The sequence below is a fragment of the Lysinibacillus zambalensis genome (assembly GCF_040183165.1).
Lineage (GTDB): Bacteria > Bacillota > Bacilli > Bacillales_A > Planococcaceae > Lysinibacillus > Lysinibacillus zambalensis.
Genome location: NZ_JBEGDG010000014.1, coordinates 1 through 115,343, shown reverse-complemented (window position 1 = coordinate 115,343; position 115,343 = coordinate 1). Strand labels below are relative to the sequence as shown.

Sequence of the window (115,343 nt, the reverse complement as noted above, 5' to 3'; positions counted from 1 at the left end):
TACGAATATCCTTCGCAGCAAGTGCTAAAGCAAGGTCATCCTGTAAGTTTACAATTTTACTTACTTTCACACCTACGTCTGGTAATATTTCGTACTTTGTTACAGCCGGACCTAAATGAACCTGTGTAACTTTTGCCTTTACCCCAAAGCTTTGCAACGTTTGCTCTAGCTTTTTCGCATTTGCCTGTATGACCGAATATTCGCCACTTTGGTCATGTTGTGGCGGTAATTGTAATAAATTATAAGACGGAAGTTGGTAGTCTGCATTCTCCACAGCATCTGCACCTTCAATATGAACATCATCAATAATCTCACCATGTTCAATGTCTTCATTTTCGGCCATTGCAAATGACTCTCGTTCATGAGACACATTTTGAGTAAAAGCAGAGATGATTGGTTCATGAGAAATCTCTTCTTCTTGTACTTCAGGCTCCTGATCAACGGCCGCAATTTCATCCTTGCTTTCTACTTTTGAACGGCGATTAGAAGGTTTTTTCGGCATATTCTTTTTCTTATCACGATGTTTCTTCTGCCACTTGCCAAAAAGGTCGGGCATTTTTTTCGCTAAATATGGAACAAGTGCCTTTCCTGTTACTAAAATTAATCCGATAAAGAAAATAACCCATGCAACGACTTTCGCACCTGCCGCCTCAAATAAAACATGTAGAGCACTAAATAACAGTGCACCCACCATTCCGCCACCAAGCGTATTACTTCGATTGATGATACCCTCAGAATTAATTAAAATTCGCCAAGATTCTCGCAATACAGAGTCTGATAATAATCCACCAGATTTTGATAATTGTTCAAATAAAATGCCATGACTAAAAATTGTTAAACTCATAACAATTAGGAGCATACCTAATATGACACGATCATAAATGCTTATTTTTTTACGCCCAATCATCAGTAACACCGCAACGAAAATAAGCATAAAAGGCACAGCAAAATGTAAATTCCCAAAAAGGAACATCGCAATTGTTTGTAAAACTCGGCCAATCATGCCATATTCAAAAATCATAATAACCGCAAATGCAATTAAGATAAGACCTAAAATTTCATACATAAGCGGATGCATTTCTTTTTTCTCTGTCGTCGCTTTTCCTTTCGTGACTTTTCTTTTTTTACTAGTCGCCATCTATTTCACCTTCTTTTGCAATCCATTCTTTAATATGTAGCAAATAATAACATGTAGAACTTGATTATTTCAAAAAAAAGAATCTTCACCATAACGTGGGGGTGATTTCCGTTCCGGCTGGGCGCTTTGTTGCTGCCGCTTCGCTTTCGCACAGTTAAAACATTTGTTGCTGCCGCTTCGCTTTCGCACAGTTAAAACATTTGTTGCTGTCGCTTCGCTTTCGCACAGTTAAACCATTTGTTGCTGCCGCTTCGCTTTCACACAGTTAAAACATTTGTTGCTGTCGCTTCGCTTTCGCGCAGTTAAAACATTTGCCGCCGACGCTTCGCTTTCGCGCAGTTAAAACATTTGTTGCTGACGCTTCGCTTTCGCACAGTTAAAACATTTGTTGCTGCCGCTTCGCTTTCGCGCAGAGAAGAGATTCCTGAGGGCGCCCGATGAACCGCTAATCCCCAAGGAGTTGCCCTATCGTAACGAAGATCAACTTATTATAAATGGCATATATTATAACAAACATCATCTCAAACTTTCTGGATTGAGGAAAAAAAGGATTTTCCACCGTTTACATTCGGTTAGAAAATCCTTTTTCAATCAACGATGATCTTTCATTTTTAATATTCCATAATGATTGGGATAATCATTGGGCGGCGCTTCGTTTTTTGGAATAAATACGTATTCAGTGTATCTCGAATTTCTTGTTTAATGTTTGTCCATTCAAAAGTATCTTTACCAACGTATTTTTCAATAACATTTTTAGCAATATCAGAAGCTTCCACCATTAATTCTTCTGATTCGCGTACATATACGAAACCACGCGATAAAATTTCTGGACCCGATGCAATTTTCTTTTGAGCACGGTTTAATGTAACGACAACAATGAAAATACCATCCTGCGATAATAACTTACGATCGCGAAGTACTATGTTCCCTACATCACCTACACCGATACCGTCTATTAAAACATTACCAGCTTGTACACGGCCACTCATTCGCATTTTACCATTTTTATATTCTACAATATCCCCTTTATCGGCGATAAAAATTTGCGATTTTTGCATACCTAGCTGTTGAGCAAGCTTAGAGTGAGCAATAAGCATGCGATACTCACCTTGCACAGGGATAAAATATTTTGGTTGCATTAAGTTTAGCATTAACTTTAAATCTTCTTGGCTACCGTGACCCGATACATGTACATTTTTGCTAGATGTGAGAATTTCAGCACCTGCTTTTGCGATCGAGTTCATTGTATTAGCCATCTGTACTTCCATACTAGGAGACGGTGTAAATGTAATTAATACTGTATCGTTCTTTTTAATTTTAATGTCTCGGTGATGTTTGCGAACAATTTTCTCTAATGCATCAAGTGGCTCCCCTTTATTACCTGTAGCGATAATAATAATCTCATCATCTTGATACTTTTGCATTTCTGAGATAGGGATGATTGTATCTTCTTCTACTGTTAAGTAACCTAGATTTGCACCTAAATCCACAGCTTTTTCTAAAGGTTTCCCTACAATAACTACTTTACGGAACGACTTTTGAGCTTGTGTTAATACTTGCTGTATACGAATAAAATTCGATGCATAAACAGCAACTAAAATACGACCTGGTGCTGAATGGAATGTTTTTGATAATTGCTCTTCAATCACAATCTCAGATGTCGTATAACCTGGTCGCTCAGCTTCACTCGACTCAGATAGCAGCATAAATACGCCTTCTTCTCCTAGCTGAGCCATTTTTGCTAAATCAGGCTTAAACTTACCTGTCGCGGATTGATCGAATTTAAACTCACCTGTATGAACAATTGCTCCTTCAGATGTATGGAACACTACCCCTAACGAATCGGGAATACTATGTGTTGTATGGAAGAATGTCACATACGTTGAGTTAAAATTCATACGACTACGGTTCGTAACCTCAAAGAATTTCACCTGATGTGGTGCAGGCAATTCCTTTAAATGTTCCTTTGCAAGTGCAATTGTTAATTTTGATCCGTACACTGGCGCTTTCACTTTTTGTAATACATAAGCAATTGAGCCAATTGCGTCTTCATGACCATGTGTTAAGAAAATCCCTTTCACACGCTCTTTATTTTCTTCTAAATACGTAATATCTGGAATTACGATATCAATGCCCAACATTTCGTCTTCTGGGAACATCAATCCGCTATCCACTACAAATAGCTCTTCGTCGATTTCTACTACGTACATTGCTTTTCCAATTTCGCCAACGCCACCAAGTGGGATGATGCGAATTAATTCATTTTTCTTTTTTGTCAATTTATTTCCTCCTAAAAAATATCCCGAACAGCAACCACTTAAGATTTATTATAAGGTTTGCAAAGCTTTTGCACAAATTAAAAATGCAGCTTTCATGATAGAAACAGAAATTTATTGCTAATTTTATTTCTAATAGATGGAAAGTAGGCGGAGGATGTAGCATTGTAAAGGGTTTAATTTTATAAAAAAAAAAGCGAAGCGAGCTTTTGGAGATTGGGATATAGTGCAGTTAAAGCCATTTTCAGTAATGTTTTTTCTTCTTCCATTTAAATAAAATCGATGATTAAAAGATAAAAACAATTTACTATAAAAATAGATCTAAATACCTTGATAGATTCTAGATTCCTACCTGAGAGAATATCAGTCATCCCTGAGCAGTTATCCTCATTGGGACGCTACTCTATATTTTTTCGGGAAAGTGTCTCACCTGTCTACGAAATATCCAAAGAAAAAAGACCGTAAACAAACTAAAAAAATTCGAGTTTGTCTACGGTCTGAGGATTTACTATTTAGCTTTAATTACAAATTAACTAAAGGTACTTACTTCTCTAAAGCTTCTCGCTTTTTCTTGATACGTATCCCAAATTCGGTCAAAGTTTGCTTTTTCTTCTTCTGTCATTTCCATCATTGGTAAACGAACATTAAGTGTATCAAAGCCTAATTTGGTCATCGCGTATTTTACAGGCGATGGGTTTGGCTGTGCGAACAGCGCACGTACAAGTGGTAATAATGCTCGGTGAATTTTGGCTGCTAGCTCGTGATTTCCTTCTTCAAACGCTTTAATCATTAATTGCATATCATTCCCTACAACATGGGCAGCAACTGAAATAATTCCTGCTCCACCGATTGCTAGTAGTGGGAGTGTTAAACCATCATCACCACTATACACTAAGAAATTATCATCTGAATCAACATTCTCAATAATATCGCCCATTTGATCTAAATTGCCACTCGCTTCTTTTATCCAGGCAATATTAGAAATTTTACTTAAAGCAACAGAAGTTTCATAGGCAACATTGACGCCTGTACGTCCTGGCACGTTATAAAGCATGACAGGTAAACTTGTTTCTTTTGCAATTGTTTCAAAATGCGCGAAAATACCGCGTTGATTTGGCTTATTATAATATGGTGCTACAAGCATGATACCATCTGCGCCATTTTCTTCAGCCTTGTGCGTCATTGCTATAGAGTAAGCCGTTTCGTTATCTCCTGTACCCGCAATAACCGGTACACGACCTGCCACTTTCTCTACTGTAAAACGTACAACTTCAATTTTTTCTTCTGTGGACATAGTTGGGTTTTCAGAGGTTGTGCCACATGCGACAATACAATCTGTACCATTATCAATCAAATGATTAATAATACGTTCTAGTTCTGGATAATTAATCGTGCCATCTTCTTTGAACGGCGTAATCATCGCCGTTCCAATTCGACCTAAATTCATCCTTACACCCCTCTTATAGTAAGTTATCCTCTAGCATTGCTTCAGCAATTTGAATAGAGTTTAATGCCGCGCCTTTCAAAAGATTGTCAGAAACGATCCATAAGTGGAATCCTTTTTTATTGTCTAAATCTTGACGGATACGCCCTACAAAAGTAGCGTCTTCCCCTTCTGCATAAATAGGCATTGGGTAAGTTTGTGTTGCGATATCATCTTGTAATACGACACCAGGCGCATTGCGTAATACTTCAAAAATTCCCTGTATTGTTGCTTCTTTTTCTACTTCAAGATAAACAGATTCAGAGTGTCCCGAAACGACTGGCACGCGAACGCAAGTTGCGGCTACTTTTAACTCTGGTGCATGCATAATTTTCTTCGTTTCATTAATCATTTTCATTTCTTCGTATGTAAAGCCATTGTCTGTAAATTTATCAATTTGTGGAATGACATTACGAGCGATTGGATAATGACGTTTGTCGCTATCAGAAGGTAAAATATTTGCTTCTACATCCTTACCTGCATCCCAATTTGCACTTTGTGCCTTTAATTCCTGAATAGCAGAAACACCTGCACCTGAAACTGCTTGATATGTTGATACAATAATTTTTGTTAAGCCAAATGCTTGACGGATAGGTTCAAGTGCAGCCATCATTTGAATCGTAGAGCAGTTTGGATTTGCAATAATCCCTTTATGCTTAGCAAGATCACCTCGATTTACTTCTGGAACAACTAATGGTACGTCTGGATCCATGCGGAAATGACTCGTGTTATCGATCACTACTGCACCGCGTTTTGCCGCTTCTGGCGCTAGCACTGCTGATACCGAACCACCAGCTGAGAATAAAGCGACATTGACGCCATCAAAAGCTTCAGGTGTCGCTTCTTCAATTGTATATGTCTTCCCATTAAATTCGATTGGTTTTCCTGCTGAACGTGCTGAAGCTAAAAACTTTATATCTCCGATTGGAAAATTCCGTTTAATCAGTTGTTCCATCATTTTTGTGCCTACTGCTCCTGTTGCTCCAACTACCGCAACTGTTAACTGCTTTGTCATCTGTCATCTCTCCTTGAATCCAAGTTACATAATGTGTGCTATTGTATCACAAAAATACTGAAAATTGTGTGTAATTTGAGAATTATTTTAAATATTGTACCAACAGTGGCTGTAATTGCTTTTTCTCAGTAATCGCTTCATAAACAGTTTCGACCATTTGATCAAAATCAGCAATCAAGGAATTTGGTTTTGAATGTGGTGAGTCCTGCCCAAATGGAATAAAATAAATATTTTTAGCATTTAACAGCCTCATAATATTTATACCATTTAAGCCAAGTGCATCATTCGTTGATATACCTAGAACAACAGGCGAACCGTTACGCAATGTTGCCTTCGCAGCCATCAATACAGGACTGTCTGTTGCTGCATTTGCAAATTTACTAATACTATTTCCAGTCATCGGAGCTATAACCATCGCATCCAATGGATTGGATGGCCCAAATGGTTCTGCCTCTTTAATAGAAGAAACAACCTTTTCTCCCGTTAATTCCTCTATTTTGGCAATCCACTCCTCGCCAGTGCCAAAACGCGTAGCCGCATGTAAAACGGAGTGTGTAATGATTGGAACAACTGTTGCTCCTGCATCTATAAAGTTTTGGATTTTAGGTACTACGTCCGCATACGTACAGTGGGAGGCCGTAATACCTAAACCAATTCGTTTCCCCGTTAGCAATTTTCTTCCTCCTCTATTGCCTTGCACAATATTGTCGCAGCATCATGCGCAAAGTATTTCCCAGGTAATGATGGCAATAGCACATACGTTTGTAATTGTTCAACGTCTATATCTAAACAACCAGGCTCCGAAGCCAAATCATATAGTACAGCTGGGACATGATCTTGGAATGATTCAGTAATCCACTTAGCAGGAATCGTATTGACAAAAATCCCATCATTAATTGACCATTGGCGGTCATCTAAATCCGTAGCTTTATAACCATATGCCTTTGCTTCACTCACTTGTACAACTGAACGCGCTACTATATGGACATTAGCGCCCATCTTGACGAGTAAAGATGCGAGCATTTTGGCAGTGCGCCCAAATCCTGCGATAGTAAAGTTTTGTCCGTAAATACATTTTTGCTCGAGTCCATAAAACGTGGCGATAAATCCCTCTGCTGTTAATCTTGCATTTTGCCAAATAAATGATTCTTGTTGTAAATAGCAATTTGTTTCATTTTTCTCAAGCAATTGCTTCCAATGCATCGTTAAACGCCCTGTATAAAACTTAACTTGAGATATCCCATAAAGCTGTTCCACTTCAATTTTTAGTGGAAGAATAGGAAGAATAATTCTATTTGGTTGGAATTCTAATACAAGCTTATTTAACTCTTCATTCCAAACTGATGTTCTTTTATAAAATACAGTTCTCGATGGGCTTCTTAGCATGGTAGCTAATTCCTTTAACCTTAGATCCTCACCGATAACAAGCCATTTTTCATTTTCCAAAAGCTCACCTCACTGTAAAAATTCTGACTGTACTGTCGTTGTTTTGTTAAATAAAATTCGATCTTCGCCTATTAGTATAATTTCGTGCCAAGGTATCATTTCACTTACTTTCACTTTCTTTTTCTGAAATGGCAATTTATCTTTCACAATTTCAAAACCATGAATTTTTCCTGTTTGCACATCTAATAAACATTCCGTATGTGCCAATATGCCAAAGTGTACGCCACCCTCAACTTGAATTAACTCTTTATCCACCATCTCTGATAGTAGCATGCCTCATCTCCCTCCTTGAACCGTTACCCCAATATATGCCGAGTTTTTGCAATTCGTGACCCTTACCCAAAGTCTGAAATGTGTATTTACTAGCACATTTGTAAATAGTGTATATATACAAATATGTGAAGTGAGGAAGTTGTGCAAATCCATTTGAGCAACACAAGTGTTTTACCATTTTAAGGGAGTGTACTAACTAAAAAATTAATGGCAGGTGACACACTACCATCTATTAGTGCACTTGCTTTTCGCGATATGACAAAGTGGTGGGCTTATGTTGTTTTAAGCGAGGTGGATTTATCGAATCGGTAACTGGAAAAGGAAGCTTTGTTACAGAAAGAAATCAAGATTTTCTACGCGAGGAATTATTGCGTCATTTTTAAAAGTATATGCAGCAAGCGGTTAACGGTCTTAACTGCTGGCTAACAAAAGAGGAAGTACAGGAGTTATTTTCATTATGAATACTATGAAACTCATGCTTTACATTAAGGCATGAATGGTTTTCTCTTAATTCAGTACCGAGGTTATCATTGTTTTTACTGGACCTAGGAGTCGACTGCGAAATTTTGCTATTCGGCAAGGATGTTGTCGAACATGAAATATCGATTAAAAACGACATCGGTGTAGTTTTTGACGATTTTCATATACTTGAAACGCTCAATGCGACGTAACTCGACAAGACTATGGAAAAAGGTTTTAAAATACGGGATAGTGATTGGCACTATTTAAAGGAAGTAATGAGGAAGTAAGCAAAATACCAGAGGTACTAGTTCATAAAAATAAAGTATCCAATGAAAAGGCTTCGATTCATTTTTGTTCAGTTTTATATCCATCATCTAGACGAGCAAAAAGGGGGCGTCATTTTCATGATTAGCAAGAGAAGTTTTTTAAAGAATAAAAAAATAGGTTGCCGTAGAGGGGCGACCTATTTTTTATCAATTACTACATGGACTAACGTATCGTTCGCTATATCAATTATAAATGCCTTACCGAAGCCTACTACATAGCGGCCTTCCAATGGTGTGAGCTCAAATAGTGAGAAATCAAGTGTACGTAACAGCTCCATCATTTTAGCATTAAACAATTTATTAAATGCTGCAAATACATCCTCATGTCCTTCATTGCCTAATTCCTTTGGTTTACATTGCCAACGTGCTCGTTCTGCTGCAAATGGATTTGGTGTCACTGCCTCATCTGCCACGCAAAGTACATCTACAAGTTGAGCCTGCTCCATGAGTTGGAAATGCTCTGCGATACGACTAATATAGACGTAAAATTTACCATTCAAACGCACAAATGGGGTAGTGCTACTAAAAGGTTTCCCTTCTCGATCCACAAGACTTAACACACAACTTTTCTTTCCTTCAATAAATGTTTCATAGCCTTGCTTTACTTGCTCAATATCCATTTCTTTTTGCATCTTACTTCCTCCTATGCCTTGACAGTACTTTTTAATTGAATCCGCGGAGCACTATCCCATGATACATATTGAATTTCTGCATCCATTCGGTATATTTGCTGAATCATCTGTTCGGTCATTACCTCTTCAGGCGTGCCAACTTGGGCGCGTTGACCATCCTTTACAACTACGATTTTATCACTATAGCTAGATGCTTGATTTAAATCATGAAGCACCATCACAATCGTCATCCCCATTTCATGATTAAGCTCTCTCACTAATTCTAGAACTTCATGCTGATGTGCGATATCTAGGTATGTCGTTGGTTCATCCAACAATAAAATTTGTGGCCGCTGCGCCAAAGCCATTGCTATCCAAGCTCGCTGTGATTCACCACCCGATAAAGCTGCAATAGGCTTTTCTCTGTAATGTGTGAGATGTGTTTTCTCAAGAGCCCAATCAATAATAGCCTCATCCTCTGCATTTAAACGCTCAAACCATTTTTTATGTGGATATCGTCCGTATGCCACTAGGTTTTTAACAGATATATCAGTTGGAGCCTGATTTTTTTGACTCAACATGCACATTTTTCTTGCTATGTCTTTGGAAGAGAGTCGACGAATATTTTCTCCATCAAAGATAATGGTTCCTTCATTATAAGGCTGCATACGTGCAATAGCTTTTAAAATAGTAGATTTTCCGGAGCCATTGGGTCCAATAATGGATAGGACCTCACCTTTTCCAACTTCAAAAGAAAAATTATGGACAACTTCCTTTTGTTCATAGCGGACATATAGCTGTTCAATTTTTAACATTAAAACGCCTTCTTTCTCATTAAATATAAGAAGTAAGGTCCACCAATGACAGACATAAGGATGCCGGCTGGAATATCGAGTGGCGCAAACAAAGTTCGTCCACCAGTATCAGCAATAAGTAACACAATAGCCCCCATCGCCATACTCATTGGTAGTAAATATTTATAGTCTGAGCCTACAAGCATTCGAGCCATATGCGGTACGATTAAACCAATAAAGCCAATCATTCCTACTGCTGCTACCGAGATTGCCGCTAAAAATACAGCCAAAATAGATAACATAATACGAATACGAGTTACATTTTCCCCTAAATTTACTGCTACTTGATCTCCTAAACGTATAATATTTGCCTTGCGTATCGCAAAAATAGATATGACCCAACCTATTATTGCGTACAAATAAATCATTTGCAGTGAAGCATTTCCCTTGGCCGCTAAACTACCATTCATCCATTGCACTGCTGATGGTAATCGATCACTATAAAGAATCGATAAAAATCCAATAACACCACCGCACAGTGCATTTACTGCAACTCCTGACAAAATAATAGTGATTGGTGTAATGCCTGTTCGTCGCCAGGCCAGTGCATAAATTATAGTTGCGGCAATTAAGCCCCCAATAAAAGCTGCAGCTGGGATAAAGTGAGTGAATTCTGGATTTGCTAATAAAATGATTAAAACAAATGCCGCTGCTCCACTTGTAACACCCGTCAGTCCTGGATCAGCTAGTGGATTTCCCATTACAGCCTGCAATAATGCACCTGAGATTGCAATATTAGCTCCAACTATTAGTGCTAATAAAACACGTGGTAAACGTATATCCCAAATTATTGTAGTATATACGCCAGCATTATCACGTCCATTGACAATTGTTGTTAGAATATCTGGGATTGATATTTTTACACTCCCTAGCCCTATCGCAACAATAGCTGCTACCATTGTTAACACAAAGGTCATGATAATAATTATTCGACTTCTTGTTGTACTAATCATAGGAATACCTCATTATTATTTGTAAAAATAATCTGCGATTGTTGTAAGTGCTGTCTCAACATTAGAAATGGAAGTTACACCAAATGTACTATAATCAAGCATATGGATTTTGTCATTTTTATAAGCTGAGAGTTGTTTCCATGCACTGTTTTTTTCAATCTCTTCTTTGAACTTATCTTCATTTGCTCCATGGTCACCTGATGCTAATACGAAAATGATATCTGGATCAGCAACGACAATGTCTTCTAGATTCATTGCAGAATAAGTTGATTCTGCTTTTAATACTGATTTTGCAATATTATCAGCACCTAAACGCTCAACTAGACTACCTAGATATGATTTTTCATTCATAACCATAAAGGAGTCAGATGTTCCAATCACAAGCATGACAGATGGAAGTTCCTTTCCTTGTGCTTTTGTTTCAAGTTCCTTTTCCTTTGCGACAATGTTTTGAAGTAATTTATTCATTTCTTCTTCTTTTCCAAAATATGTACCAAGTACCTTGAAGCTCAATTTTAAGTCATCATATGAATCTGTCGGTAGATAGGCTGTTGGTAAATTCATTCCCTGAAGTGCTTGATCTAGTGAACTTTGTAGAGAAGAAGCTCCAATTATTAAGTCAGTTTGTAAACTCGATATAACTTCTAGATCTGGTGCCATAGGTGAGCCAATTCGTGTAATAGCATCGAAATCTGCTGGTATCGGATTTGTCGATGTTGGAACACCTACTGGTTCTATATCAAGGAGATGTAGCATCTCTGTTAAAGGAACCGAAGTAGTAACGATTTTTTCGGGAACTTTTGCTGGAAAGCTAGCTAATGCTTTTTGAAATTCCTCCTCATTTACACCATCCTCAAATTTCCCCTCTTGTACTTTAGTTGATTCTGATATTTCTCGTTGCTGTAATGTCTCGTCTTTTTGTATCTCCTTATTTTCCTCTTTTTCTTGTTGTGAGCATCCAACTAATGTAAGTGATAATGCTAGAAGCCCTACACCTAACCATTTTTTCATACTAATACTTACCTCCAACTAATTGATAATGATTTTCAATATCAACTATACTATCAAACTTTATTGAGAATATCAACTTCTAATTGATAATGAGCATTTTCAACTAAAAAAAGAAGAACCTCGAAAGCTATCGAGATCCTCCTATTATCGAAAAACGATGTCAGTGATAATGAAAAAAGGAACACAAAACTATAGTAATAGTTTTGTGCTCCTTTTAAGCTTCTGGACCAATAATTGAAATGGCTGGCTCAGCTTTTAAAATTTTTGCTATTAAGCGATCGACCGATTCCATTGATACGGCATCGATGGACGCTAATACTTCATCAACCGAACGATGTTTACGATGCACTAACTCACTTGTACCGTTGCGATTCATACGAGCACCTGTCCCCTCTAGACCGAGAACAAAACTACCCTTCAGCTGTTCCTTCGCATTCATAAGTTCTTCCTCTGTCACACCACCTGCTACGATATCAAGTAATGTCGCATCAATTGTATGTTGAAGCTGTGGTAATTGCTGACGACTTGTACTACCATAAATCGTAAATGCGCCAACATCAGCATAACAAGATTGATAAGAAAATATCGAATATGCCAAACCACGTTCTTCGCGTACTTCTTGGAACAAGCGAGAGCTCATATTACCACCAATAATATTATTAAGTGCAATAAAGCTATACATATCCGGATCCTTTACACCAATTGCTGGATACGAAATGGCTAAATGTGCTTGCTCCGTATCGCGAGTTTTTGAAATCTCTCCTGGATAAAAATGAGGATTCGTTAACACAGGCTCAACTACAAGTGGAGATGGCTGATAGTAGCCAAATAACTCTTCAATTGTTTGTATGAGCTTTGCAGAAATATTTCCTGCTATTGAAATAACAACTGATTCTGGACCATAATGTTTAGCCATATAGTGACGGATCATATCTGCTGTAAATGTTTTTAAAGTAGCGGCAGTACCTAGTATTGGACGACCGAGTGAATCGTTTGGATACATGACTTCCCATAGCTTTTCATGAACATCATCATCAGGTGCGTCTTCACTCATTAGTATTTCCTCTAATACAACTTGTCTTTCCTTCTCTAACTCTTCCTCTGCAAACGTAGAATTAAAGAACATATCCGCTAATATTGTAACGGCAAGCTCAGCATGATGGTCTAAAACCTTTGCATAATAACAAGTGTTTTCCTTAGATGTAAAGGCATTTAACTCGCCACCAATTCGGTCAAATTCTTCGGCAATTTGGCGAGCTGTTCGAGTTTTTGTCCCTTTAAAAAGCATATGCTCGATAAAATGTGTAATACCATTTTCCTCAGGTAGCTCATAACGAGATCCTGCATTAACAAAAATGCCTAGCGCAACGGATCTTACATGATCGATTGGCTCAGACACAATACGCACACCATTCTGACATGTATGTACTTGTACCAAAAAATCTCCCCCAATTCATCTCTGGTTCAACATTAAAGGCAATGTGAAGCATACCAAAATTTATATGGATATCTCGAATAGAACCAGTTTCCTTATAGTTGATTTAAAAAAGGCTGCGCATAATACGCAGCCTTTTCTACAATTTATTATTTATCTTGCTCAGCGCGTTCTTTTTCCTCTTGGATAACTACTTTACGAGATAAATTCACACGACCTTGCTTGTCAATTTCAATAACTTTTACAAGTAATTGATCGCCTAGTTTTAATACATCTTCAACTTGTTTTGTACGTTCCTCTTGAATTTCAGAGATGTGAAGTAAGCCGTCTTTACCAGGGAATATTTCACAGAACGCACCGAATTTTTCAATACGTTTCACTGTTGATAAGTAATACTCGCCAACTTTTGCTTCACGTACGATGTCTTCGATAATTTGTTTTGCACGAGCGTTCATTTCTTCATCTGCAGAAGAGATGTAAATTGTACCATCTTGCTCTGTATCAATTTTTACGCCAGTTTCTTCAATAATTTTGTTAATTTGTTTACCACCAGGTCCGATAACATCGCGAATTTTATCAGGATTAATTTTCACGATTACAATTTTCGGAGCAAACGTAGATAATTTTTCACGTGGTTCTGCAAGAGTAGCAAGCATTGATTCTAAAATGTGCATACGGCCTATTTTAGCTTGTGTTAATGCTTCTTCTAAAATATTGCGTGATAAACCATCAATTTTAATGTCCATTTGAAGTGCTGTTACACCTTTAGCTGTACCTGCAACTTTAAAGTCCATATCCCCAAGGTGGTCTTCCATACCTTGAATATCAGTTAAAATAGAGTAGTGTTCTCCTTTTTTAATAAGACCCATTGCAATACCAGCTACAGGTGCCTTTAATGGAACACCAGCATCCATCATTGCTAACGTTGAAGCACAGATAGAAGCTTGAGATGTAGAACCGTTTGATTCAAGTACTTCCGATACACAACGGATTGTATATGGGAATACAGTTTCATCTGGAATAACCGCATCAAGAGCACGTTCGCCTAATGCACCATGACCGATTTCACGACGACCTGGTCCACGAATTGGGCCCGTTTCCCCTACAGAGAATTGTGGGAAGTTATAGTGATGCATAAAGCGTTTTGATTCTTCTACACCTAAACCGTCGATAATTTGCACATCTCCAAGTGCACCTAATGTACAAATAGAAAGGGCTTGTGTTTGTCCACGCGTAAATAATGCTGAACCGTGCGTACGTTGTAATAAGCCTGTTTCAGAAGAAAGTGGACGGATTTCGTCTAACTTACGACCATCTGGACGTACTTTATCTTCTGTAATTTGACGACGTACTTCGTCTTTAACCATTTTATCTAAAATTGTATAAACTTGCTTCATTGTTTCATCATCAGCTTCTTGCTCTTCATAAGAAGCAATAACACGATCTTTTACCGCTTTAATAGCTTCATCACGTGCATGTTTTTCAGCAGTTTGAATCGCGTCATGCATGTCAGTCTCACAAGCTGCTTTTATATCAGCTTGAATCGCTTCATCAATTTCAAATAACGTTACTGGTAATTTTTCTTTTCCTACTTCTGCAACGATTTGCTCTTGGAAAGCAATAATTTTTTTGATCTCTTCATGTCCGAACATAATGGCTTCTAGCATTGTTTCTTCTGGTACTTCTAGTGCACCTGCTTCTACCATGTTGATAGCATCCTTGTTACCTGCTACAGATAATTGGATTGTTGATTGATTAGATTGTTCCACTGTTGGGTTCACGATAAATTTACCGTCCATATAGCCAACTTGTACACCCGCAATCGGTCCGTCAAATGGAATATCTGAAATAGCTAACGCTAATGAAGAACCAAGCATTGCAGCCATTTCAGACGTGCAATCCGTATCGTTAGACATGACCATTGAAATTACTTGTACTTCATTACGGAAACCGTCTGGGAACATCGGACGAATCGGACGGTCGATTAAACGGCTTGCTAAAATTGCTTTTTCAGATGGACGTCCTTCACGTTTAATAAAGCCACCAGGAATTTTACCTGCTGCGTATAAACGTTCTTCGTAGTTTACTGTTAATGGGAAGAAATCAAGTGGTTTCGGTGATTTTGACATTGTTGCTGTTGAAAGTACAGATGTATCACCATAGCGTACTAAAACGGCTCCATTTGCTTGTTTAGCTAACTGTCCAACTTCGATTACTAGCGGACGGCCAGCCCATTCATAGGAATAGACTTTCTTTTCGTTCATTCAATGAACCCCTCTCTATTATAAAAACACTTACTTCGTCTGTATGTACTAATAGTAAGTGTACCAAAAATGCTTGTTCTATGCTAAATATTTCATCAAATAATCATACATTTAAATTCAGTTATTGCCAATTTATTTAGGATTTATTTCTGTATTTGATTGAAACAAAGTTTTTTGCTTGAAATTCGTGTCATATATATGCTTTTTTTCGCAATAGTAAAGTTAACTGCCTTCTTAATGTTTATAAACATAAAGAAAAAGCGGGATTAATCCCGCTTTTCGACAATTAGCGACGTAAGCCTAAACGAGTGATTAGTTCACGGTAACGTTGTACGTCAGTTTCACGAAGATATTTTAATAGGTGACGACGACGACCTACCATTTTAAGAAGACCACGCTCAGAGTGGAAATCTTTTTTGTGTGTACGTAAGTGAGTATTTAGAGAGTTAATTTCCTCTGTTAATACTGCAACTTGTACTTCTGGAGAACCAGTGTCACTTTCGTGAGTACGGTACTCAGCAATAAGTTCGTTTTTACGTTGTTTTGAAATAGCCATTTGTATGGACCTCCTAAATAATTGTTAATCCCCATTAGCACAGTAAACGTTGGAGTCATCGATATACCGAGCTAAGGTTAAGCATATTATGCACTTATGAATGTTACCATAAATCAAAAGGTCAAGCAAGTGTTAACGTAAGCCTATTCAAATGCTAAAGCAGATTTAGGCTCATCTCTATAACATGGGGTTGATATCCGTTCCGTCTGTGCGTTTTCCTGGGTGCTCCCAGTCGGAACGAAAATCAACTTACTATACAGAGTATACGTTTCCAAATGCCATTCCTAACTTTCGGAAATGACCCCAAAATAGTCAATTGCTTCTTGTTTATCCTTTTCGATTTGGGCTTTCAAAGCTTCAATCCCATCGAATTTTCGTTCACTTCTTATACGTTTATACCAAGCGACATGCACTTCTTCACCGTAAATATTTTTTTCGAAGTTTAATATATGGACTTCGATGGATAATTGCTTGTCATTTGGATCTTTAAATGTTGGTTTATAGCCTACATTACAGACACCATCATACCAGTTATTTTGCACAAGTAATCGAACCGCATATACTCCGCTTGCTGGGATATAAGTTCCCTCTAACGCTTGGACATTAGCAGTTGGGAAACCGATTGTGCGTCCTCGCTTATCACCATGTACAACGATACCCGTAATTTCAAAGGGTCTTCCTAGAAGCAATCTTGCTGCTTCCATATCCCCCTCTTGTAAAAGCTTTCGGATACGTGTAGAGCTAATTTTTTCGATATCGTCGGTTTTCTTTTCAACAACCGTTACGCCGTATTCTCCATTACTCAATGCACGCATATCTTCCATTTTACCTTTACCGAATGCACCAAAAGAATAGTCAAAGCCAGCTGTAACATGTTGAATGTTCAACCCACGAATAAATGTATCAATAAATGCATCAGGTGAAAGCTTTGCAAAATCTGAAGTGAAATGTACAACAAATGCTGTATCCACGCCCTGTTCTTCAAATAGCTGCAATTTTTGCTGTAATAACGTTATATAAAATACTTTTTCGTTACGACCGCCTAGCACTAAAGAAGGATGTGGATCGAATGTCATAACAGCCGTTGGAATTTGACGCTTGTCTCCTTCTTCCTTCGCTGTCTGAATAACTGCCTGATGCCCTCTATGTACACCATCAAAAAAGCCAAGTGCCAATGAATACGGTTGCATGCTTTCTCGTTGCTGTAGCTGGTGTGGGTATTTTAAATGAATGACCTCCATACAAAAAATCCTCCTACTCTATCGTCGGAAACATCTTATGTGGCTTCATAAACCCTTCCTTTGTAGGATGGGCTTGATAGACCGCAACTGCTTTCCCACTGATTCCAAAAACAATTTTATCATGTATCTTTAATAATGCATCTGCGGGAAGCACTTGTCCATTGAAAATTTCTTTTTCATTAGCAGAAGTTATTTCAATAAATGGATAGTCTGTCAATGCATACTCAACTGGTAAAATGCAAGTATCGATTTGTTCAGCTTCCATCAGCTCAGCTACCTGTGCCAATGTAAAGCAATTTTCTTGTGTAAACGTACCTGAGGCTGTGCGTACAAGCTCTTTCATATGCGCAGGATAGCCAAGCGCCGCTCCGATTTGCACAGCTAGTGTTCGAATATACGTCCCTTTACTACACGCTATCCGTACAGGGAATGTAATTTCTTGTCCTTCATATATTTCAACATCATCTAGTAGCTCTAATGCATAAATAGTAACTTGACGTGTCGGTCTTTCGACGATTTCACCTTTTCGAGCATATTCATAGAGACGTTTACCATTTACTTTAACAGCTGAAAACATCGGAGGCGTTTGTTGAATGACACCTGTAAGCGATGCTAAAACTTCTTGCAATTGGGTACGTGTGAACTTTTTATTCGTATGATCTTGTTCAACCGTTTCTCCTTCTGCATCTTCAGTTGTCGTTGTACGGCCAATTGAAATAACCGCTTCATAGGTTTTTCCAGCATCTGTTAAATACTCTGCGATGCGTGTTGCTTGACCAATACAAATTGGGAGAACCCCCTCAACACCAGGGTCAAGTGTGCCTGTATGTCCTACTTTTTTTGTGCGTAAAATTTTTCGTAATTTAAAGACGCAATCATGACTTGTCATGCCGCGTTCCTTCCAAAGCGGTAAAATACCGTTCATAAATTCCCTCCTAATATCCAATAAAAATAACAGGTGTGTTGTTTAATCATCTTTATCCATTCTAATAAATAGAAGGCTCTGATTTCCGCTACGGGCTACTCGCTTTGTCGCTGACGCACAGATAAAACATTTGCTTTCCCGCGGGAGTCGAGTAGCCCTACGCTACAATCAGTTAAAAATGGGCATATATTAATAAAACAACAACAAAAAAATCTTTTTATCGCTCCGTTAATAAATCTATTTTCCCCTAATCAACATGCCTGTAAAAAATAGAGTCACAAATGTTTTATTGCATTTCCGATAAATTTAAAAAGCCTGCCTGCATGAACATGCATATGGCAGACTTTTTTAGTTATCTTATTCTTCGTGTAAACCACGTAGCAATGTATCAATACGGTTCCCATATTCAATCGATGAATCGAATTCAAAAATTAGTTCTGGTGTACGACGTAAGCGGATTCGTGAACCGATTTCTGAGCGAATAAAACCAGAAGCCTTTAATAAAGCTTTTAGTGTATCCTCTTTTTCACGTTCATTGCCTAGAGTTGTAATATAAATTGTCGCTTGCTGTAAATCACCTGTTACTTCAACACCAGTAACAGTAACAAAACCAACACGCGGATCTTTTATTTTACGTCCAATAATATCACCAAGCTCTTTTTTCATTTGCTCGGCAACGCGGTTTGAGCGTAGAGACATAGTTTGTCACCTCAATTTCGATGTACAGAAAGTTGTGTCCTCACTTACACATAGTTTTTCATGCAAAGTGGTAAATCATACAACACAACTTCTAATGTAACTTATAAATAGTCCCGCCACACATTTAGCTGTTCCCAAGATGGATTTGACTGTAAGTAGTGAAGCGCGTGATTAATTTCACGCTCGGCTGCTTCTTTTGAAGAAGAAACAGCAACAAGCGCTATTTTCGTGCGTTGCCATACATTTTGATGATCAATTTCCGCAATCGATACATTAAATTTTTGTTTCGTACGCGTAATCATACGCTGTAAGACAGCACGTTTTTCCTTCAACGAATGGGCAGTTTGAATAATGAATTCAACCTCTGCGTAAACGATCATTAAGCTCGTTTAACTTCTTCCATAATATAAGCTTCGATAATGTCGCCTTCTTTAATATCGTTGAAGTTTGTAATTGTAATACCACATTCGTAACCTCGGGCAACTTCTTTCACTTCATCTTTGAAACGTTTAAGTGTATCTAATTCACCTTCAAAAATTACTACATTATCGCGAATTACACGTACGCCTGAATCACGAGTTACTTTACCTTCTGTTACGTATGAACCAGCAATTGTACCAACTTTTGATACTTTAATTGTTTGTCGAACTTCTGCTTGACCAATAATTTTTTCTTCAAATTCTGGATCAAGCATACCTTTCATTGCTTGTTCAATTTCTTCGATTACTTTATAGATAATGCGGTGTAGACGAATATCTACGCCCTCTTCTTCTGCTGCACGTTTTGCATTAACATCTGGACGAACGTTGAAGCCGATAACAATTGCATTTGAAGCCGCAGCAAGAGAAATATCAGATTCTGTAATCGCTCCAGCGCCAGTGTGAATAATTTTCACGTTTACGCCTTCAACATCAATTTTCATTAATGATGCAGCCATAGCTTCTACAGTACCTTGAACGTCAGCCTTAACAATTAAGTTAAGCTCCTTCATTTCGCCTTGACTCATTTGTTCGAATAAGTTATCAAGCGTTACGCGTTGTTTTTCTGAACGTTGTGCTTGAATCGCTGACATTGCACGAGTTTCACCAACTTGACGTGCTGTTTTTTCGTCTTCAAAGACTACAAAACGGTCGCCAGCTTGTGGTACATCATTTAAACCTGTGATTTCTACTGGCGTTGATGGCCCAGCTTCTTTTCCACGACGGCCTTTGTCATTCACCATAGCACGTACACGACCATAAGTATGGCCAACAACAATTGGGTCTCCCACTTTTAATGTTCCATCTTGTACTAAAAGTGTTGCAACAGAGCCTCGACCTTTATCTAACTGTGCTTCAATTACTGTACCAAGTGCTAAGCGTTTAGGGTTCGCTTTTAGTTCCCCAACTTCAGCGACAAGTAAAATCATTTCAAGTAATGTGTCAATGCCTTCGCCTTTTAATGCTGAAATTGGTACGAAAATAGTTTCGCCGCCCCAAGCTTCAGGAACTAGGCCATGCTCTGTTAACTCTTGCATCACACGGTCTGGATTAGCTGAAGGTTTATCCATTTTGTTGACTGCAACAATAATTGGTACTTCTGCTGCTTTTGCGTGGTTAATTGCTTCTACTGTTTGTGGCATAACGCCATCATCTGCAGCTACCACTAAAATCGTTAAGTCAGTAATTTTCGCACCGCGCGCACGCATAGTTGTAAACGCAGCGTGTCCTGGTGTATCAAGGAAAGTAATTTTTTTGTCGCCTTCAGTTACTTGATAAGCACCGATATGTTGCGTGATACCTCCAGCTTCGCCAGCGGTAACTTTAGTATTGCGAATAGAGTCTAACAATGTAGTTTTACCATGGTCAACGTGACCCATAATTGTTACTACAGGAGGACGTTCTGATAACTCCGCCTCGTTAACTTCTTCAGTTTGTTCGAAGTGTGTTTCTAAATCCGTAATATCTACACGAATTTCTTCTTCAACTTCTACACCATAGTCTGCACAAATTAATTCAATTGCATCCTTATCTAATTCTTGGTTAATTGTTGCCATCACACCAAGCATAAATAATTTTTTGATAACTTCTGATGGTTCACGGTGTAATTTTTTTGCTAATTCAGCTACGGAAAGTGATTCAACAAAAGTAATTTTTTCTGGTAATTCCTTCTGCTTCACTGGCTGACTCGGTTGATGTGTTTTTGGATGGCGACGTTTTCCGCCATGGATTCCTGGTTTTGGACGTTGGTTGTAACCACCGCCACCTCTGCGATTATTATTATTATTATTGTTATTATTATTATTTTGTGTCATATTTCTATTTTGATTACCTTTTATATTCTTAGATTTTTCGTTAGACGAATTTGAGTTTTGACGCGTTTGTTGCTGATTATTTGCTTTAGGCTTAGAAGTAGCAGATTGTTGCTTTTGCCCTTCTTGCTTTTTTACCGGTTGCTGCTGTTTTTGCGAAACATTTTGAGTAGGTTGCTTCACATCTTTATTATTTTTAAATGATTGGTTTAACTTTGTCACTATGTCATTTTCTAACATTGACATATGATTTGTTACGCTCACATTTAATTTATTTAGTGCTTCAATAACCTCTTTACTCGATTTATTCACTTGTTTCGCATATTCATGAACTCTGATTTTGGTCATCTGCTCACCCCCGATTATTTTTCGTTGAGTAGACTAGACAATTTACTTGCAAAACCTTTATCGGTAATAGCTAAAGCCACTCGGGCCTCCTTACCTGTAGCATGTCCTAGATCATAACGATCACCAATTACATGATACTCAACGTTGTAGTACGTGCATTTATCTTGAATTTTTTTGCTAGAGTTTTTAGAAGCATCGTTTGCAAGCAGTACTAGCTTAGCATTACCATTGCGGACTTCCTTTACTACTAACTCTTCTCCTGAAATCACTTTACGGGCTCTTGCCGCTATTCCAAGCAAATTATGCACTGCTTGATTGATCATAATATAGACTCCCTACGAATCAACAAAATAAGTTCTTCGTAGATTTCTTCAGGGATTTTTACATCAAGTTGATGCCCTAAAACATTTTTCTTACGAGCGATTTCAATCGCTTTCTCTGATTTAGAGACATAGGCACCACGTCCAGGTTTTTTCCCGGAAACATCTACACTTACCTCGCCCTCTTTCGAACGAACGACACGAATCATTTCTTTCTTTGGTAACATTTCACCAGTAGCTACACATTTTCGAAGAGGTACTTTTTTATTAATAGCCATAAGAATCACCTTTCCTCTCTGAAGCTTGTCGTAAGAGGTGGACTAGCCGTGCACTACATTGGTTATATACTTGCATTTTAATTAAATACCGTACTATTTTCAATTGTAGGCTCTGCCATTATTCAGTCGGCGCAGCCCAACGCCTACTGAATAATGGTAGTTAACTAGTCACACGGGCTTTCTTACTTATTCTTCGTCGTCTTGATATAAGTCAACTGTTACATCAGCAAAATCACTTTCTTCATCCTCAGCAGGTATGAAAGTGCTTGTAGCAGATGGATAAATACCTAACTCACGAGCATCTGTTTCACTCTTAATATCAATTTTCCAGCCAGTTAACTTCGCAGCTAAACGAGCATTTTGACCACGTTTACCAATTGCTAATGATAATTGATAGTCTGGAACAACAACTGTTGTAGATTTTTCTTCTTCATCTACTTGAACATCTAAAACCTTTGATGGGCTAAGAGCATTTGCTACAAATACAACTGGATCTTCTGACCATTCAACGATATCGATTTTTTCACCGTTCAATTCATTTACAATTGTTTGCACACGAGCGCCTTTTGCCCCTACACATGAACCTACTGGATCTACTTCTTCGTTATGTGCATAAACAGAGATCTTAGAACGGTCACCTGCTTCACGAGCAATTGATTTAATTTCTACGATACCTTCGTAGATTTCAGGTACTTCCATTTCAAATAAGCGGCGTAATAAACCAGGATGTGTACGTGAAACAATTACTTGTGGTCCGCGTGTTGTACGTTCAACCTTTGTAATATAGACCTTGATGCGGTCGTGTGGATGATATGTTTCACCTTGAATTTGTTCGTTTTGTGGTAATGCAGCCTCTACTTTTCCTAGACCTACGTAAATATTTCGAGCATCTAGACGTTCAACTACACCCGTTACGATATCATCTTCACGGTCCACATATTGCTCGTAAATTAAGCCACGTTCTGCTTCGCGCACTCGTTGTGTAACAACTTGTTTCGCTGTCTGTGCAGCAATTCGACCGAAGTTTCGAGGTGTCACTTCCTGCTCTACGATATCTTCTAATTGATATGCAGGGTTGATTGCCTTAGCATCTTCTTCAGAGATTTGTAAACGATCATCTTCTACTTCTTCAACAACATCTTTACGTGAAAAGACACGAATAGAGCCCTTATCTAAATTTAAGTCCACACGAACATTTTGTGCTTGATTGAAGTTGCGTTTGTAAGCTGTAACTAATGCCGCTTCTATTGCTTCAATTAACACATCTCTTGAAATTCCTTTTTGTTCTTCTAGCGCATTTAGCGCATCTAACAAATCACTACTCATTTTTTTTCACTCCTAAATATGCATTATGCTTAAAAATCGATGGCAAGTCGTGCCAATGCGATTTTTTCTTGTTCAATTGTTACTGTAATTTTACGCGTTTTAATGCGTACTTCCATCACTAATGTATGTTCATCGTATGACGTTAAGTAGCCTTGGAATTCCTTCATGTCCTTAATGGGCTCATAAGTTTTAACATAAATAAATTTGCCAATCGCTTTTTCAAAATCAGTGTCTTTTTTCAATGGACGTTCTGCTCCAGGTGAAGAAACTTCTAAATAATAGTTTTGTGTAATTGGATCATTTTCATCCAATAGCAAACTTAGTCGTTCACTAACTTGAGCACATTGTTCAATGTCAATTCCACCCTCAGGTGTATCCACATAAACACGTAAAAACCAGTTACGTCCTTCTTTTACGAACTCGACATCTACAAGCTCAAGATTCAACTCTTCAACAATCGGTTTAGCGAGCTCTTCAATTAAAGATGGTACTTTGCTCATTGTTTCCTCCTGTATCTATCAAATTCTGGCGTAATAAAACAGAAATTCCACCAGTAGCTTTGGTGAAATTTAACGGTCTTACCTGCTGTTAGTCAAAAATTTGTTTTGCTACGGTATAACAACAGAAAAGAGCGGGAAGGTCCCACTCTTTTGCTGGAAAAATATCAACAAATTATTACCATAAGGATAGCATAGTTTACAGCACAATGCAAATTTCCTTTTTATAGACATCTAATCCATTATGCCTTGACATAATTGTTGCTATCGCTTCGCTTTCGCACAGATAAACAATGTGTCCAGAAATCAAAATTGCGCTTAAATTAAGCCCTCACTACAACGTGGGGTTGATTTCGGTTCTAGCTAGGCGCTTTTCTATAGTTGCCCAGCCTTGCCTTCAATCAACTTATATACTTGGTAGACATTTTAACAAATGTCATCCCCAACTTTTATTAGACTTAATTTGAACAAAAGGCAGAGAAGTTATTCGTGATATTGATGAAGATGCCTTCAAGCTAACTTTCGTAATTTTAGAAAAGTGATAACTGATTGGCATCAGGCATTCCTTCTAAACAACCCAATTGATCCATATATTCTATTAATGTTTTGGATACTCGACCTCGTTGCTGTAAATCTTCTTTCGATAAAAACTCTCCGTCCTCACGTGCTGCCACAATTTGTTTAGCCACGTTTGTACCAAGTCCAGGAATCGCATCGAATGGTGGAATTAAAGAGTTCCCATCAATGATAAATTCACTAGCCTGCGAACGATACAAGTCCACTTTCTGGAAGTTCATACCACGTTCACACATTTCAAGTGCTAATTCCATTACCGTTAATAGGTTTTTCTCTTTTGTTGAAGCATCTAAGCCCTTCAGATTGATTTCATCAATTTTTGTACGAATCATTTGCGGACCTTGTACCATGGCAATTAAATCAAAATCATCTGCACGAACTGTGAAATACGCTGCGTAATAAAGGATTGGGAAATGTACCTTAAACCATGCAATACGCACTGCCATTAACACATACGCGGCAGCATGGGCTTTCGGGAACATGTATTTTATCTTTTTACACGATTCGATATACCAGCCAGGTACTTTATTCGCTAGCATTTCCGCTTCAAATTCGTCTGATAATCCTTTCCCTTTACGCACGGATTCCATAATTTTAAACGCCAGTGACGGTTCTAGATCTTGATAAATTAAATACACCATAATATCGTCACGACAGCCAATTACTTCTTTCAGCACACATGTACCATTTTGAATTAACTCTTGCGCGTTACCAAGCCATACGTCTGTTCCGTGTGATAGTCCTGAAATTTGCACGAGCTCCGAGAATGTTGATGGCTTTGTATCTTCAAGCATTTGGCGTACAAAACGGGTACCGAACTCAGGAATGCCGAGTGTTCCTGTCTTACAGCCAATTTGTTTTTCTGTTACGCCTAAAGTTTCTGGCGAACTAAAGATTTTCATAACGACTGGATCATCTGTTGGAATGGTTTTTGGATCTATCCCCGATAAATCCTGCAACATCCGAATCACAGTCGGATCATCGTGCCCCAGTATATCAAGCTTTAAAATATTATCGTGAATGGAATGGAAATCAAAGTGCGTTGTACGCCATTCTGCATCCTGTGCATCCGCAGGGAATTGTACTGGTGAGAAATCAAAAATATCCATATAATCTGGTACTACGATAATTCCTCCAGGGTGCTGTCCTGTTGTACGTTTTACGCCTGTACAGCCTTGTACTAAACGATCTACCTCGGCACCGCGGAAATGTAGATTGTTATCATTGGCATAGCCCTTTACGTAGCCATACGCTGTTTTCTCTGCGACTGTACCGATTGTTCCTGCACGATATACATAATCTTCACCGAATAATACCTTCGTATAATTATGGGCTTGTGGTTGATATTCACCAGAGAAATATGACGATAGGTAAACTTTTGATATTATCTCCAGCTTTTCCCCCGCCCCACACCGTACGTGACCCTTTCGGCGTCATACGGCGTTCCATCGTTAACTTTGTTGAAATTTATAAACTAAGCTTTGGATTTCCTACTTCCGTTCTTAGTTCGTTTATTTTATTTATAGCCTTCTTTTCGAATCGAGCTAACATCTTTACATAATCTTTAAAAGCGAGCGGGTCTTTTGTATGAACAAGCATGTGATAACTCCTGTTGATTATAATCAGGTTATCATAGTCGTCTGTCCCACCGTGAGCTGTCGGCTTAATATGATGACAAACGGCTTGATGTGGAGTAAGTCTTTCTCCTGTTATTCCGCAACTCCCTTTTTGAGCCACGTACTTACTCAGGCGATTATTTTCATACAAAACACTTTTAGCTTTATATATTCCTTTACGAAACATCTCAATTTCACGTACAGACACATGTTTTAAATCTTTATGAATTAAGGACCTGTCTTTCTCATTGTAAATCGTAAATTCAGGCTTTCTCTGTCCTCGTATATCATGTCGAATTGCTTCAATAGGATATACCAGCAATCCATTACTTTTAAATCTTTGATAATTGTAATCCCCATAAAATTTATCAATGACATTGTTTGTTTCCCTCGTTTTCACGAATATGTTTCTCAACAACAATGATTTGATATTCGGATGCACTTTATGTCTTATTACATTGAAATCTTGTGATATCCTGGTCGCAATTTTGTAATAGTTATGCAGTCCAAGAATATTTGCATTAAAGTTCATCACTTTTTCTGGAGTAGGACTTTTTCTAAGTTTAACTAACTGATACCTTATAACCCCTTGCACTTTTTCTTTTGCTTTAGGGTCCATTTTAGAATTTACGATATACCCTGTTTTAGCGCTGCCTTTTTGAACAGCCCTAAATCGTATCCCTAAAAAATCTGTACCGTTTTTACGTAGATTCGTGATTTTACTCTTTTCTTCACTTACTTCAAGCCTTAGACGCTCTTTTAGCCATTTTTCAACAGCTACTTTAATCTTTCGAGCGTTTTCAAAAGAGTTTGTAAAGATTTTAAAATCATCTGCATATCTGACAAGGTACATAGGCTTTAGCCTTGTTTTCTTTAGAGCATCCGTTTTATTTCGTTTCAGTTTATAAGGTACTTTTGTCGGCTTTGTTTCCCACTGGTTCGATACCCACCAATCTAATTCATTCAATACTATATTAGCAAGAAGCGGGGATAGGATACCGCCTTGTGGAGTTCCCTTTGTCGGAATACTTTCACCTGTAATTTCAGCTTTTAGCATCTTTTTAATAATTGTTAAAACTTTTTGGTCCCTTATACCAATTGCCCATAATTGCCTCATAAGCTTTTTATGATTAACGTTATCGAAAAATCCTTTAATATCTATATCGACCACAAAGTGTTGATGACTATGATTAACCAAATGGTAACACCTTGCTAATGCATCATGTGTGCTTCTTTTCGGTCTAAATCCGTAGCTTTGAGGATGAAACCTAGCTTCTACAATCGGCTCCAGCACTTGTAGGAACATTTGCTGAATCAATCTATCTTCAATCGTAGGAATTCCAAGTGGTCTCATTTTTCCGTTTGGCTTTGGAATAAACAACCTTTTAACCGAATGTGGTTTGTAGTTTTCAAGTCTTTTTCTTATTATCTTTATTAGCTTGTCGGCATTCATTTTGTTTAAATGTTTAATTGTGTGTCCGTTTGTACCTTTCGTTTTACTACCTGTATTACTTTTTAGGTTACGAAAAGCGAGTAAAATATTTTCTTCAGAAATAATCAGCTCATAAATATCTGTAAAGTATCGACCCTTTTCGCTTTCTATAAAGAGATTATCAAACGTCTCTTGTAAGCCAAAATACTCGTTATTTCTTAACTTTTGAATCATTAAGTCAGCCAACTAATCACTTCCTTTACGAAGTTTTCGTTCTCTTTAGTCATACACGAATCTGACTTATTGTAGGTTTTGTCTCAACGTTAACGACTTGTGCCCTTCCCTCTGAAATGTTTTTCCCTCCGACTTATTGGTTATTCAGTCATCAACAGCATTTCTTCGTCAGTACTACGGCACTACTGCCACTCCTTTAAAGTATGTTATAGCCATTTTGCCTTTCCATACACCGTCGTCATTGAAGTGCAATCTTCTCTTACGTTAGGAGCTTCACACGTTCCACTATTTCTATCTGTACATAATTCCCTTAGGCTCCCTCTAAATTCCGCTAGGCTGGATTGTGCCTGTAACACAATATGGATTTTCATAACCTAACACTTACTCATCCACACCTAGAAGTCCTAACTGGACCCCGTAGCATTTCTACTACGTGACATTCACGAAAAGTCAGTCAAGGGTTCGTCTCGGTTATTCTACCGCTTCTAACCATAGGAATTTTATAGACACCAGGCCTATCATTCACAAGAGATTTCTATCTCTCTTTCCACAGCCGAACTGTTTGGGTGAACTTCAGCCCACTTTAACGAGCTTCAAACGTTTTTGGTGTTTGCAATACCATCTACGCTTGTCGTAGCTTCAGCGAGTGTGTTTCAAGGCGTTACTCTCTCATTCCACACTTCGAAATAGCAGTTCTACCAACTAAGGCGGTTAACCTTTTCAGTTAACAACGTGTCGCACTCAAATCTATATCAGGTACCTTGTCTCCTTTAAAGCCAAGGAACGTTTCGAATGGGATATCTTGTCCATCCTTTTTATACGGTGATCCACATTCCGGACAATCTTTATTTGGTAAGTCATAGCCCGAGCTTACTGAACCATCATTAAAAAACTCTGAATGCTTACAATCTGGGCAAATATAATGAGGAGGAAGTGGATTTACTTCAGTAATTTCCATAAAGGTTGCCACTAATGAAGATCCAACTGAACCACGGGAACCTACTAAATAGCCATCAGCTAATGATTTTTTCACAAGCTTCGCAGAAATTAAGTAAATTACTCCGAAACCATGGCCTAAAATCGACTTTAATTCTTTTTCAATTCGGGCCTTCACGATTTCTGGTAGCTCTTCTCCGTATATACTATGAGCCATTTCATAAGTTAAATTTGTGACCTCATCATCTGAGCCTTCAATTTTTGGTGTGTATAAATCATCTTTAATGGGCTTAACATCACCAATCATATTTGCGACTTTTTGAGAGTTGGTAACAACTACTTCTTTCGCTAGATCCGGCCCTAAAAAATCAAATTCTTTAAGCATTTCATCCGTCGTTCTGAAATGAACCTCAGGCAGCTTCGATCTATTTAATATGTTGGCACCACCTTGAGAGCCAATTAATATTTGTCTAAACATTCCATCTGTCGGATCTAAGTAATGAACATTACCAGTTGCTACAACAGGTTTATCGATTTTCTTCCCTAGCTTCACGAGCTTGCGAATAATATCTTCAAGTGTCCATTCATCACGTACGACATTGCGCTCAATTAACGGTGCATACACAGCCTTTGGTTGAACTTCAATATAATCATAGAATCTCGCAATTTGCTCTGCTTCCTCTGGGGATTTATTCATCATCGTCTCAAATAATTCACCATTATTACAACCTGATCCGATTAATAATCCTTCTCTATATTGTTCTAGAACCGCTCGTGTTACTCGAGGTACTCGATAGAAAGTTTTTGTATGGGAGTGAGTGACTAATTTAAATAAATTTTTTAGTCCAGCATTGTCTACTGCTAATATCGTGCAATGCATTGGTCGTCCTTTTTTATAAGCATCCCCGCCCCCAATATGCTTATTAAAGTCGTCGTGATATTTAATACCTAATTCATCCGCATCTTTTAACAGCTGTAAAAGTAAGAAGCCAGTTGCTTCTGTATCATAAATAGCTCGGTGATGCTGAGTTAAATCAATGTTGAATTTTTTACAAAGTGTATTTAAACGATGGTTTTTCATCGTTGGATAAAGTAATCGGGCTAACTCCAACGTATCAATAACTGGATGAATTGTTCCCTCTAGTCCATATTTTTTATAGCCTGTGTATAAGAAGCCAATATCAAATGATGCATTATGGGCTACTACTATGCCATCTCCGATAAATGCATGGAACTCCTTAATGACTTGTTCCACTTCTGGCGCGTTACGTACCATATCATCTGTAATACCTGTCAGTTCAATGGTCGTCGCTGAAAGTGGGTGATGGGGATTGGCAAAGCTTTCGTATTTGTCGATTACCTGCCCATCTTTAATTTTCACCGCAGCAAGCTCAATGATCGTATCGTAAGCAGTAGATAGACCTGTCGTCTCTACGTCAAACACGACATAAGTATCATCATCTAATAATCGATGCTCAGCTGCATAAGCAATCGGTACACCATCATCTACTAAATTCGCTTCCAAACCATAAATAACTTTTATACCATGTTTCTTCCCTGCTGCATAAGCCTCTGGGAAAGATTGTACAACAGCATGGTCGGTAATAGCCACGGCTGGATGACCCCACTTCGCAGCCTGCGAAACAAGTCTATCAACTGGTGTTACAGCGTCCATTGTGCTCATTGGTGTATGCAAATGCAATTCAACCCGTTTTTCTCCCTCTGGCGCCTTATCCTGTCGTGTTTCTTTTTTGATTTCATTAATATCGTTTGCCATAACGATTAAATCACGAATGAATGTGTCAGTTTGTACGGAGCCTCGAACTTTTACCCACATACCCTTTTTCAAATGTTGCATAAGTTCCGCATCATCATTATCACGTGAGAACATTTTTACAACGATGGAATCCGTATAGTCGGTAATTTTAATTTGCAATAAAGAACGACCGCTTTTCAGCTCTTTAACTTCTGCATCAAATACAAAGCCTTCAATGATCACACGACGTTCTTCCTCAACAATGCGTTTAATTTCCATTGTTTCATTATCTTTAATTAACATACCAAGCTGGAATGGTCGATCACCAAGATTCGCAATAGCAGGATTTTCTTTCTTTTCCTTCTCACGTTTTTGGTAATCTTCTATCGCTTGCTGAGCTAAAGCGGCTTCTTCTAAACGCCTCTGTTCCATGAAAGCTTCCTGTGCCGCAATCATTTCTTCTGTTTGATCTTGGAGCACGAAATCTAACACAATATGCGGAAAGCCGAACTGACTATAGCTTGCAGAAAGCTTTTCTGCATACTTTGTTTTCAGCATCATAAATTCCATTTCCTGCATGCAGGTTAATGTAATTTTTTGCCCATTCCACATAGGCACTTGCGATACTAGGCAACTTTTCAAAGTGGGCGCCATCTCATCGATTTGCTCTACTACTGTTAACCAATATTGTTGGACTAGCTCCTCCGTCACATTTTTCTCTTCCGTATCAAAAGTTGTGTGGATTTCAGCGATAGCTGAAAATTTCTCAGCCAAACGAGTACGAAAAAGTTGGTATAGTGAAAAAGGAAGTATATCTCGTAATTTAATGGAAAAATTCCATAGCCTGTTCTTTTTGTGTACTGTTAGTCGTGATAATTCACCTTCCTCAAAAAAGGACATATACACATCATCTGTTAGTTCTAGTTGTTGCAAGAGCATTTGAAACCTTGATCTTGCTTCTTGTTGCTGTTCCAATCTATTGACACCTACTTTCAAAAAGAGGCAGTCTTACATGCCCCATGTTTTATTTCCTCACCAACGTCTACGATTTGAAAGAACAAATGCGCAAAAGCGTTCGTTTACATCCGCCATGCGCTGGAGAGCCCGAAGCAAAAGTAAGCGATCTACCTACTTTTGCCCGAGGGATCGAAGCGACCTCGAGGATGTAGCGCTTAAGCTTAGACGGAAAAAAATTCGCACCCTTTCCACGGGCGACCGTCAAGCCTCACAAATCCTAAACATCTATGAATTCATGCTTGGCTCGCTGTCCCCGAGAAGTGGCGCGAATTTTTTATCTATTTAATACCTTTGGGACAGAGGTCCTTCTTAAAAATCAATGTTGCCTCGGCATAATTGCGTCCGGAATCGGCTTTGTGCTTAGGCCTGCGTGAGAGCCGACACGATGTCGGTCATTTCGGTAATGCCACAGGACGTGGCGTTTTTACCGATGCAGGTCAGTTAGCCGTTATCGCACGGATGCGATGATTTCAGGCTAACATCCCCTAAGAACTCATTTCCGATTCCGTGACATCCGCCGGAGGCTTTGGGCCAACCACGATGTTGGTCACTCAGTCGTTGCCACAGGACGTGGCGCTCTTAGACTAAGTTTCTCTATTTCAGCGAGCGTTTTGATATCCACTGAAAAGTAGCTTAAACCCGCATTCATCTCACCAACATAGAGGTGGGTGACTTCGCTGAAAGGAGTTAATGTTTGCGGAAAAATTCATTCAAGCGATCAATGACCTCTTCTTTTTTCCATTCGAACGTTTCACCTGTTTGACGGAATTTAACCTCAACAATACCTTCAGTTGCTTTTTTACCTACAGTTACACGGACAGGTAAGCCAATTAAATCAGCATCTGCGAATTTAACCCCTGCACGCTCTGCACGATCATCTAATAGCACATCATAACGGTATGATTTCAATAAACCGTATAGCTCATCAGCTAAGGCAACTTGTGATTCATCTTTTGTATTAACAGGTACAACATGAATATCATAAGGAGCTAATTGTGTTGGCCAAACAAAACCATTTTCATCTTGGAAATGCTCTGCAACAGCAGCTAAAATACGTGATACTCCAATACCATAGCATCCCATAATAAATGGCTGTGCCTTACCTTGCTCGTCTAAGAATGTACCATTCATTTTTTCAGAGTAAGTTGTTCCTAATTTGAAAATATGACCAACCTCGATACCTTCTGCAAATTTGATAATACCTTGTCCATCTGGAGATGGATCACCCTCTTGAATAAAACGAATATCTAAGTATTCATTCACTGCAAAATCACGCTCTGGATTTACATTTACTAAATGGAACCCATCCTCATTTGCACCGGCTACACCGTTACGAATCGATTTAATAGCATTGTCAGCTACTACTTTTACGTCTACTGGTAATTTAACAGGACCGATTGAACCAACTCCACAGCCTAATAATTCGCGGATTGCCTCTTCACTAGCAAGTTCAACAGAACCAGCATCAAGTGCATTTTTCAGTTTAATATCATTAATTTCGTGATCTCCACGAGCAAGAACAACAACTAATTCACCATCTACGTCAAATACTAATGACTTGATGACATTTGAAGAGTCAATATTTAAGAAAGCTGATACTTCTTCGATCGTTTTTTGATCTGGTGTTGCCACTTTTTCAAGGTCTTTTAATGCTGCATCTGATGGTTGAGAGTCTACAAGAACTTCTGCCATTTCAATGTTCGCAGCATAGTCAGATGTATCAGAGTATGCAATTGTATCTTCCCCAATTTCAGAAAGCACCATAAATTCATGTGTACCTTTCCCACCAATTGAGCCTGCATCTGCAATAACTGCACGATAGTTTAAACCAAGACGAGAGAAAATATTTGAATAGGCACGATACATATCATCATATGTTTCATCTAAACTTTCACGCGATGCATGGAAAGAATACGCATCTTTCATAATAAACTCTCTGCCTCGTAGTAAACCAAAGCGAGGACGCTTTTCATCACGGAATTTAGTTTGAATTTGATAAAGTGTTAACGGTAATTTTTTATATGATTTAATTTCATCACGTACTAAAGTTGTAATCACTTCTTCATGTGTTGGCCCTAATGCGAAATCACGATTATGACGATCCTTTAAACGCATTAATTCTGGACCATATTTTTCCCAGCGGCCTGACTCCTGCCATAGTTCAGCAGATTGTAATGAAGGCATTAAAAGTTCAATTGAATTGATTGCTTCCATCTCTTCACGAACAATATTTTCTATTTTTGTTAACACACGTTTTGCAAGCGGTAAATACGAGTATACCCCACTTGTATTTTGACGAATAAACCCTGCACGCAGTAATTGCTTATGTGATTTTACCTCTGCATCAGCAGGTACTTCACGTAGCGTTGGGATAAATGTTTTACTTTGCTTCATTCAGTGTTCCACCTTTTTTAATAAATAAGTTTTATACTCTAATTAGCATAAACAAATTTAGCTTTGAACGCAATGTTTCAAAAAAATTGCGCTCAAAGCTATGTTTTTCCAATCAATTTTTCCTCTAAATAATGTTTTACTTGAAAAGCTTAACTTCATTTAGTTAAAAGAAAAATCTTTGTATATCGTTCCATGTAACAACAACCATTAAGATCATCAATAGTACGATACCTACAAAATGCACAAGACCCTCTTTTTGACGATCGATTGGTTTACCTCTTACTGCTTCGAAGCCGAAGAACAATAGACGACCACCGTCAAGTGCTGGAAGCGGTAATAAATTCATAATACCAAGGTTAATACTTAACATTGCAGCCCAATTCATTAAATTGATGAATCCATATTGAGCTACTTGCTCTGTCGCTTTATAAATGCCTACTGGACCTGATAACGCATCTATAGTGAATTTACCGGTAATTAACATACCAAGCAATTCAAATATTCGAGCAGTCATAGTATACGTTTCTTGAGCGCCATAAACAACAGCTTTTAACGGATTAAATTCACGTGGGCTCTCATACTTAACCCCTATTTGACCATATTTTTCGCCATTTTGTTCTACTTCTTTAACCTTCATATTTAGGTTAACTCGCTGACCATCTCGTTCAACCGTAACATTAATATTTTCGCCTGGATGATCTTGTACAATGGCAGCTAAATCTTGCCATTTTTCAACTGCTTGTCCGCCAATGTCAACTACTTTATCACCTGCAAGCATGCCTGCCTGTGCAGCTGGATCATTTTCCACAACTTCTGTTATGATTGGCTCATACGTAGGCACACCATTAATTAATCCAATTAGCAAATAAATAAAAAAAGCTAATATAAAGTTAAATAACGGACCAGCAAAGATTGTCATAGCACGTTGACCGACTGTTTTAGCGTTAAATTGACGATCATATGGTGCGATTAACGTTTCTTTACCGTTTTCTACAAGCATACAATCTCTTGCAACATTATAACGAACTAATTTTTCTTCTTCATCATAGCCTTCTACAAATAATTCATTTTCTAAATCGGCACGCTCAACTTCTAAAAATAATAAATCTGGTAGTTGCTTATTATTTTGATTAAAGATTATTTTCTTTACAACATTCTCTTCATCTACAATAAGCCCTACTCGGTAACCCGGCTGTAGTTCGGTACCATCCATGTCCTCACCAGCCATACGAACGTAACCACCAATTGGCAATAAACGTATTGTATAGATTGTTTCACCATGTGTTTTCCCATAAATTTTTGGTCCCATACCGATTGCAAATTCTCGAACCATAATGCCTGCTCGTTTCGCAAACAAGAAGTGACCAAATTCATGAAAGAATACAAGTAGGCCAAATATTAAAATAAATGCAATAGCTGTTTGCATAATACCCCACCTTTAAAAGCGAATAGTTAACGATATCTTCTCTCTTTATTTTACCATGTTTAACACTGTTTTTCTTGTTTCACTGTCTACATGCAAAATCGTTTGCAAATCTGGTACTACTATATTGTTATGTGCTTGCATTACACGCTCAATCGTTTCATCAATTTCAAGGAATGTTATTTTCCCTTGTAAAAATGCTGCAACTGCCGCTTCATTCGCTGCGTTCATCGCTGTTAAAATTGTACCACCTGTGCGCCCAGCCTCATATGCTAGACGTAATGCTGGATAACGTTCAAAATCCATTTCTTTAAAATGAAGTTGACCAATTTGTGCTAAATTAAGTCGTTGTCCGTTATGCAGTGGCATACGATCTGGATAGCTTAATGCATATTGGATAGGTACACGCATGTCCGGCGTACCTAGCTGTGCAATGACACTAGTATCATGATACTCAACTAGGGAGTGAATAATACTTTCTCTATGCAAAAGTACATCTATTTTATCATAGGGCATATCAAATAAGACATGTGCTTCAATAACTTCTAGTCCTTTATTCATCATTGTAGCTGAATCAATCGTAATTTTTGCACCCATTGACCAATTCGGGTGGTTTAATGCATCTGCAACCGTAACATGCTTCAATTCCTCGCGTGTTTTGTCACGGAAGCTACCTCCAGAAGCTGTAATAATTAATCGTTCAATATTTTTCGGATTCTCACCATTCATTGATTGGAAAATCGCAGAATGCTCACTATCTACTGGTAAAATTGTTGCATTATATTTCTTGGCCTCTGCCATTACTAAATGTCCAGCGGTTACAAGCGTTTCTTTATTGGCAATGGCAATTGTTTTGCCCATGCGAATTGCAGCTAATGTCGATTCTAGTCCAACGCTTCCAAGAACCGCGTTTACAAGCACCGCTGAATCAGGATGTGTAGCAACCTCTACAAGCCCTTTTGCACCAAACGTAAACTGTACTTGTGGATATTCTTTAGCGAGCATAACTGCATCTTCTTCTAATTGAACAGATACAAGCTCTGGCTTTAAAGTTTCAATCATTTCACGCGTTTTTTCGATATTTTTTCCTGAAGAAAACGCTACTAAATGAAAGGCATCGCGTTGTTCTTTTAAAATATCATAGGTTTGCCAACCGATTGAACCAGTTGCACCAAGTAAACTAATTTTTTTCACGACAAATTGTCCCCTTTTTCTATCTCAGCAAATGATATAGCACGATTATTACCTCTCTGTTTAGAGTAAAATGCTATTATTATGGCTCATCGTCAGATCGTAGAGTTGATATCGGTTTCGACTGGGCGCTTTTTAAAGGCGTCCGATGAGCACCTATTGTTTTTAGTTACCAAAAAACATGTAAAAAATGTAGTAAAGGCACGACGAATAGCAGACTATCAAAGCGGTCTAAAATACCGCCATGCCCAGGTAAAATATTTCCTGAATCCTTTACGTCAAAATTTCGCTTTATAGCAGATTCCACTAAATCGCCCATTTGCCCAATAATTGACGCAATGATTGTGATGAAAATAAGTAAGACATAACCACCATTTGCAAATGGATAAATTGCTTGCATCGCGACAGCAAAGATTACAGCAATGACAATGCCACCTACAAAACCTTCCACAGTTTTCTTCGGGGAAATTTCTGGCCAAAGCTTATTTTTACCTAATTTTCTTCCAACAAAATATGCACCTGAGTCAGTTGTCCAAACTACTAGTAAACAATATACGACAAACTCTAGACCATAGCTTCGTGTTTCAATTAAGTAATGGAAACCTAATCCGACATAAAACGCACCTAATAAAATAAATGCAACTTCATCGAATGTAATTTTATTTTTCACAAGGACTACGTAAATGAGCAATAGCATCATTAGACCATACACAACCATTAAATCAGAGGAATAGCCAATTGCTTCTACTACTTTACTTGACCAGTCCTTTGGTATAACAAGGAGTATTAATGTTAGTAGCCCTAAAAAACCAGGCACTGAAAAAATTGAAATACCTTTCATTTTTAATATTTCATAAAAGCCAACAACAGCCATTGCAAGCACAAGAATTGTAAATGGCACTTCTCCATAAATAACAAATGGAATAAATAGCGCTGCTGCAATTATTGCTGTGATAATTCGTTGTTTCAAGTTGTTCCTTCTCCCTTCAACCCACCGTAACGGCGATTACGTTTCTGGTAGTTTTCCACCGCTTCCAGTAAGTTTTCCTCGCTAAAATCTGGCCACAATGTATTTGTAAACCAAAATTCTGTATAGGCGAGCTGCCATAACATAAAGTTGCTTAAGCGTACTTCACCGCTTGTTCGAATTAATAAATCTGGCTCCGGCAGATGAGCCGTCATTAAATGAGATGTCAAACATTCTTCTGTTATTTCTTGCATCGTTAATTGACCATCCTGCACCTTTTGAAGCATTGTTCTCATGGCGCTAACCATTTCGGAACGACTTCCATAATTCAGAGCAAAATTTAATATTAATCCTGTATTATGTTTCGTTTCCTCCATCGCCTCATACAACGCTTTTTGCGTATGTGCAGGTAATAAAGATGGATCCCCAATCATTTCAACACGTACATTACGCTCCATCATTTCAGGTAAAAAGGAACCTAAAAATTCTACAGGTAAACGCATTAGAAAATCGACCTCCGGTTTTGGTCGCTTCCAATTTTCTGTAGAGAACGCATATACCGTTAAAACTTTAATTCCTAAATCGGATGCAAATCTAGTTACCTTTCGGACTGTCTTCATACCTTCGTGGTGCCCAGCAACACGTGGCATAGCACGTTTCTTAGCCCAACGTCCATTTCCGTCCATAATAATCGCTACATGGGCAGGAATCGGCTCGTTTTTAGCAAGGGCAACACGTTCCTCCAATGATTGTGAATCCATATTTATTTGTTTACCTAATAGCTTTTTAAACATGCTAACTCCCCCACTACAACTAATCGGACGTATACTAACCTATCATAACAAACAAAAGCGCTTTTTGTCTTTTTTTCCCCTCTAAATTGACTATGTATGAACTATCTTATTTTAGAACTACACACATTTTAGGATGATCTCCGAAACGTGGGGTTGATTTCCGTTCCGACCGGGCGCTTTTCCGCTGACGCTTCGCTTTCGCGCAGAGCAGAGCTTCCTAGGGGCGTCCAGTCTTAACTCGAATCAACTTATCCTCATGACATACGTTTTAACAAAATGTCATCCCCAACTTTAGGTTGATGATTCCTTTATAAAGATAGGCTAGAAAACTTTTATCACGCCCACTCAAGTATGATTATTAAGATTATTAAGAGCTATTTCCCTTATTTCGTTCATTCCTCAATAATGTTTTTCTCTTCACGTAAAAAACAGTTCTTCTTAATCTTAAAAGAAAGAAAAAATAGATGAAAGGTATTTCTCTAAAACAATTAAAAGTTAATGTATAAGACTTTACTGAACCTTTTACATAATCATTTAAAAGTAAAGAGAAAAGACGTCCTGATATGTATAGGACGCCTTCATCTCATCAAAAAGTTCCATCATAGATGTGCAAAGCAAAATTATGCTTACACGTCTAAAATTTCTTTTTCTTTTTCTTTCGTTACTTGATCTACTTTAACAATGAATTCATCTGTTAATTTTTGAATATCTTCACCGTAGCCACGTAGACCATCTTCTGTGATTTCGCCAGCTTTTTCAAGTTTTTTCAGATCATCATTAGCATCGCGACGAACATTACGTACAGCAATTTTTGCATCTTCTGCTTCTTTTTTCACTTGCTTCACAAGATCTTTACGACGCTCTTCTGTTAAAGCCGGTATCATTAAACGAATAACAGATCCATCATTTGTTGGTGTAATACCAATATCTGATTTCATGATTGCTTTTTCGATTTCACCTAAGATTGTTTTATCGTAAGGTGTAATAACTAATAAGCGCGCTTCTGGTACCGATACACCTCCAAGCTGATTAATCGGTGTTGGTGCACCATAATAATCAACCGTAATGCGATCTAATAGTGAAGCATTTGCACGCCCTGCACGGATTGAAGCTAGTTCACGTGAAAAAGCGGCAATTGTTTTATTCATTTTTTCTTTAGCTTGTTCTAATACTTGTTTAGCCATTATGCGTTCCTCCTAACAACTGTTCCAATTTTCTCGCCTTGTACGGCACGTTTAATATTACCTGGTTCTGTAATTGAGAAGACAATTAACGGAATATCGTTATCCATACATAGAGTAGAAGCTGTTGAATCCATTACTTGTAAGCCCTGTTGAATAACGTCTAAGTATGTGAGTGTATCATATTTAACGGCAGTTGCATCTACTTTCGGATCTGCAGAATAAACACCATCTACATTATTTTTCGCCATTAAAATCGCATCTGCGTCGATTTCAGCAGCTCGTAATGCAGCTGTAGTATCCGTAGAGAAGAATGGGTTACCTGTACCTGCTGCAAAAATTACTACACGTTTTTTCTCTAGATGACGAACTGCTTTACGGCGAATATATGGCTCTGCTACTTGTGTCATTACAATTGAAGATTGTACACGTGTTTCAATTCCTAATTTCTCCAGTGCATCTTGTAACGCTAAAGAGTTCATAACCGTTGCTAACATACCCATATAGTCAGCTGCTGCACGATCCATTCCCATTTCGCTACCGATTTTTCCACGCCATATATTACCGCCACCTACAACAACAGCAACTTCTACATCAAGATCTACTACTTCTTTTACTTCTTCTGCAACAGCCTTGATTATTTTTGGTGATAAACCGAAGCCCGCTTCTCCAGCTAACGCTTCACCACTTAATTTAATAACTACTCGTTTATATTGTGGCACACTCATTGTAAACCTCCGTCAGACTTTATTTAAAACATCTCTATTCCCTTTTCTATTATAGTATAAATAACAATAATTTCTAGTTATGAATAAGGCAAAATAGAAAATTATATGGCTTATTACCATAAAGTTGGTTGATTTCCGTTCCAACTTATATACATAGCATACGATTTAACAAATGTTATCCGCAACTTTTGGCGATGAGCCAATTATATCTTTTTTTTCGCTAATTTCGGAAAAATAGGGAACACGCTATGTTGTGTTCCCCATTTTTTGTCTAGAAAATCTAGATATTATTTGATTAGGATCAAATGCAAGCTAAATTAGTTACCTTTAACTTGGCTCATTACTTCTTCAGCGAAGTTGTCTTCACGTTTTTCGATACCTTCACCAACAGCATAACGTACGAAGCCGTTTACTGAACCGCCAGTTGAAGCAACGAAATCACGTACTTTTTGATCTGAGTTTTTAACGAATGTTTGGTCAAGTAAACAAACATCTTCGAAGTATTTGCCAAGACGACCTTCAACCATTTTTGCTACGATGTTTTCTGGTTTACCTTCGTTAAGAGCTTGTTCAGTTAATACTTTACGCTCACGTTCAACTTCTTCTGCAGAAACTTCATCGCGAGAAACATAAGTTGGGTTGATTGCTGCGATGTGCATAGCAACATCTTTTGCAGCAGCAGCATCTGTAGAGCCTTCTAAAGTTACTAATACACCAATACGGCCGCCCATGTGTAGGTAAGAACCGAATGCATCTGCATCAGTTTTTGTTTTTACTTCGAAACGACGAAGAGTGATCTTTTCACCAATTGTTGCAATTGCAGATGAAATTTGGTCAACAACTTTTACACCTTCAGCATTTGTAAGCTCTAATGCAGCTTCAACTGTTGCAGGTTTAGCAGCAAGTAATTGTTCAGCTAATGAAGCAACTAATACTTGGAATTTATCGTTTTTAGAAACGAAGTCAGTTTCTGCATTTACTTCTAGGATGATTGCTTCGTTACCATTTTCTAAAATGTAAGTTGTACCTTCTGCAGCGATACGGTCAGCTTTTTTAGCAGCTGAAGAAAGACCTTTTTCACGTAGGAAATCGATCGCAGCATCTAAATCGCCATCAGTTTGTACTAACGCTTTTTTACAATCCATCATTCCAGCGCCAGTTTTTTCGCGTAATTCTTTTACTAATTGTGCAGTAATGTTTGCCATTTAGTGTTTCCTCCTCAAATTGGTTATACAAATTTTAGTGATAGGTTCTAAAAAAGGTGATAAGGGTTTTGAGCCACTTATCACCTTTTTCTAAACGTGAATTACTCAGCAGCAGCTTCTACAGCTGGAGCTTCTTCTTCACCTTGTTTTGACTCGATTAAAGCGTCAGCCATTTTAGCAGTTAAAAGTTTAACAGCGCGAATAGCATCATCATTAGCAGGGATTACGTAGTCGATTTCATCTGGATCACAGTTTGTATCAACAATACCTACTAGAGGGATGTTTAATTTAATAGCTTCTGCAACAGCAATACGTTCTTTGCGTGGGTCAACAACGAACATTACGTCTGGAAGAGCTTGCATATCACGGATACCGCCTAAGAATTTGATTAGACGTTCGTGTTCTTTTTTAAGTTGGATTACTTCTTTTTTAGGTAGAACTTCAAAAGTTCCATCTTCTTCCATTTTTTCGATTGCTTTCATACGTGCAACACGTTTTTGAATAGTACCGAAGTTTGTAAGAGTACCACCTAACCAACGTTGGTTGATGTAGTAGTTGCCTGAACGTTCAGCTTCATCTTTGATCGCTTCTTGTGCTTGTTTTTTCGTACCAACGAAAAGAACTTTACCACCGTCTTGACCAACTTGACGCATGAAGTCATAAGCTTCCTCTAATTTTTTAACAGTTTTTTGTAAGTCGATGATGTAGATCCCGTTACGCTCAACGAAGATATATTTCTTCATTTTTGGGTTCCAACGACGAGTTTGGTGACCGAAATGTACACCAGCTTCAAGTAATTGTTTCATAGAAATTACTGACATGTGTATTTCCTCCTAGTATGTTTGGTTTTTATCCTCCGCATTTATCACTTGCAACAAGCTACCCTAAGCTTAGAGCACCACTTACTACATCAAAATGCGTGTGTATTAATAACACCATTTGCAACTATATCATAGCTTTATCCTATTAGCAACTGTTTTAGTTATGAAATTTCAATAAAAGCTCGATTTCTGTTTTTCCTTTTTGAAGCTGTTTTGCAATTTCTTCGGATGTTTTACCTTGTTTCGCTAATTCAATAGCTTGTTGTTCCAATGTTAATGGCTTAGATTCTTCCTTTTCGGTTGCCTCACTTGGTTGTTGGGCCGAATGTACCACCTTAGCTTCAGCTTTAGCTCCACTTTGCTGCTGACGTGAATAAGCATTCGCTACGATATTTTTGGGCACATAAATGCGCGGTTCCTGATCTAAACTAACAGAACCGTCTACTGTGCTTTCTTCCTTTATAAGAGAAGATGGCTGTTCCTGTTGTCTCACAATCTGTTCTTCCTGTTTCACTGCATTCATTGGAGTTCCAGACTTTGAAGCTCTTTGCAGCTCTTGAATGAGGCGATCATTTTCATCTTTCATCTCAGCTAAATAAACACTGATAGTGTCATCCATTTCACGCATTAAGCGCTCCTGTTTTTTTTCTAAGTCCTTAAATTTTGCTAGCTTCGTATTTAATATGATAAGGAAATAAAATGAAAGTAGCTGTAAAATAAATAGAACCGCAATTAGTATGATTGTCATAGTAAACTCCTATCCACTAAAATCCACGAAATTTCCTTTAAACGGGTGCTGCGCTTGCGTTTCTCGCTTCTCGTTATCCTTATTTTTCTTTTTTCGAGTACCTTTTATATACTCTCCACCTGCTTCTTCATCTTCACTAATCCCATCCATACCCTCTGAAGTATTCACAACCTTTTGCTTGCGTTCTACTTCTTTTTTCAACGCTTCATTTGCGTGTGCTTGCTGAGCCAAAGTTTGTTGTTGTGCCTGATCAGCCATTTTTCCTGCTTCAAATGTTTTTGGAATAGCTATTTGTAGTTCGACACCTTTTAAACTCATAAGACCCCTCCTTCAACGATATGTATATAAGGATTATTATGCATTAATCATTTCATTAGTTAATAATTTTCGTAGCTTTAATAGCGCCTTAGAGTGGATTTGTGAAATGCGGGATGTAGATAATTCAAGCATTTCTCCAATTTCTGTTAATGTTAATTCCTCCGTATAAAATAAACTAAGCACTAGCTGCTCCTTATCATTGAGCTTTTGGATATTTTCCGCTAAATCCCCAAGCAGTTCTGACTTAACGACAGCTTGCTCAGGTGTCTTCGTCGTATCATCACGAATAACAAATGACTTTCCATCAGCCTCCTCTTGATCTTGCTGCTCATTAATGGAAAGAACATTTGAAAAGAAATGCTCCTGTACAGTTTGGTAAACTTCCTCAACAGGTAAAGCCATATGTTCCGCAAGTTCCTCAGGTGTTACATGACGCATATATTTTTGTTCTAACTGCTCAATCTGTACATCTAACTTTTTCGCCTTTTCACGTGCTGACCGTGGCAACCAATCTTCTTTACGTAAACCATCAATAATGGCACCTCTTACTCTAAAAGAAGCATATGTATCAAATTTCAAGTCTCTATTAATATCAAATTTATTCAACGCATCAAACAGACCTACCATACCTAAGCTCATTAAATCGTCTCGCGATACACTCTTTGGTAAGCTCGCTCCAATGCGTTGTACATGATAAGATACTAGCGAAATATATTTTTTTATAAGCAAATCACCTGCATCTGGATCACGTTCATTTATCCAGCGGTTCCACAGCTTTTGTTCATCGTTCAGAATTGGTTGTGTCATGTAATCCACCTCTCTAAGAAAAACGCATTTATTTATGCGCCTGTTTGCCACTGTCTTATATCAATACAAAAAACATTTTTAGCTATCGTTTCACTTTCGCTTCGTAAACAATCGTTGAAAGAAAATCCATTATGCCTCGGCATAAGCAACAAAGCGTAACTAGTTATTAGACATTAACATAAAAATCCATCTAATTCTTTCCTATATTATAACAAGAATCGACTATAATTTCATTTGTTTCTCGTATCCTATCACAGATTCTTTACATTTATGTGTCAGTATATGTTAGTTCGGATATATTCAAATAAAACACCCTAAGCTATAAAATAAGAATTTGCAAAAGAATTAAGATAACTAAAAAGAGCCGCTACTTGCGACTCCTTTTTTAAGCATTATTTAATTGTTGATCCGCCTCACGATTCATCATCGTTCGTACAGCCTGAGCAATCTCTTCCGAGTTCTCATCTTCAAACTCTACGGTTGAATTAGCCGTCGGTGTTTTTTGATTTTCTCCCTCTATATTCTCAGATTCGTTTTCTTCATGCTCACCTTCAACGAGTTCTTCATCGCCCTCAGGTGTGAATAAAACGTAAGCAATTAAAAATCTGACAATATACATGACGAAAAACATAATTATTCCCGCTACAAATGACCCTACGATAATACGTAGTGGTGTATAAGGTTTTAGAAATGTACTAAAAAAATAGATAGAAAAGGCAATTAACGCACCCCATAGGTTATAAAAAATAGAACCGAACATTATATTTCGCTCACTCCTTGGTTAACCGTTCGAATATGTAATGTCGACGTCGCAGGATTAAATTCAATTGTTCTACCACTGTTGCCGCCTGTGTCTTCGGCAACTAAACGAATTCCATGACGCTTCAGCTCATGCTTTACAGCTTCTACATTACGTGGGCCGATGCGCATTGAGTCCTTATCTGAAGTGAATTGAAACATTTGCGCACCGCCCGCAATTTTTGCCTTTAGCTTGAATTTTTGAACGCCTTCTAACTTTAATAAGTCAATCATTGCCGCAATGCCTGTGTCAGCAAATTTAGCCACATTTATTGACTCTTGTCTACCTAAACTCGAATCCGGCAACATCACATGTATTAAACCAGCAATTTTTTTTGATTCATCATATAAAATAACTCCTACACAAGACCCAAGACCTGATGTTCTTATCGTATTCGGTAACTTTACTACATCCATTTGTGCAATTCCAACTTTTACAACTTGGCCATCACTACTATTTAGCATCATCTACAAAACTCCTAATGCTTTAAAAATAGCATCAAATGAGTCTGGATCTGGTAATAAGAAGAAATGACCTCTTACTGTTTCCTGATCTTCTACACCGTCTTCAAAAATGGATGTGTTTATGACGATAACATTATCGCTAACGTGTGATAATTCAATTAAACCAATACTAATAATAGCACCAAACATGTCAACACTTAGTCCTGGCACAGTTGGATAAATTTTTAAATTCGTAAAGTCAGATAATGCCGATAAATAAGAGCCGGATAAAATATTACCCATTTCCTGCATAGCTGATAACCCTAACTCTGAAACAGGTCGTTTTTTAAAGTCGAATGATTCATCAAATATGAGACGACGGATAAAACGATTTGCTTGTTCAATTGGCAGGATAAAGAACATACTACCTTCAGCATCACCTTCAATGCGTAAATAGATTCCTACTACGACATTTTCAGATCCTCCTGCAAGCTCCATCATGTCATTAAAGGATACCATTTCAACCTTTGGTACTCGCATATCAATTTTTTTACCAAGCAAATTGGAAAGTGCTGTCGCAGCATGCGCAGCACCTATATTACCAATTTCCTTTAATACGTCTAAATGTAGTGATGTAATCTTTTGATTATATGTCATTATCGATCCCTACTTTAGTGGATTTAATACTTTCTCTAAATGCAATAAAATTAATAATCGTTTATCTATTTTGGCTACTCCTGAAATAAACTCTTCTTCCAGTGAACCTACTACTTCGGGCTGTGGTTCAATTGAGTCAGCTGGGATGTCTAACACATCATTTGCAGAGTCAACGACGAAACCTACTTCCATATCTTCTAATGAAATAATGATGATGCGTGTTGTTTCTTCATGCTCAGAGATCGGTAATTCAAATCGTTCACGTAAATCAACAATTGGCGTTACGACACCGCGTAGGTTAATAACACCTTTTACGTATTTTTCCGTTTTCGGTACACGTGTAATATGCATTAGTTTTTCAATCCCTTGTACATGTGACACTGGAATCGCATATTCTTTATCTGCTAGTTGAAAAACAATTACTTTAATACTTTCTTGTTCCACTGCGTTTGTCATTGTCTACACCTCTCTTATTCATTCACCTTATTTAATAAGTGCGTTACAATCCACGATTAAGGCAACTTTCCCGTTACCTAAAATTGTTGCACCTGAAATTGCAAAGATATTCGTTAAGTAATTCCCTAATGATTTCAGCACAATTTCTTGTTGGCCAATGAATGAATCCACAACTAAACCAGCAAGTTTCTCACCTTTTCGAACAATGACCACTGAATGGAATTCGTCACCCTGTGGTTCTTTGCGAGGTACCTCAAAGATTTCTTCTAAAAATACTAGTGGTACTACTTTGCCACGGAAATCGATTACTTTTTGATTATGTGCATTCATAATTTCTGATGAACGGATAATTGAAGTTTCAATAATTGATGAAAGTGGAATTGCATAAATTTCTTTTTCGATTTCTACTAACATGACAGAAATAATTGATAATGTCAGTGGTAATTGAATCGAGAATACTGAGCCTACATCTTGTGTAGATTCAATCGAAATATTTCCACCCAATGATTCGATTGTTGTTTTAACAACATCTAATCCAACACCTCGACCTGATACGTCAGAAATAACATCTGCTGTTGAGAACCCTGAAGCCAAAATAAGCTCATTAATTTGCTTATCTGACATCGAATATGATTGTTCTTGTGTAACGATACCTTTAGAAATGGCTTTCGCCAGTACTTTTTCACGGTTAATTCCTGCTCCATCATCTTCAATTTCAATGAAGACATAGTTACCACTATGATAAGCACGCAATACAACTGTTCCTTCTTCTGGTTTACCTTTTGCAAGGCGAGTCGTAGGATTTTCGATACCGTGGTCAACAGAGTTACGAATTAAATGAACAAGAGGATCCCCAATTTCATCGATTACTGTACGATCTAGCTCTGTTTCAGCACCAATAATTTCGAGGTTAATTTTCTTGTTTAGATCACGTGATAACTGACGAATCATTTTCGGGAAGCGATTGAATACTGTTTCAACCGGAACCATACGCATCGTTAAAATAATCGTTTGTAAATCACCCATGACACGGCTCATGCGCTCTACTGTTTCATTTAACTCTCCATGATTAACCTCAGTTGCAATAGACTGTAGTCGTCCTCGATCGATAACTAGCTCTTCAAATAGATTCATTAATATATCAAGTCGATCGATATTCACACGAATTGTTTTATTACCAACAGGCGCATGGCTTTTATCAGCCTTAGCGGGAGCTGCTGCTGTTGCAGGTTTAGGTGATGCACTATTTTTTTCTGGAACCGTAGCAGGTTTAGCTTCTACTTCTACCGTTGCTGTTGCTGCTACTTCTTGAATCGCTTGTTCTTTTTCACTATGTTGTTTTGGATCAATAGCAGCGACAATCACTTCATCAACTTCTGAAACTTTCATAATCTTTTTCTGCATGTCTTCAGCGGATTCTTTTGTTACAAAAGCTACGTAAAATTGTTGATCGAACTGTTCGTCTTCAAGCTTTTCTACAGATGGACTTGATTTAATAACTTCCCCATCTTTTTCTAAAATCTCAAACACCATAAATACTCGTGCTGCTTTTAAAAGACAGTCCTCACGTAATTTCACTGATATTTCAAATGCATTGAAACCCTGCTCAGCAGATTGTGAAATAACTGTTTGCTCAAAGCCGTCATACTCTAATGTACTTGCTACAACTGTAGTTGGTGTCTCAGTAGTTCCTACCACTTCAGGAATCGCTTCTTCACCTAATTCAATACGCTTTAATTGAGCAACTGTTGAAGATACATCACGTTTTCCATCTCCGCCATTCGCAATATCCATCACCATTTCTTCTAGATGGTCTACAGACTCAAAAACAACATCTAAAATTTCAGGAGATACATGGATTTTTTCGTTTCGGATCGCATCCAATACATTTTCCATTTTATGAGTTAAATCCGCTAAATCTTCAAAGCCCATTGTCGCAGACATACCCTTTAATGTATGCGCAGAGCGGAATATTTCTCCGACAATCGCCAAATCATCTGGATTTTTTTCTAGTTCTAATAAATGTTCACTACATGCTTGTAAATGGTCTTTACTTTCTTCAATAAACATCTCTAAATATTGATTGACTTCCATAAGAGGACACCCCTTTAAGGCAAATATTTCATTATTGTTTGTGCAATATCATCTACATCTGCTACTTCATTGACAAGCTGCGTTTCCACTGCCGCTTTCGGCATACCATACACAATGCAAGTTTCTGCTGACTCAGCGATTGCCATCACATTTCCAGTACTTTTTAGTGCTTTTAGTCCGTCAGACCCATCATGGCCCATACCCGTCATAATAACAGCTACTTTATCAAAATCTTTAAATTGGCTAACATCTTCAAACATCACATCTACTGAAGGTCGATGTCCAGATCTAGGTGGTTCATTATTATCAAGGACTATGCCAAAGGAGGTACCTATTTTTCTAAGTTTTAAATGATACCCACCAGGGGCAATATACGCTACTCCATTTTGCAGAATATCACCTTGCTCAGCTTCTTTTACGGTAATCTCACTCAATTGATCCAGACGATTAGCAAGAGATTTTGTAAATCCTGCCGGCATATGCTGGACAATTAAAATGGGAGCTTGAATTGATTTTGGGATTTTTGTAATTACTTCTTGTAAAGCCCTAGGCCCGCCTGTGGAGGTACCTATCAGTACAATTTTCCGACCTACTTTACTCCATTCTACATGTGGCTTTGATAGTTCTGCCCTTGTCGGAAAAACATTGTCAGAAGGAGTCACCCTGTCTTCACTAAGTGAATTTCTTCTAATGATACTTGCTTGTAATGGCTGTTCTTGTTGTCTTTTATTACTAGAAGGTTTCTTTAATTTCGAAATAGGTACCAACGATGCTTGTTCAACCTTGTGGACAAGTTCAGTTTGGATTTTATTTAAATCAAGAGAAATTGTTCCGCTCGGCTTTGCGACAAAATCTACTGCCCCAAATTCAATTGCCGATAAGGCATTTTCTGCTCCTCGTTGAGTTGTACTAGAGAGCATAACAACAGGTACTGGACATACAGTCATAATTTCTTTTAAAGCATCAAGCCCATTCATTTCAGGCATCTCAATATCCATCGTCACAACTGTTGGTTGCAATGTCTGAATCTTTTTTACCGCATCTTTCCCATTTCGTGCTGTTCCAACTACCTCAACCTTCGAGTTGCCAACAAAAAAGTCACTAATTAGCTTTCTCATAAAAGCAGAATCATCAACAACTAATAGCTTGCTTTTATGTAAAAAGTCCAATTAATCACGTCCTTTCGAAAAAATATTTCTTAATTTTGTTAAAAATTTACCTGCTGACTGATCATGTGCATGAATTTCTTCCACACGGTGTTCCATAAAACGCGCTACTATAAGTTGCAATGTCTTTGTAATAAGTGCGTCTGGATAGGCAAGCGAAAAAGGCACCTGCTCACGCACAGCCTTACGCACAGCAGAATCTTCAGGTAATGAGCCTAGTATCGTAACCTCTTTGTCCAAAAACCGTTTCATCGTAAGCTTAAGTCGCTCATTGGTTTCCAGTCCTTCTTCTTTACTATAAGCTCGGTTACAGAGTACATAAAATTGCTTGTCCGCATCTCGCATATGAATATATTTCATCATTGAATAAGCGTCTGTTATAGATGTTGGCTCTGCCGTAGATAAAACAATAATTTCATCTATAGAAGTTAATAAATCTAATGACCAATTAGTAGCTCCTGCTCCCATATCGAACAAAATGTAATCAAAGGTTTGTTGAAGTTGCTCAAATGCGTGAACGAGTCGTTCAAACATTGCCTCTGACCATTCTAAGACGCCCGACATACCAGACCCACCTGAAATATACCTTAAATTGTAAGGACCTTCAAATATTACATCATCCAGTAACTCATTTCCTTCCAAGTAATCTTTTAAACTATAAGAAACATTTTTTCCAATTAAAATATTGATATTGCCCATACCAATATCCATATCAACGATGACAACTTTTTTCCCTTTATTGGCCAATGTAATGGCAAAATTCGTCGTGAAGTTACTTTTACCAACCCCACCTTTGCCACTTACAACCGCAATTGCTCTACCTAATTCACCCTGCTGTTTCAACATTTTCAAGCGTAATGTTTCAGCTTGGTCTCTCATTTTTCTTCACCTTGAAAAAATAAATTTAGTACTGCTTCTAGATCAGCTTCTTCAATATCTTCTGGTACTTCTTGACCATTCGTATAGTAAGCAAGTCCCTTATTATATTTAATCATTAAATTAATCATTGTGCCAATAGAATTTGTTTCATCAATCTTTGTAAAAATGAATTTTTCAATTTGTAATTGCTTAAATTGCTCGATAATGTTTGCCATGTCCTTTTCTTTTGTTGTCATTGCAAGTACTAAGAAGGACTCTGCTTGATCATCAAATTTTATGAGACGCTGCAAATCATCTACATATTTTACTTCTTTATAATTGCGGCCTGCTGTATCTATAAACACTATATCTAAATGGGCCAATCGGTGGATTGCTTGTTCAAAATCTGTTGCATTATAGGCAATTTCGACAGGAGCCTGTAACAGTCCAGCATACGTTTTTAATTGCTCAATTGCGGCAATACGGTAAGTATCTGTCGTGATAAATCCTACTTTTTTCTTTTTCTCTAAAACTGCTCTAGCAGCCATTTTAGCAATTGTCGTAGTCTTTCCGACTCCTGTTGGTCCTAACACATTAATGTATTTTTTTTCATAGGATATACCTCCAACTGGTAGATCCTCTAATTCTTTGCGCAATAAACTTTTCGTAATCATCTTACATTGCGAAAAATTGATGTCTGACGCTTCTTTGACATGCGCAAAAAGCTCATCACCAATCGTTGTGATGAGCTCCTCACTTAGCTCTTGCTGTCTTAAGTATTCAATGAAGGATAAGAGTTCATCTGGATATTGATCTTGGATTGTCTTCTTATGCATCGAATGCATTAAAGATTTTAAATCTGCAATTTCCTTCCTCAAATCTTCAGAAATGCTAGCTTCCCCATGTAAGGGCGCATCATTCTGCGGTTGGACTTGGTGTATTTTAGCTTGAACAGCGTTCGTAATCTCTTGTAACCTTGCATTTTCATGTTTAGTTGTTGATGTAGGTAAAGCTACAGGTGCTGGAGCCATATTACTTGGCTCCATTGAATCAATACCTGCAACAACCTCAAAGCTCTTCTTTTTAATGATTCCAAAAAACTTTTTTGTAACGACTACTTTTGAGTTCAAAATGACAGCGTCCTCACCTAATTCAGCACGCACAAGCTTCATCGCTTCTGGTATGGAGGATGCATAATATTTTTTCATTTTCATTCAACATTCACCACCCCAACACTTTGAATTTCAACCGTAGCATCAAGTTCGTTGTAAGATAGAACTGGAATTTGCGGGAAATAGCGCTCCGTAAGTTGACGTAAATACATACGAACTGCTGGAGAGCATAAAATAATAGCAGATTGTTCCATAAAGGAAACGCGTTCCACCTCTGCAGCAATGGTCTCTAAAATCGTTTGAGAATCTTGTGGATCCATCGCTAAATAATTTCCATGATCCGTTTGTTGAATACTATCAGCAATTAATTTCTCTACTTTACCGGAGACAGTAATAACTTTTAATGATGAGCTGTCCCCTACGTATTGAGAAGTGATTTGACGTGCCAACGCTTGACGTACATACTCAGTTAATATATCAGTATCACTCGTTAACTTTGCATAGTCTGCTAGAGTCTCAAAAATAATTGGTAAGTTTCGCACTGAAACATTTTCTCGTAGAAGTTTACCAAGTACTTTTTGAATTTCTCCAGTCGATAATGGAGCAGGTGTTAACTCTTCAACTAAAATTGGATGCGTTTCACGTAAATGATCGATTAACTGCTTCGTCTCTTGACGACCGAGTAATTCATAAGCATTTGCACGAATCATTTCCGTTAAGTGAGTCGACACAACGCTTGGTGGGTCAACAACTGTGTAGCCAAACATTTCGGCATCCTCTTTCACTTGCTCCGTAATCCATTTTGCAGGTAGGCCAAATGACGGTTCAACCGTGTCAATTCCTTCGATAGAATCATCATCTCCTGGACTCATTGCTAAATAATGATCAAGCAGAAGTTCACCACGTGCCATTTCATTACCCTTTATTTTAATTCGATATTCATTTGGTTGTAATTGAATATTATCGCGAATTCGGACAACTGGAATGACAATCCCTAATTCTAATGCTAACTGTCGACGTATCATAATAACTCGATCTAATAAATCGCCGCCTTGTGCAGCATCTACTAACGGTATTAAACCATAGCCAAACTCAAACTCGATTGGGTCCACATTTAATAAATTCACAACGTTTTCAGGGCTCTTCATGCCGTCTGTTGCCACTTCTTCTTCAATTTCAAGTAATTCCTCTTCATCCTCTGGTTTCTTATGATCCATCATATAAGCACCAGCAATTAGTGAACCACCAATTGGAATTGTTATCCAGATAGGTATAGGTGTGAAAAATCCAAGTAAAAGTATTGTTCCACCCGCTACATAAAGCAGTTTTGCTTGAGCAAATAACTGTCCCGTAATATCTTCACCAAGACTACCTTTAGAAGATGCACGTGTTACGACAATCCCTGTCGCTGTAGAAATCAGTAGCGCAGGAATTTGTGAGACAATACCATCTCCCACTGTTAACTTAGAAAAATGATTTGCTGCCTCTGCAAATGGAAGCTTCATCTGCACAACACCGATGATGATACCAAATAATAAGTTGATAATAACCATGACCATTGAGGCAATGGCATCCCCTTTTACGAATTTTGTGGCACCATCCATCGCTCCGTAGAAGTCCGCTTCACCCGCTACTTTCTCGCGTCGTTCACGTGCTTCCCGCTCAGAAATAACTCCTGCATTTAAGTCCGCATCAATACTCATTTGTTTACCTGGCATCGCATCAAGTGTGAAACGTGCTGCTACTTCTGCTACACGCTCCGCTCCTTTTGTAATAACGATAAACTGAATTAACACAAGAATTAAGAATACAACTAAACCAACTAGTACATTCCCGCCGACTACAAAGTCCCCAAACGTTTCTACAACAGAACCAGCATCACCTTTTGCTAAAATGGCACGTGTTGTAGAAACACTCAGTCCGAGTCGGAACAAAGTTAACAATAAAATAACTGAAGGAAAAATAGAAAAGTCTAGCGCTTCCTTCATACTCATTGCTGTTAACAATACTATTAATCCTAATGTAATATTAATGACGATTAAGAAACTTAACATCCACGGAGGAAGAGGGATGATGAGCATCGCAACGATTAAAATAACCGCACCTAATACTCCTATATCGCGAACTTTCATTTGTGTCCCTCCTACTAAAAGCTTTAAATTTTCCGCTTAATTCGATAAACATAAGCAAGCACTTCTGCTATTGCTTTGAAAAACTCTTCTGGTACTTGATCGCCAATTTCTACTTGATCGTACATCGCTCGTGCTAATGGTCTATTTTCAACCATAACCACATCATGTTCTTTCGCAATCAGTTTAATTTTTTGAGCGATAAAGTCCGTACCCTTTGCAACGATGCGTGGGGCATCCATACTTTCATCATCATATTTGATGGCAATCGCATAGTGAGTTGGGTTTGTTATGACAACATCGGCGTTTGGAACCTCTGACATCATTCGACGCATCGCCATTTCGCGTTGGCGTTGTTTGATTTTCGATTTTATCAGCGGATCGCCCTCACTATTTTTATATTCATCTTTAATGTCTTGCTTAGACATTTTAAGATTTTTTTCGTAATCATGTTTTTGATACATCCAGTCTAAAAGGGATACACATAGTAAGACGAGAGAAGCAGCAATCCCCATGATACCAACAAGCTTACCCACTGTAATAAGAGTCATCCATGGGCTTTTAAAGGATAACGCCAAAACTTCCGGCAAATTTGTCCAAACGATAATTGTCGTAACGCCACCTATAAAGCCAATCTTTAACACTGACTTAAGAAGCTCTATAATGGCTTTAACAGAAAATATTTTTTTCAACCCTTTGATCGGGTCCATTTTTTTTAAATCAAACTTCATCGGCTCTAATGTAAATAGGAAACCGAACTGTAGGAAGTTACCTACTAATGCTCCAACAAACGCAATTCCCATTATTGGGACAATAATAAAAGCCATTTGCACTAATGTTTCTGTAAATAAGCTCATCACACTATCAATTGTTAATGTTTCTACGCGTATGTTATGAATAAAAGTTTGCCTGAAAAAAGCTAAAAGATCGTCTCGCAATGAACCTGCAAAGAAGAATAAAAAGATAAATACCATGAGCATGACAATTGCACTGGAAATATCCTGACTTTTGACAACCTGACCTTTTTTTCGAGCATCTTGTCGTTTTTTAGGCGTCGCCTTTTCCGTTTTTTCTCCCGCAAAATACTGTAAATCTAAATCCAGAAGTAGCAACATTTTACCCACCACCTAAAATAGCCATTACATCACGCATAGCATAAATCATAATGGTAATAAGCTTTTGAATAACTTGAATCATTACAGCCATCATTGTAAATAACACTAGAAAACTAACGCCTATTTTAATAGGAAAACCGACAACAAAAATATTTAATTGTGGTACAGTTTTCGCTGTGATCCCTAGCGCCAAGTCGACTAAAAATAAAGTTGCTACAACAGGAGCCGCCATTTGAAAGGCAATCGCAAAAACAGCCGTAAATGTTGTGATGATAAACTCTATATAACCGTCATTTGCGAAATTAGGAAATCCTTGATCCATCGGTAAAAATTGATAACTATAATAAATTCCATCGAGAATCATATGATGTCCATTGATAGCTAGTAAGAAAAGTAATGCTAGTGTATTAAAAAATTGTCCAATCAATGGACTTTGTGCACCTGTTTGCGGGTCAATAATATTGGCAATGGCAAAACCCATTTGAAAATCTATAAAGCTTCCGGCAATTTGAATTGCCGACATGATGATATAGCCTACTAAACCGAGTAACAGTCCAATGAGCGCTTCTTTCATCACTAAAAGTATGTAATCACCATTAAATACAAATGGTTCGACGTCAATTGTGTAATACATCATCCAAGCTAAAACTAATGCGAGAGTTATTTTAACTTGTGGCGGAATCGTTCTGTACGAGAAAAAAGGCACCGTGACAAAAAATGCCGATACGCGCACAAGTACTAATAAAAAAACCGTAAAATGCGGGATTAATTCATTCATCTACTCACCCTATATAACGCGTTAAATTCTCAAAAATGTCTCTCGCATAGCTAGTCACTTGTGATAACATCCAAGGACCAAAAAATACGATGGCTGCTAATACAGCGACGATTTTTGGAACGAATGCTAAAGTTTGCTCTTGAATCGATGTTGTTGCCTGAAAAATACTTACCGCTAAACCAGTGATTAAAGCAACTAATAGTAGCGGACCGCTTGTTAGAAGGATAATCATAATGGCACGCTCTGCAATTGAAATAACCAATTCACCTGTCATACTGTATCATCCCCTAAAAACTTTGTAGTAATGATTTCATCACAAGATACCAACCATCCACGAGTACAAATAATAAAATCTTAAACGGTAATGAAATCATAACCGGTGGTAACATCATCATCCCCATCGACATTAGCGTACTTGCGACAATCATGTCGATTACTAGGAATGGAATAAAAATCATAAAGCCAATTTGAAAAGCTGTTTTAATCTCACTCAATGCAAAAGCAGGTACTAGCATTGTAAGAGGAATTTCTTCTACAGATGCTGGCTTTTCTGCCTTATTATACTTTAAAAATAAATCAAGATCCTTTTGCCTTGTATGCTTACTCATAAACTCTTTAAAAGGCTCACTGGCACGATCATATGCTTCTTCGAGGCCAATTTCCTCAGAAAACAATGGCTGTAATGCCTCTTTGTTGACCTCTTGAAATGTTGGGGCCATGATAAAGAAAGTTAAAAATAAAGCAAGACCTACAATGACCTGGTTTGGTGGCATTTGCTGTGTCGCCAATGCAGTACGCGTAAACGATAACACAATAACAATTCGTGTAAACGATGTCATCAAAATTAAAATACTCGGTGCCAGTGAAAGAACTGTTAACAGTAATAGAAGCTTCACAGAGCTGGAGACATTTGTCGGATCGCTGTTGGAAAAAATACTGATTACATCATTCATTTCTCATCATTCTCCTTTTGCTTCCATTTCTCCAGTTCTTCATTGCGCTCCTGTTTAATTTCAGTAATCTTTTTTTCAAACAGCTCACCAAAAGAGGTTTGTTTTTGCTGTACGGATGAACTATCATTATTTTTTTTCTTAAACTTAGATAATACTTCTGCAATATACGGTGATGTTGCTGCAAGTTCTTGTCGTTCATTATATAGTGCTAAAAGTGTTGCAACTTCATCGGGATCAGTAATTTCACGTAATAGCTGGACATCCTCACCGACCCCAACTAAATAGAGTGTTTTACCTACTTGTAATAGTTGTACTGACTTTTGGGCACCTAGTGATAAACCGCCTAAATTTTGTACTAATTGATTACGTTGAAAGTTTAAATTTCTTTTATTTAAAAACTTCATTAATCCATAAAATAAAGCTACAACAAAAATAAGCGCCAATACCATTTTTATGTATTCCCACGCAGATAAGCCTCCAGCCGCTGGTATATCTGAATCTTTCTTAGCAGCTGGAGTACTATCTTCTTTACAATCTCCTTTAATGCAGTCGCTCACAAAATTCGTGTCAGATTCTGCATATACAGAAGTAGGTGTAGGGTACAAAAACAGGAAGGATACAAGAAATGCGAAAATCATCGTTAGACGAAATGATTTTAACATTTGCATTCAATCATCCTAGAGCTTTTTGAATCGCTTCAATTACACGATCAGCTTGGAAAGGTTTCACAATAAAATCTTTCGCACCTGCTTGAATTGCATCGATTACCATTGCTTGTTGTCCCATTGCTGAACACATAATAACAGTTGCATTTGGATGTGAGCCCTTAATTGCTTTAAGAGCTGCAATACCGTCCATCTCTGGCATTGTAATATCCATTGTTACTAAATCTGGCTTTAATTCGTTGTACTTTTCAACAGCCTGTAAACCATCAGCTGCCTCCCCAACAACTTCAAATCCATTTTTCGATAAAATATCCTTGATCATCATGCGCATGAATGCAGCATCGTCTACAATCAAAATTCTTTTAGACATGGTTAACTCCTCCAATTGAAACTATCTTAAATTATTCAAACGCTCTGCTTGACTTAAAACATCTGTAATACGGACACCGAAGTTTTCATCAATAACAACGACTTCACCTTTAGCTATTAAACGGCTATTAACTAAAATATCAACAGGTTCACCAGCTAATTTATCTAGTTCAATAATCGAACCACTAGATAGTTCTAATATCTCTTTTACAGAACGCTTTGTACGTCCTAACTCTACAGTAACTTGCAATGGAATATCAAGTAGCATATTTAAATTTCTAGCTTCAGATTGCGAGATAACATTCGGATCAAAACTAGCAAACTGTGCTTGTTGAACATTGACCGGTTGAACAGGTCTTGTTGCTTGCGGAATCGGCTGTTGCTCTTGATACATTGGTTGCTGCACCGGCGCTGGCTGCTGTTGATATACTGGCTGCGCAGGCGGTGGTGTTACAGGTGCTTGTGGTTGGACAGGCGACGGTGCTACTGGCGCTAGTGTTGCAGCCACAGGTTCTTCGATTGATTCTGTTTCTCCTAATAGAGATTTAACAATGTTTTGACTAAATTTCAGCGGTAATAATTGCATGATATTCGAATCAATTAAATTACCAATTCTCAATCTGAACGATACTTTTACGAGTAAATCATCTTCAGGAATATTTTCTCGTCCTTCATTTTGAGAAATATTCATTAAGTCGATAGTAGGTGGAGAAATATCCACTTTTTTATTAAATACTGTCGACATTGAAGTAGCCGCAGAACCCATCATTTGATTCATAGCTTCTTGCACGGCACTTAGCTGAATCTCACTTAAATCTGGTTTCGGATTTAAGCCATCTCCACCTAACATTAAATCAGCAATAATCGCTGCATCGGATTGCTTAATAACAAGTAAATTCATACCTGTTAATCCGATTGTATATTCAACCTGTACGGCTACATAAGGATGAGGAAATTCCTCTTCTAATTTATTTCGGTTAATCATTGAAATACTTGGGGTAGTAATATCTACCTTTTGCCCTAGTAACGCTGAAAGCGCTGTGGCAGAGCTTCCAAAAGATATATTTCCTACTTCACCTAACGCATCTTGGGCAAACGAATCGAGGTAATCCTCTACTCTTAAATCATTCATATCCTCATTTGTAGAAGCTTCAGTGCCGCTGTTTTTATCTTCCAACGTTTCGCCCCTTAATAACGCTTCAATTTCTTCTTGGGAGAGCATTTCATCACTCATCTTCGTCTCCTCCTTTCAAAGGGTCGATAATCTGGATTGCTAATTTTTTACCTTGTTTTCCTGGTTGAACCGTAAATTTCGGTAATGTTCCTACCTTTAATAGTAGTGGATCTTCAATTTTTTGTTCTAATTGAATGACATCCCCAATTTGCATTGTGAGGAAATCCTCAATGGTAATGTCGGTAATACCTAGTTCAACAGAAACTGGTAGTTGTGCTTGTTTCACGCTTGTTTCAAGCATTTTAGTTTGCTCTGGAGACATCTCTTTTGTATTTGCCTGCATCCAGTAGCGAACAGAAAGATTTGGAACAATAGGCTCCAATACAACATGCGGAATACAAATATTGATCATACCGCTTGTCTCACCGATTATCGTATTTAAGGAAATAACGACAACCGTTTCATTTGGCGAAATCATTTGTAAAAATTGAGGGTTGACCTCAAGTTCTACTAAAATCGGATCAATTTCCGCAACATTTTCCCATGCCTCGCGTAAATTGTCGAATGAGCGCTCAAAAAGGTTTGTCATAATTTTAGTTTCAATTTCTGTTAAGTTATCCACATTACTATGACTCGCCCCACTACCGCCCATTAAACGATCTAACATAGAGTAGGCAATGTTTGGGTTTATTTCCATTAAGATATTACCATCTAATGGCGGCACTTCAAACACATTAATGAGTGTCATATTCGGAATCGAACGTACAAACTCTTCAAATGGTATTTGGTCCACTGATGCAACAGTAATCTGCACATAGCTTCTCAGCTGTGCAGAAAAGAAGGTTGTCAGTAATCGTGCAAAATTTTCATGTATTCGGGTCAAACTTCGGATTTGATCTTTTGAGAAACGTAGTGCACGTTTAAAGTCATATACTTTAACCTTACGCACCTCGTCCTCTTTTTTTATATCATCAGCTGACATTTCCCCCGTTGATATTGCGGAAAGCAGCGCATCTATCTCTGATTGAGATAATACATCTCCTGCCATTTGCCCACCTCCATTTCAAGCAGTTTCTTTATTATTGTGTGATGAAGGAGGTAATATAAATTTCCTGAACTTCTCCCTCTTGCATCAATTCATTTAATCGTGTTTTTAATGATTGTTGGAAAATTTGTTTACCTTTCTTACCTTCTAAATCCTTTTGCTCCATTTCAGAAAGCTCTTGAATAACAATGTTTTTCACTTGGAAATCACGCTTCGTTAACTCAGTACCAGCATCTTTATTTGTTGTTTGAATTTTTAACGATATGCGTACAATTTTGTTATCAGCTAGATTTGTCGTAATTTCTGGAATTTCTACAGAAGCTTCTACGATTTCATCAATGGTTGGCTCAAGAGATCCTGCTGGCTTATTAAATTGGGTATATAACACAAACCCAATCCCCCCGATAAGTATGATTGCTACTAGTACGATGATAATCATCGTTAACACTTTGTTATTCTTCATCTTCTTCACCTCGTAGATGCGGGTTTGATAGTATTTGTATATTTTTATAAAAGGCTGTTACCTTTTGTCGCACCTCATCTTCACTCTGTAAAACAATGATTTTAGTTCCAGTCGTTAATGTAATGGTCGTATCTGGAAAAGATTCGACCGTTTCTATGTATAAAGCATTCAATGTAAATACTTTGCCATTTAAACGTGTTAGTTCAATCATTGAAATAGGGCCGGGTCTAGCACGAGAGCCGGCCCGACCCTCCCTCATATGAAATTATGTTTTTAGTTTTGACCACTTTGTAATCTTAACCAGTATTTCTTTACTTACAAATTACTTAGCGTTTTAAATTCACAAGCTCTTGAAGAATTTCGTCAGAAGTTGTGATAATACGTGTATTTGATTGGAAACCACGTTGCGCCACAATCATCTCTGTAAACTCCTCTGAAAGGTCTACATTGGACATTTCTAACATGCCAGATTGAACGGCACCCATCCCTCCTACTGTTCCAACTTGAGCGTATGGTTGTCCAGAGTTTGCTGAAGTTTGGTAGTAGTTACCGCCCACTTTTTCAAGGCCACCAGCATTTGGGAACTTTGCAAGTATAAGTTGACCTGCATATTGTCGGTCACCTTTATAGTCTACATACGTAACTGTACCATCTTGACCAATATTCATTGATTGCGCTGTTGTAGGGATACGAATCGGTGAAATATCAGCTGCGAAATCCATACCCTCTGCGATATTACCTTCTAAATCAGCTAGTCCATTACCTTCTTTTTGTTCGTCAGCTGCAGAACCATCGATTGAATCGCCATCAGCAGAAATCGATAATTCATCACTAGCGTGACCGACTAAATATTTACCATCGGCATTCACAATATATCCGTTCCTATCCATGTAGAAGTTACCAGCACGTGTATAGAGAATATTGTTGTAACCCTCTGCATCTAGTACCCCATCTTCATCAGGTGCACCATTTGCATCACCTACCATGAAGAATCCATCACCACCGACGGCTAAGTCTAACTCGCGGAAAGTTGTTTGCATTGAACCTGAACCGTGAATTGTATCGATTGCAGCAAGTTGTGAACCTAAACCGATTTGTTTAGCGTTAACACCACCGCGAGTTTGAGTAGGTGAAGAGGCACCTGCTGACGTTTGAGAAATTAAATCTTTAAATACTACACGTCCTTTTTTAAAGCCGTAAGTATTAACGTTAGCAATATTATTCCCAATTACATCCAGCTTTGTTTGGAAGTTTTTTAAACCTGAAATACCAGAATACATAGAACGTAACATAATGTCGTTCTCCCTTCGTCTATTAATTGTATGCTTCTATCAATCAGCACACCTAGGCCTCCTATTACAGGTCCAGCCTTTACAGCACGATTGTGCCATCAATATTAGTAAATATTTGCTGTTTCGCTTCCGTGCGGTCCATCGCGGTAATGACAGTTGCGTTTTTAGCACTGACAATTAAAGCTGCTTGATCCATCAAGACTAATGGTTGTTTGACACCTTTTGAGTGTGCTTCAAATACCTTTTCTGATACAACCTGCCATTCTTGTTTAGAGATCGCTATATTACGCTCGATAATACGTTCATGCGCATGCTTGCTCACTTTTAATTCTTGTTGCTTGGTAGCTTCCTGTAAATGAGCTTTAAACGATTGCTGTGTTTTTATCGGCGTAGGTTGTGTCTGGCGAATAGATGGATGCAATGGTACACGATGTATTGAAAACTGATCCATCATTCTTCCCCACCTCTATTCGCTAATTACGGTAAACTCTTTATCTGTTAATTTTTTATCATTGTCTAAGACATAATGAATTACGCCATCTTTATTCGAGACAGAAACGATACGTCCTTGTAGTTCTTGCTCGCCGTCTTTATAGGTAACTTTTTTACCAATGAGCTTGCTTGCTTGTACAAGAGGAGATTCTTTTTCAGTATTGTTATCACTCGAATTCGTTCCTGAACCGCCTAAAATAGCTGAAATATTGCCAGGCGTTATTTCCTTACCATCAGCTAATACGAATACTATATCTCCGTCTACAAATTTCAACGATTCAATAATGCCAGTTCCTTCATTGATAATAGGTTTCTTGTCTTCATCCAACTCTTCTGTTATCTCATGCCATTTTACTTCTTTACCAACAAATGTTGTATAACTCATAAGCTGTGTTTGTTGCTGTGAAGCTAGTAATGAATTCATCGCTTTTGTCATATTTTGCATTTGTTCTAAAGAAGAGAATTGCGCCATTTGAGAAATAAATTCTCGGTCGTCCATAGGATTTGTTGGATCCTGATGTTTTAATTGTGCAATTAATAGTTGTAGAAAAGCATCTTTACCGAGTTCCTTATTACCCGTTTCCCTAACTGGCTTCTTATAATTCTGATAGTAAAAATCGTCCGTTATTTTTCCAGTCATTTTATCAGTCTTTGTATCTGCCATATTTACACCTCCTCACTAATTAAATAGTCATGAAAGGACTTGCCTTCATCGTCATCGTCGTTTTTTTGCTCTTCCTCATCTTGCTGTTGTTGCTTAAAGAAATTATTGAAGAAGCTTTGGTCGCGTTGTTGACGATCTGCATCTTGTAGTGATTGAGCAATATCAAGGCGATCCACTTGAATATTTTGCTGTACGAAGGCTTGCTTTAATTGGTGTGCCTGACTATCAAGTAATTCACGACCTTGAGCAGTTGAAGCAAGTAAGCGTGCTGTAATGACACCGTCATTTTGCACAAGCTCGATACGAATTGTCCCTAGATTTTCTGGATACAATTTCAATGTTAAGCGTGTAATACCTTGTGCATTCGAGATTTGGGCTCTATTGATAATTGCTTGCATCTCTTTTAATAATGCCTCTGACTGCGCCGGTTTTGCAGCAGGTAGTGTCACTTGGAACGAATCTGCTTTTGTTTGGACTGTATTGGAAGTCACCATTTCATTCGCACTTGTGTCCGTCTGTTTTGTAACTTGAACTTGTTGAACTACTTTCTGAAAGCCTTGTAACGGAAGTGTTACTGTTGTTTTCGTCGTTACTTGCTGTGCCGTTTGAAACGTCTCAACTTGTGTTTGCATCGTTGTCAAAAGACTCTTGACGTTAGTTAACACGTTTTCTTGTGAAGCTGTTAAGTCTGTTTTTTGTCCAACTAGCTGTGCTAACTTTAACACTTGAAGCAATGGCGCTATTTCTTTCGGTGTCACTTGTCCTTCACCTTGTATAGCTGCTACGATTTGTGTTTGGAGCATTGGTGCCTGAGCGTCTACTATTGCTAAAAGCTCCCATATATCACTTGCTTCTTGATCTTCCCCTAGTAACTGTTGTACTAATTGTTGGAGTTGCTCAGTATCAATCCCCAATGCATCCATTAAGTGATCAAGATTTAGCATTTCATCTATTGCAACAGCTTTACCTTCTTCACCAATTTGAAGCATTAACAAGCCATCGTCATGTGGGATACCTAGTACATCTAGTACTTCTTCTATAGACTTGGCATTTAAAACTGCTGCTAAGTCAGAGGTATCTTTTGTATCTGTTGACTGTGTTTGCTGCTGTATGTTATTTGAAGAAGAAATAACCTTTCCAAACACTGATCCAAACGTTTCTAACTTTTCTTTGTTCGACGGTCCATTTGCTTTCATATTGGAATCGCCTGTTGTTGAAGACTTAGTAGCCGCGTTTTTAGTTGGTATAGCCTTAGACATCATTTGCATCATTGCTACATCCATCATTTCACCTCCTTTCAGATGTTCTTATTGTTTAGCCATCATTTCTGTATATTTAGCTGCATCTTGTGGTTCCATTTTTTCTAGAACCGCCGCTAATTTATCTGGCTTTAAATTTGTTAAAATACGAAGTGCTTCTGTATCACTCATTTTAATTAGAACTGGCGCTGCTGCTTTAGGGGACATCTTATCGAATGTTTTTAAAATATCAGTAAAGTCACGCTTTACGTCACTTTGCTCCCTATTTAATTTTTCAACTTCAAATTTCAGCTGTTCATTTTCTGTCGTTAACTTTTCTTTTTCAGAAGTTGATGTATCAATCTTTTTTTGTAGCTGTACAATTTCTGCTTCTTTTTCTTGTATTTCAGCCTGTAAATTTACAACCTTCGAATCATTATTGACTACGGCATCTTTTGCTTGTTGTTCTTCTGAAGGTATGAATGGTAAATTTTCAAATGCCTTCTTCCCTAAATCAAAGACATTCGTATTCATTAGGGTTGCAACAACAAGTAAAATTGCCGCTACAAACATAACTGGTATTACAAACCATGTAAAAAACTTTCGAATGCCTCCTGATTTACGTTTAGGCGGTAGTTCTTCTAATTCCATCTTAAGTCGATTGTCTTTTTTCGTCATGAAATCACCTGATTTCTCTCTTGTTATACGTAAGCGATGAAATCTCATCTAAAAAAATGCCTTCGATACGATCCTGCTCTTGCTGGAACACTTTGAAATCTTTTTCTCGCATTTTTTCAAATTTACGTACTTCCAAGTTTTTTTCTAATAATTTTTCTTCGTGCCAGTTCATTTTCGCACGAGCTTGAACAACTTTCTGCTGTACATCAGCAATTGTTTTTTCGAGGCTATCAATAAAACGTGCATAATGATGAACTTCCTCTATTGAAGAACCGACAGCTAAACGCTCCTGTTGAAACTCTATTAAATCTTCTTTCTTTTTTAACAACTCATATAACTTTGTCGCTACTTCTTCAAAAGAACGTACAGATTCTTTATAGGCAATTTCAGTTTCATTTTTTTCCTGCTCTCGAATGGTTAACACTTTTTCAAAACGATAAATATAACTTACCACCCTAACGTCCACCACCGTTCGATAATGAAATTAACTCATTCATACTTTCCACAAGGGTCACTTTATCTAAATAACCTTGCTTTAAATAAGCGGTAATGAGCGGTTCATAGTAAATAGCTTCATCAATTTCTTTTGACGTTCCTTTCTTATATGCACCGATATTAATTAGATCCTCAGACTTGTCATATGTATAATAAAGCTCTCTTAATCGTTCTGCAGCCTTTTTGTGCTCTGGTTCTGCCACATGATTCATCAAACGGCTGACGCTTTTTAATACATTAATAGCTGGATATTGACCTTTATTGGCAAGGTTTCGATCAAGGACTATATGACCGTCTAAAATCCCTCGTACAGTATCTGCAATCGGCTCATTCATATCATCACCATCTACTAATACTGTATAAAATGCTGTAATAGAGCCTTTCTCATTAGTGCCTGTGCGCTCTAATAATTTAGGTAAAATCGCAAAAACAGATGGTGTGTACCCTTTTTGAGCTGGAGGTTCACCTGTCGCAAGACCAATCTCACGCTGTGCCATAGCAACACGAGTCACAGAGTCCATCATCAACATGACATTTAAGCCACGATTTCTAAAATACTCGGCAATCGCCGTTGCGGTAAAGGCACCTTTAATACGCATTAGTGCAGGCTGATCGGAAGTGGCAGCAACAACTATAGAACGACTTAAACCCTCTGGCCCTAAGTCTCGCTCTATAAACTCACGAACTTCACGACCACGCTCTCCAATTAGTGCGATTACGTTTAAATCCGCTTGTGTATTTCGCGCAATCATACCGAGCAGTGTACTTTTCCCGACCCCAGATCCTGCGAAAATACCAACACGTTGTCCATTACCCACTGTAAGCATGCCATCAATTGCTTTAACGCCTACTTCGAGTCTTTCATTAATAGGTGGGCGTGTTAGCGGATTTGGTGGATCCTGCTCTGTCGGAACTGACATTAATCCTTTCGGCAATAAAGTTCCATCAATCGGATTCCCCATAGAATCAAGTACTTTACCAATTAGCTCGGGGCCAACTTTTACTTCAAGTGGTGCCCCTGTACCTTCAACTAGACAGCCAATTGATATTTCTCTTAGGGAGGTAAAAGGCATTAAGACGACAATTTCATCTTTGAAGCCTACAACCTCTGCCAAGATAATTTGATGACCGTTTTTAGAAGTTTCCACATAAATTTTACAAACGTCACCAATGGAACTATCTGGACCTTGCGACTCAATCATCAAGCCGACAACTCTAGTAACTCTACCAAACTTTTTAAAGGTTGGTATTTGAGGAATTTGTTCGATTAATTGAGCCGTTTTCATCTAGATCATTCCTTACTTTCTAATATTTCATGTAATTTCAATCTTAGTTCGTTTAATTGCTCATCAATACTTACAACAATACGGCCATGATTTGTTTCTATATAACAATCTGTTTCATTTTCTAAATCCTCATTTACAAAAATCATAAATGGTACGTCAGTTGGGAACATTTCAGCTAGTTCATCACGATTACCAGTTATTAATGCATAGTAAGTAGGTGAAACATAGATTTTTATTTCTTTCATTTCTCTTGCTTCTTTAAGTCCTCTACGAACGATTGACACAAATAATTCGTTGTCTCGCTCTAAAGATGTATCAATAATTCGCTCTGCGGCGGTTAAACCTAGCTCTAAAATAACCGATTCTTGATCTTCAATATATTTCCGAGCATTCTCCCCCGCTTGAATAATTATTTCATTGGCCGTTTGGAGAGATTGCGCCAGCGCTTCATTCGCTTTGTTTGTCCCATCCTCATAACCTTGACCAAATCCTTCATCATAAGCTTCTTGCACTCGATTAGGTCGTTCTTCTTCCCAGTCTTGCTTTAAATGTTCAATTTCCTGGGAGAATATTTGCTTTTCTTGTTCAAAAGCCTCGCGTTCAGCCTGTATAGTAGCTCTAGCTTCCGCAAGCAAGCGCTCGCGTTCTTCTAGCACTTCTTCCATAGTAATCTGTTTTTGAGGTTGAATTTCTCCATTTTCTATCTCATGCAACTCAAACATTTCACGGATTTGAATCTTTTTGACATGATCGCCATTGGACTGTGTATGTACAGAACGGATGATTCTAGACAATGACGTCATCTCCTCCACCACGTGCAATAATAATCTCACCAGCATCCTCTAAGCGACGAATGACCGCTACAATTCGAGATTGCGCTTCCTCTACGTCACGCAGACGAACAGGACCCATAATTTCCATTTCTTCCTTAAATGTCTCAGCCATACGTTGTGACATATTGCGGAAAATAATGTCTTTTACTTCTTCACTTGAAACTTTCATTGAAAGCAGTAAGTCTTCATTTTCACAATCGCGAATAACACGTTGTATCGAACGATTGTCGAGCGTAACAATATCTTCGAATACAAACATACGTTTTTTGATTTCTTCTGCAAGCTCTGGATCTTGAATTTCGAGTGCATCGAGAATCGTTTTTTCCGTTTGTCGGTCTACACCATTTAACACTTCAACAACTGCATCAATGCCACCCGTTTCAGTGTAATCTTGTGTCACAGTCGATGATAACTTACGCTCTAAAACGGATTCAATTTCACTAATAACTTCTGGGGAAGTTGAATCCATTACAGCAATACGCTTAGCTATATCAGCCTGTACTTCCTGTGGCAATGAAGATAAAATCACACCCGCTTGCCCTGCCTCTAAATAAGAGAGAATAAGGGCAATTGTTTGTGGATGTTCATTTTGAATAAAGTTAAAAATTTGTGCTGGATCAGCTCTACGCGCAAAGTCAAAAGGACGTACTTGTAAAGAAGATGTAAGGCGATTAATAATTGTTTGCGCCTGTTCTACACCAAGAGCTTTTTCCAATACTGTCTTCGCGTAACCAATACCGCCCTGTGTAATATAATCTTGTGCAAGTGCAATATTGTGAAATTCCTCAATAATTTCCTCTTTCACATTTGCTTCTACTTTTTTAACGCTTGAAATCTCTAATGTTAAACGTTCAATTTCTTCTTCTGTTAAATGTTTATAGACAGAAGCTGAAACCTCAGGCCCTAATGAAATTAACAAGAGAGCGGCCTTTTGTTTTCCTGTTAATTCCTTTTCTTTCTTGGACACAGCCGAACCTCCTAGTTAGTCTTCCGCAATCCAACTACGCAGTAACTTCGCAAAATCGTCTGGCTTATCTTTGGCCATTTTTTCAAGCTGCTTACGACGCATTGTAGCTTCCGTTTCAATTTCTTCATTTATATCTTCAATCATTAGTTCTTCTTGTTCATCTAGGATACTTAGTTCTTCTTCTTCCTGCGCACGTTTTCGTGAACGGACAATGAAGAATGCAAGCAATACTATGACAGCAAGTAATATGCCGCCAATTACCCAAACCCACCATGGAATAACAGATTTTTCGCTAGCTGTCTCTGTTACTTTACCATTTAAAGGATGCACTGAAACAGCTACTTTTTCATCGATTTGATCTTGAGTAAGTTCAGTTGCTACATCTTTAGAAATCGTCGTACGAACAATAGTACTTAAAATTTGCTGGATATCCTCACGAATACCATCTGGTAATGTTGCTGCGTCAGTTGCTGTCGGCGGTTCAACAATTACTTGGATCCCAATATCTTGAATTTTATATGGTGCCTCTTGGATTTCTTTGCGTATACGATTTACGTCATAATTAATTGTTTCTTCGGTATGCTCGGAATCCCCGTTACCCATGGTACCTTCGTTATAAGTGGTAAAGTTATCTGTCGTCGTTTCAGCTTCAGGTGTACCAGTAGCCGCAGCTGTACCAGAATATTGATCCGAAATACGTTGAGCACTAATGGCGATTCCTTCCATATTCTCTTCATCAACCGGTGTAACTAGGTTTTCTTCACGATTTTCTTTTTTGAAGTCGATGTCTGTTGTCACAGAAACAATTACTTTGTCTTGTCCCATAAGCGTACCTAGCATATTTTGGACTTGACGTTGTAGATCACGCTCAACCAATTTCTTCGCTTGTAACTGACCTTCAGCTGTCGTAGTTGAAGCTCCGTCAGTAGTTGGAGCATTTAGATCAAAGTACTCAGAAAATTGGTTAGAAATAACAATATCGTCCGTCTTTAAATTCGGAACACTTTTGGCAACTAAATTGTACATAGTGGCAATTTGTTGCTCAGTAAATTTATAGCCAGGATCAGTATTCAAAACAATAGATGCTGTCGCATCTTCTTTAACATCCTTTAGGAAAACTCCCTCTTCTGGAACGTTGATCATTACCTTTGCATCTTTTACACCCTCTAGATTTTTAAAAAGCTTTGCAATTTCTGTTTCAGTCGCAGCTTTTTTTAATAGGTTAAACTCATTATCTGTCATACCAAACCCAGAGCTATTTGCAAACGAGTAATCAATCGACCCTGTTTGCGGATATCCGTCCGATGCCAACTGTACTAACAATGAATCAACTTGTTCTTCAGGCACTAAAATCGATGTTCCCCCCGGTGCAAGTTCATATTTTACACCTTTGGTATCTAACTCTTCCTTCACTTTTCCGATTTCACTTGTCGATAAATCTTTATAAAGTGGTACATATGTAATTTTTGTGGCAAAAAATGTAATAACAGCAGCAAGTGCTAGTACCCCTACCACTGAACCAATCATTACAATTTTTTGTTTTTTACTACGACTTGTCCAAAATTGGCTGGTGTCGTTTTTTATTTTCGTCAATCGTTCATTCATTATGAATCCTCCGGTTATAGTGAACAACCTATCCATCTAATAATTCGCGAAAACAGTGATATCCCATAACATTCAATCATTATCATCACCATAACGTATTGATTTCCGTTTCGACTAGGAGCGTCCGATAAACCATTTGGGGCAATCAGGATGTTGGCCACGAAAGCATTATCACAATACATGATGTAATTGCCTTCGCTTTTCTATTGTCTCACTCACTTCAAGGCTACCACCTTCTGTATCATGAACGTGATCCCTCTGGAGTCATCCAACCTCCACATCAATCATCCATTTAAAATATGGGATAAATTCTTTACTTCAATAGAGCTTATTCAATTAAAGTTAGACACTCATACGCATTATTTCTTGGTAAGCTTCAATCACCTTATTGCGAACTTCAATTGTTGCATTTAATGTAATGCTCGCCTTTTGTGATGCAATCATCACTTCGTGCAACTCTACATCTCCACCATTAATTAACTTTTGAGTAAGGTTATCAGAAGTAATTTGTTGATCATTAACCTTCGATATTGCTTCTTTTAACGAGTTCGCAAAGCTCTGTTGTGCTTCATAAGGTGTCACATTAAGTTTATTTGTTTCATTTACAACCTGCGTAGGTGTCATTTGTGAAACGGACGAAATTGTCATTATGTATCTTCCCTTCCTCTTATTTATCTTCCAATCTCTAAAGCCTTTGTCAGCATGGATTTATTTGCATTCAATACCGTTATGTTTGCCTCGTAGGAACGAGTAGCTGACATTAAATCTACCATTTCTTTTAATGGATCTACATTCGGCATATTTACATAGCCATCTGCATTTGCATCTGGATGAGTTGGATCATACACAAGTTTGAAAGGTGTTTCTCTATCTTCTTTTATTTGTGTAACTTTTACGCCGTTGCCAACACCACTTTTTGCATTTTTGCCAACTGCGGCATTAAAGAACTGAGAAAACTGTCCCTCTTGCGCTGTAAACGTTACAGATTTTCTGCGGTATGGCTCCCACTCCCCGTTCACTTGTCTAGCACGGGTTGAATCCATGTTTGCCATATTTGACGAAACTACATCCATTCGTAAACGCTGTGCCGTTAATGCTGAGGCAGTAGTGTTCATTCCATGAAAAATAGACATCTATTACTTACCTCCTTTAATAACCGTATTTAGAGTATTTAGCTTACCGTTCATGCGTTCAATTAATGCGTTGTAATAAATTTGGTTTTTTGCAAGTTTCGTCTGTTCAGCATCCATATCTACGGCATTACCATTATTTCGATAACGTAAGCCATCTATATTATTCACACCAGGCGTTGATTGTCGAATCGCGAAATCAAAATGTCTATTATCCGTACGATATGCCGAAATTGACATTTGTTGTTCTTTCTCCAACATATCTTTAAAACTTACATTTTTCGCCTTATAGTTCGGCGTATCGACATTCGCGATGTTATTAGCGATCGTTTTATGATTCAAAGTTGCATAAGAAAGTCCATTTTCCAGCTTACTAATAGTTCCTCCAAACAAATCCAAAAAGCTCACCTCATTCTTGTACTTCTTATTTTATCCAATAATACAATTGTAATTAAGATGATACGTAGTGTCTATTGTCTTTTGTCACTTTTTGATAGTATAAACGACCCATTTTTATACGCAAATAACCAGGACAATACTTCTGCATCCCTTGATACCACTGGATTCATAGCCACCCTACCCAACACTAGTCATTTTACACCATTTCGACAGTGTTTACGGTTTTAGGATCTATTTTATTCCTTTTTTTACCAAAACAACAGTAGACACAATGTCTAAATTAGAGTTCCTTTTTACTATTTAAGCATAAGGCTAAAATATTACACAAAATTCAGAATAGTTATTCCATACTGTCTTACAAGTAACAATTGGAGCATATGTTTTTATCTCCTACGCAAAAAGTAGCGCATATGTAAAAAGACAAATTTAGGGATAAAGCAATGACATTAGCGACTAAGAGGGTCGAAAACTTACCTATAAAAAATGAGAGAAAGGATTAAAATATAGATGATTTCTCCCCCCTATTTAGTACTAAAACATGATTCGACATAATTAAAGCATGTAAACCCAACCGCAAATTTCGTCGAAATTTCGTCGAATTACAAAAGGCATCTGAACAAGATTATCCCAGATACCTTTCTGTTTCCAATGAATTTTTTGTGTCAAATCCGCCGAAGGCTTTATTGTGAGAAAGCGTAGTGTTATTGTACCGACAGCGACACAGTTTTTTTGTGCGAAAGCGTAGTGCCAATATAGGGACTAAAGAGGAGAAAGTGGTGGTCGACGCTTGTCATAGGAAAGTAAGAAGCCCGGAAAGGGAATAGTAAGGCCACAACATTCACAAAGTTTCCTTTCGCCATTTTGATTCTCTATATGACAAAAGGCATCTAGAACAAAATTATTCCAGATGCCTTAGATCGTCCCAAAAGGACGCTATTTTATTATTTCATTTTAATTTCAGCTAATGCATTTAAGAATTTATCGTTCAGTACTTTAATGTAAGTACCTTTCATACCTAAAGAGCGAGATTCGATTACACCTGCAGATTCTAGTTTACGTAATGCGTTTACGATTACTGAACGTGTAATACCAACTCGGTCTGCAATTTTTGAAGCAACTAGTAAGCCTTCATGGCCATCAAGCTCTTCAAAGATATGTTCAATAGCCTCTAACTCACTGTATGAAAGTGAATTGATTGCCATTTGTACAACAGCTTTGCTACGAGCTTCCTCTTCAATTTCCTCAGATTTCTCACGTAAAATTTCCATACCAACTACTGTTGCACCGTACTCAGCTAAAATTAAATCATCATCCTCGAATTGTGAAGATAAACGAGCAAGAATTAATGTACCAAGACGCTCACCACCACCAACAATCGGTACAATCGTTGTTAATGCATTTTGGAATAACTCTTTGTTTTCAACTGGGAAAGCAGTATGTTCGTCATTAATATCTAAGTTTGAAGATGTTTCAGAAATTGTAAACAAGCTATGTGTATATTCTTCTGGGAATTGACGCTCTTCGAACATCTTTTTCATACGCTCGTTTTCAATTTGTTGGTGAATTGAAATACCTAAAAGCTTCCCTTTACGGCTTACAATATAAACATTACTGTCGATAATATCTCCTAATGTATCTGCCATTTCTTTAAAGTTTACTGGTTTACCAGCAGATGCTTGGAGCATCGAGTTAATTTTACGCGTTTTTTCTAATAAATTCATTATATGTTCCTCCTATAAATAATCCGAAGAGTATTTTCTTAATATTCTAAATGTTTTTTCAACTGAATGAAACTATTCAGCCTTATCTTACAATATAAACTGAGACAAATCTTTGTTTTTTACTATACCCGCAAGTTTTTGATCTACATACGTAGCAGTGATTGGAATATTTGCAGGTGCAATTTCAGCAGCTTCAAATGATAATTCTTCTAATAAGCGTTCTAAAATTGTGTGCAAACGTCGAGCTCCAATATTATCAGTCTCCTGATTGACCTCAGTTGCAATTTCTGCAATTCGCTCAATCGCGTCTTCCGTAAAGTTTATCTCCACGCCTTCAGTTTCTAATAATGCCTTGTATTGCAGAATAAGTGATTGATCTGGCTCTTGCAAAATACGTACAAAATCTTGTTTCGTTAATTTTTCAAGCTCCACTCGAATCGGGAATCGACCTTGCAATTCAGGAATTAAATCTGACGGCTTCGACATATGAAACGCTCCAGCAGCAATGAAAAGCATAAAGTCAGTTTTTACAGCACCGTATTTTGTCGTTACAGTAGAACCTTCAACAATTGGTAGAATATCACGTTGCACACCCTCACGTGATACGTTTGCAGAGGAGTTACTATCCTTACTAGCGATTTTATCAATTTCATCAATAAAAATAATACCTGATTGTTCAGCTCTTGAAATCGCTTCTTGAGCAACTTCGTCTGCATCTATGAGTTTATTTGCTTCCTCGATCGTTAAAATACGACGTGCGTCTTTCACCTGTAGACGACGTTTTTTCTGCTTTTTAGGCATTAAACTAGACAGCATATCCTGCATACCATTGTTTGCAGACATATCCATACCCGTTCCTTGTAACGCATCAAAAATAGAAGGATTTTGTTCAGTTACTTCAACTGTAACCCATTCATTTTCTAATTTACCATTACGTAAATCGATAGCGATTTGCGCACGTTTGGAGCGTACTTCAGTTTCTTCAGAAGAAGAATCATCATTGGCTTGCTGTTCTTTTCCGCCAAATAACATTTCAAACGGATTTTGCATGGACTGTTTTTTTCGTAATGAAGGAACCAACAACTTAACTATAGCTTCGTTTGCTAATTCTTCGGCTTGGTCCTTCACAGACTCCATCATTTCTTCTTTTACAAGACGATGTGAAGCTTCTACTACATCACGTACCATTGACTCTACGTCTCGTCCTACATATCCTACTTCTGTAAACTTCGTTGCTTCAACTTTTACAAATGGTGCACCCGTTAGCTTTGCAATTCTTCGAGCAATTTCCGTTTTTCCGACACCTGTAGGTCCAATCATCAAAATATTTTTCGGAATTACCTCAGCCTTCATCTCATCACTTAGCAGCGAACGACGATATCGATTACGTAGTGCAATAGCTACCGCTCGCTTCGCTTCATTTTGTCCAACGATATAACGATCCAAATGCTCAGTAATTTGTCTTGGCGTTAAATTATTTTGTGTCATTAGTTAAGCGCCTCCACTATAATATTATGATTCGTAAACACACAGATTCCAGCAGCGGTTTCTAATGCCGCTTCTGCAATTTCACGAGCAGACATTGTATCACCTGCATACTTTTTCAGGGCACGACCTGCTGATAATGCAAAGTTACCCCCTGAACCAATTGCTAAAACTCCATCATCCGGTTCAATTACTTCTCCCGTACCCGAAACAAGAAGGAGTGTACTTTTATCCATTACAAGTAACATAGCCTCTAATTGACGTAGCATTTTATCACCGCGCCATTGCTTAGCAACTTCTACTGCTGCACGTTGTAAGTTGCCATTGTATTCATTTAACTTTCCTTCAAACATTTCAAAAAGTGTAAAAGCATCGGCAACCGATCCCGCAAACCCGGCAAGCACCTGACCATTAAACAGACGTCTGACCTTCCTTGCTGTACCTTTCATAACAACCGCATTTCCCAGGGTCACTTGACCATCACCTGCCATCGCGCAACCCCCGTTATGATGAACTGCAAATATCGTTGTCGCATGAATTTGTCCCATTCGCTTTCCTCCTTAGCTTATTATGCCCTTGGATGAGCATTCATATATGTTTGACGTAGATGCTCTTTTGTTACATGAGTGTAAACTTGTGTAGAAGTTAAATGAGCATGGCCTAATAACTCCTGCACCGTACGTAAATCTGCGCCATTATTCAATAAATGTGTGGCAAAAGTATGGCGAAGCATATGTGGATATATTTTCGTATGGAGCGAGGCTTTGTCAATCATTTCAGTTAAAATATGACGTACACCTCGTGGAGTAAGTTCCCCACCGCGCATGTTGACAAACAATTGCTGATGACTTGTGTTTTTCATCAATCGTGGACGAGCTTGTTCTATGTAATCCTGCATAGCTAAACTCGCAAATTGCCCGAATGGAATAATGCGTTCTTTTCGCCCTTTCCCCATTACCCTAATAATCGAATAATGGAAATCAACATCTTCTACTTGAATTGAGGTGAGCTCACTTACACGAATACCTGTCGCATATAACAGCTCCAATATAGCCATATTTCTTAATGATTTCAAATCATCGCCGACATTCGCATCAAATAGCTGCATCAATTCTTCTTCATAGAAAAAACTAGGTAAACGTGATTCTTTTTTCGGATGATAAAGTGATCGAAATGCCCCATCATCTAATCCGTGCTGTTTATTTAGAAAGCGAAAGAAGGAGCGTATTGAGGAGATTTTCCTTGATACAGATGATCTTGCTCTCTTTTCATCGTACAACTTTGTTACATAAAGACGTGCATGTATATACTCAACACTAGCTAAATCATTTACGCCCTCCGCTTGCAAAAACGCTAAAAAATCTAGTAGGTCCGATTCATATTCTCGCACTGTATGAACAGAGAAGTTTTTTTCAATTTGGATATAAAGCATAAACTGTTCAAGTGCATCTTGGGACGAAACTAACATAAAAAGATTCACCACCAATAGATTTATTGATAATCTTCTCTAATTACAGGGCATCACCATAACGTGGGGTTGATTTCCGTTCCGGCTGGGCGCTTTGTTGCTGCCGCTTCGCTTTCGCACAGTTAAAACATTTGTTGCTGCCGCTTCGCTTTCGCACAGTTAAAACATTTGTTGCAACCGCTTTGCTTTCGTTACAGAAAACATTTGTTGTTGCTGTCGCTACGCTTTCGCACAGAGCAAAGCTTCCTGGGGGCGTCCGATGAGCCGCTTGGGCCAACAGATATTTTTTGCGCGAAAGCGTAGTGCTAACGTAGCGACAGCGGCATGATGTTGGTCACGAAGGCGTTATCACAGGACGTGATACTCTTAGCCTTCGTTCCTCTATCTCGCTGATCCCCAAGGAGTCGCCCAGCCTCTACTCCAATCAACTTATATACATGGCATACGTTTTTTACAAATGCCATTCAACGTTGGCTGATGAGCCTAAAGTGCTTTTACTTGCCATTAAAAGAATGTCGATTTTCGATGATCCTCTTTAGTTTGTCACTTTGGGTATCGTTAATGTAGAAAACATACATATTGACACTATACCTATCTTCGTCATATAGCAAGTGAAAATGTTTATATTTTGAGAAAATCTCCATACAAAATAATAAAACACGTGTAAATTAGCATTTTGCTACAAAAAAAGAAAAAGCCTCTAAGAGTATACCAACTTTTAGAGGCCTTTTGCAATCAAATTGTTTGTGAATTCACAAAATTACGAATTGTGCTTATTGCACGTGTAGCATGCATCTCTGCACGCTCTGGCTTCGAACGACGTCCTGGTGGTAGTTCAGGGAAAATTCCAAAGTTAACGTTCATCGGCTGGAAATTTTTCGATTGCGCTTCTGTTATATAACGCGCCATACTACCTAAAGCCGTTTCAAACGGGAAGATAATTTGCTCTTGTCCTAATGCTAATCGAGCTGCATTAATACCGGCAATTAATCCACTACCAGCAGATTCAACATATCCTTCTACACCTGTCATTTGACCCGCAAAGAAAATATTTTTTTGCTCTCGAAGTTGGTACGTTTTCTCTAGAACCTTTGGCGAATTAATGAATGTATTTCTATGCATTACGCCATAACGAACGATTTCAACATTCTCTAATCCCGGAATTAATTGTAGTACTTCCTTCTGTGGTCCCCATTTTAAGTGCGTTTGGAAGCCAACGATATTGTAAAGAGTTCCTGCTGCATCGTCTTGACGTAACTGGACAACTGCATAAGGGCGTTTCCCTGTTTTTGGATCTTCTAGACCTACTGGCTTCATCGGTCCAAATAACATTGTTTTCTCACCGCGAGCAGCCATTACTTCGATAGGCATACATCCTTCAAAGTAAATTTCTTTTTCAAATTCTTTTAATGGCACAACCTCTGCCTCGATTAACGCTTGACGGAAACGATCAAATTCTTCCTTTGTCATAGGACAGTTTAAATAAGCTGCTTCCCCTTTATCGTAACGAGACTTTAAATAAACTTTTTCCATATCGATGCTATCTTTTTCAATAATTGGTGCTGCTGCATCATAGAAATATAGATAATCTAAACCTGTTAAGCCCTGAACTTTTTCAGCTAAAGCTTTCGATGTTAGTGGTCCTGTGGCAATAACAGTAATACCTTCTGGAATATCAGTGACTTCTTCATGAATAACTTCCACAAGAGGATGATTTTTCACCGCTTCTGTCACATAGCCTGCAAATTCATGTCGATCCACTGCTAAGGCACCGCCTGCTGGTACTGAACATGCATCGGCCGCCTTCATAATTACAGAGTCTAAAATACGCATTTCTTCTTTAATCACACCTACGGCATTCGTTAATCCATTTGCACGTAGGGAGTTCGAACAAACAAGCTCCGCAAATTTATCAGTATGGTGAGCTGGTGTTTGTTTTACTGGACGCATTTCATAAAGTTTAACTTTCACACCACGTTGAGCAATTTGCCAAGCAGCCTCACTGCCTGCAAGCCCTGCGCCTATTACATTTACTACTTGTTCAGTCATGTCCTTACCATCTTTCTATCATTGAGTAGGTGTCTCTTCATAGTCACATTTCGTACACTGAATTTGAACACCTTTTTTAATTTTTTTCTCTACTAATAATGCACTACATTTCGGACAAGGTCTATTAATTGGCTTGTCCCATGAAACAAATTCACACTCAGGGTACTGATTGCAACCATAGAATAAACGCTTTGTTTTACTCTTACGTTCTACAATTTCGCCTGTCTCACAAGAAGGACACTTTACGCCAATAGGTTTCATAATAGCTTTTGTATTGCGGCAATCCGGGAAGTTTGAACAAGCCATAAATTTTCCGTATCGTCCAAGCTTGTAGACCATTGGAGATCCACAAAGCTCACAATCCTCGCCAGCCGGTTCATCTTTTATAACAACCTTTTCCATTGCCTCATCTGCATATTTTACATGGACCTCAAAATCCTTATAAAACTCATGTACAACTTCTTTCCACTGACGACCGCCTTCTTCAATATCATCCAAATCTTGTTCCATTTGTGCTGTGAATTCGATATTTATGATATCAGGGAAAAACTCAAGTACGAGTTGGTGCACGATTTCTCCTAGCTCTGTCGGCATAAATCGTTTTGCATCTAATACGACATAGCCACGGCGCTGAATTGTATCGAGGGTCGGTGCATATGTGGACGGGCGCCCTATACCTAACTCTTCCATTGTTTTTACAAGACGCGCCTCTGAATAACGTGGTGGTGGCTGTGTGAAATGTTGCTTCGGCTCGATTTCAAGTGATTTTACTTGATCGCCAACTTCCATTTCAGGTAGAAGCTTGTTTGTCTCTTCTGTTTGATCATCTGTACCCTCAATATAGAGTTTCATAAAGCCGGCAAATTTAACTTGCGAGCCGTTTGCGCGGAATAAAACATCCCCATTTTGCAAATCAACAGCTACTGTATCAAGTACGGCCGGCGCCATCTGACTTGCGATAAAACGCTCCCAAATTAAACGATATAAGCGCAATTGATCGCGACTAAGCACTGCCTTTAATTCATCTGGAGTTCGCATCGTACTAGTTGGACGAATAGCCTCATGGGCATCTTGTGCATTTGATGCTTTTTTAGCCTGCTTCGACTCTGTTGAGATGAATTCTTTGCCGTATTTGGATTCAATGTAGGCTACTGCCTCTGTTTTTGCTGTATCTGAAATACGTGTAGAATCGGTACGCATATAAGTAATTAAACCGACTGTCCCCTCTTTTTTACCAACATCAATACCTTCATATAATTGTTGCGCAAGCATCATCGTTTTCTTAGCACGGAAATTTAACTTACGCGCTGCCTCTTGCTGTAAAGAAGATGTTGTAAAAGCAGGTGCTGCATTTCGTTTACGTTCTTTTTTCGATACATTAACAACTTCAAAACTTGTACCTTTAACATTTTTTAAAATAGATTTTACTTGTTCTTCATTTGTTAATTTAATTTTTTCTTTGCCATTACCGTAATAAAGCGCATCGAACGTTTTCTTCCCTTTTTCAAAAGAACCTTCAATTGTCCAATATTCTTCCGGTTGGAAGTTTTTAATTTCATTTTCACGATCAATAATCATGCGTAGTGCTACAGATTGTACTCGCCCTGCTGATAATCCCTTTTTAACCTTTTTCCAAAGAATCGGACTAATGTTATAACCAACAAGTCTGTCCAATATTCGGCGTGTTTGCTGTGCATCTACTAAATCCATATTAATAGGACGTGGGTTTTTAAAGGATTCTACAATCGCATCTTTTGTAATTTCATTAAAAACGACACGACAATCTGATTGAATATCGATATTTAATGCAGTCGCAAGGTGCCAAGCAATCGCTTCTCCCTCGCGGTCTGGATCGGCCGCTAGAAAGACTTTCTTCACTTTTTTAGCCGCAGACTTTAAGTCCTGTAAAACAGGCCCTTTACCACGAATAGTAATATATTTAGGTTCATAATTATTTTCTGGACTAACGCCCATTTGGCTACGTGGTAAATCACGAACATGTCCGATCGACGCTTTCACCTTATATTTTTTCCCTAAATATCGTTCAATTGTTTTTGCTTTTGCTGGTGATTCTACAATCACTAAATAATCCGCCATCTATGTCTCCCCCTTAGCGAGGTCTATTGCTAATTTTTTAAGTTACCTGTTGCAAAATGTATAACAGATTTTAAGATAATGCAACTTTTTTTCAATTTTTGTTAGAAAAGAGCGTAAGTGTTTCAACGATTTCGTGACCATTACACGCTGGAATAGCTCCTTCTAATAGTAGTTTATTTGTGCCCTTTGATTGCTCCGCATTAATTGGACCCGGTACAACAAATACATCTTTTCCTTGCTCTAATGCATTGTCCGTTGTAATAAGCGTGCCACTTCTTAATGCCGCTTCGGTTACAACTATAGCTTTGGACAATCCACTAATGATTCGGTTGCGCATTGGAAAATGCCATTTCTCAGGCTTCATATATGGAGGATACTCTGTGACAAGTAACTGATGCTCCGCCATATGCTCAGCGAGAAACTGGTTTTCCTTAGGGTATATATAATTAAACCCGTGACCAAGCACTGCAATTGTGGAACCGCCAACTTTTATAGTTGTCTCATGAGCGATCGTATCTGCCCCTCTTGCAAGCCCGCTTACAACTGTATATCCGTGTTCAACAAGAGGTGGCACGATTAGGTCCATCGCAGTTTTTGTATATGATGTAGCCTTTCTAGAACCTATAATGGTTACTTGTTTTTCTTTCGTCAATAGAGAATACCGACCTTTCACATACAATACAGTAGGTGGGCTGGATATTTCAAATAATTGCGCCGGGTAAAAAGGATGCTGAAAAGGTATCGGGGAAATATTGGCCCTTTCATAAGCTTCTGCAAACGACAATGTCATAATTTGTCGAAAACTCTTGGATATCTCCAAAGCTCTACTCGATGATATTTGCAGAGCTTTTGCAATCTCGTAGGGGGGCGCTTCCTCAAAATAACTTAGTAAATCCACCGGGGACAATAATCGCTGAAGTTTTTGAAGTGGTAATGGGTATATATAATGTAAAGCTAGCAATCTTTGTGTATCAACTGAAAAAATCATTTAAGAGCCTCCTTTTATAATAGAAGAAATTAAATGACCGCATTTTTAATGACACCGCTTTTTCTAAAAAGTAAGTAGGAAGTTAGAAACATATTAATGCAGAGTCCATGCCATCCGCCGGAAGCTTTAACTTCTTTCAGCATGTGTCCAAACACCCGCTGAAAGAAGTTAAAGAAAAAGATGTAGCCACAATGTGCTACATCTTCCATTTTAATGGGTTTTACACTTTTCGTATAGCCCTTTTTCTTTGATTACTTTAATAAGCGTGTCACCAATGACAGATGGCGTTTCTGCTACTTCAATACCAGCAGCATTCATAGCCTTAATTTTCTCTGCTGCTGTTCCTTTACCACCTGAGATAATAGCACCAGCGTGACCCATACGTTTACCTGGAGGAGCTGTTTGTCCACCGATAAAGCCAACGACAGGTTTCGTCATATTCGCTTTAATCCATTCAGCAGCTTCTTCTTCAGCTGTCCCTCCAATTTCCCCAATCATCACAACTGCATATGTTTCTGGATCGTTGTTAAACGCTTCCAAAACATCGATAAAGTTTGTACCATTGACAGGGTCTCCACCGATCCCTACAGCTGTAGTTTGACCGATACCAGCTTGTGTTAACTGGTGTACCGCTTCGTATGTTAATGTACCAGAGCGTGAAACAACTCCTACATGCCCTTTCGTATGGATGTAACCAGGCATAATACCAATCTTACATTCATCTGCCGTAATAACACCAGGACAGTTAGGACCGACTAGACGCGTCTTTTTACCTTCCATATAACGTTTTACCTTAACCATATCAAGTACAGGAATATGCTCAGTTATACAGATTGTTAATTCTAATTCAGCATCAACAGCCTCTAAAATAGCATCTGCCGCAAATGGAGCAGGTACATAAATAACTGAAGTTGTTGCACCAGTTGCAGCCACAGCTTCCGCTACAGTGTTAAATACAGGCACTCCTTCGATTTCAAGACCGCCTTTACCCGGCGTTACACCAGCTACAATTTTAGTACCATACTCAAGCATTTGCTTCGTATGGAAAAGCGCTGTTTCCCCCGTAATACCTTGTACAATTACCTTCGTATCTTTATCAATAAATACAGCCATTGTTCTCCCTGCCTTCCTTAGCCTACTAGTCCCACAATTTTTTGTGCACCGTCAGCCATTGAATCCGCTGCAACGATGTTTAAACCAGATGCATTTAAAATCTCTTTTCCAAGCTCTACATTTGTACCTTCTAAACGTACAACTAAAGGCACAGTTAAGCCAAGTTCTTTGGCAGCTGCTACAACACCCTCAGCGATAATGTCACACTTCATAATTCCGCCAAAAATGTTTACAAAGATACCTTTTACATGTGGATCAGAAAGGATAATTTTGAAAGCTTCTGTTACTTTTTCAGCAGTTGCACCGCCACCTACATCTAAGAAGTTAGCAGGGCTTCCGCCATAATAACTAATTGTGTCCATTGTAGCCATTGCAAGACCAGCTCCATTAACCATACAGCCAATGTTGCCATCTAATGAAATATAGCTAAGGTCATATTTTGATGCTTCGATTTCCTTCGGATCTTCTTCATCAAAATCACGTAATTCGACAATATCTTTATGGCGATACAACGCATTTGCATCGAAATTGAATTTTGCATCTAATGCTAGAACTTCTCCTTGTCCAGTGATAACAAGTGGATTAATTTCTACAATAGAAGCATCCTTGTCGATAAACGCTTGATACAAGCCTAACATTAATTTAACAGCTTTCCCTATTAGGTTTGCTGGAATATTCATATTGAACGCCATGCGACGTGCCTGGAAACCTGTTAACCCCACAACAGGATCCACAACTTCTTTGAAGATTTTTTCTGGATGTGATTCCGCTACTTCCTCAATATCCATGCCGCCCTCTTCAGATCCCATCATTGTTACACGGGATGTTGCGCGGTCTAATACTAAGCTTAAATAGTATTCTTTTTGAATATCAGAACCCTCTTCAATATATAAGCGTTTTACTTCTTTTCCTTCAGGACCTGTTTGATGAGTCACTAAAATTTTACCTATTAATTCTTTTGCATATGTACGCACCTCGTCAAGGTTTTTAGCGATTTTTACGCCCCCTGCTTTCCCGCGTCCACCTGCATGAATTTGCGCCTTGACTACAGTTACATTAGAGCCAAGTTCCTTCGCTACTTTCACAGCTTCATCAGGGGAAAAAGCAACTTTTCCGTTTGGTACAGCTACACCATATTTTCTAAGAATCTCTTTCCCTTGATATTCATGGATATTCATAATACATCCTCCCATCAAACATTTGCAAAATTGTTTTACTAACATAATCTATTCTAACGAAAGATTCTGATAAAGTCTATACCTTGTCTTTTATTCATTTTTTACATAAAAATATGACGGTTTTTTCTACTTCGTGTACTAAAACAGATATTTCCGAAAATCAGAATTCTCTATTTTTTCTATATTTTTGCGCATGTTGTTGATCTAGACGATAAATAAATGCAAAAACCTCAGCGACGGCTTCGTATAATTCTTCAGGAATTGACTCATTTAAATCTAATTGTCCGAGTAATTGAACAAGGTTAGGATCCTCATATATCGGGACATCGTGCTCATTCGCGCGCGCTAATATATTTTCTGCTACTTTCCCTTTTCCTTTTGCTACTACCGTCGGACTATCAAAACGACCTAACTTATAAGTGAGGGCGATAGCCTCTTTTCGAGTAAATTTTTCTTCACTCATATGCGGAAATCCACCCCACTATGTTCCTCCTGCTGTTCTACTACAGGGTTTTTTTCAGGTTGAGCTTTCTCAAATTGTTTAATAAAAACGCCTGAAAGTTGATACTCTTTTTCTGCTAATCCTATTTTTAATGCTGCTTTTAGTGGCTCTGCAAGCGGAATAATTTCATTATTTTCATTAAATACTGTCACAGAAACGACACGGTTTTGGACTTGCATATCAATAACCGTTTCTTTCATAGATTCCATTTGTAAATAAAATAATATGCGTGCGTAATTGGCGTCAATTTTACCATCTTCTTTCATGCGTCCATTCCACTGTAATGTTGCATCCATTTTCTTGCCGAAAAATTCTAATGGTACTTGCATAATAAGCTGATGCTGATGGCCATTTTCTCCTGAGGCTAGCTGCATGCCATTCATACGTGCCATTAACATTTCTGCAGCTTCCTTCAGCTGCGGAGTAACGTGCGCTTCCTGCAATAATGTATGTAATTGCGGTTTTAATTGATGTGCAATCTGCTGTAAATCGGCTGACTTGTTACTAAGAGTCGCTTCATAGCTAACTCCTAAATTTTTTAATACCGTTTTAAGCGCATGTTCCATTGCTTTACTGTCCATAGAATTTTGTACATGAGCATCCGCTTGTGTAACAATCTGCTGAATCATTGCTTGTGGGGATTCAACACTATTTCTCATGAGATTTCGCATAAATGCTTCGTTTTGTAGCGGAGTAGTTGCTTCATGCTTTAAAAGCGATAATAAATGGTCTTTCACAGAAAGAGCATTAGCGTCTTGTGTAAATAAACGCGCCGAAGAATTTTCTGCAAATGCCTTTATAAGGTGTTCTTGCATTTGTTTTGCAAAAATCTCTAGCGTTTGTTTAGTTGCTGGTAGCTGTTTAAATCGATCGATAAGTTCATTTAATGATTGCTTTTGTTCATTAGTTAACAAGCTTTGATTCGCTGTCCATGATCTAAGCTGATCAACAAGATGATGAATGTTGTCAGATTTTGTCGTTAAAATTGTTTGAATAACTTCTCCAGCCTGTTGCAGCTGATTTGACTGTATAGGCTTTACATCGCTAAGGCTGGACCAATTTTGCAAGGTTGCCTGCTGAGGTAGTATCCCCGCCTCTTTTAAACTATTCATAGCTTGAATCTTTTCACTCATAGAAGACGCACTATTAGTTAATATTTGTATGGACTTAGCAAGGACTAAACTACCTGTTTCTACTTCAAAAGGCTTTGCAATTGCTTGTATTTGTTGCATTAGATTTTGCTTAAGATTTTCTGGTAAAGCTATATCCTTCGTTAAAAGCTGTGTAAAGTTTTCCATTATGGAAACCATGCCTGCAGTTTTTTGTCCACTTAGAAGAGCTTGAAACACATCATTTGTCATTGGCATTTTAAACTCTACCATTTTTTGAATGGCTTGCAGGGCATCCATTTTTGTTACGCCCTCAGGTAATGCCTTTAACCACATTTCTGCCTGCATCAGCTGCTCTTTTGAAATCGGAAGCTGCGCCTTCATAAAATGAGCTAGAAGCTGCTGTGATTCAGCTGTTTTAGGTAAATTCATTGATTCAAGTAACTGATTAATCTGTTGACTTTGGGAAGCCGTTTGCGCCATAGGACCCGTAACAACTTTTAGTTCGGTTTGTGGGCTTGTACCAGTTACTTGAAAGAAATGTGCATCACCTGCTTTTAGCGGCACTTCGAGTTTAGCAATAAACTTTTGTTGACCAACCTGTATTTCTGCCATTTGATCTGGATATAATTGTTTGATTGTTCCTTGAAATATTTGTCCTTGTTTTAAAGTAAGTGGCTGATTAGCTGAGGTTATTGCAGCTTGTTGCATTTGAATCGGATTAAAAGATGTGGCTGTCATATACATACTCCTTTCATCAATTTTCTATTTTATTTGGCTTATCACTTAGAGCATTGACTTTATCGGTTCAAAGGACTTACGATGATGATTAGTTGGACCGAATTCTTCAAGTGCTTTTAAATGTTGTTTTGTGCCATACCCTGCATGCTGAGCAAAACCATACATAGGAAATTCTTCGTCCAATTGATCCATATAATCATCACGCGCCGTTTTCGCTAATATCGACGCTGCTGCAATCGCTAGGCTTTTCGCATCCCCTTTAATGATTGAATCCTGCGGAATAGAGATTGGCAGCGTCATAGCATCTACTAGCACATAATTAGGTTTCATAGATAACGATTCTACACTTGTCTTCATCGATTGCTTCGTCGCTTCGTAAATATTTAACGCATCAATTTGTTGCGCTGGTTGAAAATGGATAAAATAACTTAATGCATACTCTTTTATTAAAGTAGCATAGGCATTGCGTTTATCTTTTGATAATTGCTTTGAATCATTTAAGCCGATTAGCGCCTCACAGTTTGCAGGTAAAATAACAGCAGCGGTTACTACTGGTCCTGCTAACGGTCCACGTCCCGCTTCGTCTACCCCTGCAATGAGTGCCCCTATTCCTCCATAGCTGTGGTCAAAATCGACTTTCGCTTGATGATCCTGGAGTAACTGTTGTTTTTTCTCTTGGCGCTTATTCCAGCTTTGCCAAGCCTTTTGCACCCCTGCCCGTTCATCAGTTGCTACGCTTGTCATCCAGTCCTGCCATTCTTCAGTTTCCTTCAACGCTGTCGTAATTTCTTTAATCGTTTTCATCTATTTACTGCTACTTAAAATACGGACAAATATACCCATATCAAGAAATTTGCGGAGCTTATGCCAATCGGTTTAGACCAATTGTTTATTCCACATTACTGCTTCCTCGAACTCCGCCTTGCCAGTTGCTCGCTACTACGGTTTGTATAGCTCTCCACAGTCGTTAATTCCCGACTAGCCATCGGTACATATATACAGTTGCGTTTTGCTTTATAGCAGTGCTAACACTGTGTATTCTTTCGCATCTCTCAAATTTAAACTCGCATTGAAATCTCGGTCTGCGGTATAACCACAATGTTCGCACTGGTATGTCCTGTCAGATAGTTTCAAGTCTACTTTCTTTTCACCACAATTATGGCAAAGTTTCGAACTTGGATACCAACGGTCAACCATGCGTAATTCGAAGTAGCCTTGTTTCGCTTTCCATTCAAGTTTTGTACGCAATCCGTATAATTTCTGTTGAGCGACTGCTTTTGAAAGATGTTTATTCTTCATTATGCCCTTGATATTCAAATCTTCGATTGCAACGTTTGACGGCTTGGTTTTCGCTATGTCTGCCACAATTTTGTTTTGAAAATCATTACGCAAATTCGTAAGGCTGTAATGAATACGTTGTACCTTTAAGACTTGTTTTTGGATATTTCGTCTAGTAGCTTCTCCTTTTTTAATTTCTTTATTTTTGATACGCAATTTTTCCGCTTCATATTTCCTCGATAGCTTGCGTTGTTCTTTCTTGAGTTTCCGCTCAAGTTTTCGCACTTTCGCACTTTTACTGATGTTTTTATGAGTTACCCTATCACTACGGATTGCCGTCTCTTTAATATCCAAGTCAGCACCAAGCCCCTCGTTATCGAGATTGAGTTCTGATTTGGTATCAGGTACTTCCACCAATACGGAAACGAAGTATCGGTCAGCCTTTTGACTAATCGTACCGCTTTTCACGATTGCACTAGGCGAATGCGTTGGGATATATCCCTTTTCTTTTAATTTCACCCAACCAAGTGTTGGCACTTTCATACGATGACGTTCCACCTGGATAATGGTTTTAGCGTCATTTTTCACAAAATACATAGACACATCTTGATTGCGTTTCTTCTTGAATTGGGGAAAATCGCTTTCACCTTTGAAGAATTTTGTGAACGCTGTATGAACATTCTGTAAACCACGTTTAATGGCTTTCGCATATACATCTTTTATCCACGAAAATTCGGGGTGCATAGGCACGAATGTATTGTTAAGCCATTTCGAATAGTCCATATACCCTACGAAAGAACCACCATTTTCATAAACTTCAATGTTATGTGCGAGGTATTTATTTTCGACAAAGCGAACGACACCAACAGTGCGATTAATCTTTGTCTTTTGTTCGTTTGTCGGATTGATTTCCGTCTTGTATGCAATTAACATCTTTGTCACCTTCAATCTGTTTTTTATACTTCCTTAAGCCGTAAATACGACAACTGAATACATGGATAATCGAAATCAACTCTTCGACTAATTCCTATTGCGGAGATAAGTCTGGATTGTTCAAACCAGCCATATCCAAAACGCACAAACCTATCTTTGAACGTGATATAGATTGCTTCAACCTCCCCACGCATAACTTCATCAAGAAGTATTTTCCATTTTTTTCGTTTGTAATTCAGTCCACTACTCTTCGGTATAGTACCTTTGATTGGTCGGTGTTCGATGTGCTACAAGCGTTCCATCGTTATCCCATCTTTGGAGTGTTTTAAGCGAAACACCTAAGCGTTTCGCCATTTCATTTGGTTTAATCATCTTTATCACCTCATGAACGCCATAACACTTTTGTCTATATTTGTTCATGTTTGTCCATGAAAATGACTACTGTTTAAACACTCCCAACTCGTTAATTTTACGTTCTAGTACGTTTTTCGTTTCTTTTAAGCTAAAATACTAATCCCAAAATAATTATAACTTCTTTTTCATGCTCTATATCATTTATCGGCAAGAAGAAGTATTCCTAAAAGAAAAACTGTCACGCTCACGATTTATGACGTGAGTATGACAGTTTTCTTTATTGCTGCTCTGTTTCTTTTTCAAGTTGTTCGTCAACAAAGTCAAATGTTAGTTTGCCTAATTGTAAACCACGAATATCTCGAACGATTAGTTGAGCTACTTGATCATAATCGATTTCTCCACCAGGACCGAACACACGACGAAGTTTACCGATATGGTCGAAAGTCTCAACTAAATCTTCATGTACAAACTGGAAGCCATAGCGCTCTTCCATTCGCGCTGGATAATGAATGGATAAAAAGCGTAGACCATATACAGCTAAATCCTCCATATTCGTTATAGTATCCTTTATAGCACCTGTTAGGGCTAATTTGAAGCCTACTTCTTGATCTTCAAATTTCGGCCATAAAATACCTGGCGTATCGAGTAATTCAAGCTCCTTCCCAACCTTTATCCATTGCTGAGCCTTAGTTACCCCTGGCGTATTACCTGTTTTGGCTATATTTTTCTTTGCAAGTCGATTAATAAGCGTAGATTTCCCTACGTTAGGAATTCCAACAATCATTGCGCGAATAGCTCTTGGCTTCATCCCACGTGACTTCATACGGTCAAATTTTTCTTTCAATATTTCTTGGGCAGCCTTTGTCACCTGCTGTAAGCCTTTGCCTTCAAGAGAATTGATTGCTACCGCCTTATGACCACGTTGTGCAAAATACTCTACCCACTTACGTGTTTCATGCTCATCTGCCATATCTGATTTATTTAAAATAAGAAGACGTGGTTTTTGATTTATCACTTCGTCTATCATCGGATTTCGGGAAGATAGAGGTAAACGTGCATCTATTAATTCAAAAATAATATCAACGAGCTTTAATTTTTCTGTTACTTCTCTGCGGGCCTTTGCCATATGCCCTGGAAACCATTGTATAGTCATACCTATACCTCCTAAACTAAAAGAAAAAGGGAGTATTTAACCCTCCCTTTCAAGAATTACTTTACAATTTTAATATCACTAAACGGCCAGAAAATCAGACTTGTATTACCAATAATCTCTTTCTGATCGACAAGTCCAATATGACGACTGTCCTTACTGTATCGACGATTATCTCCCATAACGAAAACATAACCTTCTGGAATTACATCATCTTTTAGGTTTACATCAATGTCGTTTAACTTAAAATCCTCTGTTAAAGTACCTTCTGTAATTTCTGATTTGTAAGCATCTAAATAAGGTTCGTCTATCGGTTCACCGTTAATGTATAATTGATCATTTTTATATTCCAAAGTATCTCCTGGTAGCCCAATAACACGTTTAATATAGTTCTTCTTTTCAGGAGCGTGGAATACAACAATATCAAAGCGTTTTGGTTCACCTATTTTATAACCAATTTTATTCACAATCATACGATCGCCATCTTCAAGGGTTGGCATCATGGACTCTCCATCTACTGCAATAGGTGTAAATAAAAAATATCGAATAATCGCTGCAATCGCAAATGCAATTAGAAGTGCCTTAGTCCATTCCCATAGTTCATTCTTTTCCTTAACCTGCTTTTCCATCGAGAATTGCCCCCTTGTCTATCCTCATTTTAGTTGATAGCTATTTAAGATGACAAGCAAAAAGAAAAGGGGCTTGTTGTACAAGCCCCTCACTTTTAAGTCATAATTATCGAATTTCTTTAATACGAGCAGCTTTACCACGTAGGTTACGTAGGTAGTAAAGTTTAGCACGACGTACTTTACCACGACGTACAACTTCTAAGTTAGCGATTTTTGGTGTGTGTACAGGGAATGTACGTTCAACACCTACACCATAAGAAATTTTACGAACTGTGAAAGTTTCGCTAATACCGCCACCACGACGTTTAATTACTACACCTTCGTATACTTGGACACGTTCACGAGTACCCTCTACTACTTTCACGTGTACCTTAACAGTATCACCTGGACGGAAAGATGGTAGATCAGTGCGAAGCTGAGCTTTAGTAATTTCTGTAATAATGTTTGACATTGTTTTCTCTCCTTAGACAGATGCTCTTGCACGCAATCTATGCCACAGCGGAACACCGTAATTCAGTACTCCACATAGAAGTACAGATTAGATGTTATCATAAATATAGATAGCAATCAAGCATCTTTATTATTGTTTTTAAGTTTTTCTAAATACAATTTTTGCTTATCTGTTAACGGATAATTCTCGAGTAAATCTGGACGACGTTCGAACGTTCTTTTCAAAGATTCTTCCTCGCGCCATTGCTCAATCTTCGCATGATTACCCGATAGTAAAATATCAGGTACTTTCATTCCGCGAAATTCAGCAGGTCGTGTATAATGTGGGTGCTCTAGAAGGCCTGTTGAGAACGAATCTTGTATGTGGGAATCCTCTTGTCCTAAAACCCCCGGCAGAAGTCGTACAACGCTATCTATAACCGTCATAGCCCCTAGTTCGCCACCAGTTAATACGAAATCTCCAATTGAAATCTCGTCTGTAACAAGATGTTGGCGAATGCGTTCATCATAACCTTCATAATGACCACATAAAAATACTAGTTCTTGTTCTTGCGCTAGCTCTTCTGCCTTTTTTTGAGTAAAACGCTCACCTTGTGGACACATCAAAATGATACGAGGATTTCTTCCTTCTGTAATAGACTCGACAGCGCTAAACATAGGCTCTGGTTTTAATACCATGCCCGCACCACCGCCATACGGATAATCATCTACTTGATTATGCTTGTTACCCGAAAACCCACGGATATCAGTTACTTCTAGCTTTACAGCCCCTTTTTCCTGTGCTTTCTTTAATATGGATGCACCAAAAACGCCTGTAAACATATCAGGAAATAGACTTAACACATTGATATTCATCATAACAAGCCTTCCATTACATGGATCACAATTTTCTTCTCATCCACATCAATTTCCTTGACGATGTCTTCGATATATGGGATGTAATGCTCTTTTTTACTTGCCTTGACTACCCATACATCATTTGCTCCTGTTTGAAGGATTTCGGCTACTACTCCGATCGTTTCGCCTTCTTCAGATACAATTGTACAGCCAATTATTTCATGGAAGAAATATTCATTTTCCTTTAATAAATCATCTGTCATTTGATCCTTCGTAATTTTAAGCATTCCTTCTTTAAAAGGTTCAACAATATTAATGTTGTTCATGCCTTCAAAAGTTAATAAGATAAAGTTTTTATGACGACGCATTGATTCAATCGTTACCCATGTTGGCTTTTTATCGTCTTTTTTAAACGCCGCAAGCTTATTTCCTACTGCGAAGCGTTCATCTTCAAAGTCTGTTGTTGATAACACACGCACCTCACCGCGAATACCGTGTGTATTGACAATACGACCTACATTAAACCATTCCATTCAAATCTCACCTCGTATGAATTTCGCCTTGACATAATTGTGCTGTCACTTCTCTTTCGCACAGTACACAATTGCTAAACATGCCTATCCCCGTCAAGCTACTAGCTAGCCAGAACAAAAGTAACCTTCTCTCACTTTCACCTAAAGTAGCAGATTAACTTTTGGCGGACGATGTTATAGCTAAGAAGTCCCTTAATGTCATTATGTTCAATTACTTCTCAAAGTAATGATGATAATGAAAAAAGGAAGGAACCGGCAAGCTCCTTCCTTTGTAGTCCAGATTTCCCACTTTACCTCAAAGCCACTTCGAATTCCTAAGTGCATGTAAACATACCTATCAGGACTCCCCAGTGCTTGTTGCATGTAAAAGAGCGTGAAAATCTTTTCTATCAATCCAATATATCGACGTAGGTCTTTTTTTGATGGTGACTACCCGCCGCTGAATAAACAATTGTACGAATTGCTTTCGCTACTCGCCCTTGCTTGCCTATGACTTTCCCTCGATCCTCTGGATGAACAAAAAGTTTATAAACAATTCGATTTGCATTTTCATCCGTCTCAATACGAACTTCTTCTGGATAATCGACTAACGGTAAAACGATTGCTTCAATCAGCTGCTTCAAAGACGTCGCCCCCGATTATTTACTGAATTTTTGGTTATGGAATTTTTCCATGATTCCTTGTTCTGAGAACAAGTTACGCACTGTATCTGATGGTTTTGCACCGTCAGTTAACCATTTAAGAGCTTTCTCTTCATCGATGTTTACAGTAGCTGGTTGAGTTAGTGGGTTGTAAGTACCAACTGTTTCGATTGAACGACCGTCACGTGGTGAACGAGCGTCTGCAACTACGATACGATAGAAAGGAGATTTTTTAGCTCCCATACGTTTTAAGCGAATTTTAACTGCCATTTTAATAGCACCTCCGAATAAGTTTCACACAAGATAGTATATTATCAATGTTTAGGTTGTTTGTAAAGTGTTTTTTCTTAACACCTAAAAATTATTATTTAAACAATGAATCGAAGCCTGGTAGTTTCATCTTTTTCTTTCCTTTGCCACTTGCCATGCCTGTCATTTGCTTCATCATTTTTTTCATTTCATCAAATTGCTTTATTAAACGATTTACCTCTTGAATTGATGTCCCAGAACCCTTCGCTATGCGCTTTTTACGGCTACCGTTAATGATTTCCGGATTCGTCTTTTCAGCAGGTGTCATCGAATAAATAATCGCTTCTACGCGGCCCATTTGCTTATCATCAACTTTAACATTGTCTAAGCCTTTGATTTTGCCAGCGCCTGGTAACATTTTTAAAATATCCTCAAGCGGACCCATTTTCTTTACTTGCTGCAATTGCTCAACAAAATCATCGAATGTAAAGCTCTGAGTTTTAAATTTTTCCTCTAGTTCTTTAGCCTTAGCTTCATCAACATTTGCCTGAGCCTTTTCAATAAGCGATAAAACGTCACCCATACCTAATATACGAGATGCCATACGCTCTGGATGGAAAGGTTCCAGCGCATCCATCTTCTCACCCATACCGACAAATTTAATCGGCTTCTGCGTAACGGAACGAATTGATAACGCCGCACCACCACGTGTATCACCATCAAGCTTTGTTAAAACAACCCCCGTAATACCGATTGCTTCATTAAAACTATCTGCCACGTTTACAGCATCCTGACCTGTCATAGCATCTACAACTAGGAACACTTCATCCGGCTCTTTTAACGCACGAATATCTTTTAACTCTTGCATTAATTCTTCATCGATATGCAAGCGACCCGCTGTATCAATTATGACAACATCATGATGTTCTTCTTTTGCCAATTCTATTGCCTGTCTTGCGATTTCTACTGGAGATACATCAGTACCTAACGCAAAAACAGGTAGAGATAACTGCTTCCCTAATGTTTGTAGCTGTTGAACAGCCGCTGGACGATAAACGTCAGCAGCAACTAGCAATGGCTTACGATTATATTTTTTACGTAACACATTTGCCAATTTACCAGTAGTAGTCGTTTTCCCCGCACCTTGTAAGCCGACCATCATAATAACTGTCGGTGGCTTTGTATTAAATTTGATTGGGCTTTGCTCGCCACCCATTAATTCTGTTAATTCGTCTTGTACGATTTTAATAACTTGCTGACCTGGCGTTAAGCTTTGCATAACATCCACGCCGACAGCACGTTCACTGACCTTTTTAACGAATTCTTTGACAACTTTTAAGTTAACATCCGCCTCGATTAAAGCAAATCGGACTTCTCGCATCATTTCTTTAACGTCTTGTTCCGATACTTTACCTTTACCTTTAATCTTTTGGATCGTTCCTTGGAGTCGTTCCGCTAATCCTTCAAAAGCCATTGCTTTCGCCTCCTAATCCCATTCTTTCAACTGTTCTATAAGCGCTAACTGCTCTTCACCTGTCATACTTTGTTCTGTAATCCCTATTGTTAGCTGCGCAAGCATTTGTGTACGTTGTTGAAATTTTTCCAATAAACATAGTTTTTCTTCATATTCTTCAAGCATCGCTTCTGTTCGACGAATATTATCATAAACAGCTTGGCGTGAAACTCCATACGATTCAGCGATTTCTCCAAGAGAGTTGTCATCTAAATAATATAGCTCCATATAACTTCGTTGCTTATCTGTTAATAATGCTTGATAAAAGTCGAAGAGAAAGTTCATGCGTGTTGTTTTTTCAAGTAGCATCGAATGTTTCTCCTCCCGTTATTAGTCATTTGTATCATATCGAAAAGCGCCCGTCTGTGTCAAGGTAATCTCCTTGTCTAAAAGCCTTAATTAACTGCTTTTTAGGTGTTTTTCACCTATAGCTAGTATTTCCCTTTTAAACAACGCGATTCCCCTGCACAGACGAGCGCCACAATTAACAATTATTTGTTAATCCTCATTATTTTGTAATTCTTTATCTAAACCATCCGCAAATAAACCATACACATAGCGTTCTGCATCGAATGGTTGTAAATCATCCATCTTTTCACCAAGACCTACAAACTTCACAGGAATGTGTAATTTATTTCGAATAGCAAGAACAATACCACCTTTAGCAGTGCCGTCAAGCTTTGTTAAAACAATTCCTGTTACATTTGTAGCTTCCTTAAATGTTTGTGCTTGAACAAGTGCATTTTGACCTGTTGTTGCATCTAATGCTAATAGTACTTCATGCGGAGCATTCGGTATCTCTCGAGAGATTACTCGATGAACTTTCTCAAGCTCATTCATTAAGTTCACTTTATTTTGCAGACGTCCTGCTGTATCACAAATCAACACATCTGCTTTACGGTTTTTCGCTGCACGAATAGCATCGTACATAACCGCTGCTGGATCTGAGCCTTCCGATTGTTTAATCACTTCACAGCCAACACGGTCTCCCCAAACTTGTAATTGGTCGATGGCACCAGCACGGAAAGTATCACCTGCCGCTAAAACAACTGTTTTACCTTGTGATTTTAGACGATGGGCAAGTTTACCGATAGTAGTCGTTTTCCCAACACCGTTTACCCCAACGAATAAAATGACAGTAAGCTCCCCTTCAGGTTGCATATTAAGTTCGATTAAATCTTCTTCTCCTTGCTCATAAATTTCCACAAGTTTTTCAGAAATAATCGTTTGAATTCCGTTTGTATCTTTGATATTTTTACGCTGAACCTCGAAGCGTAATTTATCCATTAGCTCCATTACTGTTTCAAAACCAACGTCTGCCTGTAATAATAAGTCTTCTAACTCTTCAAAGAAATCTTCGTCCACTTTTCGATAACGAGCAACTAGATCATTCACTTTTGAAGTAAATGAATTACGCGTTTTTTCCAGTCCAGCCTTGAACTTTTGTGTAATAGACCATGCAGAAGGCTTTTTCTCCTCTACTGGTTCTTCCACTATCGCAACTTCTTGCACTTCTTGTTGTTCAAGTTGTTCATGGTCAATTTCTTCAGGAATTTCTGTTTCAATTAAGCTTTCCGTTACAGAAACTTCCTCAACTTTTTCAGCTTCCTCTACAGTTGCTTCCGTTTGAGCGGGCTCAGTTGCTTCGTCTTCCTTCTGTTCAGCAACTTCTTCTTCATTACTCTCTTCTACCTTTTTTTCTTCCTCAACTGGGTTGCCTACCAATTTATCTTTTAAACGTTTAAAAAAACTCATGCTTGTTCGCTCCTTTGCTCCGCAAGTACGGGTTCATCTTCTAATTTTACTGATACAAGTTTAGATACACCAGATTCCTGCATTGTAATACCATACAGCACATCTGCTCCCTCCATCGTTCCTTTACGATGTGTGATCACAATAAATTGCGTATTACGGCTAAATTTCTTCAAATATTGGCTATATCGAACGACATTTGCCTCATCTAAAGCCGCCTCTACCTCATCGAGAATGCAGAAAGGTACAGGTCGTATATTTAGAATGGAGAATAATAAAGCGATTGCAGTTAGTGCCCGTTCGCCACCTGAAAGCAAGCTTAGATTTTGTAGTTTTTTTCCTGGCGGTTGAGCTACAATTTCAATACCTGTTTCAAGCAGGTTTTGAGGGTCCAATAATACTAAATCTGCCTGACCTCCACCAAACAATTCACGGAATACACGTTTAAATTGCTCTCGAATGGCATAGAAAGTTTCACTAAATCGTAGCGTCATTTCTTCATCCATTTCTTTAATAGCCTCATGTAATGTTTCCTGTGCAGCAAGTAAATCTTCACGCTGCTCAGTTAAAAATGAATGGCGTTCAAGTACCCGATCGTATTCCTCAATAGCGCTCAAGTTAACCGGACCTAGCTCTTCTATAGATTTCTTCAGTAATTTCACTCGACGTCGCATATGCTCTTCATCTTCAATGGCTAGAGCTAACTCTTCAGCTTCCGCAAATGTTAGCTGATAATTTTCTTCTAGCTGTTCATTGAAATTATTGATTTCGAATTCTACGCGACTTCGTTTCAATTCATTTGCACGAATCGCCTCAAGATAACCTTTATGCGTACGTTGCAATTCTTTCAGCTGTTCTTCTAAAGTAGTAAGCTCTTGTTGTTGTGCTACTTTTTCATCTTTTTTCTGTGAAATAGTATCCTGCAGCGAATCTCTTCTCACTTTCCACGTAGTAACCTGCTCATCCACTTCTTCATCGCTTAAAAGTTTTGTCGATTCATCAGATTGAAGCCAGATTATTTCCTGAGAAATATTGTCGACTTTTTGACGAGCTTTGTTTAATTGTAGGGCTAACTCTGCTGTAGCAATTTGCACTTGTGACATTTGCTCCTGCATTACCGCTAACTGCGAGCGTTTTTCTGCAGACTGCTCACGAAGTACATCTTTTTCCGATTCACTTTGTAGCTTCACTTTACTTAGTTGTTCCACTGTTTCATTTATTTCTAACAGCTCTGTCGCTAATGCCGTTAAACGCTCCGTGGCCGCTTCCTTTTGAGCTAATAATGCTTCTTCGCGAGTTTTTACATCTTGCGTTTCATTAGAAGCAAAAGATACTCGGGCAGATAAGCTTTTCTCAACAACCTCTAACTCACGAATACGACTCGCTTGCTGCATTTCATCTTTTCGTAGTTGTTCACCGTCAAGTTTCAATTGCTCTACTTTGTCTCGCAATACTGCAAGCTTCTCTTTTTCATCCGAGACAGACTGTTCAGCACTATAAATAGATGCTTCCAACGATTCTAACTTTACTACTAAACCATCTAATTCTGCTTTCCTTGTAAAAAGTGAAGATTGTTGCTTCGTTGCACCACCTGTTAATGAACCACCTGCATTGACGATATCACCATCAAGTGTTACAACACGATATCTAAATCCGCATAATCGAGCAATTTGACTTGCACCTTCTAAACTTGATGCGACGATGACATTGCCAAGGAGGTTCTCGACAATTGTACGGTTCTCTTCACCGAACGTGACAATTGCATCAGCCATTTGAACAAATGCTGGGTGCTCAGTAGCTAGCTGGATCATAGATAGATTAATTTTTCGTGACTTGATAACTGTCTTCGGTAAAAATGTTGCGCGTCCAGCTCTCTTTTGTTTTAACCAATGAATCGCCTGTTGAGCATATCGTTCATCGGTTGTCACAATATGCTGAGAAGCTGCCCCTAATGCCGTTTCAATAGCCTGTGAATATTTCCCATCCACTTGGATTAACTCAGCAACAGCTCCCTCAATCCCAGCTAATTCACCTTTATCACGCGCTAATAATACTTCTTTTACTCCATGGAAGAACCCAGAGAAATCGGCTTCTAGTTCAGCTAACGTATCTTTTCTAGCCTTAAGTTGCTGCTGATGCTGATAAGCTTTATAAAGCATATCCTGCTTTTCATTAAACGATGCATTCACATTCTTAAGCTGTATTTGCAATGCTTCATATTGCTCAAGCTTGTTCTGTAATTCGCTTGTTGTTGTAGTATGATCAACAACTAGCTTCTCTTTTTCCGCTAAAGCTTGCGAAAGTTCTTGCCCGATTTCATCCGTTTGGCCTGACATTCGTGCCGCCATCGCTTTTTGCTGTACTATTTGTTGTTCAATATTTTTTAATTCATTTTTTACTGTTGCTTCTTCGTTTAAGGAGTCGATATATCGGTTTTTTTGTTCTTCAATTTCTTGTTCAATTTCAGAAACAGAGCGATTTAAAGATTGTTCTAATTGCTTAATGCTTTGTTTCAGCTCCGATACCTCTTGCTGCTTTTCTCCAAATAATTCTTTTTTCTCTTGCTCTTGAGCTATAAGAGACTCAACCTCATCTTTTGCTTCTTGTAATGCCGTATTTAATTGAAGTAGTTGATTAGAAGCATTTTGTCGCTTTTCAGCCATTAACGCTTTACGACCATCCCAGCGCTCTACCTCCATCGTTGCATTAACAAACTCAGCCTGAGTAGTATCTAAATAATCATCTAGCTCTTTTAAAAGCTTACGAATACTGGCAGTTTGCTTTTCTATCGAAGAAATATGATGAGCTTGTTTTTGCTCTGTTTCATAAAGCTCTGTGTACTCTGTTTTTAGAGCATGCAAAGATTGTGCACAATTTTTTAAATCGTGCACAAGGATGGCAATATCAAAATCCTTTAACTCTGTTGACATTTGCACATAATCTCTTGCACTTGATGCCTGAATTTCTAACGGCTCCAGACGACTATCTAGCTCATGTAAAATATCTAAAACACGATACAAATTTTCATCTGTTTCAACAAGCTTATGCTCTGCCTTCTTCTTTCTTAATTTATACTTTAACACGCCAGCTGCCTCTTCAAAAATTGAACGACGGTCATCAGGTCGGCTATTTAAAATTTCATCAACACGGCCTTGTGAAATAATGGAGAAGGCCTCTTTCCCAAGTCCCGAGTCCATAAACAAGTCCGTAATATCCTTCAGGCGACACTGCTGGTTATTAAGTAAATATTCACTATCACCTGAACGGTATACGCGTCTTGTTACGCTGACTTCTGTATATGAAAAAGCAAGCTGTTCATCTGTGTTATCTAAAATAAGCGTTACCTCTGCAAAGTTTAGTGGCTTACGTGAGTCACTCCCAGCAAAAATAACATCCTCCATCTTTGCCCCACGTAACGACTTTGCCGATTGCTCCCCAAGTACCCAACGAATGGCATCAGTGACATTACTTTTCCCACTGCCATTTGGTCCAACCACTGCTGTAACACCGGGTACAAAATCAATTCCAATGCGCTCCGCAAAAGATTTAAAGCCAATCACTTCGAGTCGTTTTAGGAACATCTATTAAGCCTCCTCTTTTGCAGTGCGTTCACGCATCGTACGCATTGCACATTGCGCTGCTTGCTGCTCGGCTTCTTTTTTTGATTTCCCACGACCAATTCCAAGCTCCTGTCCATTCAACAGTACGCTCGATACAAAGGTACGGTTATGCGCTGGACCCTTTTCATCAACAATTTCATAATGAAGAAGACCGTTATTTGTTTGCTGCACCATTTCTTGCAATTGGCTTTTAAAATCCATCACATGCGAAAAAGCACCGACTTCTACTTTCGGGAATACGATTCGTTCTAAAAAGCACACAACCGTTTGTAAGCCTTGATCTAAATAAAGGGCGCCAACAAATGACTCAAATACATCTGCAAGTAGCGCTGGGCGTTCCCGTCCACCTGTTAATTCCTCACCTTTTCCGAGTAATACAAAGCGGCCAAAACCTAATTCATTTGCAAAGATAACAAGTGATGGCTCACATACTATGGATGCTCGTAGTTTCGTCAACTCACCCTCACTCATATTAGGGTATTTCTCAAAAAGGTATTTAGAAACAGACAGTTCAAGTACTGCGTCTCCTAAAAATTCAAGACGCTCATTATCCGTAAACAATTTACGGCGATGCTCATTCACATAAGATGAATGCGTGAATGCTTGATACAATAAATTTTTATTACTAAATGTGATATTTAATTCATGCTGTAACAGCTCGAATTGATTGCGTACTTTTTCAGGAAGCACGCCAGATTTCTGCATAGTTCCTTTTCTTTTCATAGCCATTGAACAATCTGCCTTCCTAATAGTTTCTACCGTTTAAGTGTACCTTTTTCAAGGCATTTATGCAAAATTATTTCGGCTTAAATGCAATGTTTTGGAAGTTTAATCATTTAATTTTTTTCCAAAATAAAAAAAAGGGACGTTCACAGTTCGCACAACGAACCATTTCGTCCCTTTTTTTAAATACACCTTAGCATTTTCTGCTCTTCACATGAAAGAAAAGCAAGAGTAATTTCTGCCAAAAGCTTTAACTTTATTGAATCATAAACTTTTATTGTAAAATGACCGCAGTCATGTCAACACCGCTAGAGGTGATTAATTTCTGCTAAATAAAGTTAAAACGCATTAGTTGATTTTAGTTTCGATGTATGAAATTGCAGAACCAACTGTTGAGATTTTTTCAGCATCTTCATCAGAAATTTCCATATCGAATTCGTCTTCAAGCTCCATTACAAGCTCAACTACGTCTAATGAGTCAGCACCTAAATCATCACGGAAAGAAGCTTCTAGAGTAACTTCACTTTCCTCAACACCTAAACGGTCCACGATTACTTTTGTTACGCGTTCTAATACTGTAGTCAAATTATTCACCTCCCCTCAAATGATTATACAAAAAATCATTATTTATGACTAATTGAAATTACATGACCATGCCGCCATCTATATGTAACGTTTGACCCGTCATATAGCTAGCATCATCTGAAGCTAGGAAAGTTACAGCCTTTGCGATATCCTCAGGCTGCCCAAGTTTTGCTAGCGGAATTTGCGTAAGCATACCTTGCTTTATATCTTCTGGTAGTTGATCAGTCATCTCAGTTTCGATAAAGCCTGGTGCAATCGCGTTTACTAAAATATTTCGTGATGCTAATTCCTTAGCAGTCGTTTTAGTTAATCCAATAACACCTGCTTTTGCAGCTACGTAATTAGCTTGCCCCGCATTACCAGCTACACCGACAATGGATGAAATATTAATGATACGGCCTGCACGTTGCTTCATCATTTGACGTGTTACTGCTTTTGTACAAAGGAAAACGCCCTTTAGGTTCGTATCTAACACATCGTCCCATTCATCTTCTTTCATACGCATTAACAAGTTATCACGTGTAATCCCCGCATTATTTACTAAAATATCAAGCGAGCCGAATGTTTTCACCGTTGCATCCATTAACGCTGTAACTTCCTCTGTTTTTGAAACACTTGCTTGTACAGCTATTGCCTCGCCACCATTTTCTTGAATCATTGCGACAACTTCTTCTGCTTTTGCTTGTGAACCGCTGTAGTTTACGACAACTTTAGCACCCTCATTAGCAAGCTTTAATGCAATAGCACGTCCTATTCCACGTGAAGCACCAGTTACAACAGCTACTTTACCTTCTAATTTACGCATTAATCGTCCACTCCTTCGATGCTTCTAGTACAGCCTCTAATGATGTTTCATCATAAACACAGTATGTCGTGACAGATCGATCGATTTTTTTCACTAATCCACTCAATACTTTTCCTGGTCCACATTCAATAAAGACATCCACACCTTGCGAAATCATTTCACGCACAGATGCTTCCCACTGCACAGCACTATATACTTGTTCTACTAGTTCATGTTGAATAGCCGGAACATCCTCTAGCTCTTTCCCCATTACATTACCGACTACTGGAATTTGCGGAACTGACAATGATATATCAGCCAACGCTTCTCTTAGCTTTTCAGATGATGGTCGCATTAACTCTGAATGGAATGGACCACTAACAACTAAAGGAATTGCTCGTTTTGCACCAGCTTCCTTAGCCGCTAAAGAAGCTTTTTCAACGCCTTCCTTTGTGCCAGAAATAACAATTTGTCCAGGACAGTTTACATTCGCTACTTGAACTGGATCACCTGCTACAGATACTTTTTCCGTTACTGCATGCAATGCCTCAAGCTCCATCCCTAATATGGCAGCCATAGCACCTTGCCCTGCAGGTACAGCTTCATTCATATAAAGTCCACGCTTATGCACAACAGATACGGCATCCTCAAACGACAGCACACCAGCGATTACTAATGCGCCATATTCCCCAAGTGAATGTCCAGCTGCATAATTTGGCATAATACCTGCTGCACGTAATTTTTCAGCAACCATCACACCTGTAGTTAGAAGTGCAGGCTGAGCATGGTAAGTTAATGTCAACTCCTCAGCCGGTCCCTCTAGCATAAGCTTAGATAGCTCAAAGCCAAGTGATTGATTTGCACGCTCATAAAATGCTTTACTTTCTGCCGAATTCTCAATAAACTCTTGCCCCATCCCAACTACTTGAGAACCTTGGCCTGGAAAAATAAATGCTATTTTTGTCATTTTTTATTAATCCCCTTTTTAATCAATTCTGCCTCGGCATAATTTGCGTCCGGAATCGGCTTTGCGCCTAGGCCTGCACGAGGGCCGACACGATGTCGGTCATTTCGGTAATGCCACAGGACGTGGCGTTCTTAGACTGAGTTTCCTCTATTTTAGTGGGTGTTTGGACACCCGCTGAAAGAAGTTAATCGATTTCTATGTGACGTACTGTATCTGTAATTGTCGAGATGACTGTATGCTCAACCATCGTATTCGCTTGGCGAATTGCACTGTATATTGCTTTAGCATTGGATGAGCCATGCGCCTTAATCACAGGTGCTTGTAAACCAAACAAACCTGCACCACCGTACTCCGTATAGTCCATTTTATTTTTTAGGTCGCGTAAATTATTTTTCATAAGTACTGCCGAAATTTTTGTTTTAGTTGAAGCCATAAACGCCTCTTTTAACATTGAAAATAACGCGCCAGCAGTACCTTCTATTGATTTAAGCACCATATTACCTGTAAAGCCATCTGTTACAACAACGTCTGCTACCCCTTCAAGTAAATCTCGAGCTTCTACGTTGCCGATAAAGTTTAAATCTGCTTCTTTTAATAAGCCAAAAGCGGCCTTTGTTAATTCATTCCCTTTTTTATCCTCAGTACCGATATTTAACAAGCCGATACGCGGCTTTTGTAAGCCACCTACCTTTTTCGCATAAATATCGCCCATAATTGCATATTGCAATAAATGCTCAGGTCGCGCATCTGCATTCGCCCCTAAATCAAGCATTAAAAAGCCCTTACCATCTAAAGTAGGAAGTGTAGTAGCTAGAGCAGGTCTAGCAATCCCCTCAATTCGTCCTACTTTAAATAAGCCTCCTGCCATTAAAGCACCTGTATTACCAGCTGAAAGACAAGCATCCGCCTTACCTTCTTCAACTGCATCCATCATTCGTGCCATCGATGAATCCTTTTTACGACGAACCGCGCGTGCTGGATCGTCTGTCCCTTCGACAACTTCATCACAATGTACTACAGTTAATCGATCATGTATTTTTATAAATGGCTCAAGCTTTTCCTGCTGACCATATAATTGAATTTCTAAATTCGGAATTTGCTCTAAAGCTAATAAAGCACCTTCAACAACTGATTTTGGTGCGTTGTCTCCACCCATTCCATCAAGCGCTAATTTCATTGTTGTTCACCTTTACCTTTCGTGCGGTACATATCAAATTCACCAACAAAAACTGTTTCACCGTTAACAGTGGACGTTAACTCTACTTTTGTACGATGACTTTTTTCATCACGTCCGATAACGATTGCTTTTGTAATAACACGATCTCCAGCTCTAACAGGTTTCACAAAGGAAATGTTAGAATGTACTGTTAATGCTAGTTCATCGTCAATAACTGCTACCGCTAATGAGTTTGCCTGCGCAAACAAATGATGTCCACGTGCGATGCCATTGCGCTGAAAAACATGTTCTTCTTTTACGTCAAAAATAGATAATGCACGATTATCCAATTCAATATCAATTATTTCTCCGATTATTTCATCAATCGGTAGTGATTTTACTTCATTTTCATAGGTTTTTGAAGCAACATCTTTAATTCGTTCTCGTAATTCCGGAATCGCTAACTCCATACGATCTAAACGAATTGTTTGGACACTAACCTGAAACTGTGTTGCTAGCTGTTCATCTGTGACGAATGGATTATCAGCTATCGTTTCGGATAATAGTCGCTGTCGCTCTTTTTTCGTTCGTCTCAACATCATTCGCCACCTTTTTAGTTGTTATTAGCACTTGGTACTAATATCAGTATATAGAGTATAAAAAAAGAATGCAAGACTTGTTTTATAAACAAGTGCTCACATTCCTAATTGAGCATCGATATTCAACTAATCGAAGCGATCCCCTTGTAAAACGCCAGAATTTTCAAGCATGTCACGTAAATATTTATACTCATCATCATGCCAAAAAGCATCTGTTTCAATCATATCCGTCGCATCTTTTCTCGCAGTTTCAAGTATTCGATAATCGTGCACTAAATCCGCTACTTTAAAATCTGGCAAGCCACTTTGTTTACGACCAAAGAAATCCCCAGGACCACGTAGTTCCAAATCCTTTTCAGCAAGGCGGAAACCATCATTCGTTTCCGTCATCGACTGCATTCGCTCTTTACCTTCATCGGATTTCGGATCGGCAAGCAACACACAATACGACTGATGTTCTCCTCGTCCAACACGCCCTCGTAGCTGATGTAGCTGAGCTAAGCCGAAGCGTTCAGCGTCATAAATAATCATAAACGTTGCATTCGGCACGTTAACCCCAACCTCAACAACGGTTGTAGACACAAGCACATGAATAGTTCCTTCACTAAAGGCTCGCATGACAGCGTCTTTTTCATCAGCAGTTAGACGACCATGCATTAATCCGACATTGTAGCGCTCACTAAAATATGTTGCAAGCTGCTCATAAATTTCTACAGCATTTTGTACATCTAGCTTGTCTGATTCCTCGATCAGCGGACAAATAGCATACGCCTGTCTACCGGCGGCAAGCTCTAATTCTAGCTTTGACATAACAGAACCAAATTGCTCTTTTTTCATCCAATGTGTTTCAATTTGCTTACGCCCTGCCGGCATTTCATCGATCATTGAAACATCCATTTCTCCAAATGCTGTAATCGCTAGAGTACGCGGGATTGGTGTTGCCGTCATAAAGAGCACATCTGGGTTTTCTCCTTTATCACGCAATATTCTACGCTGCTCAACACCAAAACGGTGCTGTTCATCTGTAATAACAAAACCTAGCTTGTAAAAAACGACATCTGGCTGAATTAGCGCATGTGTACCAATTAAAATATCGATGTCTCCATTTACTAGTTCTTCTAAAAGCAAACGACGTTCCTTCGCCTTCGTCGATCCCGATAATAAAGCTACACGTACGCCAAATGGCTCAAACCATTCCTTCAAACTCTCAGCATGCTGCTCTGCTAAAATTTCCGTTGGTGCCATTAATGCCCCTTGAAAACCAGCAGTTATAGCCGCATATAAACATATTGCCGCGACAACAGTTTTCCCTGACCCTACATCACCTTGGAGTAAGCGGTTCATACGATGTGGCTCTTTTAAATCTTTGCAAATTTCATTGACGACGCGTTTTTGCGCACCCGTTAATTCATATGGTAACGATGCAATAAAGGCACGTATCTTTTGCAAATCAAACTGTATAACAGTACCGTGCTCACTGTCCTTTCGAATTTTACGTAACGCTTGAACACGTAGTTGAAAGTTTAGTAACTCTTCATAGGCAAAGCGCCTTCTAGCCTGCTTTGCATGTCCTGCATCAATAGGGAAATGTATTCCCTCAAGCCCATCACGTATTGTAGCGAGCTTATAATCCGTGCGTAAGCGCTGTGGAACAGCATCAGGTATGTCAGCACCAAACTCATCTAGCCCCTGGCGCATATATTTACGAAAACGTTTTTGCGGGATTAAACCTTTTAAACTATAAACAGGTTCAAAGTCAACTTGATCTGTCTTAGGACCAAATGTTACAGACGTTCCATTAATAACTTGTCTGCCCCTGTCCCATTTACCTGTAACGGTAATAATTGCTCCAGGTACAAGCTTTTGCTTTAAGTAGCCTTGATTAAAAAAAACAACCTTCACTAAATGTCGACCCGCCAGCACCGTCACTTGTAATCGTGATTTATTGCGACCTAAAAACAATACTGTTGGTTCACGCTCAACTTTACACTCAACAGTGACACGTTCATTATGTGGTGTTTGCGCCAAATCTTTTAAACGAAAATCCTCGTGCCGATGCGGAAACGTCCATAACAAATCAGCTACCGTCTCGATGCCCAATGCTTCTAAATGTCCTGCTGTTTCTTTCCCGATTCCCTTTAAATTAGTAACGGGGTTCGTTAAATCAGTCACCTTGCACGACAGCCCCTTCTAAATTTTTCACCACAAGTACTTTATCTACAGTCATTCGTATCACCATACTATTTTTCAGCATATGAGTTTCCCCTTTCTTACGATTACTCTAAGCTCGTTTTAGCATTTAAACATTTGAACACGTATTATTCTCCATATTATTATATAACTTTTCATTTTAAGTAAGATAGCAATTCAATTCATTTATAGTTAATTATAACGAATGAATAATCACTTTTCTTGGTGATACCCCTAATTCTAGACTCATCACCGTAACGAGTGGTTGATTTCCGTTCTGGCTGAACGCTTTGTTGGTCACGAAGATCAACTTATATACATGGCGTACGTTTTATCTTCACAGCGATTGTTTTCGTAGCGAAAGTGAAACGTCAGCTACAAATGTTTATTGTATCGAAAGCATAGCGACAGATACAGAAGTAGAATATCACCAAGAGAATGTATCCTCTTTGCCCAAACTACCCTTCCGTACTATTTCAACATAAATTTCATTTTCTACATGTAGAACCTCAAAAAACACGCCATCCACTTAGGAAAAGCGTGTTTACTATCTTTTATTTTTGAAGTGACTTAATACTTTCTAAATTGCCATTATCAAAAATGGCTCTGCTAATAGCTTTACCTGTTGGAGTTGCAGCTAGGCCTCCACGGGCAGTTTCTTTTAAATTCGGACTCATAGATTGTCCAATTCGATACATTGCGCCAATCACCTCATCACACGGGATGCGACTTGTAACCCCCGCAAGTGCCATATCAGCCGCCACAAGTGAATTCGCCGCTCCCATAGCATTCCGCTTAACACAAGGAACCTCTACTAATCCAGCTACTGGATCACAAACAAGCCCTAGCATATTTTTGAGTGTAATGGCAAACGCTTCTGAACATTGCTGCGGGGTACCACCAGCCATCTCAACAATTGCAGCCGCTGCCATACCAGCAGCTGAGCCAACCTCTGCTTGACAGCCACCGGCAGCGCCTGAAATCGAAGCATTATTGGCAACAACGAAGCCAAAAGCACCCGACGTGAATAAATAACGAATCATTTGCTCACGTGTCGGATTTAGCTTGTTCTTCACTGCAAACAATGTCCCTGGTACAACTCCAGCCGAGCCTGCAGTTGGGGTAGCACAAATTGTACCCATAGCCGCATTAACTTCATTTGTCGCAACCGCTTTACTTACCGCATCTAGTAATAAATCCCCCGACAATGAATTTCCTTGTGCAATGTAATTCTGAAGCAATACCGCGTCACCGCCTGTTAAGCCCGTTACAGATTTAACACCATTCAAGCCTCTTTCAATAGCTTCCTCCATCACCGTTAAATTATTGTCCATTTGCTGTATAATTTCTTCTCTAGTGCGTCCAGTTATTAACATTTCCTGCTCTATCATAATTTCAGATATTAGTTTTCCTTCTTGCTCTGCTCGTTCAACTAGTTCACGAACATTATGAAACAATACGTCCATATCGGGACACCTCCTTAGTTATTAATTTTAGAAACCTTCGAAATATGTGGAATTAAAGAAATTTGTTGTAATACTTTATCCTCGATGTTTTGATCGACTTCTATCACCATAAGGGCTGTTAAACCACGTTCAATACGAGAAACTTCCATATGCCCAATATTGACCGCATGCATCGCTAAGCAATTTGCCACATTGGCAATACAGCCAGCACGATCATCATGGACAACAAGAATCGCTGGCATGCCACCTGTTAGACGCAGCTTGAAGCCATTAACCTCACTAACTTCAATCTTACCGCCACCGATTGAAATACCAACAACGGACATCTCTCCTTCATCATCGCCAATTACAAGGCGAGCCGTATTCGGATGTTCCATGTTAGCTGTTTCTGGGATAAACTCATAGTCTAATCCCGCCTTTTCTGCATCGGCAAAAGCAGTTTTAATTCGCTCATCGAATGTATCGTAATTTAATAGACCCCCAATCAAAGCTACATCTGTTCCATGTCCTTTATACGTTTCCGCAAACGAACCATATAAGTGTATTTTTGCCCACTTTGGTTGTCTTCCAAATAAATCTCTAGCAACACGCCCAATTCGTGCCGCACCTGCCGTATGAGAAGAAGAAGGCCCAATCATCACCGGTCCAATAATATCAAATACTGAAGTAAACTTCATACTAACACCCCTCTATTCTATCTATATAATATTTTTGATTTTTTACTTATATAATGCTTGATAGTTACTATAAAAGCAAAGCATTTCTTTATCAACTTTCAGAAAATTTAAGCGACTATAATTTACACAGTGGAATTTTTAATTAACTTTTGTCTACTCCAAAAAAACAATAATTTCAAACTGCTGATATTCCAGCATTTACAAACACATCGTCTTCTGGATACGCACACCAAATCGTTTATTTCAGCTGATTTATATCCAATATAATCCCCTAGTCTCTTTGTACCATAAACAAAAGCAGTACACATTGTGTGCACTGCTTTATCTACTCATTCATAAAGTAGCATCGGATTATTCTACTGAAATAATATACGGATATAATCCTTGTTTACCATTAAATAACTCTACTTCAACCTCTGGATAATTCTCTTCAATAAATTTCACTAATTCTGAAGCATTTTCTTCCGTTGTATCTTCACCATAAATGACTGTTACAATTTCTGCATCTTCATCCACTAAATCAGTAATTACCTTCTCAGCGGCATCTTTTAATGCCGGAGTAGATAATACAATTTTACCTTCTGCAAGAGCCATGAAATCGTCCTTATGAATTTCCACACCATCAATTGATGTATCTCGAACTGCATAAGTTACTTGACCTGTTTTAACATTTGCATAAGCTTCTGTCATTGTCGCTTGGTTCATTTCAACTGTCGCCTCTGGATTAAACGATAAAATCGCTGCCATACCTTGAGGGATTGTTTTCGTTGGCACTACAGCCGCTTCTATATCTAATAGCTCTACTGCTTGTTCTGCTGCCATGACGATATTTTTGTTATTCGGTAAAATCAATACTTTTTCAGCACCAATTTCCTGTACCGCCTTCACAATATCTTCAGTTGAAGGGTTCATTGTTTGACCGCCTTCAATAACATAAGAAGCACCAATTGAACGAAGTAATTCAGCAACTCCCTCGCCCATTGCAATCGTTACAATTGCATATGGATGCTTTTCTGCTTTTTTGACTGGAGTTGGTGCTTTATGATCCTCACCAACAATGGCAGAATGCTGTTCACGCATATTGTCGACCTTAATTTTAATAAGGCTACCATATTTTTGACCCATTGCTAAAACAGAGCCTGGTTGCTCAGAATGAATATGCACTTTTGCGATCTCTTCATCAGAAATAACAAGTAAAGAATCACCTAGTGGGTTTAATTCATTACGGAATTGTTCCTCGCTAAACGGCTCTTTTCCTTCTTCAAAACGTACCATGATTTCTGTACAATACCCAAACTCAATATCCGAAGTATCCATGAAATCTTGCGCTCTATGATGTTCTGCATTAATTAAATCATCTAAAGTTGCTTCATTTTTCACCGGTAATGGCTCACCTTTTAAGGATGCTAAAAATCCTTCATACACAAACAATAGACCTTGGCCGCCACTATCTACAACACCTACTTCTTTTAAAACAGGTAAAAGATCAGGTGTACGCTCTAATGAAGCCTGTGCTTCAGCAGTAAATGCTTCCATTACTGCAATGATATCGGTTTCAGTTTCTGCCACTTCCACGCCTTTTTTCGCCGCTTCACGTGCAACTGTTAAAATTGTACCTTCAACCGGTTTCATTACTGCTTTATAGGCAGTTTCAACGCCAGCTTGGAAAGCACCCGCTAAGCCCTTAGCATCAATTGTCGCTTCTTTTTCAATAAATTTACCAAAGCCACGGAATAACTGCGATAAAATAACGCCAGAATTCCCGCGTGCTCCCATAAGTAAACCTTTTGATAAAGCTTGGGATGTTTTGCCGATATGTTCTGAGACATACTGCTCCGTTTCCTTTGCTCCAGATGTCATCGATAAGTTCATATTCGTTCCTGTATCACCATCTGGTACTGGAAATACATTTAATGAATCAACATAATTTGCATTTTGGAATAGGTGATGGGCACCCATTTGCACCATTTCTGCAAACTTTATTCCGTCTAAAGACTGCATTAGATTTAGTTCCTCCTCTTAATCATTCGCTACACGAACGCCCTGCACAAAGATATTGACAGATTTTACGCTCATACCTAATGTTTTATCCACTGTATATTTCACTTTCGATTGTACTTGATAAGCAACTTCCGAAATTTTTGTCCCGTAACTAACAATAATGTACATATCAATATGTAAATCGTCGTCCTGTTTTCGAATTACAACACCTTTTGCAAAATTTTCTTTACGTAAAATATCAGTTAGACCATCACGAATTTGATGTTTAGATGCCATGCCAACAATACCGTAGCATTCTACAGCAGCGCCACCAGCTATTTGTGCAAGTACATCTGTTGAAATATCAATTTGGCCGAATTCATTGTTTAACTCAATTGACATAGAAATGCCCCCTTGGCTCTTTTTGACTAAATGATATTGTAACACTTTCGTTATACATTAAGCAACCTCGGAAGGCATGAAAGCGCACTGTATCAACGTTTTTCTGACATTATAAAGGCAAACATACATCTTCATCGAAATTTCCACTTTTGCTGTAAAAGTTGTTACGACCGTGTTGCTTTGCTGTGTATAATGCTTGATCAGCTAATTCACAGCATGTTTTTAATTGCTCGCTATTTGTAATTTTAACATGGCACATCCCGATGCTGACCGTTACAATATCAGCTACTATCGAATGCTCATGACGAATGTTTAAGTTGCGTACTTCCTCTAAAATTTCCTCACAAACATGCTCTGAAAACTTGGCGGCATGCTGGCTAACAATTACGAATTCTTCGCCTCCCCAACGTGCTGCAAATGCATTATATTTTTCTGCAATTTCATTTAAAAGAGCCGCCACTTTTATTAATGCTTCATCACCTTGTAAATGACCGTAATAATCATTAAAATTTTTAAAGAAATCAATATCGATCATCATGACAGATAAAGATTTTGATTTACTAAGTTGTTGCCCAATTTGTGTCAATTTATTATTTAAAGCCCGTCGATTGGGTAAATTGGTCAACGTATCCCGAAGTGCTTGCGCTGATAGTTCATTATTTTTCTCAGCTAATAATTTTGACAATTTCTTGGATTTTGTCATTTCTTCTTGCAATAAAATATGTTCTTTCGTAAATTGTCTTTGCATTTTATAAGTATGTCGCTGAATAACTAGCCCTATAGGAATAATAAGGGACATCGGTAAAAGTATTTTAATACCTTCACCTGATATCCCAACACTCAGATAAGCACTTATTAAAATTGGTGGTACTGTTATTACCACAATCCGAAAAATTTTCCGGAAAGGGATGGAAAAAACAGTGCAAATCATTAAAAATAGTACCTCATAAAGAGCTGCATGTTTAAAGAAATAAACGTCCATTACAGTTATTACAGTAATCAATAACAATATCGTATAGATATATGCAAGTAAGATAGATTCATATTTTCGCATATTAAACGTTGTAACCCGAAATTTCTTCTCTTTTACAAATACTAACACCGCTAAATCTATATAAAACAATATCGTATGAATAGCTATATATGCTGGCACCATCGCTCTTTCTGAATTCGAAAAGAAGACCTCACCATAATGAATAACCGTAATGATAGTTGATATATACATCAATGTCCATGCTACCACTCGCATCCGTTTTAAATTAAATTGAATCATTTCTTTCTGTATAGAGAGAACTAGCTTTTCTTGATTTTCCATAATGTCCGCTCCTAATAAAACAAACTTGCAAAAACATTTGTTGCTGTCGCTTCGCTTTCGCACAGAAAACATTTGTTGCTGTCGCTTCGCTTTCGCACAGAAAACATTGCTGAATGAAGATAATTTGTTCTATTTTTATCGTCTAAATAATGAAAAATACAAGTATTCTTTGCAAAGTTGTTGAAAAAGGAACTACTCTACCTTGGCTGATTTTCGTAGTCAAAAACAAATTTTCTAGATCTGGCGTTCCACTTTCGCTGTTTAAAATCTCGAATCAATAAAAAAAGCTGATGTTTATATACACCAACTTTTTTAACAAAATTGAACGATTACATATAATTTTTGTAAACTCCGAAAAGTTCAAAGTGAATATTACGGCTCCTCACCATATAATCGAACAGAATAAATTTATAACAGCGCTTCGATTATACCTCCCTTGTTGCCATTCTATTCCTTAAATCAAAACAGGCTTTTAATAAGCGAATCAATCATCACTGGCATTTCCTTAAATGCACTATCCACATGTAGTCTTTCCGTCTTTTGGTGAGCATCCTTCCCAAACGGTCCAACATTTAAAACAGGTCCCTTTAATGAGGACATTTCCTCAAACGGAATACTATACGTCTCTCCCCATACAGGCGTGTTTCGTTCGAATGCTATCCATTCATTAGAGTTATCCGAATAATTGACATAGCTCAAATCACAAATTCCATTAAAATAGTGAATTTGCTCCACTTCAATATTAAATGTTTTGGCTGTTTTCTTCATCAATTCAATGGATCGAATAACAAGAGAATCATTAGATGAATTGATTGCCGGATAGTAAGGTGGTGCATATAACAACACTGTCGCTGGTGATAGTTCCTGACAACGAATCATTAGCTGATCCACAATGCGAATAGATTTCTCTCGATCATCCCATGCGCTATTTTCAATAACTTGACTTTTAATTAAATCTACTTCCTTGGCGCCTAATTTATTAATCGCATACTCTAAAAGTGCCTCATAACGAAGTACGTTTACTTCACCTACACCTTGTACCTTTTCTCGCTCACAAATTCGCTTATACTGTTCATTACAAGCTGACATTGCTTCCAATGCAACTTGTTCAAAAATATCCATTACTTGCGATGCTGTGCGCTTTAATAAAAATACATTGTAAAGGGCTGCTGCACGATATGGTGTTTGTGTAGAATACTCCATTTTCAAATCTTTTAATTGTAAGGATACAGGTAATGGCGTACTTTCACCGAGATCTGTCTCACGGAAAACAGGATTCCACTCCATATGCTGCGTCATGTAGGAAGCAATAAAATTTGCGGTCATTCCTTTTAATGGCTCACCCACATGTGTCTCTTTTCCGTAAAATAAGGCAGCAGGCATAATTTTACCGATAGTTCCTGAATAAATATATTCATTGATATCAGCTGGACCTTGTGAAAAAGAAGGCTCACTATTTAAAAATAGTTTATAAGAGAGTCCATGCTCTTCACGAAGTCTGACAAGCTCTACAACTGCTGCACGCATTCCAGCAGAATTCACTTCTTCATCTGGCACCGCCGTTAAAATAAGGTTGATGGGCCATTCTTCGATACTTGCCTTTTCAATCAACTGCATATGCAAAGCAAGCCCCATTTTCATATCCATCGTTCCACGACCGAATAAATAGTTGCCTGATTCCAAATCAATTCTTGCTGCTTCAGGTAAATCCTTTTTGTATTTTGGTTCCATTAGCTTTTTTGTCAGCTCTTCAGGGTAAAAGGCTAATGGTTCCAGCTCGCCATATTCTTCAGTATGGACCGTATCAAAATGACTAATTAACACAACCGTTTCTGTTGCAGAAGGATGCTTATACAAGGCAGTTACAGCATTGCGTTCAAGACCCGCATCATGTAATTCAATAAATTCCGGGTTTTTCTGAAAATAAGAAAGCGTTTGCAATTTATTTATTAATTTATAGGCAAATTCATGTTCACCTTTAGATAATGTCCTACTCTCCGATACGAAAAACATATACATTTCTTAAAAATGTAGACATCTCTACTGTGACACAACTTATATCTTCCGACTTTCGTATTTGTGTCTTCCTTATTCTTCGAGTCTGGTTTCGCAAAAAGCTACTGCCATTTAATATGACTCTCCAAAGGCTTAAATTCCGCAGTATCGTTGCGTACACATCTAAGGTTTAGTTTCGGTTAATTTCCTCAGATTGAATAATTTGCTAAATTAATATTTTCGTTCAAATCTCGACCAAACTTTATTCCGCAAGAGCAGATAAATAATCTGTCTTTCAGTCTCAAATCTGATTTGATTTGTCCACAACTAGAACAAGTTTTGGATGATGGAAACAATCTGTCGGCTTCAATAAATTCAATTCCGTATTTTTGACATTTGTATTGAATTTGTCGTTTGAATTCATATAGCTTTTGCCCGGCTACCGCCTTCGCCAGATATTTATTTTTCATCAACCCTTTTACATGTAAATGTTCCATTACAATACGAGATAGCTTGGTTTTCACAATCTCATTAGAACATTGATATAAATGATTTGTTCGGATGTCATTAAGTCACTTATATAAATTG

The 115,343-nt window shown here is 38.3% G+C and carries 106 protein-coding genes and 4 pseudogenes (1 of these 110 running past the window's edge); all 110 read right to left on the bottom strand.

The annotated features are described in order from the left end of the window. Positions 1–1,138 carry the beginning of an FtsK/SpoIIIE family DNA translocase gene (locus tag ABNX05_RS17640; RefSeq protein ID WP_349660901.1) on the bottom strand. Its footprint begins 1,148 nt before the window's first position, so the window shows 1,138 of its 2,286 coding nt (coding positions 1–1,138); the start codon lies at positions 1,136–1,138; the stop codon falls past the left edge of the window. Between the two features lie 611 nt (positions 1,139–1,749). After that, positions 1,750–3,417: a ribonuclease J gene (locus ABNX05_RS17635; protein ID WP_349660900.1), complete on the bottom strand. Its 1,668-nt coding sequence runs from the start codon at positions 3,415–3,417 to the stop codon at positions 1,750–1,752. A gap of 526 nt (positions 3,418–3,943) precedes the next feature. Next, entirely contained in the window at positions 3,944–4,861 is a 918-nt protein-coding gene (gene dapA / locus ABNX05_RS17630) for a 4-hydroxy-tetrahydrodipicolinate synthase (RefSeq protein ID WP_349660899.1), read from the bottom strand. Positions 4,862–4,874: 13 nt separating this feature from the next. Beyond that, positions 4,875–5,912: an aspartate-semialdehyde dehydrogenase gene (locus ABNX05_RS17625; RefSeq protein ID WP_349660898.1), complete on the bottom strand. Its 1,038-nt coding sequence runs from the start codon at positions 5,910–5,912 to the stop codon at positions 4,875–4,877. An 82-nt stretch (positions 5,913–5,994) separates the two neighbouring features. Continuing rightward, positions 5,995–6,585: a dipicolinate synthase subunit B gene (locus ABNX05_RS17620; RefSeq protein ID WP_349660897.1), complete on the bottom strand. Its 591-nt coding sequence runs from the start codon at positions 6,583–6,585 to the stop codon at positions 5,995–5,997. Then, complete coding sequence (locus tag ABNX05_RS17615) at positions 6,579–7,358, bottom strand: dipicolinate synthase (protein WP_349660896.1); 780 nt, start codon at positions 7,356–7,358, stop codon at positions 6,579–6,581. Before ABNX05_RS17615 ends, ABNX05_RS17620 begins: the two co-directional genes overlap by 7 nt. 9 nt (positions 7,359–7,367) lie before the next feature. Then, entirely contained in the window at positions 7,368–7,631 is a 264-nt protein-coding gene (locus tag ABNX05_RS17610) for a YlmC/YmxH family sporulation protein (protein ID WP_053594254.1), read from the bottom strand. 925 nt (positions 7,632–8,556) lie between these two features. Continuing rightward, positions 8,557–9,051: a HugZ family pyridoxamine 5'-phosphate oxidase gene (locus ABNX05_RS17605; protein ID WP_349660895.1), complete on the bottom strand. Its 495-nt coding sequence runs from the start codon at positions 9,049–9,051 to the stop codon at positions 8,557–8,559. Positions 9,052–9,062: 11 nt separating this feature from the next. Beyond that, on the bottom strand, positions 9,063–9,845 hold the full coding sequence (locus ABNX05_RS17600; RefSeq protein ID WP_349660894.1) for an ABC transporter ATP-binding protein: 783 nt from the start codon (positions 9,843–9,845) through the stop codon (positions 9,063–9,065). After that, complete coding sequence (locus ABNX05_RS17595; RefSeq protein WP_349660893.1) at positions 9,845–10,837, bottom strand: FecCD family ABC transporter permease; 993 nt, start codon at positions 10,835–10,837, stop codon at positions 9,845–9,847. Before ABNX05_RS17595 ends, ABNX05_RS17600 begins: the two co-directional genes overlap by 1 nt. 15 nt (positions 10,838–10,852) lie before the next feature. Further along, complete coding sequence (locus ABNX05_RS17590) at positions 10,853–11,848, bottom strand: ABC transporter substrate-binding protein (protein WP_349660892.1); 996 nt, start codon at positions 11,846–11,848, stop codon at positions 10,853–10,855. Positions 11,849–12,062: 214 nt separating this feature from the next. Beyond that, positions 12,063–13,286, bottom strand: coding sequence for a M16 family metallopeptidase (locus tag ABNX05_RS17585; RefSeq protein ID WP_349660891.1), 1,224 nt, complete (start codon positions 13,284–13,286; stop codon positions 12,063–12,065). A gap of 146 nt (positions 13,287–13,432) precedes the next feature. Next, positions 13,433–15,547 carry a polyribonucleotide nucleotidyltransferase gene (gene pnp / locus ABNX05_RS17580; protein ID WP_349660890.1) on the bottom strand — a complete coding sequence of 705 codons (2,115 nt, stop codon included), beginning with the start codon at positions 15,545–15,547 and terminating at the stop codon, positions 13,433–13,435. Between the two features lie 286 nt (positions 15,548–15,833). Further along, the gene (rpsO, locus tag ABNX05_RS17575; protein ID WP_349660889.1) at positions 15,834–16,103 is read right to left on the bottom strand and encodes a 30S ribosomal protein S15; all 270 of its coding nucleotides are present in this window, start codon (positions 16,101–16,103) and stop codon (positions 15,834–15,836) included. Between the two features lie 284 nt (positions 16,104–16,387). After that, positions 16,388–17,344 (bottom strand): riboflavin biosynthesis protein RibF, encoded by a 957-nt coding sequence (gene ribF, locus ABNX05_RS17570; protein WP_349660888.1) that lies wholly within the window; start codon positions 17,342–17,344, stop codon positions 16,388–16,390. 13 nt (positions 17,345–17,357) lie between these two features. After that, positions 17,358–18,269 carry a tRNA pseudouridine(55) synthase TruB gene (gene truB, locus ABNX05_RS17565; RefSeq protein ID WP_349660887.1) on the bottom strand — a complete coding sequence of 304 codons (912 nt, stop codon included), beginning with the start codon at positions 18,267–18,269 and terminating at the stop codon, positions 17,358–17,360. A gap of 357 nt (positions 18,270–18,626) precedes the next feature. Next, positions 18,627–18,968 (bottom strand): 30S ribosome-binding factor RbfA, encoded by a 342-nt coding sequence (rbfA, locus tag ABNX05_RS17560; protein ID WP_079560500.1) that lies wholly within the window; start codon positions 18,966–18,968, stop codon positions 18,627–18,629. 101 nt (positions 18,969–19,069) lie between these two features. Continuing rightward, complete coding sequence (locus tag ABNX05_RS17555) at positions 19,070–19,348, bottom strand: DUF503 domain-containing protein (RefSeq protein ID WP_079560499.1); 279 nt, start codon at positions 19,346–19,348, stop codon at positions 19,070–19,072. Next, the gene (infB, locus tag ABNX05_RS17550) at positions 19,348–21,606 is read right to left on the bottom strand and encodes a translation initiation factor IF-2 (RefSeq protein ID WP_349660886.1); all 2,259 of its coding nucleotides are present in this window, start codon (positions 21,604–21,606) and stop codon (positions 19,348–19,350) included. Before infB ends, ABNX05_RS17555 begins: the two co-directional genes overlap by 1 nt. 14 nt (positions 21,607–21,620) lie before the next feature. Further along, entirely contained in the window at positions 21,621–21,929 is a 309-nt protein-coding gene (locus ABNX05_RS17545) for a YlxQ family RNA-binding protein (RefSeq protein ID WP_053483263.1), read from the bottom strand. Beyond that, positions 21,926–22,204, bottom strand: coding sequence for an RNase P modulator RnpM (gene rnpM, locus ABNX05_RS17540; protein ID WP_349660885.1), 279 nt, complete (start codon positions 22,202–22,204; stop codon positions 21,926–21,928). The genes ABNX05_RS17545 and rnpM overlap by 4 nt, the downstream gene beginning before the upstream one ends. Positions 22,205–22,390: 186 nt before the next feature. Then, positions 22,391–23,530, bottom strand: coding sequence for a transcription termination factor NusA (gene nusA, locus ABNX05_RS17535; protein WP_349660884.1), 1,140 nt, complete (start codon positions 23,528–23,530; stop codon positions 22,391–22,393). Between the two features lie 29 nt (positions 23,531–23,559). Continuing rightward, positions 23,560–24,030: a ribosome maturation factor RimP gene (rimP, locus tag ABNX05_RS17530; RefSeq protein WP_079560495.1), complete on the bottom strand. Its 471-nt coding sequence runs from the start codon at positions 24,028–24,030 to the stop codon at positions 23,560–23,562. A gap of 527 nt (positions 24,031–24,557) precedes the next feature. Continuing rightward, a pseudogene (locus tag ABNX05_RS17525) lies at positions 24,558–25,961 on the bottom strand (PolC-type DNA polymerase III); the annotation flags it as partial. Positions 25,962–26,070: 109 nt separating this feature from the next. Further along, positions 26,071–27,897, bottom strand: a complete 1,827-nt coding sequence (ltrA, locus tag ABNX05_RS17520; RefSeq protein ID WP_349660883.1) for a group II intron reverse transcriptase/maturase — start codon at positions 27,895–27,897, stop codon at positions 26,071–26,073. Positions 27,898–28,624: 727 nt separating this feature from the next. Next, positions 28,625–31,552: pseudogene (locus ABNX05_RS17515) on the bottom strand (PolC-type DNA polymerase III); the annotation flags it as partial. A 729-nt stretch (positions 31,553–32,281) separates the two neighbouring features. Next, entirely contained in the window at positions 32,282–33,988 is a 1,707-nt protein-coding gene (locus ABNX05_RS17510) for a proline--tRNA ligase (RefSeq protein WP_349660882.1), read from the bottom strand. Between the two features lie 163 nt (positions 33,989–34,151). After that, a complete protein-coding gene (gene rseP / locus ABNX05_RS17505) occupies positions 34,152–35,414 on the bottom strand; it encodes an RIP metalloprotease RseP (RefSeq protein ID WP_349660881.1) in 1,263 nt (420 codons plus the stop codon). A gap of 45 nt (positions 35,415–35,459) precedes the next feature. Further along, positions 35,460–36,605 carry a 1-deoxy-D-xylulose-5-phosphate reductoisomerase gene (dxr, locus tag ABNX05_RS17500; RefSeq protein WP_349660880.1) on the bottom strand — a complete coding sequence of 382 codons (1,146 nt, stop codon included), beginning with the start codon at positions 36,603–36,605 and terminating at the stop codon, positions 35,460–35,462. 166 nt (positions 36,606–36,771) lie between these two features. After that, positions 36,772–37,572, bottom strand: coding sequence for a phosphatidate cytidylyltransferase (locus tag ABNX05_RS17495; protein WP_349660879.1), 801 nt, complete (start codon positions 37,570–37,572; stop codon positions 36,772–36,774). Continuing rightward, on the bottom strand, positions 37,569–38,363 hold the full coding sequence (gene uppS, locus ABNX05_RS17490; RefSeq protein WP_079560490.1) for an undecaprenyl pyrophosphate synthase: 795 nt from the start codon (positions 38,361–38,363) through the stop codon (positions 37,569–37,571). The genes ABNX05_RS17495 and uppS overlap by 4 nt, the downstream gene beginning before the upstream one ends. Before the next feature lie 626 nt (positions 38,364–38,989). After that, positions 38,990–39,547 carry a ribosome recycling factor gene (gene frr / locus ABNX05_RS17485; RefSeq protein WP_053594236.1) on the bottom strand — a complete coding sequence of 186 codons (558 nt, stop codon included), beginning with the start codon at positions 39,545–39,547 and terminating at the stop codon, positions 38,990–38,992. Next, entirely contained in the window at positions 39,547–40,272 is a 726-nt protein-coding gene (gene pyrH, locus ABNX05_RS17480) for a UMP kinase (protein ID WP_249073104.1), read from the bottom strand. Before pyrH ends, frr begins: the two co-directional genes overlap by 1 nt. Positions 40,273–40,589: 317 nt before the next feature. Then, the gene (gene tsf, locus ABNX05_RS17475) at positions 40,590–41,477 is read right to left on the bottom strand and encodes a translation elongation factor Ts (RefSeq protein ID WP_349660878.1); all 888 of its coding nucleotides are present in this window, start codon (positions 41,475–41,477) and stop codon (positions 40,590–40,592) included. A 101-nt stretch (positions 41,478–41,578) separates the two neighbouring features. After that, positions 41,579–42,298, bottom strand: a complete 720-nt coding sequence (gene rpsB / locus ABNX05_RS17470; protein ID WP_349660877.1) for a 30S ribosomal protein S2 — start codon at positions 42,296–42,298, stop codon at positions 41,579–41,581. A gap of 157 nt (positions 42,299–42,455) precedes the next feature. Then, complete coding sequence (locus tag ABNX05_RS17465; RefSeq protein ID WP_349660876.1) at positions 42,456–43,046, bottom strand: hypothetical protein; 591 nt, start codon at positions 43,044–43,046, stop codon at positions 42,456–42,458. A gap of 9 nt (positions 43,047–43,055) precedes the next feature. Then, a complete protein-coding gene (locus ABNX05_RS17460; protein WP_349660875.1) occupies positions 43,056–43,364 on the bottom strand; it encodes an RNA polymerase subunit sigma in 309 nt (102 codons plus the stop codon). 36 nt (positions 43,365–43,400) lie between these two features. Then, positions 43,401–44,171, bottom strand: a complete 771-nt coding sequence (locus ABNX05_RS17455) for a FliA/WhiG family RNA polymerase sigma factor (RefSeq protein WP_349660874.1) — start codon at positions 44,169–44,171, stop codon at positions 43,401–43,403. A 385-nt stretch (positions 44,172–44,556) separates the two neighbouring features. Beyond that, entirely contained in the window at positions 44,557–44,931 is a 375-nt protein-coding gene (locus tag ABNX05_RS17450; protein WP_349660873.1) for a hypothetical protein, read from the bottom strand. Then, entirely contained in the window at positions 44,931–45,434 is a 504-nt protein-coding gene (locus ABNX05_RS17445; protein ID WP_349660913.1) for a chemotaxis protein CheD, read from the bottom strand. Before ABNX05_RS17445 ends, ABNX05_RS17450 begins: the two co-directional genes overlap by 1 nt. A gap of 3 nt (positions 45,435–45,437) precedes the next feature. Continuing rightward, positions 45,438–46,070: a chemotaxis protein CheC gene (locus tag ABNX05_RS17440; protein WP_349660872.1), complete on the bottom strand. Its 633-nt coding sequence runs from the start codon at positions 46,068–46,070 to the stop codon at positions 45,438–45,440. A 9-nt stretch (positions 46,071–46,079) separates the two neighbouring features. Continuing rightward, positions 46,080–46,526, bottom strand: coding sequence for a chemotaxis protein CheW (locus tag ABNX05_RS17435; protein ID WP_079560480.1), 447 nt, complete (start codon positions 46,524–46,526; stop codon positions 46,080–46,082). A gap of 27 nt (positions 46,527–46,553) precedes the next feature. Next, positions 46,554–48,620 (bottom strand): chemotaxis protein CheW, encoded by a 2,067-nt coding sequence (locus ABNX05_RS17430; protein ID WP_349660871.1) that lies wholly within the window; start codon positions 48,618–48,620, stop codon positions 46,554–46,556. A gap of 14 nt (positions 48,621–48,634) precedes the next feature. Continuing rightward, the gene (locus ABNX05_RS17425) at positions 48,635–49,789 is read right to left on the bottom strand and encodes a protein-glutamate methylesterase/protein-glutamine glutaminase (protein WP_349660870.1); all 1,155 of its coding nucleotides are present in this window, start codon (positions 49,787–49,789) and stop codon (positions 48,635–48,637) included. Next, on the bottom strand, positions 49,790–50,665 hold the full coding sequence (locus ABNX05_RS17420) for a MinD/ParA family protein (protein WP_349660869.1): 876 nt from the start codon (positions 50,663–50,665) through the stop codon (positions 49,790–49,792). Further along, positions 50,662–51,858, bottom strand: a complete 1,197-nt coding sequence (gene flhF, locus ABNX05_RS17415) for a flagellar biosynthesis GTPase FlhF (protein ID WP_349660868.1) — start codon at positions 51,856–51,858, stop codon at positions 50,662–50,664. The genes ABNX05_RS17420 and flhF overlap by 4 nt, the downstream gene beginning before the upstream one ends. Next, on the bottom strand, positions 51,855–53,888 hold the full coding sequence (gene flhA, locus ABNX05_RS17410) for a flagellar biosynthesis protein FlhA (RefSeq protein ID WP_349660867.1): 2,034 nt from the start codon (positions 53,886–53,888) through the stop codon (positions 51,855–51,857). Before flhA ends, flhF begins: the two co-directional genes overlap by 4 nt. A 23-nt stretch (positions 53,889–53,911) precedes the next feature. Then, positions 53,912–55,000 carry a flagellar biosynthesis protein FlhB gene (gene flhB, locus ABNX05_RS17405; protein WP_349660866.1) on the bottom strand — a complete coding sequence of 363 codons (1,089 nt, stop codon included), beginning with the start codon at positions 54,998–55,000 and terminating at the stop codon, positions 53,912–53,914. Between the two features lies 1 nt (position 55,001). After that, positions 55,002–55,778, bottom strand: coding sequence for a flagellar biosynthetic protein FliR (gene fliR, locus ABNX05_RS17400; protein ID WP_197141921.1), 777 nt, complete (start codon positions 55,776–55,778; stop codon positions 55,002–55,004). Between the two features lie 4 nt (positions 55,779–55,782). Further along, positions 55,783–56,052: a flagellar biosynthesis protein FliQ gene (fliQ, locus tag ABNX05_RS17395; protein ID WP_197141919.1), complete on the bottom strand. Its 270-nt coding sequence runs from the start codon at positions 56,050–56,052 to the stop codon at positions 55,783–55,785. A gap of 13 nt (positions 56,053–56,065) precedes the next feature. Further along, entirely contained in the window at positions 56,066–56,731 is a 666-nt protein-coding gene (fliP, locus tag ABNX05_RS17390) for a flagellar type III secretion system pore protein FliP (protein ID WP_349660865.1), read from the bottom strand. Next, entirely contained in the window at positions 56,728–57,393 is a 666-nt protein-coding gene (locus tag ABNX05_RS17385) for a flagellar biosynthetic protein FliO (RefSeq protein WP_349660864.1), read from the bottom strand. The genes fliP and ABNX05_RS17385 overlap by 4 nt, the downstream gene beginning before the upstream one ends. A gap of 10 nt (positions 57,394–57,403) precedes the next feature. After that, positions 57,404–57,766, bottom strand: coding sequence for a response regulator (locus ABNX05_RS17380; protein ID WP_079560469.1), 363 nt, complete (start codon positions 57,764–57,766; stop codon positions 57,404–57,406). 21 nt (positions 57,767–57,787) lie between these two features. Continuing rightward, a complete protein-coding gene (fliY, locus tag ABNX05_RS17375) occupies positions 57,788–58,999 on the bottom strand; it encodes a flagellar motor switch phosphatase FliY (protein WP_349660863.1) in 1,212 nt (403 codons plus the stop codon). Beyond that, entirely contained in the window at positions 58,992–59,987 is a 996-nt protein-coding gene (gene fliM, locus ABNX05_RS17370; RefSeq protein WP_079560467.1) for a flagellar motor switch protein FliM, read from the bottom strand. The genes fliY and fliM overlap by 8 nt, the downstream gene beginning before the upstream one ends. Positions 59,988–60,018: 31 nt before the next feature. Then, positions 60,019–60,447, bottom strand: a complete 429-nt coding sequence (gene fliL, locus ABNX05_RS17365; RefSeq protein ID WP_079560466.1) for a flagellar basal body-associated protein FliL — start codon at positions 60,445–60,447, stop codon at positions 60,019–60,021. Beyond that, complete coding sequence (locus ABNX05_RS17360; RefSeq protein WP_197141904.1) at positions 60,437–60,658, bottom strand: flagellar FlbD family protein; 222 nt, start codon at positions 60,656–60,658, stop codon at positions 60,437–60,439. Before ABNX05_RS17360 ends, fliL begins: the two co-directional genes overlap by 11 nt. Before the next feature lie 115 nt (positions 60,659–60,773). Continuing rightward, positions 60,774–61,739, bottom strand: a complete 966-nt coding sequence (locus ABNX05_RS17355; RefSeq protein ID WP_349660862.1) for a flagellar hook-basal body complex protein — start codon at positions 61,737–61,739, stop codon at positions 60,774–60,776. A 79-nt stretch (positions 61,740–61,818) separates the two neighbouring features. Next, positions 61,819–62,190: a TIGR02530 family flagellar biosynthesis protein gene (locus ABNX05_RS17350; protein WP_349660912.1), complete on the bottom strand. Its 372-nt coding sequence runs from the start codon at positions 62,188–62,190 to the stop codon at positions 61,819–61,821. 15 nt (positions 62,191–62,205) lie between these two features. Continuing rightward, positions 62,206–62,895: a flagellar hook assembly protein FlgD gene (flgD, locus tag ABNX05_RS17345; RefSeq protein WP_349660861.1), complete on the bottom strand. Its 690-nt coding sequence runs from the start codon at positions 62,893–62,895 to the stop codon at positions 62,206–62,208. Positions 62,896–62,897: 2 nt separating this feature from the next. Continuing rightward, positions 62,898–64,181, bottom strand: coding sequence for a flagellar hook-length control protein FliK (locus ABNX05_RS17340; RefSeq protein ID WP_349660860.1), 1,284 nt, complete (start codon positions 64,179–64,181; stop codon positions 62,898–62,900). A gap of 21 nt (positions 64,182–64,202) precedes the next feature. Next, positions 64,203–64,811: a MotE family protein gene (locus ABNX05_RS17335; RefSeq protein WP_432760157.1), complete on the bottom strand. Its 609-nt coding sequence runs from the start codon at positions 64,809–64,811 to the stop codon at positions 64,203–64,205. Positions 64,812–64,815: 4 nt separating this feature from the next. Next, a complete protein-coding gene (gene fliJ / locus ABNX05_RS17330; protein ID WP_349660858.1) occupies positions 64,816–65,265 on the bottom strand; it encodes a flagellar export protein FliJ in 450 nt (149 codons plus the stop codon). Between the two features lies 1 nt (position 65,266). Further along, positions 65,267–66,592 (bottom strand): flagellar protein export ATPase FliI, encoded by a 1,326-nt coding sequence (gene fliI, locus ABNX05_RS17325; protein WP_349660857.1) that lies wholly within the window; start codon positions 66,590–66,592, stop codon positions 65,267–65,269. A 5-nt stretch (positions 66,593–66,597) separates the two neighbouring features. After that, positions 66,598–67,386 carry a flagellar assembly protein FliH gene (fliH, locus tag ABNX05_RS17320; protein WP_349660856.1) on the bottom strand — a complete coding sequence of 263 codons (789 nt, stop codon included), beginning with the start codon at positions 67,384–67,386 and terminating at the stop codon, positions 66,598–66,600. Continuing rightward, the gene (gene fliG / locus ABNX05_RS17315; protein ID WP_349660855.1) at positions 67,379–68,392 is read right to left on the bottom strand and encodes a flagellar motor switch protein FliG; all 1,014 of its coding nucleotides are present in this window, start codon (positions 68,390–68,392) and stop codon (positions 67,379–67,381) included. The genes fliH and fliG overlap by 8 nt, the downstream gene beginning before the upstream one ends. A gap of 15 nt (positions 68,393–68,407) precedes the next feature. After that, positions 68,408–69,997, bottom strand: a complete 1,590-nt coding sequence (gene fliF, locus ABNX05_RS17310) for a flagellar basal-body MS-ring/collar protein FliF (protein WP_349660854.1) — start codon at positions 69,995–69,997, stop codon at positions 68,408–68,410. 342 nt (positions 69,998–70,339) lie between these two features. After that, positions 70,340–70,645, bottom strand: a complete 306-nt coding sequence (gene fliE, locus ABNX05_RS17305; RefSeq protein WP_197141891.1) for a flagellar hook-basal body complex protein FliE — start codon at positions 70,643–70,645, stop codon at positions 70,340–70,342. A gap of 23 nt (positions 70,646–70,668) precedes the next feature. After that, positions 70,669–71,130 (bottom strand): flagellar basal body rod protein FlgC, encoded by a 462-nt coding sequence (gene flgC / locus ABNX05_RS17300; RefSeq protein ID WP_349660853.1) that lies wholly within the window; start codon positions 71,128–71,130, stop codon positions 70,669–70,671. 3 nt (positions 71,131–71,133) lie between these two features. Beyond that, on the bottom strand, positions 71,134–71,526 hold the full coding sequence (gene flgB, locus ABNX05_RS17295) for a flagellar basal body rod protein FlgB (protein WP_349660852.1): 393 nt from the start codon (positions 71,524–71,526) through the stop codon (positions 71,134–71,136). 941 nt (positions 71,527–72,467) lie between these two features. Further along, positions 72,468–73,247, bottom strand: coding sequence for a GTP-sensing pleiotropic transcriptional regulator CodY (codY, locus tag ABNX05_RS17290; RefSeq protein WP_049668434.1), 780 nt, complete (start codon positions 73,245–73,247; stop codon positions 72,468–72,470). A gap of 87 nt (positions 73,248–73,334) precedes the next feature. After that, positions 73,335–74,735, bottom strand: a complete 1,401-nt coding sequence (gene hslU, locus ABNX05_RS17285) for an ATP-dependent protease ATPase subunit HslU (protein ID WP_349660851.1) — start codon at positions 74,733–74,735, stop codon at positions 73,335–73,337. Continuing rightward, positions 74,735–75,280: an ATP-dependent protease subunit HslV gene (gene hslV / locus ABNX05_RS17280; RefSeq protein WP_323645175.1), complete on the bottom strand. Its 546-nt coding sequence runs from the start codon at positions 75,278–75,280 to the stop codon at positions 74,735–74,737. Before hslV ends, hslU begins: the two co-directional genes overlap by 1 nt. Before the next feature lie 20 nt (positions 75,281–75,300). Beyond that, the gene (gene xerC / locus ABNX05_RS17275) at positions 75,301–76,200 is read right to left on the bottom strand and encodes a tyrosine recombinase XerC (RefSeq protein WP_349660850.1); all 900 of its coding nucleotides are present in this window, start codon (positions 76,198–76,200) and stop codon (positions 75,301–75,303) included. Between the two features lie 735 nt (positions 76,201–76,935). Further along, the gene (gene trmFO, locus ABNX05_RS17270; protein WP_197141882.1) at positions 76,936–78,249 is read right to left on the bottom strand and encodes an FADH(2)-oxidizing methylenetetrahydrofolate--tRNA-(uracil(54)-C(5))-methyltransferase TrmFO; all 1,314 of its coding nucleotides are present in this window, start codon (positions 78,247–78,249) and stop codon (positions 76,936–76,938) included. Positions 78,250–78,267: 18 nt separating this feature from the next. Beyond that, positions 78,268–80,346, bottom strand: a complete 2,079-nt coding sequence (gene topA, locus ABNX05_RS17265) for a type I DNA topoisomerase (protein ID WP_349660849.1) — start codon at positions 80,344–80,346, stop codon at positions 78,268–78,270. A 91-nt stretch (positions 80,347–80,437) separates the two neighbouring features. Beyond that, positions 80,438–81,334 carry a DNA-processing protein DprA gene (gene dprA / locus ABNX05_RS17260; RefSeq protein WP_349660848.1) on the bottom strand — a complete coding sequence of 299 codons (897 nt, stop codon included), beginning with the start codon at positions 81,332–81,334 and terminating at the stop codon, positions 80,438–80,440. Positions 81,335–81,363: 29 nt separating this feature from the next. Next, the gene (locus ABNX05_RS17255; protein ID WP_349660847.1) at positions 81,364–81,543 is read right to left on the bottom strand and encodes a hypothetical protein; all 180 of its coding nucleotides are present in this window, start codon (positions 81,541–81,543) and stop codon (positions 81,364–81,366) included. A gap of 1 nt (position 81,544) precedes the next feature. Further along, on the bottom strand, positions 81,545–82,447 hold the full coding sequence (sucD, locus tag ABNX05_RS17250) for a succinate--CoA ligase subunit alpha (RefSeq protein WP_349660846.1): 903 nt from the start codon (positions 82,445–82,447) through the stop codon (positions 81,545–81,547). Positions 82,448–82,464: 17 nt separating this feature from the next. Further along, positions 82,465–83,625, bottom strand: a complete 1,161-nt coding sequence (gene sucC, locus ABNX05_RS17245; RefSeq protein ID WP_349660845.1) for an ADP-forming succinate--CoA ligase subunit beta — start codon at positions 83,623–83,625, stop codon at positions 82,465–82,467. Positions 83,626–83,785: 160 nt separating this feature from the next. Continuing rightward, positions 83,786–84,088, bottom strand: coding sequence for an EscU/YscU/HrcU family type III secretion system export apparatus switch protein (locus ABNX05_RS17240; RefSeq protein WP_197141877.1), 303 nt, complete (start codon positions 84,086–84,088; stop codon positions 83,786–83,788). Beyond that, on the bottom strand, positions 84,085–85,977 hold the full coding sequence (locus ABNX05_RS17235; protein WP_349660844.1) for a TP0910 N-terminal domain-containing protein: 1,893 nt from the start codon (positions 85,975–85,977) through the stop codon (positions 84,085–84,087). Before ABNX05_RS17235 ends, ABNX05_RS17240 begins: the two co-directional genes overlap by 4 nt. A gap of 45 nt (positions 85,978–86,022) precedes the next feature. After that, positions 86,023–86,781, bottom strand: a complete 759-nt coding sequence (gene rnhB, locus ABNX05_RS17230; protein ID WP_349660843.1) for a ribonuclease HII — start codon at positions 86,779–86,781, stop codon at positions 86,023–86,025. A 210-nt stretch (positions 86,782–86,991) separates the two neighbouring features. After that, positions 86,992–88,188 (bottom strand): RNA-guided endonuclease InsQ/TnpB family protein, encoded by a 1,197-nt coding sequence (locus ABNX05_RS17225; protein WP_349660911.1) that lies wholly within the window; start codon positions 88,186–88,188, stop codon positions 86,992–86,994. Continuing rightward, positions 88,130–88,566, bottom strand: a pseudogene (locus ABNX05_RS17220) (IS607 family transposase). Before ABNX05_RS17220 ends, ABNX05_RS17225 begins: the two are co-directional and overlap by 59 nt. Before the next feature lie 253 nt (positions 88,567–88,819). Continuing rightward, a complete protein-coding gene (gene ylqF, locus ABNX05_RS17215) occupies positions 88,820–89,695 on the bottom strand; it encodes a ribosome biogenesis GTPase YlqF (protein WP_349660842.1) in 876 nt (291 codons plus the stop codon). Between the two features lie 56 nt (positions 89,696–89,751). Then, complete coding sequence (lepB, locus tag ABNX05_RS17210) at positions 89,752–90,321, bottom strand: signal peptidase I (RefSeq protein ID WP_349660841.1); 570 nt, start codon at positions 90,319–90,321, stop codon at positions 89,752–89,754. Positions 90,322–90,427: 106 nt separating this feature from the next. Continuing rightward, the gene (rplS, locus tag ABNX05_RS17205; protein ID WP_079560440.1) at positions 90,428–90,772 is read right to left on the bottom strand and encodes a 50S ribosomal protein L19; all 345 of its coding nucleotides are present in this window, start codon (positions 90,770–90,772) and stop codon (positions 90,428–90,430) included. Between the two features lie 116 nt (positions 90,773–90,888). Beyond that, positions 90,889–91,626, bottom strand: coding sequence for a tRNA (guanosine(37)-N1)-methyltransferase TrmD (trmD, locus tag ABNX05_RS17200; RefSeq protein WP_349660910.1), 738 nt, complete (start codon positions 91,624–91,626; stop codon positions 90,889–90,891). Next, positions 91,626–92,141, bottom strand: a complete 516-nt coding sequence (gene rimM, locus ABNX05_RS17195) for a ribosome maturation factor RimM (protein ID WP_349660840.1) — start codon at positions 92,139–92,141, stop codon at positions 91,626–91,628. Before rimM ends, trmD begins: the two co-directional genes overlap by 1 nt. Before the next feature lie 389 nt (positions 92,142–92,530). Then, positions 92,531–92,764 carry a KH domain-containing protein gene (locus ABNX05_RS17190; RefSeq protein ID WP_004269410.1) on the bottom strand — a complete coding sequence of 78 codons (234 nt, stop codon included), beginning with the start codon at positions 92,762–92,764 and terminating at the stop codon, positions 92,531–92,533. 15 nt (positions 92,765–92,779) lie between these two features. After that, positions 92,780–93,052, bottom strand: a complete 273-nt coding sequence (gene rpsP / locus ABNX05_RS17185; RefSeq protein WP_053483320.1) for a 30S ribosomal protein S16 — start codon at positions 93,050–93,052, stop codon at positions 92,780–92,782. A 94-nt stretch (positions 93,053–93,146) separates the two neighbouring features. Further along, the gene (gene ffh / locus ABNX05_RS17180) at positions 93,147–94,505 is read right to left on the bottom strand and encodes a signal recognition particle protein (protein WP_349660839.1); all 1,359 of its coding nucleotides are present in this window, start codon (positions 94,503–94,505) and stop codon (positions 93,147–93,149) included. A 12-nt stretch (positions 94,506–94,517) separates the two neighbouring features. After that, positions 94,518–94,853, bottom strand: coding sequence for a putative DNA-binding protein (locus ABNX05_RS17175; protein ID WP_349660838.1), 336 nt, complete (start codon positions 94,851–94,853; stop codon positions 94,518–94,520). A 189-nt stretch (positions 94,854–95,042) separates the two neighbouring features. Beyond that, the gene (gene ftsY / locus ABNX05_RS17170; RefSeq protein WP_349660837.1) at positions 95,043–96,299 is read right to left on the bottom strand and encodes a signal recognition particle-docking protein FtsY; all 1,257 of its coding nucleotides are present in this window, start codon (positions 96,297–96,299) and stop codon (positions 95,043–95,045) included. Beyond that, positions 96,296–99,877: a chromosome segregation protein SMC gene (gene smc, locus ABNX05_RS17165; RefSeq protein ID WP_349660836.1), complete on the bottom strand. Its 3,582-nt coding sequence runs from the start codon at positions 99,875–99,877 to the stop codon at positions 96,296–96,298. Before smc ends, ftsY begins: the two co-directional genes overlap by 4 nt. Before the next feature lie 3 nt (positions 99,878–99,880). Continuing rightward, a complete protein-coding gene (gene rnc, locus ABNX05_RS17160) occupies positions 99,881–100,645 on the bottom strand; it encodes a ribonuclease III (RefSeq protein ID WP_349660835.1) in 765 nt (254 codons plus the stop codon). 342 nt (positions 100,646–100,987) lie between these two features. Then, entirely contained in the window at positions 100,988–101,224 is a 237-nt protein-coding gene (gene acpP / locus ABNX05_RS17155; RefSeq protein ID WP_349660834.1) for an acyl carrier protein, read from the bottom strand. 58 nt (positions 101,225–101,282) lie between these two features. Beyond that, a complete protein-coding gene (gene fabG / locus ABNX05_RS17150; RefSeq protein WP_349660833.1) occupies positions 101,283–102,029 on the bottom strand; it encodes a 3-oxoacyl-[acyl-carrier-protein] reductase in 747 nt (248 codons plus the stop codon). Beyond that, positions 102,022–102,975, bottom strand: coding sequence for an ACP S-malonyltransferase (fabD, locus tag ABNX05_RS17145; protein WP_349660832.1), 954 nt, complete (start codon positions 102,973–102,975; stop codon positions 102,022–102,024). Before fabD ends, fabG begins: the two co-directional genes overlap by 8 nt. 184 nt (positions 102,976–103,159) lie before the next feature. Then, positions 103,160–104,152 (bottom strand): phosphate acyltransferase PlsX, encoded by a 993-nt coding sequence (gene plsX / locus ABNX05_RS17140; protein WP_349660831.1) that lies wholly within the window; start codon positions 104,150–104,152, stop codon positions 103,160–103,162. After that, complete coding sequence (fapR, locus tag ABNX05_RS17135; RefSeq protein WP_349660909.1) at positions 104,149–104,727, bottom strand: transcription factor FapR; 579 nt, start codon at positions 104,725–104,727, stop codon at positions 104,149–104,151. Before fapR ends, plsX begins: the two co-directional genes overlap by 4 nt. A gap of 129 nt (positions 104,728–104,856) precedes the next feature. Then, on the bottom strand, positions 104,857–106,902 hold the full coding sequence (gene recG / locus ABNX05_RS17130) for an ATP-dependent DNA helicase RecG (RefSeq protein ID WP_349660830.1): 2,046 nt from the start codon (positions 106,900–106,902) through the stop codon (positions 104,857–104,859). A 572-nt stretch (positions 106,903–107,474) separates the two neighbouring features. Continuing rightward, on the bottom strand, positions 107,475–108,386 hold the full coding sequence (sdaAA, locus tag ABNX05_RS17125; protein ID WP_349660829.1) for an L-serine ammonia-lyase, iron-sulfur-dependent, subunit alpha: 912 nt from the start codon (positions 108,384–108,386) through the stop codon (positions 107,475–107,477). A gap of 14 nt (positions 108,387–108,400) precedes the next feature. After that, complete coding sequence (sdaAB, locus tag ABNX05_RS17120) at positions 108,401–109,063, bottom strand: L-serine ammonia-lyase, iron-sulfur-dependent subunit beta (RefSeq protein WP_079560428.1); 663 nt, start codon at positions 109,061–109,063, stop codon at positions 108,401–108,403. A 351-nt stretch (positions 109,064–109,414) separates the two neighbouring features. Beyond that, entirely contained in the window at positions 109,415–111,064 is a 1,650-nt protein-coding gene (locus ABNX05_RS17115) for a DAK2 domain-containing protein (RefSeq protein ID WP_349660828.1), read from the bottom strand. A gap of 18 nt (positions 111,065–111,082) precedes the next feature. Continuing rightward, on the bottom strand, positions 111,083–111,445 hold the full coding sequence (locus tag ABNX05_RS17110; protein ID WP_053594173.1) for an Asp23/Gls24 family envelope stress response protein: 363 nt from the start codon (positions 111,443–111,445) through the stop codon (positions 111,083–111,085). A gap of 109 nt (positions 111,446–111,554) precedes the next feature. After that, positions 111,555–112,760, bottom strand: coding sequence for a GGDEF domain-containing protein (locus tag ABNX05_RS17105; RefSeq protein ID WP_349660827.1), 1,206 nt, complete (start codon positions 112,758–112,760; stop codon positions 111,555–111,557). Positions 112,761–113,219: 459 nt separating this feature from the next. After that, positions 113,220–114,773, bottom strand: a complete 1,554-nt coding sequence (locus ABNX05_RS17100; RefSeq protein ID WP_349660826.1) for a M20/M25/M40 family metallo-hydrolase — start codon at positions 114,771–114,773, stop codon at positions 113,220–113,222. A 191-nt stretch (positions 114,774–114,964) separates the two neighbouring features. Continuing rightward, positions 114,965–115,327: pseudogene (locus tag ABNX05_RS17095) on the bottom strand (RNA-guided endonuclease InsQ/TnpB family protein); the annotation flags it as partial. Positions 115,328–115,343: the final 16 nt, after the last annotated feature.

Bases quoted from the DNA above. Each gene is read 5' to 3' on its own strand.
- dapA (WP_349660899.1), bottom strand. From the start codon at position 4,861: ATGAATTTAGGTCGAATTGGAACGGCGATGATTACGCCGTTCAAAGAA.
- ABNX05_RS17625 (WP_349660898.1), bottom strand. From the start codon at position 5,912: ATGACAAAGCAGTTAACAGTTGCGGTAGTTGGAGCAACAGGAGCAGTA.
- ABNX05_RS17610 (WP_053594254.1), bottom strand. From the start codon at position 7,631: ATGCTACTATCAGAGATGGTGGATAAAGAGTTAATTCAAGTTGAGGGT.
- ABNX05_RS17605 (WP_349660895.1), bottom strand. From the start codon at position 9,051: ATGCAAAAAGAAATGGATATTGAGCAAGTAAAGCAAGGCTATGAAACA.
- ABNX05_RS17600 (WP_349660894.1), bottom strand. From the start codon at position 9,845: ATGTTAAAAATTGAACAGCTATATGTCCGCTATGAACAAAAGGAAGTT.
- ABNX05_RS17595 (WP_349660893.1), bottom strand. From the start codon at position 10,837: ATGATTAGTACAACAAGAAGTCGAATAATTATTATCATGACCTTTGTG.
- ABNX05_RS17590 (WP_349660892.1), bottom strand. From the start codon at position 11,848: ATGAAAAAATGGTTAGGTGTAGGGCTTCTAGCATTATCACTTACATTA.
- pnp (WP_349660890.1), bottom strand. From the start codon at position 15,547: ATGAACGAAAAGAAAGTCTATTCCTATGAATGGGCTGGCCGTCCGCTA.
- rpsO (WP_349660889.1), bottom strand. From the start codon at position 16,103: ATGGCTATTTCAAAACAACGTAAAAACGAACTTATTGCTGAGTACCGT.
- ribF (WP_349660888.1), bottom strand. From the start codon at position 17,344: ATGGAGGTCATTCATTTAAAATACCCACACCAGCTACAGCAACGAGAA.
- truB (WP_349660887.1), bottom strand. From the start codon at position 18,269: ATGAACGGTATTTTACCGCTTTGGAAGGAACGCGGCATGACAAGTCAT.
- rbfA (WP_079560500.1), bottom strand. From the start codon at position 18,968: ATGTCTCTACGCTCAAACCGCGTTGCCGAGCAAATGAAAAAAGAGCTT.
- ABNX05_RS17555 (WP_079560499.1), bottom strand. From the start codon at position 19,348: ATGATCGTTTACGCAGAGGTTGAATTCATTATTCAAACTGCCCATTCG.
- infB (WP_349660886.1), bottom strand. From the start codon at position 21,606: ATGACCAAAATCAGAGTTCATGAATATGCGAAACAAGTGAATAAATCG.
- ABNX05_RS17545 (WP_053483263.1), bottom strand. From the start codon at position 21,929: ATGATCAATCAAGCAGTGCATAATTTGCTTGGAATAGCGGCAAGAGCC.
- rnpM (WP_349660885.1), bottom strand. From the start codon at position 22,204: ATGGCTATTAATAAAAAAGTACCTCTTCGAAAATGTGTAGCTACTGGT.
- nusA (WP_349660884.1), bottom strand. From the start codon at position 23,530: ATGAGTAGTGATTTGTTAGATGCGCTAAATGCGCTAGAAGAACAAAAA.
- rimP (WP_079560495.1), bottom strand. From the start codon at position 24,030: ATGAGCAAAGTACCATCTTTAATTGAAGAGCTCGCTAAACCGATTGTT.
- ABNX05_RS17510 (WP_349660882.1), bottom strand. From the start codon at position 33,988: ATGAAGCAAAGTAAAACATTTATCCCAACGCTACGTGAAGTACCTGCT.
- rseP (WP_349660881.1), bottom strand. From the start codon at position 35,414: ATGCAAACAGCTATTGCATTTATTTTAATATTTGGCCTACTTGTATTC.
- uppS (WP_079560490.1), bottom strand. From the start codon at position 38,363: ATGTTTAAAAAGCTATTAGGTAAACAAATAAATATGGATTCACAATCA.
- frr (WP_053594236.1), bottom strand. From the start codon at position 39,547: ATGGCTAAACAAGTATTAGAACAAGCTAAAGAAAAAATGAATAAAACA.
- pyrH (WP_249073104.1), bottom strand. From the start codon at position 40,272: ATGAGTGTGCCACAATATAAACGAGTAGTTATTAAATTAAGTGGTGAA.
- tsf (WP_349660878.1), bottom strand. From the start codon at position 41,477: ATGGCAAACATTACTGCACAATTAGTAAAAGAATTACGCGAAAAAACT.
- rpsB (WP_349660877.1), bottom strand. From the start codon at position 42,298: ATGTCAGTAATTTCTATGAAACAATTACTTGAAGCTGGTGTACATTTC.
- ABNX05_RS17465 (WP_349660876.1), bottom strand. From the start codon at position 43,046: ATGACAATCATACTAATTGCGGTTCTATTTATTTTACAGCTACTTTCA.
- ABNX05_RS17460 (WP_349660875.1), bottom strand. From the start codon at position 43,364: ATGAGTTTAAAAGGTGTCGAACTACAAATAGCTATTCCAAAAACATTT.
- ABNX05_RS17455 (WP_349660874.1), bottom strand. From the start codon at position 44,171: ATGACACAACCAATTCTGAACGATGAACAAAAGCTGTGGAACCGCTGG.
- ABNX05_RS17450 (WP_349660873.1), bottom strand. From the start codon at position 44,931: ATGTTCGGTTCTATTTTTTATAACCTATGGGGTGCGTTAATTGCCTTT.
- ABNX05_RS17445 (WP_349660913.1), bottom strand. From the start codon at position 45,434: ATGCTAAATAGTAGTGATGGCCAAGTTGTAAAAGTTGGAATTGCACAA.
- ABNX05_RS17440 (WP_349660872.1), bottom strand. From the start codon at position 46,070: ATGACATATAATCAAAAGATTACATCACTACATTTAGACGTATTAAAG.
- ABNX05_RS17435 (WP_079560480.1), bottom strand. From the start codon at position 46,526: ATGACAAACGCAGTGGAACAAGAAAGTATTAAAGTAATTGTTTTTCAA.
- ABNX05_RS17430 (WP_349660871.1), bottom strand. From the start codon at position 48,620: ATGGAAGTCAATCAATATTTAGAGATGTTTATTGAAGAAAGTAAAGAC.
- ABNX05_RS17420 (WP_349660869.1), bottom strand. From the start codon at position 50,665: ATGAGAGACCAAGCTGAAACATTACGCTTGAAAATGTTGAAACAGCAG.
- flhF (WP_349660868.1), bottom strand. From the start codon at position 51,858: ATGAAAATGAAAAAATATTATGCATCCTCCATACCAGAAGCGATGAAG.
- flhA (WP_349660867.1), bottom strand. From the start codon at position 53,888: ATGAAAGTTCGCGATATAGGAGTATTAGGTGCGGTTATTTTAATCGTT.
- flhB (WP_349660866.1), bottom strand. From the start codon at position 55,000: ATGTTGCTACTTCTGGATTTAGATTTACAGTATTTTGCGGGAGAAAAA.
- fliR (WP_197141921.1), bottom strand. From the start codon at position 55,778: ATGAATGAATTAATCCCGCATTTTACGGTTTTTTTATTAGTACTTGTG.
- fliQ (WP_197141919.1), bottom strand. From the start codon at position 56,052: ATGACAGGTGAATTGGTTATTTCAATTGCAGAGCGTGCCATTATGATT.
- fliP (WP_349660865.1), bottom strand. From the start codon at position 56,731: ATGAATGATGTAATCAGTATTTTTTCCAACAGCGATCCGACAAATGTC.
- ABNX05_RS17385 (WP_349660864.1), bottom strand. From the start codon at position 57,393: ATGTTAAAATCATTTCGTCTAACGATGATTTTCGCATTTCTTGTATCC.
- ABNX05_RS17380 (WP_079560469.1), bottom strand. From the start codon at position 57,766: ATGTCTAAAAGAATTTTGATTGTAGACGATGCTGCATTCATGCGCATG.
- fliY (WP_349660863.1), bottom strand. From the start codon at position 58,999: ATGAGTGATGAAATGCTCTCCCAAGAAGAAATTGAAGCGTTATTAAGG.
- fliM (WP_079560467.1), bottom strand. From the start codon at position 59,987: ATGGCAGGAGATGTATTATCTCAATCAGAGATAGATGCGCTGCTTTCC.
- fliL (WP_079560466.1), bottom strand. From the start codon at position 60,447: ATGAAGAATAACAAAGTGTTAACGATGATTATCATCGTACTAGTAGCA.
- ABNX05_RS17360 (WP_197141904.1), bottom strand. From the start codon at position 60,658: ATGATTGAACTAACACGTTTAAATGGCAAAGTATTTACATTGAATGCT.
- ABNX05_RS17355 (WP_349660862.1), bottom strand. From the start codon at position 61,739: ATGTTACGTTCTATGTATTCTGGTATTTCAGGTTTAAAAAACTTCCAA.
- ABNX05_RS17350 (WP_349660912.1), bottom strand. From the start codon at position 62,190: ATGGATCAGTTTTCAATACATCGTGTACCATTGCATCCATCTATTCGC.
- flgD (WP_349660861.1), bottom strand. From the start codon at position 62,895: ATGGCAGATACAAAGACTGATAAAATGACTGGAAAAATAACGGACGAT.
- ABNX05_RS17340 (WP_349660860.1), bottom strand. From the start codon at position 64,181: ATGATGGATGTAGCAATGATGCAAATGATGTCTAAGGCTATACCAACT.
- ABNX05_RS17335 (WP_432760157.1), bottom strand. From the start codon at position 64,811: ATGACGAAAAAAGACAATCGACTTAAGATGGAATTAGAAGAACTACCG.
- fliI (WP_349660857.1), bottom strand. From the start codon at position 66,592: ATGAAAACGGCTCAATTAATCGAACAAATTCCTCAAATACCAACCTTT.
- fliF (WP_349660854.1), bottom strand. From the start codon at position 69,997: ATGAATGAACGATTGACGAAAATAAAAAACGACACCAGCCAATTTTGG.
- fliE (WP_197141891.1), bottom strand. From the start codon at position 70,645: ATGACAATTTCGTCCGTTTCACAAATGACACCTACGCAGGTTGTAAAT.
- flgC (WP_349660853.1), bottom strand. From the start codon at position 71,130: ATGTCTATTTTTCATGGAATGAACACTACTGCCTCAGCATTAACGGCA.
- codY (WP_049668434.1), bottom strand. From the start codon at position 73,247: ATGAATTTATTAGAAAAAACGCGTAAAATTAACTCGATGCTCCAAGCA.
- hslU (WP_349660851.1), bottom strand. From the start codon at position 74,735: ATGACACAAAATAATTTAACGCCAAGACAAATTACTGAGCATTTGGAT.
- hslV (WP_323645175.1), bottom strand. From the start codon at position 75,280: ATGGGACAAATTCATGCGACAACGATATTTGCAGTTCATCATAACGGG.
- xerC (WP_349660850.1), bottom strand. From the start codon at position 76,200: ATGTTAGTTTCGTCCCAAGATGCACTTGAACAGTTTATGCTTTATATC.
- trmFO (WP_197141882.1), bottom strand. From the start codon at position 78,249: ATGACTGAACAAGTAGTAAATGTAATAGGCGCAGGGCTTGCAGGCAGT.
- topA (WP_349660849.1), bottom strand. From the start codon at position 80,346: ATGGCGGATTATTTAGTGATTGTAGAATCACCAGCAAAAGCAAAAACA.
- dprA (WP_349660848.1), bottom strand. From the start codon at position 81,334: ATGATTTTTTCAGTTGATACACAAAGATTGCTAGCTTTACATTATATA.
- ABNX05_RS17255 (WP_349660847.1), bottom strand. From the start codon at position 81,543: ATGGAAGATGTAGCACATTGTGGCTACATCTTTTTCTTTAACTTCTTT.
- sucD (WP_349660846.1), bottom strand. From the start codon at position 82,447: ATGGCTGTATTTATTGATAAAGATACGAAGGTAATTGTACAAGGTATT.
- sucC (WP_349660845.1), bottom strand. From the start codon at position 83,625: ATGAATATCCATGAATATCAAGGGAAAGAGATTCTTAGAAAATATGGT.
- ABNX05_RS17240 (WP_197141877.1), bottom strand. From the start codon at position 84,088: ATGAGTGAAGAAAAATTTACTCGAAAAGAGGCTATCGCCCTCACTTAT.
- ABNX05_RS17235 (WP_349660844.1), bottom strand. From the start codon at position 85,977: ATGACAGCCACATCTTTTAATCCGATTCAAATGCAACAAGCTGCAATA.
- rnhB (WP_349660843.1), bottom strand. From the start codon at position 86,781: ATGAAAACGATTAAAGAAATTACGACAGCGTTGAAGGAAACTGAAGAA.
- ABNX05_RS17225 (WP_349660911.1), bottom strand. From the start codon at position 88,188: ATGTTAATTGCATACAAGACGGAAATCAATCCGACAAACGAACAAAAG.
- ylqF (WP_349660842.1), bottom strand. From the start codon at position 89,695: ATGACTATACAATGGTTTCCAGGGCATATGGCAAAGGCCCGCAGAGAA.
- lepB (WP_349660841.1), bottom strand. From the start codon at position 90,321: ATGGAAAAGCAGGTTAAGGAAAAGAATGAACTATGGGAATGGACTAAG.
- rplS (WP_079560440.1), bottom strand. From the start codon at position 90,772: ATGTCAAACATTATTACAGAAATTACTAAAGCTCAGCTTCGCACTGAT.
- trmD (WP_349660910.1), bottom strand. From the start codon at position 91,626: ATGAATATCAATGTGTTAAGTCTATTTCCTGATATGTTTACAGGCGTT.
- rimM (WP_349660840.1), bottom strand. From the start codon at position 92,141: ATGGAATGGTTTAATGTAGGTCGTATTGTCAATACACACGGTATTCGC.
- rpsP (WP_053483320.1), bottom strand. From the start codon at position 93,052: ATGGCAGTTAAAATTCGCTTAAAACGTATGGGAGCTAAAAAATCTCCT.
- ffh (WP_349660839.1), bottom strand. From the start codon at position 94,505: ATGGCTTTTGAAGGATTAGCGGAACGACTCCAAGGAACGATCCAAAAG.
- ABNX05_RS17175 (WP_349660838.1), bottom strand. From the start codon at position 94,853: ATGCTACTTGAAAAAACAACACGCATGAACTTTCTCTTCGACTTTTAT.
- ftsY (WP_349660837.1), bottom strand. From the start codon at position 96,299: ATGAGTTTTTTTAAACGTTTAAAAGATAAATTGGTAGGCAACCCAGTT.
- smc (WP_349660836.1), bottom strand. From the start codon at position 99,877: ATGTTCCTAAAACGACTCGAAGTGATTGGCTTTAAATCTTTTGCGGAG.
- rnc (WP_349660835.1), bottom strand. From the start codon at position 100,645: ATGGCTATGAAAAGAAAAGGAACTATGCAGAAATCTGGCGTGCTTCCT.
- fabG (WP_349660833.1), bottom strand. From the start codon at position 102,029: ATGCGTAAATTAGAAGGTAAAGTAGCTGTTGTAACTGGTGCTTCACGT.
- fabD (WP_349660832.1), bottom strand. From the start codon at position 102,975: ATGACAAAAATAGCATTTATTTTTCCAGGCCAAGGTTCTCAAGTAGTT.
- plsX (WP_349660831.1), bottom strand. From the start codon at position 104,152: ATGAAATTAGCGCTTGATGGAATGGGTGGAGACAACGCACCAAAATCA.
- sdaAA (WP_349660829.1), bottom strand. From the start codon at position 108,386: ATGGACGTATTGTTTCATAATGTTCGTGAACTAGTTGAACGAGCAGAG.
- sdaAB (WP_079560428.1), bottom strand. From the start codon at position 109,063: ATGAAGTTTACTTCAGTATTTGATATTATTGGACCGGTGATGATTGGG.
- ABNX05_RS17115 (WP_349660828.1), bottom strand. From the start codon at position 111,064: ATGCAGTCTTTAGACGGAATAAAGTTTGCAGAAATGGTGCAAATGGGT.
- ABNX05_RS17110 (WP_053594173.1), bottom strand. From the start codon at position 111,445: ATGTCAATTGAGTTAAACAATGAATTCGGCCAAATTGATATTTCAACA.
- ABNX05_RS17105 (WP_349660827.1), bottom strand. From the start codon at position 112,760: ATGGAAAATCAAGAAAAGCTAGTTCTCTCTATACAGAAAGAAATGATT.
- ABNX05_RS17100 (WP_349660826.1), bottom strand. From the start codon at position 114,773: ATGTTTTTCGTATCGGAGAGTAGGACATTATCTAAAGGTGAACATGAA.